The organism is Streptomyces atratus, assembly GCF_040655115.1.
Lineage (GTDB): Bacteria > Actinomycetota > Actinomycetes > Streptomycetales > Streptomycetaceae > Streptomyces > Streptomyces atratus_D.
This window is the reverse complement of the sequence record NZ_JBFAJH010000006.1, coordinates 114349-203633: the sequence shown is the minus strand read 5'-3', so window position 1 is coordinate 203633 and position 89285 is coordinate 114349. Positions and strand designations below refer to the sequence as shown.

Annotated in this window: 76 protein-coding genes and 11 pseudogenes (1 of these 87 running past the window's edge); 32 read left to right on the top strand and 55 right to left on the bottom strand. The window is 70.1% G+C overall.

What is annotated here, in order from left to right; genetic code table 11:
- Positions 1-569, bottom strand: a 569-nt coding sequence (locus AB0I23_RS10520) for a cupredoxin domain-containing protein (protein WP_359108834.1), incomplete at its 3' end; no start/stop codon positions are given.
- 758 nt (positions 570-1327) lie between these two features.
- On the opposite strand from AB0I23_RS10520, the gene AB0I23_RS10515 reads away from it, so the two are divergent.
- The 5 genes and pseudogenes from AB0I23_RS10515 to AB0I23_RS10500 all read left to right on the top strand — a co-directional run bounded on the left by AB0I23_RS10515 (position 1328) and on the right by AB0I23_RS10500 (position 6625).
- Entirely contained in the window at positions 1328-2305 is a 978-nt protein-coding gene (locus AB0I23_RS10515; RefSeq protein WP_359108735.1) for a multicopper oxidase domain-containing protein, read from the top strand.
- Between the two features lie 276 nt (positions 2306-2581).
- A pseudogene (locus tag AB0I23_RS10510) lies at positions 2582-3526 on the top strand (ThuA domain-containing protein); the annotation flags it as partial.
- 6 nt (positions 3527-3532) lie between these two features.
- Positions 3533-5482 (top strand): annotated as a pseudogene (locus AB0I23_RS10505) (ThuA domain-containing protein); the annotation flags it as partial.
- 9 nt (positions 5483-5491) lie between these two features.
- Positions 5492-5692 (top strand): annotated as a pseudogene (locus AB0I23_RS41655) (PKD domain-containing protein); the annotation flags it as partial.
- A gap of 81 nt (positions 5693-5773) precedes the next feature.
- The gene (locus AB0I23_RS10500) at positions 5774-6625 is read left to right on the top strand and encodes a 3-keto-disaccharide hydrolase (RefSeq protein WP_436846917.1); all 852 of its coding nucleotides are present in this window, start codon (positions 5774-5776) and stop codon (positions 6623-6625) included.
- A gap of 178 nt (positions 6626-6803) precedes the next feature.
- On the opposite strand, the gene AB0I23_RS10495 is transcribed toward AB0I23_RS10500, so the two are convergent.
- From AB0I23_RS10495 to AB0I23_RS10485, 3 genes are all read right to left on the bottom strand, one after another.
- Positions 6804-7226, bottom strand: coding sequence for a UTRA domain-containing protein (locus AB0I23_RS10495; protein WP_359108733.1), 423 nt, complete (start codon positions 7224-7226; stop codon positions 6804-6806).
- A 147-nt stretch (positions 7227-7373) separates the two neighbouring features.
- A complete protein-coding gene (locus AB0I23_RS10490) occupies positions 7374-7709 on the bottom strand; it encodes a chorismate mutase (protein ID WP_359108731.1) in 336 nt (111 codons plus the stop codon).
- Between the two features lie 11 nt (positions 7710-7720).
- Entirely contained in the window at positions 7721-8620 is a 900-nt protein-coding gene (locus tag AB0I23_RS10485) for a helix-turn-helix domain-containing protein (protein ID WP_359108729.1), read from the bottom strand.
- A 252-nt stretch (positions 8621-8872) separates the two neighbouring features.
- Between AB0I23_RS10485 and AB0I23_RS10480 the strand changes: the two genes are divergently transcribed.
- On the top strand, positions 8873-10687 hold the full coding sequence (locus AB0I23_RS10480) for a glycoside hydrolase family 35 protein (protein WP_359108727.1): 1815 nt from the start codon (positions 8873-8875) through the stop codon (positions 10685-10687).
- Positions 10688-10709: 22 nt separating this feature from the next.
- Here the strand turns inward: AB0I23_RS10480 and AB0I23_RS10475 are convergent.
- Positions 10710-11096 (bottom strand): annotated as a pseudogene (locus AB0I23_RS10475) (trypsin-like serine protease); the annotation flags it as partial.
- Between the two features lie 152 nt (positions 11097-11248).
- Here AB0I23_RS10475 and AB0I23_RS10470 point away from each other — a divergent pair.
- From AB0I23_RS10470 to AB0I23_RS10460, 3 genes and pseudogenes are all read left to right on the top strand, one after another.
- Positions 11249-12157 (top strand): hypothetical protein, encoded by a 909-nt coding sequence (locus AB0I23_RS10470; RefSeq protein ID WP_359108725.1) that lies wholly within the window; start codon positions 11249-11251, stop codon positions 12155-12157.
- A gap of 33 nt (positions 12158-12190) precedes the next feature.
- Positions 12191-13708, top strand: coding sequence for an ankyrin repeat domain-containing protein (locus AB0I23_RS10465; RefSeq protein WP_359108723.1), 1518 nt, complete (start codon positions 12191-12193; stop codon positions 13706-13708).
- 137 nt (positions 13709-13845) lie between these two features.
- Positions 13846-14370: pseudogene (locus AB0I23_RS10460) on the top strand (hypothetical protein); the annotation flags it as partial.
- A 33-nt stretch (positions 14371-14403) separates the two neighbouring features.
- Here AB0I23_RS10460 and AB0I23_RS10455 read toward each other — a convergent pair.
- The 8 genes and pseudogenes from AB0I23_RS10455 to AB0I23_RS10420 form a co-directional block, all read right to left on the bottom strand.
- Positions 14404-16047 carry a DEAD/DEAH box helicase gene (locus tag AB0I23_RS10455; protein ID WP_359108722.1) on the bottom strand — a complete coding sequence of 548 codons (1644 nt, stop codon included), beginning with the start codon at positions 16045-16047 and terminating at the stop codon, positions 14404-14406.
- A gap of 238 nt (positions 16048-16285) precedes the next feature.
- A complete protein-coding gene (locus tag AB0I23_RS10450; protein WP_003969786.1) occupies positions 16286-16489 on the bottom strand; it encodes a cold-shock protein in 204 nt (67 codons plus the stop codon).
- Positions 16490-16770: 281 nt separating this feature from the next.
- Positions 16771-17015, bottom strand: a pseudogene (locus tag AB0I23_RS10445) (acetyl-CoA C-acetyltransferase); the annotation flags it as partial.
- Positions 17016-17049: 34 nt separating this feature from the next.
- Positions 17050-17661 (bottom strand): TetR/AcrR family transcriptional regulator, encoded by a 612-nt coding sequence (locus tag AB0I23_RS10440; RefSeq protein ID WP_359108719.1) that lies wholly within the window; start codon positions 17659-17661, stop codon positions 17050-17052.
- Positions 17662-17715: 54 nt separating this feature from the next.
- A pseudogene (locus AB0I23_RS10435) lies at positions 17716-17919 on the bottom strand (SDR family oxidoreductase); the annotation flags it as partial.
- Positions 17920-18053: 134 nt separating this feature from the next.
- The gene (locus tag AB0I23_RS10430) at positions 18054-18557 is read right to left on the bottom strand and encodes a pyridoxamine 5'-phosphate oxidase family protein (protein ID WP_359108717.1); all 504 of its coding nucleotides are present in this window, start codon (positions 18555-18557) and stop codon (positions 18054-18056) included.
- 427 nt (positions 18558-18984) lie between these two features.
- Positions 18985-19581 (bottom strand): HutD/Ves family protein, encoded by a 597-nt coding sequence (locus AB0I23_RS10425; protein ID WP_359108715.1) that lies wholly within the window; start codon positions 19579-19581, stop codon positions 18985-18987.
- Complete coding sequence (locus tag AB0I23_RS10420; RefSeq protein WP_359108713.1) at positions 19578-20297, bottom strand: vWA domain-containing protein; 720 nt, start codon at positions 20295-20297, stop codon at positions 19578-19580. Before AB0I23_RS10420 ends, AB0I23_RS10425 begins: the two co-directional genes overlap by 4 nt.
- Positions 20298-20464: 167 nt before the next feature.
- Here AB0I23_RS10420 and AB0I23_RS10415 point away from each other — a divergent pair, with 167 nt between their 5' ends.
- Positions 20465-21397, top strand: a complete 933-nt coding sequence (locus AB0I23_RS10415) for a rhomboid family intramembrane serine protease (protein ID WP_359108711.1) — start codon at positions 20465-20467, stop codon at positions 21395-21397.
- A 324-nt stretch (positions 21398-21721) separates the two neighbouring features.
- On the opposite strand, the gene AB0I23_RS10410 is transcribed toward AB0I23_RS10415, so the two are convergent.
- From AB0I23_RS10410 to AB0I23_RS10400, 3 genes are all read right to left on the bottom strand, one after another.
- Positions 21722-23182, bottom strand: a complete 1461-nt coding sequence (locus tag AB0I23_RS10410) for a glutamate synthase subunit beta (protein ID WP_359108709.1) — start codon at positions 23180-23182, stop codon at positions 21722-21724.
- Positions 23175-27761 carry a glutamate synthase large subunit gene (gltB, locus tag AB0I23_RS10405; RefSeq protein WP_359108707.1) on the bottom strand — a complete coding sequence of 1529 codons (4587 nt, stop codon included), beginning with the start codon at positions 27759-27761 and terminating at the stop codon, positions 23175-23177. Before gltB ends, AB0I23_RS10410 begins: the two co-directional genes overlap by 8 nt.
- A 605-nt stretch (positions 27762-28366) precedes the next feature.
- Entirely contained in the window at positions 28367-29101 is a 735-nt protein-coding gene (locus AB0I23_RS10400) for a VIT1/CCC1 transporter family protein (protein ID WP_359108705.1), read from the bottom strand.
- A 261-nt stretch (positions 29102-29362) separates the two neighbouring features.
- Between AB0I23_RS10400 and AB0I23_RS10395 the strand changes: the two genes are divergently transcribed.
- Genes AB0I23_RS10395 through AB0I23_RS10365 form a run of 7 tightly spaced genes read left to right on the top strand, consistent with a single transcriptional unit; the run spans position 29363 to position 37254 of the window.
- Positions 29363-30595 carry an ADP-ribosylglycohydrolase family protein gene (locus tag AB0I23_RS10395; protein WP_436846916.1) on the top strand — a complete coding sequence of 411 codons (1233 nt, stop codon included), beginning with the start codon at positions 29363-29365 and terminating at the stop codon, positions 30593-30595.
- Complete coding sequence (locus tag AB0I23_RS10390; RefSeq protein ID WP_359108702.1) at positions 30592-31857, top strand: ADP-ribosylglycohydrolase family protein; 1266 nt, start codon at positions 30592-30594, stop codon at positions 31855-31857. Before AB0I23_RS10395 ends, AB0I23_RS10390 begins: the two co-directional genes overlap by 4 nt.
- Positions 31793-32986: an ADP-ribosylglycohydrolase family protein gene (locus AB0I23_RS10385; protein ID WP_359108700.1), complete on the top strand. Its 1194-nt coding sequence runs from the start codon at positions 31793-31795 to the stop codon at positions 32984-32986. Before AB0I23_RS10390 ends, AB0I23_RS10385 begins: the two co-directional genes overlap by 65 nt.
- Positions 32983-34359, top strand: coding sequence for an ADP-ribosylglycohydrolase family protein (locus tag AB0I23_RS10380; RefSeq protein WP_359108698.1), 1377 nt, complete (start codon positions 32983-32985; stop codon positions 34357-34359). The genes AB0I23_RS10385 and AB0I23_RS10380 overlap by 4 nt, the downstream gene beginning before the upstream one ends.
- A complete protein-coding gene (gene rbsK, locus AB0I23_RS10375) occupies positions 34356-35240 on the top strand; it encodes a ribokinase (protein WP_359108696.1) in 885 nt (294 codons plus the stop codon). Before AB0I23_RS10380 ends, rbsK begins: the two co-directional genes overlap by 4 nt.
- Complete coding sequence (locus AB0I23_RS10370) at positions 35237-36436, top strand: CaiB/BaiF CoA transferase family protein (protein WP_359108694.1); 1200 nt, start codon at positions 35237-35239, stop codon at positions 36434-36436. Before rbsK ends, AB0I23_RS10370 begins: the two co-directional genes overlap by 4 nt.
- A complete protein-coding gene (locus AB0I23_RS10365) occupies positions 36433-37254 on the top strand; it encodes an HpcH/HpaI aldolase/citrate lyase family protein (RefSeq protein ID WP_359108692.1) in 822 nt (273 codons plus the stop codon). The genes AB0I23_RS10370 and AB0I23_RS10365 overlap by 4 nt, the downstream gene beginning before the upstream one ends.
- 131 nt (positions 37255-37385) lie before the next feature.
- Here AB0I23_RS10365 and lgt read toward each other — a convergent pair whose 3' ends face one another.
- The 11 genes from lgt to hisI form a co-directional block, all read right to left on the bottom strand.
- Entirely contained in the window at positions 37386-38414 is a 1029-nt protein-coding gene (gene lgt / locus AB0I23_RS10360; protein ID WP_359108690.1) for a prolipoprotein diacylglyceryl transferase, read from the bottom strand.
- A 122-nt stretch (positions 38415-38536) separates the two neighbouring features.
- Positions 38537-39364, bottom strand: a complete 828-nt coding sequence (locus tag AB0I23_RS10355; protein ID WP_359108688.1) for a thioredoxin domain-containing protein — start codon at positions 39362-39364, stop codon at positions 38537-38539.
- 76 nt (positions 39365-39440) lie between these two features.
- Positions 39441-40253, bottom strand: coding sequence for a tryptophan synthase subunit alpha (trpA, locus tag AB0I23_RS10350; RefSeq protein WP_359108686.1), 813 nt, complete (start codon positions 40251-40253; stop codon positions 39441-39443).
- Complete coding sequence (trpB, locus tag AB0I23_RS10345) at positions 40250-41536, bottom strand: tryptophan synthase subunit beta (protein WP_359108684.1); 1287 nt, start codon at positions 41534-41536, stop codon at positions 40250-40252. The genes trpA and trpB overlap by 4 nt, the downstream gene beginning before the upstream one ends.
- Before the next feature lie 139 nt (positions 41537-41675).
- Positions 41676-41843, bottom strand: a complete 168-nt coding sequence (gene trpM / locus AB0I23_RS10340; RefSeq protein WP_208857629.1) for a tryptophan biosynthesis modulator TrpM — start codon at positions 41841-41843, stop codon at positions 41676-41678.
- Positions 41844-41902: 59 nt separating this feature from the next.
- Entirely contained in the window at positions 41903-42712 is an 810-nt protein-coding gene (gene trpC / locus AB0I23_RS10335) for an indole-3-glycerol phosphate synthase TrpC (protein WP_359108682.1), read from the bottom strand.
- 115 nt (positions 42713-42827) lie between these two features.
- Complete coding sequence (locus AB0I23_RS10330) at positions 42828-43343, bottom strand: DUF2752 domain-containing protein (RefSeq protein ID WP_436846915.1); 516 nt, start codon at positions 43341-43343, stop codon at positions 42828-42830.
- A gap of 76 nt (positions 43344-43419) precedes the next feature.
- Positions 43420-43671, bottom strand: coding sequence for an HGxxPAAW family protein (locus tag AB0I23_RS10325; protein ID WP_359108680.1), 252 nt, complete (start codon positions 43669-43671; stop codon positions 43420-43422).
- A 187-nt stretch (positions 43672-43858) separates the two neighbouring features.
- Positions 43859-44512 carry a TIGR02234 family membrane protein gene (locus tag AB0I23_RS10320; RefSeq protein ID WP_359108679.1) on the bottom strand — a complete coding sequence of 218 codons (654 nt, stop codon included), beginning with the start codon at positions 44510-44512 and terminating at the stop codon, positions 43859-43861.
- A gap of 176 nt (positions 44513-44688) precedes the next feature.
- Positions 44689-46176, bottom strand: a complete 1488-nt coding sequence (locus AB0I23_RS10315; RefSeq protein WP_359108677.1) for an anthranilate synthase component I — start codon at positions 46174-46176, stop codon at positions 44689-44691.
- An 11-nt stretch (positions 46177-46187) separates the two neighbouring features.
- Positions 46188-46568, bottom strand: coding sequence for a phosphoribosyl-AMP cyclohydrolase (gene hisI / locus AB0I23_RS10310; protein ID WP_356325457.1), 381 nt, complete (start codon positions 46566-46568; stop codon positions 46188-46190).
- An 85-nt stretch (positions 46569-46653) separates the two neighbouring features.
- On the opposite strand from hisI, the gene AB0I23_RS10305 reads away from it, so the two are divergent.
- Entirely contained in the window at positions 46654-47286 is a 633-nt protein-coding gene (locus AB0I23_RS10305) for a TIGR03085 family metal-binding protein (RefSeq protein ID WP_359108675.1), read from the top strand.
- Between the two features lie 16 nt (positions 47287-47302).
- Here AB0I23_RS10305 and AB0I23_RS10300 read toward each other — a convergent pair whose 3' ends face one another.
- The 10 genes from AB0I23_RS10300 to hisD all read right to left on the bottom strand — a co-directional run bounded on the left by AB0I23_RS10300 (position 47303) and on the right by hisD (position 55101).
- Positions 47303-48547, bottom strand: coding sequence for an MFS transporter (locus tag AB0I23_RS10300; RefSeq protein ID WP_359108673.1), 1245 nt, complete (start codon positions 48545-48547; stop codon positions 47303-47305).
- Between the two features lie 25 nt (positions 48548-48572).
- Positions 48573-49160, bottom strand: a complete 588-nt coding sequence (locus tag AB0I23_RS10295; protein WP_359108672.1) for an ArsR/SmtB family transcription factor — start codon at positions 49158-49160, stop codon at positions 48573-48575.
- Between the two features lie 173 nt (positions 49161-49333).
- Positions 49334-50089 (bottom strand): imidazole glycerol phosphate synthase subunit HisF, encoded by a 756-nt coding sequence (gene hisF / locus AB0I23_RS10290; protein ID WP_359108670.1) that lies wholly within the window; start codon positions 50087-50089, stop codon positions 49334-49336.
- Complete coding sequence (locus AB0I23_RS10285; RefSeq protein WP_359108668.1) at positions 50086-50484, bottom strand: RidA family protein; 399 nt, start codon at positions 50482-50484, stop codon at positions 50086-50088. The genes hisF and AB0I23_RS10285 overlap by 4 nt, the downstream gene beginning before the upstream one ends.
- A complete protein-coding gene (priA, locus tag AB0I23_RS10280; RefSeq protein ID WP_037699035.1) occupies positions 50481-51209 on the bottom strand; it encodes a bifunctional 1-(5-phosphoribosyl)-5-((5-phosphoribosylamino)methylideneamino)imidazole-4-carboxamide isomerase/phosphoribosylanthranilate isomerase PriA in 729 nt (242 codons plus the stop codon). The genes AB0I23_RS10285 and priA overlap by 4 nt, the downstream gene beginning before the upstream one ends.
- A complete protein-coding gene (hisH, locus tag AB0I23_RS10275; RefSeq protein WP_037699033.1) occupies positions 51209-51850 on the bottom strand; it encodes an imidazole glycerol phosphate synthase subunit HisH in 642 nt (213 codons plus the stop codon). The genes priA and hisH overlap by 1 nt, the downstream gene beginning before the upstream one ends.
- 11 nt (positions 51851-51861) lie before the next feature.
- Positions 51862-52029 (bottom strand): hypothetical protein, encoded by a 168-nt coding sequence (locus tag AB0I23_RS10270; RefSeq protein ID WP_359108666.1) that lies wholly within the window; start codon positions 52027-52029, stop codon positions 51862-51864.
- A complete protein-coding gene (gene hisB / locus AB0I23_RS10265; protein ID WP_359108664.1) occupies positions 52026-52622 on the bottom strand; it encodes an imidazoleglycerol-phosphate dehydratase HisB in 597 nt (198 codons plus the stop codon). Before hisB ends, AB0I23_RS10270 begins: the two co-directional genes overlap by 4 nt.
- Positions 52619-53755, bottom strand: a complete 1137-nt coding sequence (locus AB0I23_RS10260; RefSeq protein ID WP_359108662.1) for a histidinol-phosphate transaminase — start codon at positions 53753-53755, stop codon at positions 52619-52621. The genes hisB and AB0I23_RS10260 overlap by 4 nt, the downstream gene beginning before the upstream one ends.
- Complete coding sequence (gene hisD, locus AB0I23_RS10255) at positions 53752-55101, bottom strand: histidinol dehydrogenase (protein ID WP_359108660.1); 1350 nt, start codon at positions 55099-55101, stop codon at positions 53752-53754. Before hisD ends, AB0I23_RS10260 begins: the two co-directional genes overlap by 4 nt.
- A 169-nt stretch (positions 55102-55270) precedes the next feature.
- On the opposite strand from hisD, the gene AB0I23_RS10250 reads away from it, so the two are divergent.
- From AB0I23_RS10250 to ybaK, 4 genes are all read left to right on the top strand, one after another.
- Complete coding sequence (locus AB0I23_RS10250) at positions 55271-56872, top strand: oxidoreductase (RefSeq protein ID WP_359108658.1); 1602 nt, start codon at positions 55271-55273, stop codon at positions 56870-56872.
- 233 nt (positions 56873-57105) lie between these two features.
- Complete coding sequence (locus AB0I23_RS10245; protein ID WP_359108656.1) at positions 57106-58143, top strand: hypothetical protein; 1038 nt, start codon at positions 57106-57108, stop codon at positions 58141-58143.
- Positions 58144-58148: 5 nt separating this feature from the next.
- The gene (locus AB0I23_RS10240) at positions 58149-58898 is read left to right on the top strand and encodes an LON peptidase substrate-binding domain-containing protein (protein WP_359108654.1); all 750 of its coding nucleotides are present in this window, start codon (positions 58149-58151) and stop codon (positions 58896-58898) included.
- Between the two features lie 16 nt (positions 58899-58914).
- Complete coding sequence (ybaK, locus tag AB0I23_RS10235; protein WP_037699011.1) at positions 58915-59424, top strand: Cys-tRNA(Pro) deacylase; 510 nt, start codon at positions 58915-58917, stop codon at positions 59422-59424.
- Positions 59425-59927: 503 nt separating this feature from the next.
- Here ybaK and AB0I23_RS10230 read toward each other — a convergent pair.
- From AB0I23_RS10230 to AB0I23_RS10215, 4 genes are all read right to left on the bottom strand, one after another.
- Positions 59928-60650 (bottom strand): ABC transporter permease, encoded by a 723-nt coding sequence (locus AB0I23_RS10230; RefSeq protein WP_359108652.1) that lies wholly within the window; start codon positions 60648-60650, stop codon positions 59928-59930.
- 34 nt (positions 60651-60684) lie between these two features.
- Entirely contained in the window at positions 60685-61533 is an 849-nt protein-coding gene (locus AB0I23_RS10225) for an ABC transporter permease (RefSeq protein ID WP_436846909.1), read from the bottom strand.
- 58 nt (positions 61534-61591) lie between these two features.
- Positions 61592-62566 carry an ABC transporter ATP-binding protein gene (locus AB0I23_RS10220; RefSeq protein WP_359108828.1) on the bottom strand — a complete coding sequence of 325 codons (975 nt, stop codon included), beginning with the start codon at positions 62564-62566 and terminating at the stop codon, positions 61592-61594.
- Positions 62567-62660: 94 nt separating this feature from the next.
- Complete coding sequence (locus AB0I23_RS10215) at positions 62661-63923, bottom strand: NYN domain-containing protein (RefSeq protein WP_359108649.1); 1263 nt, start codon at positions 63921-63923, stop codon at positions 62661-62663.
- Between the two features lie 223 nt (positions 63924-64146).
- Here AB0I23_RS10215 and AB0I23_RS10210 point away from each other — a divergent pair, with 223 nt between their 5' ends.
- Positions 64147-64326, top strand: coding sequence for a hypothetical protein (locus AB0I23_RS10210; RefSeq protein WP_359108647.1), 180 nt, complete (start codon positions 64147-64149; stop codon positions 64324-64326).
- Positions 64327-64415: 89 nt separating this feature from the next.
- On the opposite strand, the pseudogene AB0I23_RS10205 reads toward AB0I23_RS10210, so the two are convergent.
- Positions 64416-64763, bottom strand: a pseudogene (locus tag AB0I23_RS10205) (DNA polymerase III subunit alpha); the annotation flags it as partial.
- Between the two features lie 1000 nt (positions 64764-65763).
- Between AB0I23_RS10205 and dnaE the strand changes: the two are divergent.
- On the top strand, positions 65764-69306 hold the full coding sequence (dnaE, locus tag AB0I23_RS10200) for a DNA polymerase III subunit alpha (protein WP_436846914.1): 3543 nt from the start codon (positions 65764-65766) through the stop codon (positions 69304-69306).
- A gap of 154 nt (positions 69307-69460) precedes the next feature.
- On the opposite strand, the pseudogene AB0I23_RS10195 reads toward dnaE, so the two are convergent.
- The 4 genes and pseudogenes from AB0I23_RS10195 to AB0I23_RS10180 all read right to left on the bottom strand — a co-directional run.
- A pseudogene (locus AB0I23_RS10195) lies at positions 69461-70000 on the bottom strand (RNA-guided endonuclease InsQ/TnpB family protein); the annotation flags it as partial.
- Positions 69994-70209 (bottom strand): annotated as a pseudogene (locus AB0I23_RS10190) (PHP domain-containing protein); the annotation flags it as partial. The pseudogenes AB0I23_RS10190 and AB0I23_RS10195, both read right to left, overlap by 7 nt.
- Complete coding sequence (locus AB0I23_RS10185; RefSeq protein WP_359108826.1) at positions 70185-70247, bottom strand: hypothetical protein; 63 nt, start codon at positions 70245-70247, stop codon at positions 70185-70187. The pseudogene AB0I23_RS10190 and the gene AB0I23_RS10185, both read right to left, overlap by 25 nt.
- A gap of 119 nt (positions 70248-70366) precedes the next feature.
- Entirely contained in the window at positions 70367-71170 is an 804-nt protein-coding gene (locus tag AB0I23_RS10180) for a recombinase family protein (RefSeq protein WP_359108643.1), read from the bottom strand.
- Positions 71171-71372: 202 nt separating this feature from the next.
- Between AB0I23_RS10180 and AB0I23_RS10175 the strand changes: the two genes are divergently transcribed.
- The 5 genes and pseudogenes from AB0I23_RS10175 (at position 71373) to AB0I23_RS10155 (ending at position 76134) form a co-directional block, all read left to right on the top strand.
- The gene (locus tag AB0I23_RS10175; RefSeq protein WP_359108641.1) at positions 71373-72701 is read left to right on the top strand and encodes a DUF2252 domain-containing protein; all 1329 of its coding nucleotides are present in this window, start codon (positions 71373-71375) and stop codon (positions 72699-72701) included.
- Between the two features lie 150 nt (positions 72702-72851).
- The gene (locus tag AB0I23_RS10170) at positions 72852-73580 is read left to right on the top strand and encodes a hypothetical protein (protein WP_359108640.1); all 729 of its coding nucleotides are present in this window, start codon (positions 72852-72854) and stop codon (positions 73578-73580) included.
- A gap of 45 nt (positions 73581-73625) precedes the next feature.
- On the top strand, positions 73626-74441 hold the full coding sequence (locus AB0I23_RS10165) for a DsbA family protein (RefSeq protein ID WP_359108638.1): 816 nt from the start codon (positions 73626-73628) through the stop codon (positions 74439-74441).
- 84 nt (positions 74442-74525) lie between these two features.
- Positions 74526-74748: pseudogene (locus AB0I23_RS10160) on the top strand (PhoD-like phosphatase N-terminal domain-containing protein); the annotation flags it as partial.
- Positions 74749-75144: 396 nt separating this feature from the next.
- On the top strand, positions 75145-76134 hold the full coding sequence (locus AB0I23_RS10155; RefSeq protein ID WP_359108636.1) for a zinc metalloprotease: 990 nt from the start codon (positions 75145-75147) through the stop codon (positions 76132-76134).
- Between the two features lie 58 nt (positions 76135-76192).
- Here AB0I23_RS10155 and AB0I23_RS10150 read toward each other — a convergent pair whose 3' ends face one another.
- On the bottom strand, positions 76193-76762 hold the full coding sequence (locus tag AB0I23_RS10150) for a dienelactone hydrolase family protein (protein WP_359108634.1): 570 nt from the start codon (positions 76760-76762) through the stop codon (positions 76193-76195).
- Between the two features lie 46 nt (positions 76763-76808).
- Between AB0I23_RS10150 and AB0I23_RS10145 the strand changes: the two genes are divergently transcribed.
- Positions 76809-77936 (top strand): mechanosensitive ion channel family protein, encoded by a 1128-nt coding sequence (locus AB0I23_RS10145; protein ID WP_359108824.1) that lies wholly within the window; start codon positions 76809-76811, stop codon positions 77934-77936.
- A gap of 38 nt (positions 77937-77974) precedes the next feature.
- Here the strand turns inward: AB0I23_RS10145 and AB0I23_RS10140 are convergent, their stop codons facing one another.
- Positions 77975-79561: a Na+/H+ antiporter gene (locus AB0I23_RS10140; RefSeq protein ID WP_359108632.1), complete on the bottom strand. Its 1587-nt coding sequence runs from the start codon at positions 79559-79561 to the stop codon at positions 77975-77977.
- Between the two features lie 181 nt (positions 79562-79742).
- Between AB0I23_RS10140 and AB0I23_RS10135 the strand changes: the two genes are divergently transcribed.
- Positions 79743-80204: a hypothetical protein gene (locus tag AB0I23_RS10135; protein WP_359108629.1), complete on the top strand. Its 462-nt coding sequence runs from the start codon at positions 79743-79745 to the stop codon at positions 80202-80204.
- A gap of 326 nt (positions 80205-80530) precedes the next feature.
- Here AB0I23_RS10135 and AB0I23_RS10130 read toward each other — a convergent pair whose 3' ends face one another.
- Genes AB0I23_RS10130 through AB0I23_RS10115 form a run of 4 tightly spaced genes read right to left on the bottom strand, consistent with a single transcriptional unit; the run spans position 80531 to position 83475 of the window.
- Entirely contained in the window at positions 80531-81007 is a 477-nt protein-coding gene (locus tag AB0I23_RS10130; RefSeq protein WP_359108627.1) for a GNAT family N-acetyltransferase, read from the bottom strand.
- On the bottom strand, positions 81004-81945 hold the full coding sequence (locus AB0I23_RS10125; protein WP_359108626.1) for an RluA family pseudouridine synthase: 942 nt from the start codon (positions 81943-81945) through the stop codon (positions 81004-81006). Before AB0I23_RS10125 ends, AB0I23_RS10130 begins: the two co-directional genes overlap by 4 nt.
- 23 nt (positions 81946-81968) lie before the next feature.
- Entirely contained in the window at positions 81969-82577 is a 609-nt protein-coding gene (lspA, locus tag AB0I23_RS10120) for a signal peptidase II (protein ID WP_359108624.1), read from the bottom strand.
- 58 nt (positions 82578-82635) lie between these two features.
- Entirely contained in the window at positions 82636-83475 is an 840-nt protein-coding gene (locus AB0I23_RS10115) for a TraR/DksA family transcriptional regulator (RefSeq protein WP_359108622.1), read from the bottom strand.
- 538 nt (positions 83476-84013) lie between these two features.
- Between AB0I23_RS10115 and ileS the strand changes: the two genes are divergently transcribed.
- Positions 84014-87172 (top strand): isoleucine--tRNA ligase, encoded by a 3159-nt coding sequence (ileS, locus tag AB0I23_RS10110; protein ID WP_359108620.1) that lies wholly within the window; start codon positions 84014-84016, stop codon positions 87170-87172.
- Between the two features lie 290 nt (positions 87173-87462).
- Here ileS and AB0I23_RS10105 read toward each other — a convergent pair whose 3' ends face one another.
- From AB0I23_RS10105 to AB0I23_RS10095, 3 genes are all read right to left on the bottom strand, one after another.
- On the bottom strand, positions 87463-88605 hold the full coding sequence (locus tag AB0I23_RS10105; RefSeq protein ID WP_359108618.1) for a DivIVA domain-containing protein: 1143 nt from the start codon (positions 88603-88605) through the stop codon (positions 87463-87465).
- A 49-nt stretch (positions 88606-88654) separates the two neighbouring features.
- Positions 88655-88939, bottom strand: a complete 285-nt coding sequence (locus tag AB0I23_RS10100) for a YggT family protein (RefSeq protein WP_037697102.1) — start codon at positions 88937-88939, stop codon at positions 88655-88657.
- Positions 88940-89009: 70 nt separating this feature from the next.
- Positions 89010-89285, bottom strand: the final stretch of a protein-coding gene (locus AB0I23_RS10095; RefSeq protein WP_329164181.1) for a cell division protein SepF. Its footprint extends 330 nt past the window's final position; only the last 276 of its 606 coding nucleotides appear in the window; the start codon falls outside the window, past its right edge — the gene reads right to left on this strand; it ends in the stop codon at positions 89010-89012.

Genomic DNA, 89285 nt, shown 5'->3' with positions numbered 1-89285 from the left:
GACGCACCATCGAGCGAATACTCGATTCCAGCCACGCCCGACTCCGCGTCCGAAGCGGTCACCGTGACGGTCGCGCCCGACACGTAGTTTCCGGCGGAATCCTTGGTTCCGGACACTGTCGCTGACGTGTCCGGCGCAGTGGTGTCGTCGCCGGGCGCGGCGGTGACGATGAGTTCACCCGACATCATCTGGTGGCCCGGCATCGCGCAGAAGTAGCGGTAGACGCCAGGTGTGAGGGTGACTTCGGCCGTGTGCCTGCCTCCCTCGGAGTCGAAGGGGCTCGCCAGGATGTTGAGGCTGACGTCGTTGTTGTAGTCGGGGTTCGAGGCGTCGAACGTCAGGGTGTGCGTCAACCCCGTCGTGTTGCCGGTCGCCGCGCTGCTCTCGAACACAATGGTCGCCTTGCCCGCCACCGCGGTGGTGGGGGCTGACGTGTACTTCATGTAATCGTCGCCGGCCGTCCAGGTGAGCACCTGGGTCGCTGCGGTCTCCTCCGCGCGATTCACCGCCGCGTAGGCGGCCGGAACGGCCAATGCGAAAGTCGTGAAGACAACGGCCATCAGCGCCATCAGCACCGGATGCGCGCTGAATCGGTCACGTAGCGCGGATCTTGAGGGGGGCGGATCCGTCTGGGCATGGAGCAGTCTTCTGAACACCGCTGCACCTTTCGGGAATTCGCTTGTGCGGCACCGCGCAGGACTCGCGGTTCCGCCGGGTGGACAATCAGCCGCCGGGATGAGCGCGTTCGAGACGCGAGTACTCCGCTCACCGGACCGGCGCCCTGGACGGAACGGGGCGAGTGCCGCGCTGCGGTTGATCGCCCGCGCGCGACGACGGCGGGGGCCGCCGTCACTCACGCACAGGCGGCATCCGCCCCTGTCGCTGCGAGACCGCTGGCACCGCAAACCCGCGGGTGGGGTTCACGCAACCTCTTTACCATGCGGCAACGATGGGAAGTTAGCGGGTCTTTTGACGATCCGCCAAGACCTATGACGAGAATCCAACCAACTTTGACCTGAGTCTGGAAAAACTGGATGCGTGCCCGCTACGGTGTCCAGGTCCCGAGGCGAATCCCCTTCGCCCAACCGATCCGATCCCGGCCGTAGCCGGCACATCGAGCCAAGCCGGACCGCTTCCACCGGGGTCCGGCCAAGTCGGACCGTCTCCACCGGAGTCCGGTCCGACGACCGCCCCGCCTGCCTCGCGGGGCCGAACGCCCGGCGCACCACCGCGTACCGCCGTGACGGGACAGCTGCCGTCGGCGGCGGCTCACACCACGACCACGAAACGCCTTCGGGCACCTTCGCGTTTCGAGGATTGGAGAGCGATGACCGACTCAGGCGCAGGCACGAGACGCTTCTTCTCCCGGAGAGCGTTCGCCACCGGCGCGGCCGCCGCAGCGGTCGTGCCCACGGTGCTCGGCGCCACCGCCGCCGCCCCGAAGGACAAGCCCGGTGAAGGAAGCGGTAAAGGAAGCGACAAGGGCACCGTCCGCGAGCTGACGCTGTACATGGAGAACCTGCCGAACGGGCAGATGGGCTACGGCCTGGAGCCCGGTCAGGCGTCGATTCCCGGCCCCCTCATCGAGCTGACCGAGGGCGACACGATGCACATCGAGGTCGTCAACAACCTCGGCGTCGCCGCGAGTCTGCACGTGCACGGCGTGGACTACGACGTCGCCAGCGACGGCACCAAGATGAACGACAGCGTCGTCGAGCCGGGCGGCCGGCGGACCTATGTCTGGCGCACCCACGCCCCGGGACCGAACCACGACGGGACGTGGGAGGCCGGCAGCGCCGGCTACTGGCACTATCACGATCACAACGTAGGGACCGAACACGGCACGGGCGGCCTCAAGAAGGGCCTGTACGGCCCCGTGATCGTGCGCCGCAAGGGCGACGTGCTGCCCGACAAGCAGTTCACGGTCGTGTTCAACGACATGACGATCAACAACAAGGCCCACCACGACACTCCCACCTTCAAGGCCGTCCGCGGCGAGCGGGTGGAGTTCATCGTGATCACCCACGGGGACTTCTTCCACACCTTCCATGTGCACGGGCACCGCTGGGTGGACAACCGCACCGGGATCCTGCAGGGTCCGCAGGACGTGAGCCGGGTCATCGACACCAAGACCGTCGGCCCCGCGGACTCCTTCGGGTTCCAGGTGATCGCGGGTGCACGGGTCGGCGCGGGTGCCTGGATGTACCACTGTCACGTCCAGAGCCACGCGGACATGGGCATGGCCGGGATCTTCCTCGTGACCGAGGCCGACGGCACGGTCCCCGGCGGCATGCCCCACCACTAGAAGGCAACGGCGGGGTCCTGATGCGGACTCCGCCCCCGAAGCCACGCCCGTCAGGCCTGCCTGACGGCCTGACGGGCGTGTACCAGCCTGCCGCCGGTCGGTCCTCGCCCGCCAGGACCGGAGGAGCCTTCCTGCTCCGGCACCCCTCCTTCCCGGGCAGCGTGACCGCCCGCCGAAAGCCGCCCCGCCCGGCGCACACCGGACAGGGCTCCCGCGGCAGCCCTCGCTCCATCCCCTGATCACTCTTCCGTTTCCGGATCGAGTCAAGGAGCAAACATGGGCAAGAGAGACCGGTTCGCCCTGTCGAGACGACGCGGATCGCCGCCGTCACGTCCTGCGGGGACCTCTCGTCACGCGTGGCCCTGGCGCCGCGCGGTCGTTCTGCTGTCGAGCGCCGCACTGACGGTGGGGCTGTCCGGGCTGCCGGCCGTGCAGGCACAGGCGCAGCCACCCGTCGAAAGCGTCAGCCAGGACCAGGGCGCCGCCACCGACACCCAGGTGAACGTCCTGGTCTTCCACGGACCGGCCGCCAAGCAGGACGACCCGGTCAACAAGGCCACGGCGGCGATCGAGAACCTCGGCGAGAAGAACGGGTTCAAGGTCGTCGAGTCCGAGGACGCGAGCGTGTTCAACACGGCCGACCTCGCCAAGTACCGAGGGGTGGTGTTCCTGTCGGCCGACGGCGTGACGCTCAACGCCGAGCAGGAAGCCGCGTTCCAGTCGTACATCAACAACGGCGGCGGCTTCGTCGGCGTCCACGACGCCGCCCGGGCCCAGTCCGACTCCTCCTGGTTCACCGGGCTGATCGGCACCCGCCCGGCTCTGGGCCTCCCCGACCCCGAGAAGGTCGTCGACAGCGCGGTCAACGGGGACAACCCGCCGAACGAGACCAAGGACAAGCTGTTCGACGGCAAGAACGACACCAAGTGGCTGGCCCGTACGCCGACCGGCTGGGTCACCATGAAGCTGGACAAGCCCGTCGCGGTGGTCAACTACGCGTTGACCTCCGCCAACGACTTCACGGGACGGGACCCGAAGGACTGGAAGCTGCAGGGATCGACGGACGGCGAGGCCTGGAAGACCCTGGACACCCGGACCGGCGAGACCTTCTCGTCGCGGTTCCAGACCAGGCAGTTCCAGTTCACCAACAGCACGGCCTACCAGCACTACCGGCTGGAGATCACCGCCAACAGCGGTGAGCCGCTGATCCAGCTGGCCGAGCTGCGGCTCTTCAGCGCCAACCCGACGCCCCCGCAGGATACCAAGGTCCAGCAGGCCGTCGTCGATGTGACGGACCGTCAGCACCCTGCCAACAAGGGCCTGCCGCTCAACTGGACCCGATCCGACCAGTGGATCAACTGGGACCCCAACCCGATCGGCAAGGTCCACACCATTGCCCAGGTCGAGGAGGGGAAGTACAAGCCGGGGCTCAGCGCCAACGGCCCGTTCCACCCGATCTCGTGGTGCCGGGACTACGACGGCGGTCGGTCCTTCTACACCGGCATGGGCCGCACCGAGGAGAGCTACACCACCGACACGAAGTTCCAGAGCCACCTCCTCGGCGCCATCGAGTGGACCACCGGTATGGTCCGCGGTGACTGTCAGGCGACCATCGCGTCCAACTACACGACCGAGCGGCTGACCGCCCAGAACCAGGCGGGGCAGCTCGACCAGATCGGTGAGCCGCACGGACTGACCATGGCCCCCGACGGCAAGGCCTTCTACATCGGCAAGGCCGCCTGCCCGTCCGGCCCGATCAGCTCCTGGAACGACCCCAAGGTCGGCCTGGGCTGCGGCACCATCCACCAGTGGGACCCCAAGACCAAGAAGGTCAAGCTGCTCACCACACTCGATGTGATGGGCAACCGGGGCAGCGGTGACGAGCTGGTCAAGAACGAGGAAGGCCTCGTAGGCGTCACCCTCGACCCGAAGTTCGAGAAGAACGGGTGGATCTACATCTACTGGATGCCGCACGAGTCGATCGACCGCGACAAGCGGATCGGCGAGCGGACGGTCTCCCGGCTGACCTACGACTTCGCGACCGAGTCCATCGACCAGGGCACCCGCAAGGACCTGCTGCACTGGGACACCCAGATCCACAGCTGCTGCCACGCCGGTGGCGGCATGTCCTTCGACAAGGACGGCAACCTCTACATCGGCTCCGGTGACAGCAACTCCTCCGGCGGCTCCAGCGGCTACTCCGGGAACAACTGGACCCAGGACTACAAGGGTCTCTCCTTCCAGGACGCCCGCCGCACCTCCGGCAACACCAACGACCTCAACGGCAAGATCATCCGCATCCACCCCGAGGCCGACGGCACCTACACCATCCCCAAGGGCAACCTCTTCCCGCCGGGCACGGCCAAGACCCGCCCCGAGATCTATGTGATGGGTGTCCGCAACATCGCACGGCTCTCCATCGACCCGGTGCACAACTGGCTGAACGCCGGCTGGGTCGGGCCGGACGCGGGAGCCCCGAGCCCCGAGCTGGGCCCGGCCAAGTACGAGACGGCCACGATCATCACCTCCGCGGGCAACCAGGGCTGGCCGTACTGCATGGGCAACAAGCAGCCGTACCGCGACCGCAGCAACACCGACGCCAATGTGCTCACCGGCTGGTACGACTGCGACCACCTCAAGAACGAGTCGCCGCGCAACACCGGCCTGGTGGACATCCCGCCGGCCCGCGACAACATGATCTGGTACTCGCCCCAGGGCGGCGGCCCGGTCTTCCCCAAGCGCTCCGACGGCAGCGGTGTCCCGAGCTACGTCGACAGCGAGGCCACCTACACCCAGCCGTACCTCAAGGGCGGCGGCCAGGCCATCATGTCCGGTCCGACCTACCACCGCTCCCAGGTGGACACCAAGAGCGGCGTCGCCTGGCCGACGTACTGGGAGGACAAGTGGTTCATCGGTGACGAGTCCAACTCCAACAACCGGGTCGCGGTGACCGTCGACCCCGACCGGGTCAAGGACGCGGGCGCGCCGGCCTTCGGCGAGGACCTGCGCAGCATCATCGCGCCCGGCAGCGGCTCGACCCAGCTGCAGAGCTGGATGGACGCCAAGTTCGGTCCCGACGGCGCGCTGTACATGCTCGACTACGCGGGCGGTTTCTTCAGCCTGCACTCCAACCAGAAGCTCATCCGCATCGCCTACAAGGGTGGCCCGGCCACCCCGAAGCCGCAGGACGCCGGGGCGCGCGTCATCACCCAGAGCAAGCCCAAGACGGTGGCGTTCTCCGGTGCCAAGGCCGGCGGTGTGGCCTGGGAGTGGGACTTCGGTGACGGCAGCGCGCCGTCGCACGAGGCCAACCCCACGCACACCTACGCCGACTACGGCACGTACCACGCGAAGGTGACGGTCACCTACGCCGACGGCGAGAAGGCCACCGCGACGTTGGACGCCGAGGCCGGCTGCCCCGCGCCCGACGCCCGTCCGACCGTCAAGCTGCTCGACACCGACACCGGCGTGGCCAACCACCGCGCGGGCGGCGGCTGCACCGTCAACGACCTGATCGACGACGAGGCGTCCTGGCCGAACCACGGCGAGTTCGTCAGCCACGTCAACGCCGTGGTCAACGACCTCCGCAAGGAGGACGTCCTCGACAACCGCGAGTCGGCGGCGATCAGCAAGGCGGCGGCGCAGAGCAAGATCGGCAAGGTCGCCGGGTACCAGCCCCTCTTCGACGGGACCGCGGCGAGCCTCGCCGACTGGCGGCAGGCGGGTGCTGGGAAGTTCTCGCTCCTGCCCGACGGCACCATGCGCAGCTCCGGCGGTATGGGCATGCTGTGGTACGCCAAGCAGGAGCTCGGAGACTTCTCGGTCCGGCTCCAGTTCCGGGACGTGGCTCCGGGTACCGGCAACGCCAACAGCGGGGTCTTCATCCGGTTCCCGGACCCGCGGACGCCGCTGGCCGACCGCCCGGCCGGCAGTTGCGGGACGGTCGGTTCGGCTCGCACCGCCCCCGAGTGGGTCGCCATCTACTGCGGTCAGGAGATCCAGATCTACGACGGGGCCACGGGCGAGGCCCAGAAGACCGGCTCGGTGTACAACTTCAAGCCGGTGGGCCTGGACAAGGCGGGGGTGACCCCGAAGGGCCAGTGGAACGACTATGAGATCCGCGCGGTCGGGCAGCACTACACGATCATCCGCAACGGCGTGGTGATCAACGAGTTCGACAACACGCCCGGCAAGTCGTCGTCCCGGGCGGGTGACCCGCCCACGGACCTGCGTCAGTTCCTCAGCGGGTACGTGGGGTTGCAGAACCACGGCAACAACGACCTGATCGAGTTCCGCAACATCCGGGTGCGGAACCTGTAGTCGCGAGCGGTCAACCCGAAGCGTGACTCCGGGGGAGGCCTACCCCCTCGGACACTCGCTGTAGCGGCACGGAAGCGAGGGCCGCGGCCTTGAGGTCGCGGCCCTCGCTGCGTGTTCGTACCTGACTGATGTTCGTCAGGGCTTCGTGGAGTGGGTGATCTCCGTGAACGTCGCCGGCTCAGGACGTGATGGAGGCCCGGAAGTGGTAGCGGTCGCCGCGGTAGACGACCGGCGTCAGTTCGAGAGGACGGCCGTCCCGGTTGTGGGCGAGCTGATGAGCGACCAGTACCGGTGCGGCGTCGGTGATCTCCAGGAGTTCACATTCGGTGGCGCCCGGCTGCCTGACCTGCACCGGGTAGTCCGCAATCAGTACCCGTCGCCGGTGCCTCCGGTCCCATGCCCCGGCGGGGAGACCGATGAGGAGTAAGGCGAGGGTGCTGAGCGTGGCCAGGGCGCCGACCTGGCCGGGGTTCGCGTCCGGCGCCTCGACGGCGATCAGGGGGACGGCGACGTATCCGGCGTCGGTGCCGAGCCGGCTGAGGACGGCCGCGGAGAAGAGGGTGCGGAAGTCGGGAGCTCGCCGGGGTGAGTCGGATCCCATGCCGGCGAACCTGCCCCACCTCGACGTGTCACCACAAGTGAATGGTTCTACGAGCGGCGGTTCAGCGCGGCTGCAGTAATGGCGGCCTCGGCCCGGCCGGGCTCAAGGCAGGCGCTCTGCCGGCCGTACGGCGCAGTACGCAGGGGTTCAGTTCTCGGAGGCCGTTTCGCCGGTCGGGGGGTCACCGGCGATCCGCTCATGGTGCCTGATCACCTCGGCGATGATGAAGTTCAGGAGCTTCTCGGCGAAGGCGGGGTCGAGTTTCGCGTTCTCGGCGAGCCGGCGCAGGCGGGCGATCTGTTCGGTTTCGCGGGCCGGGTCGGCCGGGGGCAGTTTGTGGTTCGCCTTGAGATGGCCGACCTGCTGGGTGCACTTGAAGCGCTCGGCGAGCATGTGGACAACAGCAGCGTCGATGTTGTCGATGCTCTCGCGGAGCCGGTTCAGTTCCGCGCGTACGGACTCGTCGATGTCGCTCGTGGTCATGGTCGTCGAGCTTAGACGCCCGGGGTCCACGCGGTGATCGTCGGTGGGTGTTCGGGGTCGGGGATCTGGTCGCTCCAGCCGCCGGGCACGGCGCGGCCCTGTTGTTCGCGGAAGCGGACGGGGGCGGTGCCGACGCGGCGGGCGAAGAGGCGGGAGAAGTAGGCGGGGTCGTCGTAGCCGACGCGGCGGGCGACGGCGGCGACGGGCAGATCGGTTGCGGCGAGGAGTTCTTTGGCTCGGCCGAGGCGGATGCCGAGGAGGTAGTCCTTGGGGCTGCAGCCGGCGCCACGGCGTACGGCGGTGCGCAGTTCGGCGGGGGTCATGCTGTGGCGGGCCGCGTGTTCGGCGACGGAGAGGGGCTGGAACGCGTCGCGGGCGAGGGCCTGGAGGACGGGGTCGCCGTCGGGGCTGACGTCGGCGCGGGCGCGGCGCAGGGCGACGAGGAGTTCGTGGACGGCGGCGCCGGTCTCGACTTCGAGGAGGGGGTTGCCGCGTCTGGCGGCGCGGACCATGCGGCTGACGGCGGCGCGTGGTCCTGCGGTGTCGGCGAGGGGGACGAGCGGGCGGTCGGGTTCGATGTAGCCGAGTTCGGTGTAGGTGGTGGTGGCGGGGCCGGTGAAGTCGACGAAGGCTTCGTCCCAGCCCGTGCCGGGGTCGGCGCCGTAGTGGTGCGGGGTGCCGGGGGTGAGCCAGATGAGGCTGGGGGCGGTGACGGGTGTGCGGCGGCCGTCGGCACCCCCGAACCAGCCGCTGCCGGAGTTGATGACGACGGCGACGTGATGGTCGAGGGTGCGGGGCCCGACCGTGGGCAGGGCGCCGTGTTGCAGGCCGACGCCCAGGCAGACGAGGCCGAGCCGGTGGTGGAGCGGGCTGGGCGTGAAGAATCGCATCCAGGTGTGGTACGTCGACATCGGCTTTCGTTCCTCCGCTCGGCTCGGCCGGGCTCGACTCTGCCAGGTTCGCTTCGGCTCGGGCTGCCGCGGTGATCTGCGCATTGTGTCCAAACAGCAGTGATCTTTGTCCATGGACCGGCCGCACGCCAGGGGCGAGGGTGGATGGAACATTCCTCCCGGGTTCGCCCGCTCCGTGGTGCGTGCCGCTGTGCGGACCCGGGGTGTGCGGGCCCGGGGGTGGGACCGGCGCAACAGGAGAGTACAAGCACGATGGCTGATTTCACCGTGGGGGACGACCATTTCCGGCTCGACGGGAAGCCCGTGCGCCTGCTGTCGGGGGCGCTGCACTATTTCCGGGTGCATGAGGTGCAGTGGGATCACCGGCTGTCGATGCTGCGGGCGATGGGTCTGAACTGTGTGGAGACGTACGTCCCGTGGAATCTGCATGAGCCGGAGCCCGGGGTGTTCCGGGAGGTGGCGGCGCTCGGCCGGTTCCTGGATGCGGCGCACCGGGCGGGGCTGTGGGCGATCGTGCGCCCGGGTCCGTACATCTGTGCCGAGTGGGAGAACGGCGGGTTGCCCGCGTGGGTGACGGGCCGGTTCGGGCGGCGGGTGCGGACGCGTGATGCCGGGTATCTGGAGGCGGTCGAGCAGTGGTTCGCCGAGTTGTTGCCGCAGGTGGTGGAGCGGCAGATCGACCGCGGCGGCCCGGTGGTCATGGTTCAGGTGGAGAACGAGTACGGGAGCTACGGCACCGATCAGGTCTATCTGGGGCGGCTGGCGGAGGTGCTGCGCGGGCACGGGGTGGGTGTGCCGCTGTTCACGTCGGACGGGCCGGAGGACCACATGCTGACAGGTGGTTCCGTGCCGGGGTTGCTGGCGACGGCGAATTTCGGCTCGGGGGCGCGTGAGGCGTTCGAAGTGCTGCGCCGGCATCAGCCGGAGGGTCCGCTGATGTGTATGGAGTTCTGGTGCGGCTGGTTCGAGCACTGGGGTGCCGCGCCGGTGGTACGGGATCCGGCGGAGGCCGCGGAGGCGTTGCGGGAGATTCTGGAGTGCGGGGCGTCGGTGAACATCTACATGGCGCACGGGGGGACGAATTTTGCGGGCTGGGCGGGGGCGAACCGCTCGGGTCCGGTGCAGGATCAGGATCTCCAGCCGACGGTGACGTCGTACGACTACGATGCGCCGATCGACGAGTACGGGCGGCCGACGGAGAAGTTCTGGCTGTTCCGGAAGATCCTGGCGGAGTTCTCGGGCGGTCCGCTTCCGGAGCTTCCGCCGGAGCCGTCCGGGCTCGCGGCGCCGGTGCGGGCGGAGCTGACCGGGTGGGCGCCGCTGTCTGTGGTGCTGGAGGTGCTGGGCGACCCGGAGCGGGCGGAGTCCGGTGTTCCGCCGACGTTCGAGGAGCTGGGCGTGGACCGGGGCCTGGTGCGGTACGAGGTCGCCGTTCCGGGTTCGCGACGCCCGTACGCACTGGGTGTGTCCGGGCTCCGGGACCGGGCGGTGGTGTATGTGAACGGGGTCCGGGAAGGCGTGCTGAGCGGCGAGAACGCCACCCTCGACGAGCCGGTGGCCGGGCCCGCGTGGGTCGAGCTGTGGGTGGAGTCGCTGGGCCGGGTCAATTACGGGCCGCGGCTGGGTGAGCCGAAGGGCATCACGGGCGGCGTCCGGCACGAGCGGCAGTATCTGCACGGGGTGTCCGCGCGGGCGCTGCGGCTGGCCGCTTTCGAGGAGCCGGGCGCGGTGGACGCCGTGCCGTTCGGGGCCGTCGCCGAGAGGGGTCGTGCCGGGCTGTACCGGGGTTCGTTCGAGGCGGGGGCTCCGGGGCACGCGGGTCTTCCGGATCACGCGGGGCTCGAACTTCCGGGCTGGACGCGCGGGTTCGTCTGGGTGAACGGTTTCTGTCTGGGCCGGTACTGGTCGGCGGGTCCGCAGCGGACGCTGTATGTACCGGGTCCGGTGCTGCGGGAGGGCGTCAACGAGGTGTGGGTGCTGGAGGTGGAGGGCGCCGGGGATCCGTGGGTGGAGCTGGGTCCGGGTGTGCCCGTCCGGACGGGCACACCCGGGGGTGCTCAGGGTTGATGCGGTGGGGCGGGCCGGGGCGTCAGAGTGTGGCTGCCGCGGAGGCGACGTTCGCGGCGAAGGTCGACCCCTCGCTGTACACCCCGGGGTGGCCGGGTTCGGCGCAGCCCTGGCCCCAGCTGACGATGCCGACCTGGATCCAGGCTCCGGCGCTGTCCTTGCGGAACACGGGGCCGCCGGAGTCGCCCTGGCAGGTGTCGACGCCGCCGGTGTCGAGGTGTCCGGCGCAGATCTCGTCGCCGGGTACGAGGTCGCTGCCGTATGCGTTCTGGCAGTCGGCGTCGGAGACGTAGGGGACGGTGGCCTTCAGCAGGTAGCGCTGCCGGCCGCCGCCTTCGGTGGCGGCGCCCCAGTCTGCGATGGTGAAGGTGCCGGTGTTGTACGTGGTGTTGGTGGCGATCTTCAGGGTGAGCAGGTCGATGGATGAGCCGGATCATCGGGAAGCGCTCGCAGCCCTCACAAGGTCTGCATTCCGGTCAAGATCGCGAACGGTGTACGGGGCTGTCCTCGCCCCTGTCACGCCCGCATCCGCTTACAGTGGAAGTCGGTTGAGCGTCACGGATGGGGGGTGCGGACGTGACGAACGGCAGCCCGGTGGTCCATGGCTTCCCTCATCTGGACACCGTCCGGTCCGCGATCACGGCGCTGTACCGGAGGCTGTCGTACGACGGTGTGCGCAGTTACGCCCCGAGCCTGCTGCCCGCCGAAGCGGCCTTCTCCGACGAGGACGATCTGCATCTGGGGGCGCAGCGCGTGGCGCGGGCGATGGTCCGGCATCTGCATCTGCCGGATGCCCGCGTGATCGTCGCGTTCCGGGCGATGGAGCATGCGGGAAGCGTCGAACTCGCGGCGGGGCCCGAGTACTTCATTGAGCTCAACGACCGCTTCCGCACTCATCGCAGGGACATCGGTGCAGCGCTGTCGCACGAGGTGATGCATGTGCTGTTGCACCGCCTGGGTCTGGAGTTCCGCGGTACGCGGGACAACGAGATCCTGACCGACACGGCGGCGGCGTATCTGGGGGCGGGCTGGCTGCTGCTCGACGCGTTCCGGGAGGACGCCGCCTCCAGTCAGAAGCTCGGCTATCTCACTCCGGAGGAGTTCGGGTACGTGCTGGCCAAGCGGGCGCTGGTGTTCGACGAGGATCCGTCGCCGTGGTTCACGAGTCCGCAGGCGTATACGGCGTACGTGAAGGGGCGGGCGCTGGCGTTGCGGGACGCCCAGCAGCCTCCGCTGACGGCGGCGGGCTGGGCCGGCCGGCACCGTTACGCGAAGGACCGGCGGTATGCCCAGGACCATGCGGGGGCCGCCGCGACCCCTGGTGTCCCGTACGGGTTCGAGGGGGGTCCGGGGGGTTGGCGGGTCTCGTTCGCCTGCCCGACCTGCCACCAGCGCATCCGGGTACCGGTCCGTGGCCGGGTGCGCGCGCGGTGCGGGTTGTGCCGCACGGTGCTGGACTGCAATACCTGAGCCCGTCGGAGCCCTCCGTCGTAGAGTCGATGGGTGACAGAAGATCCGATTACGGACACCCGGAATCTGTTCGAGGCCCTGTACGAGGGTGAGGACGCCATCGTGCGGCTGCTGCGTGCGGGGGTGCCCGCCGAGTCGGTCGACGAGAACGGTGCGACGGCGCTCTATCTGGCGGCGGTGTCGGACCGGCCGGGTGTGGTGCGGCTGCTGCTGGCGGCGGGCGCCGATCCGGACCGGGCGTGCGGTCCCGAGGCGGGCGATCTGCCGATCTGCGGGGCGGCGTGCGGCGGGCACACGGAGGTCGTCGAGGCGCTGCTGGCGGCCGGGGCTCAACCGGATCTGCGGGAGCAGTTCGGATTCACGGCGCTGCGGTGGGCGGTGGGTCTGGGTCATGCGCGGACCGCGGAGGTGCTGCTCGCCCGTGGTGCGGATCCCGATCTGCCGGGACCGGGGCCGGGACATGAACCGCCGCTGATGTTCGCGGTGCGGCGCGGGTCGCTGGAGACGGTACGGGCGCTGCTGGGGCACGGGGCGGGTGCGCGGGCCGGCGCGCTGGAGGAGGCGCTGCGGGAGGCGCGCCGGATGCATGCGCTGGATGTGGAGGAGGAGATGCGGTGCGCGCTTCGGGAGATGTACGGGGACGGGCCGGAGGTGGTGGTGCGCCGTACGCCGGTGGACGGCGGGGAGACGGTGGCCGTCGAAGTGGTGCGGGACGGGGAGCCGTTCGCGGGGCAGGAGCAGCAGACGGGGCACGGTGCGATCGCCACGGTCCTGGAGGGGGAGCTGGGTCTGCGGACGCCGTACGCGGAGCTGGCGGCGCGGGCGCTGCGCGGCGGGAACCCGGAGCTGGACAACTGGCACGAGGCGGTCGAGGTGCTCTGGCGGCGGGGCGACGAGGAGACGTTCCAGGCGGGCGCCGCGTGGTGCGCGAGCGACGGTGATCCGTTGCGGCAGGCGTTCGGGGCGGATGTGCTGGCCCAGCTCGGTTTCCACACCGGGTCGAAGCCTTTTGCCGCCCGTTCGTTGCCGCTGCTGCGGGAGCTGGCGCGGGAGGCGACGGATACGGAGCTGATCCAGTCGGCGGTGCTGGGGCTGGGGCACCATGGCGACCCGGTGGCCCTGCCGGAGGTGCTGCGGCATGCGCGGAATCCGGAGCGGGTGGTACGCCGTGCGGTGACGCTGGCACTGTTCGACCTGGTGTCCGGTGACCATGCGGAGGGGGTCGCGGCATTGGTGGGGCTGAGCCGGGACACCGATGCGGAGGTGCGGGACTGGGCGACGACGGCGCTGGCCGCGCTGGACGCGGACACGCCGGTGCTCCGCGCGGCGCTGGCGGAGCGGCTGGACGACGCGGATCCGGACACGGTCGCGGAGGCGGCACAGGGCCTGGCGCGCCGTCAGGATGCGCGGGCGGTAACGGCGTTGGAGCGGCTTCTGCGGGCCTCGGAGCCGGACAGTTATGCGCGGTCGGTGGCGGTCGACGCGGTGGCGTACCTGACGGACGGCCCGGTCAGGGAGCGTCTGGAACGGATCTGTCCGCGCCTGCCGTGAGCGGCGCGGTCACGCGTGGGCAGCGGGTGCCCGAGCAGATGGTCGGCATGCACGCGTTGCAGTGGACGCACAGGGAGCGTGCCGCGGCGTCCTCGGCCATCCGGTTGACCAGGTCCGGCTCGGGCAGGGGGATTGAGGCGGCGGGCGTCGAGGACGTCACGGTCACGACGGCGGTGGACGGGCTGCCGCACCGGATGCTGCGTACGGAGATGGCCACCGCGCTGGGGAACGCGGGCCGCGCCAGGGCGCCGGCCCAGGCGGTGCGCCGGGCGGCGGGCTTCGGGCGGATCTCGGGGCTGAGCTGGTCCCGGACGGTGCGCGACGGCATGGCGATGAAGCACGGCAAGGACCTGTCGTGGAGCCAGGTGCTGCCGGCGGCGAACACGCCGATGCTCCTGAAGGCGTCGATGGTCGACGGCCGGACGGATCTGGGCGTGATGGCGTCGGGCCAGGTGGCGGGGCTGATCGAGGATCTTCCGAGCTCTGCGGAACTGGTGGAACGGGTGATGGAGGAGGCGGGAGGTGCTGAGGGGACTGTCGCGGGTGTAGGGGCGGGGTGCCAGGTCCGCTCGGGGGCCGCTCCACGATACGGAACGAAAAAGCCGGACAGGCGGTTGGATCCAGCCTGTCCGGCTACCCCCGAACGGGGTTCGGTGCGGTGACCGGGTCGACCGGTCACCGCACCTCGTACGCTGCTACGCCGCCCTGCGACCCCGCGGGGCCGCGCTGCCGTTGCTTCGCCCGGAGCCTCCCGCACGCCCCGAGGACGCGCCCGAACCGTTGCCGCGGCTCGCCCCGCCGGTCCGCGCGCCGCCACCCTGCGTGGCCCCGGCCCCGGCTCCGCTTCCGGCGCCGGACCCACCGCGCCGGCCCCGGCCTCGGGTGCCGGAACGGAACGGCGCGCCGCCTCCGGCTCCACCCGCCCCGCCCGACCGCGTGCGCGGCTTCGGCTGGGTCGGCTGGGGAACCTCGACGACGACCGCGATGCCGGACGGCTCGCGCGCCCCGGTGATCCGGGTGAGTTCCTCGTCACTGGACTTGATCCGGGTGGTTCGCGGCGCGATGCCCGCGTCGGCCATCAGCCGGGTCATCTCCCGCTTCTCCTCCGGCAGCACCAGGGTGACGACGCTGCCCGACTCCCCGGCCCGCGCCGTGCGACCGCCGCGGTGGAGGTAGTCCTTGTGGTCCGTCGGCGGGTCCACGTTCACGACCAGGTCGAGGTCGTCGACATGGATGCCGCGGGCGGCCACGTTCGTCGCGACGAGTGCGGTGACCTGACCGTTCTTGAACTGGTCGAGCGTCCGGTTGCGCTGCGGCTGGGAACGCCCGCCGTGCAGCGCGGCAGCCCGTACACCGCTGGCCAGCAGCCGCTTGGCGAAGCGGTCGGCGGCGCGCTTGGTGTCCACGAACATGATCACGCGGCCGTCGCGGGCCGCGATCCTGGTGGCGATCGCCTTCTTGTCGGTCTCGTCGGCCACATGCAGCACGTGGTGCTCCATGGTGGTGACGGCGCCCGCGGACGGGTCGACCGAGTGCACGACCGGGTCGGTCAGGAACATCTTGACGAGCCGGTCGATGTTCTTGTCCAGGGTCGCGGAGAACAGCATCCGCTGACCGTCCGGCTCGACCTGCTTGAGCAGCCCGACGACCTGGGGCATGAAGCCCATGTCGGCCATCTGGTCGGCCTCGTCGAGAACGGTGATGGACACCTGGTCGAGGCGGGCGTCGCCGCGCTCGATGAGGTCCTTCAGCCGGCCCGGCGTGGCGACGAGCACCTCGGCGCCGCGGCGCAGCGTGCCGGCCTGCTTGCTGATCGACATGCCGCCTACGACGGTGGCGAGCCGCAGGTTCACGGACGTCGCGTACGGCGTCAGCGCGTCGGTGACCTGCTGGGCGAGCTCGCGGGTCGGGACGAGGACGAGTGCCAGCGGAGCGCGCGGCTCGGAGCGGCGTCCGGCGGTGCGGGCGAGGAGCGCGAGGCCGAAGGCCAGGGTCTTGCCGGAGCCGGTGCGGCCGCGGCCGAGGATGTCCCGGCCCGCGAGCGAGTTCGGCAGGGTGGCGCCCTGGATCGGGAACGGATCGGTGACGCCCTGCGCGGCAAGGGTTTTCAGCAGGGCGGCGGGCATGTCCAGCTCGGCGAACGCCTCGACGGCGGGCAGTGCGGGGGTCATGGTTTCGGGCAGGGCGAATTCGCCCTGCGGCGGCGTGGCCCTGCGACGGGGCGACGCCTTGCCGGATCCCTTGCCGGAACCCTTAGCGGTTGCCTGTGCCGGGGCCGTGCCGCGCCCCCTCGGCGGGCGGGTGCGGGCGGGTCGGTCCTGGCGTTCGGAGCGGGTCATACGGAATTGCCCTCCTGGGGATTCCTGGGAACTACGGGGGACTGCTGGAGACTGCTGGGGGCTCTACGGAGCGTGCGTACCGGCTCGTGAATTCTCGGTGAATGTTCGTGAATTCCGGCCGGTGTGTTCGTGCGCGCTCACACGCATGCGACTTTCGGCGCACTTCCCCGGGACAGCACAAGCCGGGACCCGCACCTTCACGGTGCGGGCCCCGGCTGCGAGGTACGCGTCGCGGCAATTAGGCCGGGACGATGTTCTCCGCCTGCGGGCCCTTCTGGCCCTGCGTGACGTCGAAGGAGACCTTCTGGCCCTCCTGGAGCTCACGGAAGCCCGAGGTGGCGATGTTGGAGTAGTGGGCGAAGACGTCGGCGCCGCCGCCGTCCTGCTCGATGAAGCCGAAGCCCTTTTCCGAGTTGAACCACTTCACGGTTCCAGTAGCCATGTCATTCTCCTCAAGAGGTGCAGTGCCGGAAATCCGCACTTTACGAATTCCAAGTCGCCGCATTGAGCCCCATCCGGAGAAAGCCGGAAAACAATAATGCGCCTGAGGAAGCATTCCCGTCAGGCGCACATAAAGTTCATGGGTACCAAAACTGCAACCGGACCACCGTAGCACGTTCTGCAGACCAGCGGTGGATCTTGCCACGCTGCCGGTCGGCGGGCTCCTGCGGAAGCCTCGTCGGCGACCGGTTCACAGCCGTTCGATGATCGTCACGTTCGCCCGCCGGGGACCTCTTCGGGGAGTCCGGCCGCCAGCCAGCAGGTCCGGGCGATGTCGTCGGCCTGCGGTCCGACGGTGTCGAGGCAGCCGAGGACGACGTCCCGACGGCCGCCGGTTCGATGCCGGTGCGCTCGACGAGAGCCTTGAACACATGGGCGCCGAGGTCGGCGGGGTGAGCGGCCCCGAGGCCTCCCCCACGCCGGCCGACCGGGCTGCGTACCGCTTCGACGATGTAGGCCGCGGTCATGACTGCCGCTCCCTGAGAGGTCCGTGAATGTGGGTTACGTACGCAGAGCGATGCCGTCCAGGACCATCGAGAGGTACTGGCGGGCGATCTCCTCGGGGCTGTGCTGTCCGCCCGGCCGGTACCAGGAGGCCGCGACCCAGACGGTGTCGCGGACGAACCGGTAGGTGAGCCGGATGTCGAGGTCGGCGCGGAAGACCTCGGCGGCGACGCCGCGTTCCAGCGTGCCGAGCCAGACCTTCTCGAACTTCTGCCGGGAGTCGACGAGATAGGCGAAGCGCGGCTGGGTGGCGAGGTGCTTGGACTCCTTCTGGTAGATGGCGACGGCGGCGCGGTGCCGGTCGATCTCCCGGAAGGACTCGGTGACGAGGGCCTCGACGGTCTCGCGGGGGCCGAGTCCGGCGGCGAGCACCGCGTCGTACCCGTCCCGGAGTTCGGTGAGGAAGGTGGAGAGGATCTCGTCGATCATCGATTCCTTGGAATCGAAGTGGTAGTAGAGGCTGCCCGCGAGCATCCCGGCCTCGTCCGCGATCCTGCGGACGGTGGTGGCGTTGTATCCCTGCGCGGCAAAGACCTCGGCGGCGGTGTCGAGGAGTTCGCGGCGCCGCTCGGGCGAGGGGGTCACCTGGGGCTTCTTCTTGGTAGGCACCCGCCCATTCTCCGCCCGGCGGATGCCCCGCCGGCTCCCGCGACGTTCGGCCGGTCAGGCGTGTTGGCTGCTGACCGGGACGACTTCGCCCGTCATGTACGAGGAGTAGCCGCCGGCCAGGAAGACGATCACGTTGGCGATCTCCCATGGTTCGGCGTACCGGCCGAACGCCTCCTTGCGGGTCAGTTCGTCGAGGAGTTCGGCGGAGGTGACCTTCACCGGGTGCGGGTGCATGGCGAGGCTGGGGACGACGGCGTCGGGGTGTGCCGGGAGCGGGTGGTGGCGGGGCGGGTGAGGGGCCCGGGGGCCCGGCGGTCGCTCCGGCCTCAGCCATCGGGCCGTGGCTCGCTGACTGCCGGGCCCGTCCGGCCCGGCAGTCACCGCCTCGGGCGTCAGAGGATCTCGCGCGGGGTGCCGTCGTCCGTCCCGCGGTGGATCGTGCGCAGCGGCTTGCCCGGGCGCCAGGTCCGGACGACCAGATCCTCGTTCTCCACCCCCGTGCTGACCACTTCCGTCAGCTCCGTGCGGAAGAGATGGAAGGGCTCCGGCGGCTTCACCTCCCCGATGAAGCGGGCCAGGACGTCGGGGTCGGTCTCCTCCACCGCGTGGCCGGAGACCCGGACGTCGGCGTACTCCATGGTGTCGTCCGGCCCCGGATTCGCGTGCATCGCGAACCGAGGATCGCGCCGCAGGTCCAGCGCCTTGCGTGAGTTCGGCATCATGCCGAGCCAGAGTTCACCGAAGCGGAAGTTCACTTCCAGTCCGGTCACGCGCGGTGAACCGTCCTTGCGGAGGGTGGCCAGGATGTGGTGCTTGTGCTGTCCGAAGCGGGCCTGAACGGAGTCGGCGAAGTCCGGCTCCGCCGCCCGGAACGCTGCCCATGAACTCGATGTCATGGTTCCATCGAACTCTTGAATCCCGACATCTTCTGTCCGGATTTCCGGGCCATCACTGGTTCGGATGCCGTACCGCCATGATCGTGGTGTGCTGTACGAGGCACGTGGCCGTCACCGTGGCGGCGGGGAGGGACTGTTCCCGCGACCCGAGGTGAAATCCGATGGCGATCTTCGTGCATGCCACTTTGTCGGGCGTCACGGCAGACCAGTACGACGCTCTCGACAGGGAACTCCGGGCGCTGCCCGGCGACGTCTTCGCCGGCTGCCTCTCCCGCGTCTGCATCGCGACCGATTCGGGTGTGGAGCTCTTCGACCTGTGGGAGTCGTCACAGGCCGTGGAGAACTTCGGTGCGACCATGCTGCCGGTCGCCCGGAGGCTGGGGCTGCCCATGCCGTCCGGACCGCCGAAGACCGCGCGGACCCACCATTACCGGGTACCCGAGGTCGCACAGCCGTGCCCACCGGCCGGCGACAGGGTGATCACCAGCGCCCAGCCCTGGGTACGGAGCACCACGGGTGCCGCACCCTCCATCAACACCGCGTCGTAGCAGTCGAGTTCGATGCCCTGTCCGTCGAGCACCGCACCGTCCTCCAGTGCGACGGCCAGGGCTGTGCCCCCCTCCGGCGCATGCAGCCGAAGGGTGCCGCGCACGACCGCGACCTCCGCCGCCGTACGTTCCCTGCGGTACATCACATTGAGGTTCACGACGGGGCCGCCGAGGAGCCGCCCGTCCGTCTCCAGGTCTCCGGGGAAGTCGTGGGGCCAGTACTGCTCGTCGACGATGTGGTGCTCGCCACCCACCATGAGATCCATCCCGGCGCCCTCGACCACGGTCAGCGTGCGGTCGACCCCGGGAAACGAGGAGAACGGTCCGTCCACGGTCACATCGGCGAGGCTGACCCGCCAGTCGAAGCCGTCCAGCGGTGCGCCCTCGGGGGAAGCGGCGATCTCCCGGGTGACTCCCCCGCCGTTCTTCCAGGGCACGGCCGTACGGTCGGCCGCCCTCAGCACCCGCGGCATCACTTGACGATCCCCTGCGCCCGGGCCGCGGTCAGCCAGTTGGGGAATTCGGCGACGAGCCGGTCGTACAGCTCGGAGTCCGGAACCTGCCGCGGATCGAGTCCGGCGTGGAAGAAGCCGGCGTTGTCGACGGGGCGCCGCGCGGGCACGGCCAGTTCGTCGAGCTTGTGCAGGAAGTTGAACTGCGAACTTCGCTTGTTGCCGAAGCCGATGAACTGCCAGAACAGCGGCAGCTTCGCCGCCTTGCAGAGATAGCGCTCCGCCGCGAGTTTGTTGATCGGGCCGCCGTCGGTCTGGAAGACGACGAGCGCGGGTGCGGTCGAGCCGCTGTCGAGGTAGTGGTCGATGACCGCGTCCATGGCCAGGTGGTAGCTGGTCTTCCCCATGTGTCCGAGTCCGGCGACGATCCGGTCGACGCGCCCGAGGTGATCGTCGAGGGCTATGTCGGTGACGGCGTCGATGTCCGTGGAGAAGAAGACGACGGGTACGCGGCCGTCGTCGTCGAGGTGCGCCGACAGGCCGAGCACCCGGTCGGCGAGGGCCTGGACGCTGCCGTCCCTGTAGTACTCCTTCATGGAGCCGGAGTAGTCGAGCACGAGATAGACGGCCGCACGCTCTCCGCTGAGCCGGTGCTTCTGCAGGGAGACCCCGGCGCTCTTGTAGAGGCTGACGAGCGCGGGCGCCGTCTCCTCGACCTTGCGGAGGCTGATGCCGGCCATACGGACTCCGTTCCTGAGAAGGGAGTTACGAGGTTACGTCACCGTGGGGGACCGGCCGCGGCGTCATAACCGCACCCGGCCACGTCCGCGCGGCCCGCGTTCGCTATGTTGATCGCCGCCGACCCCCAACGGCCGCCCGCCACCGTCCCCCCGTGAAGGAGCCGGCCATGGAGGCCGCTGCCACCACCTGCTACCGCCATCCGTCGTACGAGACGTATGTGCGCTGCACCCGCTGCGACCGCTACATCTGCCCGGACTGCATGCGTGAGGCCGCGGTCGGCCACCACTGCGTGGCGTGCGTGAAGGAGGGGCAGCGGTCGATCCGACAGGCGCGCACGGTCTTCGGCGGTGCGGTGTCGAGGACGGCGGTGCCCGTGGTGACGTACGTACTGATGGGCCTGAACATCCTCGCGTATCTGGGCGAGTTGGTGCGCCCCGGGATCGTCGACCGGTTCGGAATGCTCGGCGCGGGTCTGGTCGGACCCCACGGCGGCCAGTACATCTACGAGAACGGTGACTTCCCCGGACTCCACGCGATCGGTGTGGTGGACGGCGAGTGGTACCGGCTGCTGACCGGAGCGTTCCTTCATCTCCCGCCGGGCGAGGCGTCGTTCGGCGCGCTGCCGTTCGGGGTGCTGCACATCCTCTTCAACATGTACGGGCTGTGGAACCTGGGCCGCGTCGTCGAGGAGCAGCTGGGCCGGGGCCGGTATCTCGCGCTGTACCTGCTGTCCGCGCTGGGCGGCTCGGTGCTGGTGTACCTGGTCGCGCCGGACGCCCTCACGGTGGGCGCCTCGGGGGCGATCTTCGGCCTGGCGGCGGCGTTCTACGTCATCAACCGGCGCCTCGGCCGGGACATGCAGGCGGTCAACCGGTTCCTGGCCGGATTCCTGATCTGGATGCTGATCTCCGCGGGGTTCACCTCGTGGCAGGGACACCTGGGCGGACTGCTGACGGGCGGCCTCGTCACGGCCGCACTCGCCTACGCCCCGGCGAAGCGCCGTACCGCCGTGCAATTCGCCGCGTGCGGCCTGGTGTTCGTGGTGCTGGTCGCCCTGGTGGTCCTCAAGACGTCGCAGCTGACCGGCGGCGCGGCCTGAGCATTCCGCCGGCTCTCCGCCGCCGTCGGCCACTTCCGGGACGATGCGGCCCGGGACGAGGAAGCTGATCGCCACCGCACCGACGCCGTCCGAGCACCCGGTCGTCGTGGAGACACGAGGAACCCGGTCTCCAGCCGGTCCTCGGTGCCGTGTCGGACTTCCGGACTGCCGGCACGGGGCCGGCACGAGACCGGTACGGACGTGCCCGGACGTCCCCGGGCCCCCGGACGCGCAGCGGCGCCTGCCGAATCGTCCGGTCGGGGACGGGCAGGCGCCGCGTTCAGTTCCGTACGCCGTTGTACGGGACGTCTGTCGGAGTGATGCTCAGACCATCAGGGAACGGTCCGTCGGGCGGATCGGAGCCGGCAGTGCGCTGGCCCCGGTCAGGAAGCGGTCCACCCCGCGCGCCGCGGAGCGGCCCTCGGCGATGGCCCACACGATGAGGGACTGGCCGCGGCCCGCGTCACCGGCGACGAAGACACCTCCGACGTTGGTGGCGAAGTCGCCGTCGCGCGCCACGTTGCCGCGCTCGTCGAGCTCCAGGCCGAACTGCTGGACCAGACCGTTGGCCTGGTCGGTGCCGGTGAAGCCCATGGCCAGGGTGACGAGCTGTGCGGGGATCCGCCGCTCGGTGCCGGGCTTCTGCTCCAGCTTGCCGTCCTTGAACTCCACCTCGACGAGGTGGAGCGCCTGGACGTTGCCCTCCTCGTCGCCCTCGAAGTGGGTGGTGGAGACGGAGTAGACCCGCTCGCCGCCCTCCTCGTGCGCCGAGGTGACCTTGTAGAGCATCGGGAAGGTCGGCCACGGCTGGTTGGCGCTGCGCTCCTCGCCCGGCTTGGGCATGATCTCCAGTTGGGTGACGGAGGCCGCGCCCTGCCGGTGGGCGGTGCCGACGCAGTCGGCGCCGGTGTCGCCGCCGCCGATGACGACGACGTGCTTGCCCTCGGCGCTGATCGGGGAGACCGTCAGGTCGCCCTCCTGCACCTTGTTGGCGAGCGGCAGGTACTCCATCGCGAAGTGCACGCCGTTCAGCTCACGGCCCGGGACGGGCAGGTCGCGGGAGACGGTGGCACCGGCGGCGATGACGACGGAGTCGTACCGGCGGCGGAGCTTGGCGGCGTCGATGTCCTTGCCGATCTCCACCTCGGTGCGGAACTTGGTGCCTTCCGCGCGCATCTGCTCGATGCGGCGGTTGATGTGCGACTTCTCCATCTTGAACTCGGGGATGCCGTACCGGAGAAGGCCTCCGATGCGGTCCGCGCGCTCGTAGACGACGACCGTGTGACCGGCCCGGGTCAGCTGCTGGGCGGCGGCGAGACCCGCCGGGCCCGAGCCGATGACCGCGACCGTCTTTCCGGAGAGGCGCTCGGGCGGCTGCGGGGTGACGTCGCCGCTGCCCCACGCCTTGTCGATGATCGAGACCTCGACGTTCTTGATGGTGACGGCCGGCTGGTTGATGCCGAGCACGCACGCCGACTCACAGGGAGCCGGGCACAGCCGCCCGGTGAACTCCGGGAAGTTGTTCGTGGCGTGCAGGCGCTCGGACGCGGCCGTCCAGTCCTCGCGGAAGGCGTAGTCGTTCCACTCGGGGATGAGGTTCCCCAGCGGACAGCCGTTGTGGCAGAACGGGATGCCGCAGTCCATGCAACGGCCGGCCTGCTTGCTGATGATCGGGAGCAGCGAGCCCGGAACGTAGACCTCGTTCCAGTCCTTGACGCGCTCGCCCGCGGGGCGGGTCTCGGCGACCTCGCGCCCGGTGGTCATGAAGCCCTTGGGGTCAGCCATTGGTCGCCGCCTCCATCATCTTCTCGGTGGTCTCCTGCTCGGAGAGACCGGCGAGCTCAGCGGCGTCCTTGGCGGCGAGCACTGCCTTGTAGGTGGACGGGATGATCTTGCTGAAGCGGGAGACACCGCCGTCGGCGCTGTCCCACTCGGCAAGCAGCTTCTCGGCGACCGTGGAGCCGGTCTCCTCCTGGTGGCGGCGCACGACGTCGTGCAGCCACTGCTTGTCGCTGTCGGAGAGTTCCTCGATCGCGCCGAGGTTGCCGACGTTGACGTTGTCGCGGTCCAGGTCGACGACGTAGGCGACACCACCCGACATACCGGCGGCGAAGTTGCGTCCGGTCTCGCCGAGGACGACGGCGTGACCGCCGGTCATGTACTCGCAGCCGTGGTCGCCCACGCCCTCGGAGACGACCGTCGCGCCGGAGTTGCGGACGCAGAACCGCTCACCGGTGCGGCCGCGCAGGAAGAGCTCGCCGCCGGTCGCACCGTAGGCGATGGTGTTGCCCGCGATGGTGGAGTACTCGGCGAGGTGGTCGGCGCCGCGGTCCGGGCGGACGATGACGCGGCCGCCGGAGAGGCCCTTGCCGACGTAGTCGTTGGCGTCGCCCTCCAGTCGCAGCGTCACACCGCTCGGCACGAACGCGCCGAACGACTGACCGGCGGAGCCGGTGAAGGTGATGTCGATGGTGTCCTGCGGCAGACCCGCGCCGCCGAACTTCTTCGTCACCTCGTGGCCGAGCATGGTGCCGACGGTCCGGTTGATGTTCCGGATCGCGATCCGGGCCCGGACCGGCTGGGCGGCCTCGGCACTGTCCGCGTTCAGGGCGTCGGCGGCGAGCTTGATCAGCTCGTTGTCGAGAGCCTTGGCGAGACCGTGCTCCTGCTCGGTCAGCTGGTGGCGGACCGCGCCCTCGGGCAGCTCCGGGACGTAGAACAGGGGCTCCAGGTCGAGGCCCTGCGCCTTCCAGTGCGTGATCGCACGGTCGGTGTCCAGCAGCTCGGCGTGGCCGACGGCCTCTTCGATCGTACGGAAGCCGAGCTCGGCAAGGAGCTCGCGGACTTCCTGGGCGATGAACTCGAAGAAGTTGACGACGTACTCGGCCTTGCCGGAGAACCGACTCCGCAGGACCGGGTTCTGGGTGGCGATGCCGACCGGGCAGGTGTCGAGGTGGCAGACGCGCATCATGACGCAGCCGGAGACGACGAGCGGCGCGGTCGCGAAACCGAACTCCTCGGCGCCGAGCAGCGCGGCGATGACGACGTCGCGGCCGGTCTTCAGCTGGCCGTCGGTCTGCACGACGATGCGGTCGCGCAGACCGTTGAGCAGCAGGGTCTGCTGGGTCTCGGCGAGGCCGAGCTCCCAGGGGCCGCCCGCGTGCTTCAGCGAGGTGAGCGGGGAGGCACCCGTTCCGCCGTCGTGGCCGGAGATCAGGACGACGTCCGCGTGCGCCTTGGAGACACCTGCGGCGACCGTGCCGACGCCGACCTCGGAGACCAGCTTCACGTGGATGCGGGCCGCCGGGTTGGCGTTCTTGAGGTCGTGGATCAGCTGAGCCAGGTCCTCGATGGAGTAGATGTCGTGGTGCGGCGGCGGGGAGATCAGACCGACACCCGGGGTGGAGTGCCGGGTCCTGGCGACCCACGGGTAGACCTTGTGGCCGGGCAGTTGGCCGCCCTCGCCGGGCTTGGCACCCTGCGCCATCTTGATCTGGATGTCGTCCGCGTTGACCAGGTACTCGCTGGTGACACCGAAGCGGCCGGAGGCGACCTGCTTGATGGACGACCGGCGCGCCGGGTCGTACAGCCGGTCGGCGTCCTCGCCGCCCTCACCGGTGTTGGACTTGCCGCCCAGCTGGTTCATGGCGATGGCGAGGGTCTCGTGTGCCTCGCGGGAGATCGAGCCGTACGACATGGCGCCGGTCGAGAACCGCTTGACGATGTCGGAGACGGACTCGACCTCGTCGACCGGGATCGCCTCGCGGTCCGACTTACCGTTCTCATTTGTCTTGAGGGCGAACAGGCCGCGGAGCGTCATCAGGCGCTCGGACTGCTCGTTCACCCGGTCCGTGTACTTCTTGAAGATGTCGTACCGCTTGTTGCGCGTGGCGTGCTGGAGGCGGAAGACCGTCTCCGGGTCGAACAGGTGCGGCTCGCCCTCGCGGCGCCACTGGTACTCGCCGCCGATCTCCAGCGCGCGGTGCGAGGCGGAGATGCCGGAGGCGGGGTACGCCTTGGCGTGCCGGGCGGCGACCTCCTTGGCGACGACGTCGAGCCCGGCGCCGCCGATCTTGGTGGCGGTGCCGTTGAAGTACTTCGCGACGAAGGCCTCGTCCAGGCCGACGGCCTCGAAGACCTGGGCGCCGCGGTAGGAGGCGACGGTGGAGATGCCCATCTTGGACATGACCTTCAGGACGCCCTTGCCGAGCGCGTAGATCAGGTTCCGGATGGCCTTCTCGGGCTCGATGTCCTCGATGAACGTGCCGGCCCTGACCAGGTCCTCGACGGACTCCATCGCCAGGTACGGGTTGACCGCGGCAGCGCCGTAACCGATCAGCAGCGCGACGTGGTGGACCTCGCGGACGTCCCCGGCCTCGACCAGCAGACCCACCTGGGTGCGCTGCTTCGTACGGATGAGGTGGTGGTGGACGGCCGAGGTGAGCAGCAGCGACGGGATCGGCGCGTGCTCGGCGTCGGAGTGCCGGTCGGACAGGACGATCAGGCGGGCGCCGTCCTCCATGGCGGCGTCGACCTCGGTACAGATCTGCTCGATCCGCGCGGCGAGGGCCTCACCGCTGCCGCCGACCCGGTAGAGACCGGAGAGCGTGGCGGCCTTCATGCCCGGCATGTCGCCGTCGGCATTGATGTGTATCAGCTTGGCCAGTTCGTCGTTGTCGATCACCGGGAACGGCAGCGTGACGCTGCGGCACGACGCGGCGACCGGCTCCAGCAGGTTGCCCTGCGGGCCGAGTGTGGAGCGCAGCGAGGTGACCAGCTCCTCGCGGATGGCGTCCAGCGGCGGGTTCGTGACCTGCGCGAACAGCTGGGTGAAGTAGTCGAAGAGCAGCCTGGGGCGCTCGGACAGGGCGGCGATCGGCGAGTCCGTGCCCATGGAGCCGAGCGGCTCGCCGGCGGTGCGGGCCATCGGCGCGAGGATGACGCGGAGCTCTTCCTCGGTGTAGCCGAAGGTCTGCTGGCGGCGGGTGACGGAGGCGTGCGTGTGCACGATGTGCTCGCGCTCGGGGAGATCCTCCAGCTCGATCTCGCCGGTCTCCAGCCACTCCTGGTACGGCTGCTCGGCGGCGAGGCCCGCCTTGATCTCGTCGTCCTCGATGATGCGGCCCTCGGCGGTGTCGACGAGGAACATCTTGCCGGGCTGCAGGCGGCCCTTGCGGACGACCTTCGCGGGGGCGATGTCCAGGACACCGACCTCGGAGGAGAGGACGACGAGGCCGTCGTCGGTGACCCAGTAGCGGCCGGGGCGCAGACCGTTGCGGTCGAGGACCGCGCCGACCTGGGTGCCGTCGGTGAAGGTGACGCAGGCGGGGCCGTCCCAGGGCTCCATCATCGTGGAGTGGTACTGGTAGAAGGCGCGGCGGGCCGGGTCCATGAAGTCGTGGTTCTCCCACGCCTCGGGGACCATCATCAGCACCGAGTGCGGCAGCGAGCGACCGCCGAGGTGGAGCAGCTCCAGGACCTCGTCGAAGGAGGCGGAGTCGGAGGCGTCCGGGGTGCAGACGGGGAAGATCCGGTCGAGCTGCTCGCTGCCGAAGAGGCTCGACGCCAGCTGGGACTCGCGGGCCTTCATCCAGTTGCGGTTGCCCTTGACCGTGTTGATCTCGCCGTTGTGCGCGACGAAGCGGTACGGGTGGGCGAGCGGCCAGCTCGGGAAGGTGTTCGTGGAGAAACGCGAGTGGACCAGCGCGACCGTGGTGGCGAAGCGGTGGTCGGAGAGGTCCGGGAAGAACGGCTCCAGCTGCCCGGTGGTGAGCATGCCCTTGTAGACGATCGTGCGGGCGGAGAGCGAGGGGAAGTACACCCCGGCCTCTCGCTCGGCGCGCTTGCGCAGCACGAAGGCCTTGCGGTCGAGGGCGATGCCGGCGCTCGTGCCGTCGGCAACGAAGAGCTGCCGGAACTCGGGCATGGTGGCGCGGGCGCCGTTGCCGAGGAAATCGGGGGTGACCGGGACCTCGCGCCAGCCGAGGACCTTGAGGCCCTCCTCGGCGGCGATCTTCTCGAGCTTCTGGACGGCCTCGGTCGAGTCGTCCGCGGGCAGGAAGGCGATACCGACGGCGTAGGCACCGGCCTCCGGGAGGTCGAAGGGGACCTCTTCACGGAGGAAGGTGTCGGGCACCTGGAGCAGGATTCCGGCGCCGTCACCCGAGTCGGGCTCGGATCCGGTGGCGCCGCGGTGTTCGAGGTTGCGCAGCACGGTAAGCGCCTGCTCGACCAGCTCATGGCCGGCCACACCGGTCAGAGTGGCCACGAACCCGACGCCACAGGCGTCGTGCTCGTTACGGGGGTCGTACATCCCCTGCTGGGCGGGGCGACCGTCCATGGGCGACCAGGCGTCGGAACGCATCGGCTCTCCCGTCGTCGTCGTGGCATATGCAGTGCCGAGGGACGACGTTGGCCCTCTGCGAAATTTCATGCAGGTTACATAATGGAGCGCTTCTCAAGAAGCGGATAGTCCGTTCCAACATGCGGACACCGCTCGCGGAGCGGTGGAGGGTGGGGTCGCAGTCGGAAGATCGGCGCCCGGGGGGACCGCAGAGAGCAGGCGTCGTTGCCTGCGGTGTCTACGGCTCATGCCCGGCGGAAAAGGAATCGAAACCGCCGAGTAACGGCTACTTATGTGCAGCCCTGCATACAGACTCATTTTACGTACGCGGAAGGGTTCCGCCCAGAGGCGACAGCCAAGACGTACGTCACACGGATGGCGCCCAGGTTACGGGCATGATGCCCGCACACGTCCCGGACCGTCCACACGGAATGCCGGACAGGCGCCACCATCGAGCCCGTCCGGCTTTCAAGAACACATCGAGGACAGAACAGCGAACGCGGGCCCGGTCGCGCTCCCGCGTCGCCGCCAGGCCTTCCGCGCGGATGGGGCCGGACCTCGAGAGCCCGGCATGATCCACACGAGAGGCCCTCGGGGCTGTCCCGCCATCCCCGACGGGACAGCCCTCAGCTGCCGACGGCCACGCCGAACACCGTGCCCAGCCCATACGTGATCGCCGCGGCCGCACCACCGAGCACCAGCTGCCGCAGCCCGCTGAACCACCAGCTGCGCGCCGTCACCCTGGCCACCACCGCGCCGCAGCCGAAGAGCCCGACGAGCGCCAGCAGCACCGCGGGCCACAGGGCATGCGCTCCGAGCAGATACGGCAGTACGGGCAGCAGCGCACCCAGCGCGAACGCACCGAACGACGACACGGCGGCGACGAGCGGCGACGGCAGGTCGGCCGGGTCGATACCGAGCTCCTCGCGGGCGTGTATCTCCAGGGCCTGCTCCGGATCACGGGACAGCTGCCGGGCGACCTCGCGGGCGAGTCCGGGCTCGACACCGCGGGACTCGTACAGCGCGGCGAGCTCTTCCATCTCGTCCATCGGGTGCTTACGCAATTCGCGCCGCTCGACGTCGAGTTCGGCCTCGACAAGCTCTCGTTGCGAAGCGACGGAGGTGTACTCGCCGGCCGCCATGGAGAACGCGCCGGCGGCCAGACCCGCCAGACCGGTGATCACGAGCGTCTGCTGGGACACCGAGCCGCCCGCGACGCCGGTCATCAGCGCGAGGTTGGAGACGAGTCCGTCCATCGCGCCGAAGACCGCCGGGCGCAACCAGCCGCCGTTCACATCACGGTGGGTGTGGTTGTCGCGATGCGCCTCATGCAGGACGGCGTCGGTCTCGATGATGGACACAGCTCTCCCCTTCTCCGGCAGCGGGATTCACTCGCTCCGCCCCCTCAACAGCATCGAAAGTACGCACGAAAAGAGCCCCCCGCCAGCAAGCCAGGCCGTACTTACCTGGTCACTGACCAGGTAAGTACGGCCTGGCTCAGGAGTGGGTTCCCGTCATCCGACTGGCCCTTTTGTCACGATAATCGGCCTTTGTCGAGTCCCCGCGTGGCACAGATCGGACAGGTACGAGAACTGGCTCGGTACGAGCGAAGGGTCGACGCGATGGAGTCGATTGCGGGTAATCCGGCAGAGCGGCGGACGGGCCGTACGGGCGCGGGCGGAACAGACGCGGGCGGTGCGGGTGGTCCGGGTGGTGCGGCGGACGCCGTGCGGTACGACGCGGACGCGCCCGGCACGGGCCGTGCAGCCCATGCGGACCACACCCACCACGCCGAGCGCCTCGACCGGGCCGACCGGGCCCGCGGCGCGCTGCTGGGTCTCGCCGTGGGTGACGCCCTGGGCGCGCCGGCGGAGAACCTGCGGCCGTCCGAGATCCGCCGCCGCTGGGGCCGGATCGAGGGCTTCGTCAGCGACGACCCGGCAGGCACCGACGACACCGAGTACGCGATCTTCTCCGGGCTGCTGCTCGCCCGGCACGGTTCGGCGCTGACCGTCACCCATGTCGAGCGGGCCTGGCACCTGTGGATCGCCGACCTGGACGAGGGACCGTTCCGCGGCGCCGGGTTCAGCGAGCGCGGCACGCTGGAGAACCTGCGCCGGGGTCTCGCCGCTCCGATCTCCGCCCAGCACCGACACGCCTGGAGCGACGGACTCGCGATGCGGGCGGCGCCGTTCGGCGTCTTCGCGGCGGGCCGGCCCGCGGAGGCCGCGCGCCTGGTCGCGGTGGACGGCCGGGTCAGCCACGACGGGGAGGGCATCTACGGCGGCCAGGCGGTGGCGGCCGGAGTGGCCGCGGCGATGGTCGGTGCGGGGGTCGCGTCCGTGATCGCGGCCGCGCTGTCCGTCGTACCGATGGACTCCTGGACGGCGCGTTCGCTGCGCCGCGCGGTGGCGGCCGCCCAGCGCACGTATCCCGATCGCCTCACCATGGAGCGGGCCGTGCGCTCGGCGGTGGTGGTCGGCGGCTATCCATGGACGGACCTGGCACCGGAGGCAGTCGGCCTGGCGTTCGGCGCTTTCGCGGCGGCGCGCGGCGATTTCCGTACGGCGGTACTGACCGCGGTCAACATGGGCCGCGACGCGGACACGACGGCGGCCGTGGCGGGGGCACTGGCCGGGGCGTTGCACGGGGTGTCCGCGATCCCGCGGAACTGGGGCGAGGCGATCGGACCGGTCCGGGGCAGCTGTCTGCCGTCGATGCGGGGCTACCACGTCCTGGACATCGCGGAGCTGCTCACACCGGACGAGGCGGACTTGACGGACCGGATGGACGAGGCCGGCGAGCCGGCCGGGGCAGTCGGCGGCGCGGACGAACAGACAGTGGTGGCGTCATGACCACCGCACGCGGCACGCGCCGCGCCGGCGACCCCGTCTCCCTCCGCACCCCGCCCGTGCCGGGGCGCCGCGCCCGGATCGAGGGACTGCTCCTCGGGCTCGCCTCGGGGGACGCCGCGGGGTGGCCCGCCGCGCGCCACCGGGCGGCCCGGATGCCGGAGTGGACCCGGCGTCTCACCCGGGAGCTCGACACCTTCGCCGAGCAGAACGCCACCACCACCCTGCCCGTGCCGATCGCCCTCAACCAGCCGCCCGAGCCGCTGCGGCTCGGGCCGTCGGACGATGCCGAATGGGCCGCGTTCGCCGCCGGAACCGTGCTCGCCTCCCAGGTGGGGTCACTGCACCGCCTCCCCCCGGAGCGCCGGATGCAGGCCGCCATCGACCTCTCCTGGAACGCGCTGGCCGCCGAGGTCGCCGCGGCTGCCGCGCAGGCGCCGGAGGTCGAGTCGGCGGTCCTCCCCCTGCGCGCCCGGATCTCGGTCCGGGCCGGGCTCGGCAATCTCGCCGCCGGACTGCGGCCGCCCGCCACCGGCCACGACAATCCGCACTACTTCGACGACGCGGCCTGTGTTCGGGCCGCCGTGCTGGCGGTCGTCCACCCGGGCGAGCCCGGATCTGCCGCCGAACTCGCCGAGTTCGATGCCCGATACACCCAGGACGGCGACGGCGTGCACGGTGCCCGTGCGATGGCCTCCGCGATCGCCGAGGCGCTGGGCGGGGCCGATGTCGACACCGCGGTGAACGCCGCACTCGCCCAGCTCCCCGACGGTACCGAGATCGCCCGCAACGCCGCCCACGCCGTCCGGATCGCCCGGGACTTCGTCGGCGAGGCGGCGGGTGCTTTCGCGCTCGTGCCGGTGCTGGAGCATCAGATCGTCGATCATGTGTACAGCTACGGGATCGCCGCCGCCGAGACCGTGCCGGTCGCGCTCGCCCTCGCCACCGCCGCCCGCGGCGAGATCGCCCAGGCCATTCCGGCGGCGGCCTGCCTGTCGCGGGTCGCGGACTCGGCGCCCGCCCTGGCCGGTGCGCTGACCGGCGCGCTCGGCGGTATCGCCACCGTCCCGGACGGCTGGCGCGAGGCCTGCCGCACCCTCGCCGGGTGTGCGCTGCCCCGGCTCGCGGGCACGGATCTGATGGAACTCGCCGGGCTGCTGACAGACACGGAACCAACCCCTCCGGGTGGACAATTCCGGCATGACGCCCATGAAGCTCATGACGCCCACAGAGGGCAAACCACCCATCGCGCTCACCCTCGATGAACGGATCACCGGCGCCCTCGTCGGCGCCGCCGTCGGCGACGCGCTCGGCGGCCCGGTCGAGGGCCGGTCCGCCGAGCAGATCGTCGAACGCCACGGCGGCCGGGTCACCGGCATCGTCGGGCCGTGGGACGGCGACCACTGGCGCACCGCCCGCCCCATCGCCCCGTACTACAAGGGCGACGGGCACGTCACCGACGACACCTTGATGACCCATGCGCTGGTACGGGTGTACGGCGCCGTACGGGACCACCTCGACGCGTACTCCGTGGCCGACCACCTCGTACCGGAGCTGATCGCGAACCCTCGCTGGATTCCGGAACTGCAGGCCGAGGCACTGCCACTGCAACGGATCTTCCTCGCCGAGAAGTGGATCGTCGCCCGGCTCCACTACGGCCATGTCGATCCGCGCGAGGCGGGCTCCGGGAACATCGTGAACTGCGGGGCGGCGATGTACATGGCGCCGGTCGGCCTGGTCAACGCCGCGCATCCGCAGGCCGCGTACGCCGAGGCGCTGGACGTCGCGGGCGCCCATCAGTCGTCGTACGGGAGAGAGGCGGCCGGGGTCTTCGCGGCGGCCGTCGCCGCCGCCTGCGTCCCGGACGCGACGCCCGCCACCGTCGTCGACACCTGCCTGTCGCTCGCCAAGGACGGAACCCGGGGCGCCATCGAGGCTGTGTGCGACGTGGCCGTCCGGCACCAGGACGTCGAGACGGCGCGGGAACCGCTGCGTGCCGCGGTGGCCCCCTTCGACACCGTCGGACCCGACTACCGCGCCCCGTCCCTCGGCGCCCGCCGACCGTCCCGGCTGCACGCCGTCGAGGAGCTCCCGATCGCCCTCGGGATGCTGCTCGTCGCGGACGGCGACTACCGGCACGCGGTACTCGGATCGGTGAACTACGGTCGCGACTGCGACTCCATCGCCACGATGAGCGGCGCGCTCGCGGGCGCGCTGCACGGCGAAGCGGCGATCCCCGCCGCCTGGGTGCAAACGGTCGCGGAGGCCAGCCGCCTCGATCTGCACGCACCGGCGCGGACGCTGACGGACGTCGCCCGCGAGGTGTTCGTACGGGACACCGCACGGCGGCGTGCGCACGAGGCGGCGTTCGCGACGCTGGCGGGCACGCCATGACCGTGCGGGTCACCTGGGTGCAGCCCGAGGACCTGATCGGGCACGAGCTGCGCCAGGCGGCCGAGGACGGCCGGGACGCGCGGCACATCGAACGCCGGTGGTACGCGGCGGGCGGCGCACCCGCCCCGGAACGCGCGGGCGCGTCGAAGCAACCCGCGCCACCCGCCCTGCGCGCGCTCGCCGAACGCCTGCTCGACGAACTCGACGGGCTCACCTCGCCGTTGAATGTCGACGAGCCGACGGATCTGGCCGCGATCCGGGCCGCCTGCCCGAACTGGCCGGTGCCCCGCACGGACCCTCCACCGGCCGGTACGGCCCCGCTGGAGGCGGCGTGGCTGGGGCGCGCGGCCGGCTGCCTGCTCGGCAAACCTGTCGAGAAGCTGCCCCTCGCGGGGATCCGTGCGCTGGCCCGGGCCACCGGTAACTGGCCGCTCACCACGTGGTTCACCGCGAAGGGCCTGTCCGCCGAACTGGCTGCCGCCCACCCCTGGAACCGCCGTTCCGCACCCACCTCGCTCGCCGAGAACATCGACGGGATGCCGGAGGACGACGACCTCAACTTCCCGCTCCTGACCGTGCTGCTGATCCAGCGGTACGGGCCGTCCTTCCGTACCGCCGATCTCGCCCGGCTCTGGCTCGACGAACTCCCCGCGGGCCGTACCTTCACCGCCGAGCGGGTCGCCTACCGCAATCTGCTCGACGGCATCGAACCGCCGGACACCGCCCGGCACCGCAACCCGTTCCGGGAATGGATCGGCGCCCGGATCCGCGCCGACGTGCACGGCTGGACCCACCCCGGCGACCCGGCGGCCGCCGCCGAACAGGCATACCGGGACGCGATCCTCACGCACACCGGCAACGGTGTGTACGGGGCGATGTTCACCGCCGCGGCGCTCGCCGAGGCGGGCGGCGGCGACGCCGATGTGCACGGCTGTCTGGCGGCCGGTCTGCACGTCGTGCCGCCCCGCTCGCGGTTCGCGCACGCGGTCCGCACCGGTATCGACGCGGCCCGCGGCGAGGAGGACTTCGACGAGGTCGTCGACCGGCTGCACGCCGAGTTCGGCACGTACCACTGGGTCCATGTACTGCCCAACGCCGCGCTGCTCGCCGCCGCCCTCACCCATGCCGACGGCGACTTCTCCGGCTCCATCTGCCGTGCGGTGGCGGGTGGTTGGGACACCGACTCGAACGGTGCGACCGCCGGTTCGCTGACCGGCCTGCTGGCCGGCCGGCCCGGGGCGCTGCCCGACCGGTGGACCACCCCGCTGGGGAACCGGCTTGCCACATCCGTTCCAGGATTCGACTCCATCGGCTTCGACGCACTCGCCGAAATGACCTACCGGCTCATCCACGAGGAGGCACGCCGCCCATGACCGGCATCGCGGTGCTCGGCAGCACCAATATGGACCTTGTCGCATACGTCGCACGGGCTCCGCAGCTCGGAGAGACCGTCACCGGACGGGAGTTCCGCACCGTCCCCGGCGGCAAGGGCGCGAACCAGGCCGTCGCCGCCGCCCGCGCGGGCGGCGACGTGATGATGATCGGCGCGGTCGGTGACGACGCGTACGGGGCGCAACTGCGGGCAGGACTGGAACACGCGGGCGTGGACACCGATCTGCTGCACACCGCCGAGGGCCCCAGCGGCACCGCGCACATCGTCGTCGACGACGCGGGCGGCAACGCGATCGTGGTGATCCCCGGCGCCAACGGCACCGTCACCTCCCTCGGCCCCGGCGAAATGGCCGCCATCGCGGGCGCCGACCTGCTGCTCCTGCAACTGGAACTGCCCCTGTCCACGGTGCTGGAAGGGGCGCGAGTCGCCCGTGCTCAGGGTGTACGGACAATTCTCACCCCCTCCCCCGTGCAACCCCTGCCGGACCAACTCCTCGACGCCATCGACCTGTTGATTCCCAATGAGCACGAGGCCGCCGCGCTCTCCGGGCACTTTGAACCCCACGCGGCGGCGGAGATCCTGCTCCGGCAGGTTCCCGAGGTCGTCATCACGCTCGGCGCGAAGGGCTGCCTGTACGCGTCCCGGGACACCGAGAAGGTCCACTTCCCCGCCCCCGAGGTCACCGCCGTGGACACCACCGGCGCCGGGGACACCTTCGTCGGCACGCTCGCCGTGGCGCTCGGCGAGGGGCGTTCCGTTCCGGAGGCGCTGGCCTGGGCGTCGTCGGCCGCCGCACTCTGTGTGCAGAAGCCTGGCGCCTCGACCTCCATGCCGTACCGCAGCGAGATCGACGCCGCATGACCGCGCCCGGGGAAGCCCCCCTCACCGGTCTGCGGGTCCTCGACCTCGCCACGCTCTTCGCGGGCCCCCTCGCGGCCACCATGCTCGGCGACTTCGGCGCCGAGGTGATCAAGGTCGAGCATCCACGCAGGCCCGATCCGTCGCGCGGGCACGGCCCGGCGAAGGACGGCATCGGTCTGTGGTGGAAGCTGCTCGGCCGCAACAAACGCAATCTGACCCTCGACCTCTCCGCTCCCGGCGGGCGCGACGTCCTGCTGCGGCTGGCCGCGTCCACCGACGTGATCATCGAGAACTTCCGGCCGGGGACACTGGAGCGGTGGGGCATGGGCTGGGAGGAGCTGCACGCCGTCAACCCGCGGCTGGTGCTGACCCGGGTCACCGGCTTCGGCCAGTTCGGCCCGTACGCGCACCGCCCCGGTTTCGGCACACTCGCCGAGGCGATGAGCGGGTTCGCCGCGATCACCGGGGAGCCGGACGGGCCGCCGACCCTGCCGCCCTTCGGACTCGCCGACTCGATCGCGGCGCTCGCCAGCGCGTACGCCGTGATGGCGGCGCTGGCCGGGCGGGACCGCACCGGGGAGGGGCAGGTCGTCGACATGGCGATCATCGAGCCGATCCTGACCGTGCTGGGCCCGCAGCCGCTCTGGTACGACCAGCTCGGATACGTCCAGGAACGCACTGGCAACCGCTCGCGCAACAACGCGCCACGCAATACGTACCGCACGTCCGACGGTCAGTGGGTCGCCGTGTCCACGTCCGCCCAGTCGATCGCCGAACGGGTGATGCGTCTGGTCGACCGTGCGGAACTGGTCGACGAGCCGTGGTTCGCGTCCGGCGCCACCCGCGCCGACCACTGCGACGAGCTCGACGAGGCGGTCGGCAACTGGATCGCCCGGCACACCCGTGACGACACGATCTCCGCGTTCGAGAAGGCAGAGGCCGCCATCGCGCCGATCCATGACATCCGGGACGTGATGGAGGACCCGCAGTACCGGGCCCTGGACTCCATCACCGAGGTCCCCGACCCGGAGCTGGGCCCGCTGCGTATGCAGAACGTCCTCTTCCGGCTGTCCGGGACCCCGGGTGCGATCCGCTGGGCAGGCCGGCCGCACGGCGCGGACACCGACGAGATCCTCACCGGGCTCGGTCTGACGGATCCGGAGATCGCCGCGCTGCGGGCGGGGAGCGTGCTGTGACGGCGGCGGCAGCGGTCCCTCTGACCTGGCTGTATGTCCCCGGGGACCGGCCGGACGTGGTGCGCAAGGCGCGCGATTCGGGCGCGGACGTGGTGATCGTCGACCTGGAGGACGCGGTTGCGCCGGACCGCAAGGCGTACGCGCGGTCAGCCACCGCCGAGCTCCTCGCCGAATGGGGCGCCGGCACGGACGGTGTGCCGGTGCATGTCCGGGTCCACAGCGAAACCGACATCCTGGCCCTGGCCGGGCTGCCCGGCCTCGCCGGACTGCGGCTGCCGAAGATCACGCATGCCGCGACCGTCCATCACATCGCGGCTCTGGCCCCCGGCGTCGCACTCTGTCCGCTGCTGGAGTCGGCGCTCGGCATCGAGCACGCGTACACGATCGCGGCATCCCACCCCCAGGTCCGCTCCATCGCCATCGGCGAGGTGGATCTCCGGGCCGATCTGGGCGTGCGGGAGGACACGGGCCTGGACTGGTCGCGCAGCCGGGTGGTGGTCGCCGCCCGCGCGGCGGGGCTCGCCCCGCCGACCCAGTCGGTGTTCCCGGACGTCCTGGACCTGGACGGGCTGTGGCAGTCCTGCGTGCACGGGAGGACGCTGGGGTTCGTCGGCCGGGCGGCGATCCACCCCCGGCAGCTACCGGTCATCGAACGGGCGTTCCGGCCGACTGCGGAGGAGATCGAGGCGGCGCAGGAGATCGTGGCGGCGGCGCTGACGGACGCGGGTGCGCTGGCACTGCCGGACGGCCGCTTCGTGGACGCGGCGGTGGTGGCCTCGGCCCGCCGGACGCTGGCGCTGGCGGAACGGGTGGGGTGACGTCGGAAGATCCGGCCCCTCCGGCGCTTGAGGAGCGGGGTCCGGGCGCGGAGACCCCGGTGAGGAAACAGCGAAGGGCCCCGAACCTTTTTGTCTTTTTGGTTCGGGGCCCTTCGTACAGATGGGTGGCGTCAGGCGTTCTTCGCTGCCTCCGCGGTGCCGTTCTTCTCCGGCACATCCGCGTCGGGCGCCTCCGCGTCGGGCACATCCGCGTCGGGCGCCTCCGCGTCGGGCGCCTCCGCGTCGGGCGCCTCCGCATGAGGCGCCTCCGCGTCGCCGGCACGGTCCGCTTCACCGGCGGCATCCGCGCCCGGCGCCGCGTCCTCGGCGCTCTCGGCCTCCTCGGCCGCTCCCGGCTCGACGACCTCCTCGCGCCCCGGCCGTACCTTCGCCGAGATCACGATGTACGTCACCGCCAGCACGAACATGATGAGCGCGGTCCACACATTCAGGCGCAGGCCCAGGATGTGGTGCGCCTCGTCGACCCGCATGTACTCGATCCAGGCGCGACCCGTGCAGTACGCCGCGACGTACAGCGCGAACGCCCGCCCGTGTCCGAGCTTGAAGCGGCGGTCGGCCCAGATCACCAGCAGGGCGACGCCCACGCACCACAGCGACTCGTACAGGAACGTCGGGTGGTACGTGCCGGCGACCCGGTTGGGACCTTCGCTGATCTTCAGTGCCCACGGCAGATCCGTCGGCTTGCCGTACAGCTCCTGGTTGAACCAGTTGCCCCAGCGGCCGAACGCCTGGGCGATGGCGATGCCGGGGGCGAGCGCGTCGGCCCAGGCGGGCAGCGGGATCCCTCGACGGCGGCAGCCGATCCAGGCGCCGACCGCGCCGAGCGCGATCGCGCCCCAGATACCGAGGCCTCCCTGCCAGATCTTGAAGGCGTCGACCCAGTTCTCACCGTCACTGAAGTACAGCTGGTAGTCGGTGATGACGTGGTAGAGCCGACCGCCGACGAGACCGAAGGGCACGGCCCAGACGGCGATGTCGGCCACCGTGCCGGCTCTGCCGCCCCGGGCGATCCAGCGCTTGTTGCCGAACCAGACGGCGACAAACACACCGATGATGATGCAGAACGCGTAGCCGCGAAGCGGGATCGGGCCGAGATTGATCACGCCGGTCGACGGGCTGGGAATGTAGGCAAGGTCCATGACAGGGTCGACGCTACCCTGCCGGGCGGGAGGTGCGGCAACCCGCCCGACAACTTCTGGGTAACGAGCCGGTCATCGATTCCCCACACCGGCCGACCCGGAGCCCACGTCCGCGGGGTTCCTCAGGAAGCGGACGGCGACGGGGTGACCTTCGCCGGCTGCTTGCCCTTGTTCGCCTCGGCGACCCACTTCTTCAGGTTCGCCACGCTGATCGGTTCGTTCCCCTTCTTCGGGAAGATCGATTCGCCGTTGAGGAGCGCGGTCGGCGTGCCCGTGAATCCACCGTTCTGGAACGCGGTGTTGGACTTCTGGACCCAGGTGTTGTGCGTGCCGTCCTCCACGCAACCGCGGAAGGCCGGCGTGTCGAGACCCTCGACCTTGCCCGCCAGCTCGATCAGCTTGCTGCTCTTGCCGAAGGCGTCGTCGGTCTCCGGCGGCTGACTGCGGTAGAGGACGTCGTGGTACGCGGAGAACTTCCCGACGTCCTGTGCGCAGGCGGCCGCATTGGCCGCGTCCAGCGATCCGGTGCCACCGAGGTTGCCGTCGATGAGCGTGGCCAGGTGGTACTGGACCTTGATCTGTCCGGTGTTTTCGAGCTCGTGGATCGTGTCCCGGAGCGCATTCTCGAACTGGGCACAGACCGGGCAGCGGAAGTCCTCCCAGACCGTGAGCGTGGACGGGGCGTCGTCCGCACCCACCTGGATGATCAGGCTGTCCTTGCCGGTCGCTCCCGACGGTGCGACGGCGGGCCCCGACCCGCTCGCCTTGTTGCCCTTGCCCCCCGAATTCGCGGCAATCACGCCGATGACGGCGGCCAGCCCCAGCACTCCCACCACGGCGGCCGAGACGATCAGCGTGCGCCGACGGCGCTCGCGCGCCTTCTCCTGCTCGCGCTGCTGGACGAGCCGGTCGCGCGCGGCCCTTTTTCCCTCTTCGTTCTTCTCGCTCACACCCGCAGCAACGAACCGGGGAGGCACGTGCGTGCCTCCCCGGCCCCAGGTCCACCCGTATGGATGACACCCGATGTCAGCGCTTTCGAACGCCTTCGGCCAATTCGCCCGCCAATGAGCGGACTGCGGCGAGACCGGACGCCTCGTCGGCGGCGTCCAGGATCCGCTTGACGAAGGCGGAGCCGACGATCACGCCGTCCGCGAAGACGGCGACCTCGGCGGCCTGCCGGGCGTTGGAGACGCCGAGACCGACGCAGACCGGGAGCTCGGTCGTGGCGCGGGTGCGCCGGACCAGGTCCTGGGCCTGCTCGCCGACCGATTCGCGGGTGCCGGTGACCCCCATCAGCGAGGCCGCGTAGACGAAGCCGGAGCCGGCCGCGGTGATGGTGGCGAGGCGCTCGTCCTTGCTGCTCGGCGCGACGACGAAGACGGTCGCGAGACCGTGCTTCTCGGCGTGCTCGCGCCACATCGAGGACTCCTGGACCGGCAGGTCGGGCAGGATGCACCCGGCGCCGCCCGCCTCGGCGAGCTCGGCGGTGAACCGCTCGATGCCGTACCGGTCGATGGGGTTCCAGTACGTCATCACGAGGATCGGGGCGCCGGTCGCCTCGTACGCCTCGCGGACCGTACGCATCACGTCGGCGATCTTCACGCCACCACGCAATGCGATGTCGTCGGCGGTCTGGATGACCGGTCCGTCGAGCACGGGGTCGCTGTGCGGCAGGCCCACCTCGACGACATCGGCGCCACCGGCGACGACCGCCTTGACGGCCTCGATGCCGCCGTCGACGGTCGGGAACCCTGCCGGCAGGTAGGCGATGAGCGCGGCACGGCCCTCCGCCTTGGCGGCGGCGAGGGCGGCGCTCAACAGCTCGATGTTGCCACTCACTTGGCGTCCCCCTCGATCTCGGCGTCGCTGTTCCCCGCGTCCGCCTCGACGGTCGTGTCCGCGTCGTACAGCCCGAAGTAGCGGGCCGCCGTGTCCATGTCCTTGTCGCCGCGGCCGGACAGATTGACCACGAGCAGTCCGTCCTTGCCGAGCTCCTTGCCGACCTCCAGGGCTCCGGCCAGCGCGTGGGCGCTCTCGATGGCCGGGATGATCCCTTCGCTGCGGGAGAGCAGCAGCAGCGCCTGCATGGCGTCGTCGTCGGTGACCGCGCGGTACTCGCCGCGGCCGATGTCCTTGAGGTACGCGTGCTCCGGGCCGATGCCCGGGTAGTCCAGACCGGCCGAGATGGAATACGGCTCGGTGATCTGGCCCTCGTCGTCCTGGAGGACGTAACTGCGCGAGCCGTGCAGGATGCCGGGCTCGCCCGCGGTCAGGGTCGCCGCGTGTTCGCCCGTCTCCACGCCGTGTCCTGCGGGCTCGCAGCCGATCAGCCGGACGTGCGCGTCCGGGATGAAGGCATGGAACAGGCCGATGGCGTTGGAGCCGCCGCCGACACAGGCGATCGCGGCGTCCGGCAGCCGGCCGGTCCGCTCCAGGATCTGCCGGCGGGCCTCGACGCCGATGACACGGTGGAAGTCGCGGACCATCACCGGGAAGGGATGCGGGCCGGCGACCGTACCGAAGAGGTAGTGGGTGCGGTCCACATTGGCGACCCAGTCGCGGAACGCCTCGTTGATGGCGTCCTTGAGCGTGCGGGAGCCGGACTTCACGGCGACGACCTCGGCGCCGAGCATCCGCATCCGCGCCACGTTCAGCGCCTGCCGCTCGGTGTCGATCTCACCCATGTAGATGGTGCATTCGAGGCCGAAGAGGGCGCAGGCGGTCGCGGTGGCGACGCCGTGCTGACCGGCGCCGGTCTCGGCGATGACCCGGGTCTTGCCCATGCGCTTGGTGAGCAGCGCCTGGCCCAGCACATTGTTGATCTTGTGCGAGCCGGTGTGGTTCAGGTCCTCGCGCTTGAGGAAGATCCGGGCGCCGCCCGCGTGCTCGGCAAAGCGTGGGACCTCGGTCAGCGCACTGGGCCGGCCGGTGTAATTCACCATGAGCTCATTGAGCTCGGCGGCGAAGGCCGGGTCGGCCTTGGCCTTGTCGTACTCGACGGCGACCTCGTCCACGGCGGCGACGAGCGCCTCCGGGATGAACTTGCCGCCGAACGCGCCGAAGTAGCCCTCGGCGCTGGGGATCAGACCCTCGGGGTCCGGAATGAAGAAGTCAGATGACATCCGACGTGCTCCTCGTCATGGCAACGGGTGGGTTCACCGTATGCGCCGTCAACGGAGCTCCGCCGCGACCGGGGGCGGTCGGACGGTTCGGTCGTACGTACGAGAGGGGTGGTGATGCGGGTACGTCGGCCGGGGCTCGCTACAGCGCGATCCCCGTGCGCCATCGCATGCCGTTGACCTGGCCGGGCTCGTCGCCGATCACGTACCGCACCCGCCGTCCGTGCACGCGGCGCGCGGGGGCGCGGCAGCCACGGGGGCGACAGCCGCGTGCCAGCGGCGCGTGCGGGTCCCGGGCAGCCGTCACCATGGCCAGGCGCAGGCGCGGCCGGGTGCGGGCCACGGGACGGTCGGCGGACATGGGGCGGATCAGCTCCGTCCGTGCCGCAGGGCCGGGTGGGCCCCCGCGGCGACCAGGTCGGCGACGGCGGCCCGCGGGTCACGGCCGGTGACCAGGGACTCGCCGACGAGTACGGCGTCCGCGCCGGCGTTGGCGTAGGCGATGAGGTCGTGCGGGCCGCGGACGCCGGACTCGGCGACCTTGACGATGCCCGCCGGGATCTCGGGGGCGACTCGCTCGAAGGTGGAGCGGTCGACCTTGAGGTCCTTCAGGTTGCGCGCGTTGACGCCGATGATCTTCGCTCCGGCGTCGACGGCGCGCTCCGCCTCCTCCTCGTCGTGCGCCTCGACCAGCGGCGTGAGGCCGATGGACTCGGCGCGCTCGATCAGGGAGACGAGAGCCTCCTGGTCGAGGGCGGCGACGATCAGCAGGGCGAGGTCGGCGCCGTAGGCACGGGCCTCCCAGAGCTGGTAGGAGGTGACGATGAAGTCCTTGCGCAGGATCGGGATGTCGACCTTGGCGCGGACGGCTTCCAGGTCGGCGAGCGAACCGCCGAAGCGGCGCTCCTCCGTGAGGACGGAGATGACGGACGCGCCACCGGCCTCGTAGTCCGCGGCGAGCGCGGCCGGGTCGGCGATCGCGGCCAGGGCCCCCTTGGAGGGGCTGGAGCGCTTGACCTCGCAGATGACGGTCACGCCCTCACCGCGCAGGGCGGCGACTCCGTCCTTGGCCGCCGGAGCTCGCGCCGCGCGTTCCTTGAGCTCGTCGAGGCTGACACGCGCCTGCCGCTCTGCGAGGTCGGCGCGGACGCCGTCGATGATCTCGTCGAGCACACTCACGCGAGCGGCCCCCTTCCGGGACGGTGATGAGGGAACAGGATCAGTCATCTCGATGGTATCCGCAGGAAGGCCGAGGGCCCGCATCCGGCCGCCGAATGTTCCACGAGCTGGGCATTCACGGCGCCAGCGCTGATCCGAACGGCAGGTTCCGGACAACGGTGAAAATCAGCAGCACGGCGCCGATCCCCCACCAGTAGGCCGGTGCGAGGTTGATTCGTACGGGCATGCCCCTGCTCGCGCGAACCATCCAGACCACCCAGACGGCGGCGAAGATCGCGTAGCCGACGACGGCGAGGGCATTGGAGCCGAAGGCGGCTGCGATATCGCCGTGGGCGACGGCGTGGGCACTGCGCAGACCACCGCAGCCGGGGCAGAACAGGCCGGTGACCTGCAGCATCGGGCAGACCGGGTAGTGGCCGGGCTGGTTGGGGTCGACGGCGCCGACGTAGCCGAACGCCGCGATGACGGCCGCCATGACCGCCACCGGGGTGGCGAGCCGCCGGAAGGGGGATGCGGGCACGGGCGCCGGCGGGAAGGCCGGCGCGGGTTGACCGGGCACCGGGAGGAAGACCGGCGTGGGCTGTCGGCCGGGCGGGCCCGGTGCGGCTGCGGGAGAAGGCGAGGCGTCCACCCGGTGATTGTCCCCGCTCACGCGGAAAGGCGCAGCCCCGGCCGGGCCGCGCCTTTCACGATGGTGCCGACCGGGGTCAGGCGGACGTCTGGGCCTGCCCGGCTCGCGCCCGGGCGGCGGCCATCTCGGCCGACTCCTTCGGCATGCCGAGACCGGCGGCCTTCATCGCGAGACCGACGATTCCGCCGATGAGGATGACCGCGATACCGGCCCAGAAGCCGAGCGGGTTGGCCGCGACCATGAAGACGCCTGCGACGCAGAAGCCGATGAACGAGATGATGACACCGGTCCAGGCGGCCGGGGTGTGTCCGTGGCTGCTGCCCGCCATGAGTTGCTCCTCGTTGGTGTTGCGCTGTGGGTATCGCTGTATCGCTGTACGCAAAGCTGGTGGCGCTGTGCTGCCGCTGTGCAGAAAGCTCTCCGCCATTGTCCCGTACGGACGGGTGCGACGTGAGCTGGGGGTCGTACTCGGGGCGTGTCCCCCCGGTCACGCCCAGGTCGCGCCGGGATGTCTCTCAGTGCGTCGGGTCCTCGCCGCGGTCCAGGGCCTTCCACAGGTCCTCGGGCCGGTCCGGGTCGGGGGCGGTTCGGGGGGCCTTGCGGGGACGCGGGGTGCCGTCGCGTTCGTACCGCCCCGACATGGTCGGCCAGAGCTTCCCGTACCGCAGGGCGAGCAGCCCGGCGACGAGGATCAGCAGTCCGCCGGCGGCGGTGACGTACGGCCAGGCGGTGTGGCTGAGGGCGTCGATGGTGGCGGAGGTGTTGCCGGTGGTCTGCGCCGCCTTCTCGTCGAGGGCCGCGCTGTCGGAGGCGCCGAGGTAGGCGCTCAGTCCGGCACCGAGGCCGCAGAGGGCGAGCAGCCCGGCGACGAGCAGTCGGCCGGCGTTGCGGACGGCGAAGACGGCTACGAGGGCGGCCAGACCGACGAGGGCGAGAGCCGCCGGGAGCCCGGTGACGTCCTGGCCGTCGGCGGTCAGTGGCAGGGAGCCGCCACCGACGGCGGCCTTGCCCTCGGCCCAGGTCTGGCCGGAGGCGAGGAGGACGACGGCGGCGCCGACCGCCCCGAGGAGCAGGCCGGCGGCCAGACTGCGGCGGCTTCCCGTGGCGTCGGGCGCGGTGGCGGCTCGGGCGCGGGGCTGGGGTACGGGGACAGCACTCACGTACCCCACTATCCCTTACGGGTTCAGCCCGAGCGGCACATGGGGGGTGGGTGAAGGAGCGGAGTCCGGTGCGTTCAGCTGCGAGGCGGAGGAGGGAGGCAACGCGGAGCGTTGGTGACCGACGACAACGCCACAGATGTGCGCACCAGGGCACGCGACGCCGCCCCCCATGTGCCGCTCGGGCTTCACCGTTCGTGGAGGCGGTTGGCCGTATGCACGGCGCGCAGGACCGCGGCGGCCTTGTTGCGGCATTCGGTGTCCTCGGCGACCGGGTCCGAGTCGGCGACGATTCCCGCTCCGGCCTGGACGTACGCGGTGCCGTCGCGCAGCAGCGCCGTACGGATCGCGATCGCGGTGTCGGAGTCCCCGGCGAAGTCGAGGTAGCCGACGCAGCCGCCGTACAGTCCTCGGCGGGTGGGTTCGAGCTCCTCGATGATCTGCATGGCCCGCGGCTTGGGGGCGCCGGAGAGAGTCCCGGCCGGGAAGCATGCGGTCAGGACGTCGAAGGCGGTACGGCCTTCGGCGACGCGGCCGGTGACCGTGGAGACGATGTGCATCACGTGCGAGTACCGCTCGATCGACATGAAGTCGACGACCTCGACGCTGCCGGGCACGCAGACCCGTCCCAGGTCGTTGCGGCCGAGGTCGACGAGCATCAGGTGCTCGGCGCGTTCCTTCGGATCGGCGAGGAGCTCGTCGGCGAGGGCCTGGTCCTCCTGCGGGGTGGCGCCGCGGGGCCGGGTCCCGGCGATCGGGTGGACCATCGCGTGCCCGTCCTCGACCTTGACGAGGGCTTCGGGGCTGGAGCCCGCGACGTCGAAGCCGTCGAACCGGAAGAGGTACATGTACGGCGACGGGTTGGTCGCGCGCAACACCCGGTAGACGTCCAACGCGCTTGCCGTGCACGGGGTTTCGAATCGCTGGGACGGGACGACCTGGAACGCCTCGCCGGCCCTGATGCGCTCCTTCACGTCAACGACGGCGCCCTGGAAGGCCTGGCCGCCCCAGAGTGCGGTGTACGGCGGGAGTTCGGACGGCGGAAGGGCCGCGGGGGCGCTCTCGACCGGGCGTGAGAGGTCCGCCTCCATGGCGTCGAGACGGGCGACGGCGTCGGCGTACGCCTCGTCGACCCCGGTCTCCAGGTCGTTGTGGTTGATCGCGTTGGCGATCAGCAGAACGCTGCCGTCCCAGTGGTCGAGGACGGCGAGGTCCGAGGTGAGGAGCATCGTCAGCTCGGGGAGCCGCAGGTCGTCGCCTCCGTGCTCGCCGATCCGCTCCAGTCGGCGCACGATGTCGTAACCGAGGTAGCCGACCATGCCACCGGTGAACGGCGGCATGCCGGAGTGCAGGTCGCGCGGGGTGTGCAGGGCCTCGACGGTGGCGCGCAGGGCGTCCAGCGGGTCCCCGTCGACGGGGACGCCGACGGGCGGAATGCCGAGCCAGTGCGCCTGCCCGTCGCGGACGGTGAGGGTGGCGGCGCTGCGGACGCCGATGAAGGAGTAGCGGGACCAGGTGCGGCCGTTCTCCGCGGATTCGAGGAGGAACGTGCCGGTGCGCTCGCCCGCGAGCTTGCGGTAGAGCGCGACCGGGGTGTCGCTGTCCGCCAGGAGCCGGCGGCTGACGGGGATGACACGCCGGTCGGCGGCCAGCCTGCGGAAGGTCTCGAGATCCATGGCGGCTGACCCTACTGTCCGAGGGGGAGTACGTCGGCGTCGAAGCAGGTCCGGTCGCCGGTGTGACAGGCGGCCCCCGTCTGGTCGACCTTGACGAGGACGGTGTCCGCGTCGCAGTCGAGGGCGACGGACTTGACCACCTGGATGTGGCCGGAGGTGTCGCCCTTGACCCAGTACTCCTGGCGGCTGCGCGACCAGTAGGTGCAGCGGCCGGTGGTCAGGGTGCGGTGCAGGGCCTCGTCGTCCATCCAGCCGAGCATCAGCACCTCGCCGGTGTCGTACTGCTGGGCGATGGCCGGGACCAGTCCGTCGGCGCCGCGCTTGAGGCGGGCGGCGATGGCGGGGTCCAGGCTGCTGGCGGGTGGGGTGCTGGGCGCGGGCGTGCTGGTCATGGGCCCCATTGTGCCGTGGTCGCGAGGGCGGTTCCGTGAGGCGTCCACTGGGCGGACTGCGGGACACGGTCGTACGCTGGCGGGCATGTCGACCCATGCGAAGCGCGAACGACTTCTGCTTGCCGACCTGTTGGAGGCGGCCGGCCCCGAAGCCGCCACTCTGTGCCAAGGCTGGACGGCCCGGGACCTGGCGGCCCACGTCGTGGTGCGCGAGCGCCGACCGGACGCGGCGGCCGGGATACTGCTGAGCCCGCTGAAGAACCGGCTCGAACGGGTGCAGGCCGAGTTCACCGAGAAGCCGTACGAGGAACTCATCCAGCTGATCCGTACGGGGCCGCCCCGGATGTCGCCGTTCGGCCTGAAGCAGGTGGACGAGGCGGCCAACACGGTGGAGTTCTACATCCACACGGAGGACGTGCGCCGGGCGCAGCCCGACTGGTCGCAGCGGGAGCTGGACCCGGTCTTCGCCGATGTGCTCTGGTCGCGCATGGAGAAGGCGGCGCGGCTGATGGGGCGCAAGGCGCCGGTGGGTCTTGTGCTGCGCCGCCCGGACGGGCAGACGGCGGTGGCGCACAAGGGCACTCCGGTGGTGACGGTCACCGGCGAACCCGGCGAACTGCTTCTGTTCGCGTCCGGGCGGCAGGACGCGGCCCGGGTGGAGGTAGACGGCGACAAGGAGGCGGTGGCCCGGCTGCGGACGGCGGAGCTGGGGATGTAGGGCGTACGGGTCCGGGTCAGTCCGGAAGTTCCGCGCGGCGCAGCCGGGTGAAGGCCAGAGCGGCCACCGCCCCCGCCGCGCACACCGCGGCGCCGGCGACGAACACCGGGCCCGTCCCCCATACGCCGATGGAGGCTCCCGTGACCGGGTAGCTGAGCGGGGCGATCGCGTGCGTGAAGAGCGTCGAGACCGAGGTGACCCGGCCGAGGTAGGCGGGGTCGGCAGCGGTCTGGGTCAGGGCGCCGCACAGCGCGCCCCCGAGGCCCCCGAAGAGCCCGACGCAGACGGCGACGGCAACGGCGAAACCCACCGAGGGGGCGTAGGCCAGGGCCGCGATGGACACCGCGCCCACGAGCACGGTCAGGCACATCACCAGCCCGGCCCGTGGCACCCGGCCGCGTACGGCGAGCAACAGGGCCGACGCACCCGCGCCGATCCCGAACGCGGCGACGACCCAGCCCATGCCGGAAGCGCCCCAGCCGCGCTCGCGGACGAGCAGGATCAGTCCGAGATTGGTCGGCCCGGCGAAGCCCAGTTCGCTGAGGGCGACGGCGAGCATCAGCGGTCCGAGCACCGGGTGACGTCGGATGTGGCGCAGCCCGTCGACCAGGTCGTGCCAGGCGGTGCCGGACGGTTCGGCGGATTCCCGGGTGGGCAATGGGCTGATCCGCAGGGACAGGAGCAGCGGCAGCGATACGGCGAAGAGCACCCCGGCCGCGGCGAACGCGAGCCTCGGACCGCCGACGGCCACCGCGACACCACCGAGCGGTGCTCCGACGACAGTGGCGCCGCGCGAGGCGAGTCCGCGCAGCCCTTGGACGCGGGCCAGCTGTCCGGCGGCGGTGATCCGGGGCGGCAGGGCGCCCACGGCGGGCAGGAAGAGGGCGTCGACCGCGCCGAAGACGAGCGCGACGGCGATCAGCATCCACACGGCGGGTGAGGTGACCAGCAGCGCACCCGCCAGGCCCAGCACGACCAGGCAGCGGGCGGCGTCGCTGCCGATGACGACGCGGCGCGGTCCGATCCGGTCGGCGAGCACTCCCCCACCGAGCATCAGCAGGGCCCTGGGTATGGAGCTGACGGCGAGGACGAGTCCGGTCTGGGTGGCGCTGCCGGTGCGGGCGGCGGCCCAGGCGAGTGCCATGAAGTAGACGCTGTCGCCGATCATCGACGCCATGTAGGCGCCGAGCCAGCGCAGAACGTTTCCGTCGCGGTGGGCGGGGCGTTCGGGAGCTTCCGTGACTGTGGCGGTGACGGTCATGAGGCTGTCCTCCCGGGGCGCCGGCTCAGGTTCGGAACGGGAATGCGTACAGGTGCATGGCGACGTTCTCGCGCCCCTCCGTGTCGCCCGCCTCGTCGCGGGCACGTCCGAGCTCTTCGTACCGGTCGATCAGCTCGTGCACCTCGCGGCTGAGCGCGGCGAGCTCCTCGGCGGTGAGCCGTGCCAGGTACTCGGAGCCGGAGGAGGCGCTGCGCCACTCCGGCGACCAGCTCTGGGCCGAGTCGAGGTAGCGGAGGTACAGCTCGTTGCGCTGCTCGAACGAGAGCCGACCGACGGCGGTGTGCGTGGCGACCTTCTCGGGCGCGTCGCTGAAGTCCTCGTCGCGGAAGCTCAAACCCTTCGAGGCGGGCTGCCACCAGCGCTCCCGCCCGTCCTTGCTGTGCTGCTCGGCCTCCTCGATCAGACCGTGGTCGGCGAGCTTGCGCAGGTGGTAGCTGACCAGCGAGACCGCCTCGTCGACCTGCTCGGCGAGCTGGGAGGCGGTGGCCTGTCGGGAGATGTAGAGCAGCCGGTACAGCTTCATCCGCAGGGGGTGCCCGAATGCCTTCAGGGTCTCCAGATCCGAGATCCGGCGTGTTTCCTTGCTTGCCATGCACCTACTGTAGATAGGAAAGAAAACTTGCGCAATCTTTATTGCGCAATAAAAGTTGTGGGATTCCGGATGGCGGTGCTGCTGCGATCGGAGCGGAGACGGCCCGCGGAACGGCGATCGCCGGACGCAGCCGAAAAATCGGCTGCGCCCGGCGATCGATGCGTACGCGCGGGTCAGCGGACCGGGTGTCCGGCTTCCCTGAGAGCGCCCTTGACCTCGGAGATCCGCAGATCGCCGAAGTGGAAGACGGACGCGGCGAGCACCGCGTCGGCGCCTGCCGCGATGGCCGGTGCGAAGTGCGCGAGCCGGCCCGCGCCGCCGGAGGCGATGACGGGGACGGTGACGTGCTTGCGAACCGCGGCGATCATCTCGGTGTCGTAGCCGTCCTTCGTGCCGTCGGCGTCCATCGAGTTGAGCAGGATCTCGCCCGCGCCCAGCTCGGCGGCCCGGTGCGCCCATTCGACGGCGTCGATGCCGGTGCCCTTGCGGCCGCCGTGCGTGGTGACCTCGAAGGTGCCCGCGGGGGTACGCCGGGCGTCCACGGACAGCACGAGGACCTGCCGCCCGAACCGCTCGGCGATCTCCCGGATGAGGTCCGGGCGGGCGATCGCCGCGGTGTTGACGCCGACCTTGTCGGCGCCGGCCCGCAGCAGTTTGTCGACGTCGTCGACGGTACGGACGCCGCCGCCGACGGTGAGCGGAATGAAGACCTGCTCGGCGGTGCGGCGCACCACGTCGTAAGTCGTCTCCCGGTCGCCGCTGGACGCGGTGATGTCGAGGAAGGTCAGCTCGTCGGCGCCCTCGGCGTCGTACAGCTTGGCCATCTCGACGGGGTCACCCGCGTCACGCAGGTTCTGGAAGTTGACACCCTTGACGACCCGGCCGTTGTCGACGTCCAGGCACGGGATGACACGTACCGCGAGACTCATTGCGCACCTGCCCGGTAGGCCTCGATCTCGACCTCGACGACCAGGCTGGGGTCGACGAAACCGGAGACGATGATCATGGAAGCGGCGGGGCGTACGTCATCGAACAGCTCCTTGTGGGCGCGGCCGACCTCGTCCACGTCCCGGGCGTGCGTGAGGTACATCCGGGTACGGACGACGTCCTCGCGGCCCAGCCCCACCTGCTTCAGCGCGTCGAAGGCGACGTTGAAGGAGGCGACGGCCTGCTCGTACGGGCCGCCCGCGGAGATCTGTCCGTTGACGATCGACGTGCAGCCGGCGACCAGGACGAGCCCGTTCGGCAGCTGCACCGCGCGGGAGTAGCCGAACTTGTCCTCCCAGGGGGCGCCGGAGGAGATGCGGTTGACGGAGTCGGTCATCCGGAGACCACCTGCAGCGCCTCTTCGAGGGTGAACGCCTTCGCGTACAGCGCCTTGCCGACGATCGCGCCCTCGACGCCGTCCGGCACGAGCGAGGCGATCGCCCGCAGGTCGTCCAGCGAGGAGACACCGCCGGAGGCGACGACGGGCTTGTCGGTGGCGGCGCAGACGTTCTTCAGGAGCTCCAGGTTGGGGCCCTGGAGCGTGCCGTCCTTGGCGATGTCGGTGACGACGTAGCGGGCACAGCCCTCGGAATCGAGGCGGGCGAGCGTCTCGTAGAGGTCGCCGCCGTCGCGGGTCCAGCCGCGGCCGCGGAGCGTCGTACCGCGGACGTCGAGGCCGACGGCGATCTTGTCGCCGTGCTCGGCGATGACCTTGGCGACCCACTCGGGGGTCTCCAGCGCGGCGGTGCCGAGGTTGACCCGGGTACAGCCGGTGGCGAGGGCGGCGGCGAGCGAGGCGTCGTCACGGATGCCGCCGGACAGCTCGACCTTGATGTCCATGGAGCGGGCGACCTCGGCGATCTGCGCCCGGTTGTCACCGGTACCGAACGCGGCGTCCAGGTCGACGAGATGCAGCCACTCGGCGCCCGCCCGCTGCCAGGCGAGGGCGGCCTGCAGGGGGTCTCCGTACGAGGTCTCGGAGCCGGACTCGCCGTGCACGAGGCGTACGGCCTGGCCGTCGCGGACGTCGACGGCGGGGAGGAGCTCAAGCGTGGTGGACATCAGAGTGTTCCGATCCAGTTGGTCAGCAGCTGGGCACCGGCGTCGCCGGACTTCTCGGGGTGGAACTGGGTGGCCCACAGGGCGCCGTTCTCCACGGCGGCGACGAACGGCTCGCCGTGGGTGGCCCAGGTGACCCGAGGGGCGCGGATCCTGGCGTTCGTGACTTCGAGGCTCCAGTCGTGCACCGCGTACGAGTGCACGAAGTAGAACCGGGCCTCGGGGTCGAGACCGGCGAAGAGCTCGGAGTCCTCGGGGGACCGCACGGTGTTCCAGCCCATGTGCGGGACGACCGGGGCCTGCAGCGGGGCGACGGTGCCGGGCCACTCGTCGAGGCCCTCCGTCTCCACGCCGTGCTCGATGCCGCGCTCGAAGAGGATCTGCATGCCGACACAGATGCCCATCACGGGCCGACCGCCGGAGAGCCTGCGGCCGATGACCCATTCGCCGCGGGCCTTCTTCAGCCCCTCCATGCAGGCGGAGAACGCGCCGACGCCGGGCACCAGCAGCCCGTCGGCGTTCATCGCCCGGTCGAAGTCGCGGGTGATCTCGACGTCCGCGCCGACGTGGGCGAGGGCGCGCTCGGCGGAACGGACGTTGCCGAAGCCGTAGTCGAAGACGACGACCTTCTTCTTGTCACTCACAGGTCGCTCCCTCAGTCCCAGAGTCCCTGGATCCGCATGACACCTGCGGTCAGACACATCACGGATGCGATTCCGAGCAGCACGATGACGCCCTTGGGCATCTTCTGCTTCGAGAAGGAGTAGACGCCGCCGGCCAGGAAGAGGCCGAGGACGATCAGAATGGTGTTGAGGCCGGTCACAGCGCGCCCTTCGTGGAGGGAAGAATTCCGGCGGCACGCGGGTCGTGCTCACAGGCGTACCGCAGGGCGCGGGCGAGCGCCTTGAACTGACACTCCACGATGTGGTGTGCGTTGCGGCCGTACGGGACGTGGACGTGCAGGGCGATCTGCGCCTGGGCGACGAAGGACTCCAGGATGTGCCGGGTCATCGTGGTGTCGTACGAGCCGATCATCGGCGCGATGTTCTCCGGCTCGGTGTGCACCAGGTAGGGGCGGCCGGAGAGGTCGACGGTGACCTGGGCGAGCGACTCGTCCAGCGGGACGGTGCAGTTGCCGAAGCGGTAGATGCCGACCTTGTCGCCGAGTGCCTCCTTGAAGGCGGCGCCGAGGGCGAGGGCGGTGTCCTCGATCGTGTGGTGCGTGTCGATGTGCAGATCGCCCTCGGTCTTGACCGTGAGGTCGAAGAGGCCGTGGCGGCCGAGCTGGTCGAGCATGTGGTCGTAGAAGCCGACCCCGGTCGACACGTCGACCTTTCCGATGCCGTCGAGGTTGACCTCGACGAGCACGGACGTTTCCTTGGTGGTACGTTCCACGCGGCCTACGCGGGGGCTCATCCGTCGTGCTCCTTCTTGGCGTTCTCATTTACAAGCGTGCGTACCGCATCGAGGAACGCGTCGTTCTCTGCCGGGGTTCCTGCGGAGACCCGCAGCCATCCCGGTACGCCGTTGTCCCGGACCAGGACGCCCCGGTCGAGGATCTGCTGCCAGGCGGTGTGGCTGTCGGCGAAGCGGCCGAACTGGACGAAGTTGGCGTCCGAGTCCGTCACGTCGAAGCCGAGGGCACGCAGTTCGGTGACGATCCTGTCGCGCTCGCTCTTGAGCTGCGCGACGTATCCGAGGAGCGTGTCGGTGTGCTCCAGGGCGGCGAGCGCCGTGGCCTGGGTGACGGAGGAGAGATGGTACGGCAGCCGCACCAGCTGCACGGCGTCCACGACGGCCGGGTCGGCGGCGAGGTAGCCGAGCCGCAGACCGGCGGCGCCGAACGCCTTCGACATGGTGCGCGAGAGCACCAGGTTGGGCCGGCCCTCGATCAGCGGGAGCAGCGAGGGGTGGTGGCTGAATTCGCCGTACGCCTCGTCGACGACGACCATCGAGGGCCTGGCGGCCTGGGCGGCTTCGTACAGCGCGAGGACGGTGTCGGCGTCGACGGCGGTGCCCGTGGGGTTGTTGGGCGAGGTGATGAAGACGACGTCCGGCCGCTGCTCGGCGATCGCCTCGCACGCCGCGTCGACATCGATCGTGAAGTCGTCCTTGCGCGGTCCGGAGATCCAGCCGGTGCCGGTGCCGCGCGCGATGAGGGCGTGCATCGAGTACGAGGGCTCGAAGCCGATCGCGGTGCGTCCGGGTCCGCCGAAGGTCTGCAGCAGCTGCTGAAGCACCTCGTTGGAGCCGTTGGCCGCCCAGACGTTGGCGAGACCGACCTCGTGCCCGGCGGTGCGGGTGAGGTAGCGGGCCAGTTCGGTACGGAGTTCGACGGCGTCCCGGTCGGGGTAGCGGTTGAGGTCGCGGGCGGCCTCGCGGACGCGCTCGGCGATGCGGTCGACGAGCGCCTCGGGGAGCGGGTACGGGTTCTCGTTGGTGTTCAGCCGTACGGCCACGTCGAGCTGGGGCGCGCCGTACGGGGACTGACCACGGAGCTCGTCCCGGACCGGCAGGTCGTCGATACGGGTGGTGTTGCTGTTCGTCACTGCTGCGGAACCTTCCAGCCACTGTGCTCGTCCAGTTCGCCTTCGGCGAAACGGGCCTTGAGAGCGGCGCCGTGGGCGGGGAGGTCCTCCGCCTCGGCGAGGGTCACGACATGGTGGGTGACCTCGGCGAGCGCGTCGCGCGTGTAGTCGACGATGTGGATACCGCGCAGGAAGGACTGCACGGACAGGCCCGAGGAGTGACAGGCGCAGCCGCCGGTGGGCAGGACGTGGTTGGAGCCGGCACAGTAGTCGCCGAGCGAGACCGGGGCCCACGGGCCGACGAAGATCGCTCCGGCGTTGCGGACCCGGCCGGCGACGGCGGCGGCATCGGCGGTCTGGATCTCCAGGTGCTCGGCGGCGTACGCGTCGACGACCTTGAGACCGTCCTCCAGATCGTTGACCAGGACGATCGCGGACTGGCGGCCGGCCAGCGCGGGCTCGATCCGGTCGGTGATGTGCTTGGTCGCGGCGATCTGCGGTTTCAGCTCTGCCTCGGTGGCGGCGGCCAGTTCCTCGGAGTCGGTGACGAGGACGGCGGCGGCCATCGGGTCGTGCTCTGCCTGGCTGATCAGATCGGCGGCGACGTGCACCGGGTCGGCGGTGGAGTCGGCGAGGATCGCGATCTCGGTGGGGCCGGCCTCGGCGTCGATGCCGATGCGGCCCTTGAGGAGGCGCTTGGCGGCGGCGACATAGATGTTGCCGGGGCCGGTGACGAGGTTCACCGGAAGACATTCGGCCGTTCCGTACGCAAACATCGCGACGGCCTGGGCGCCACCGGCGGCATACACCTCGTCGACGCCGAGCAGGGCGCAGGCGGCGAGGATGGTGGGGTGCGGCAGACCGTCGAACGCCTTCTGCGGCGGGGAGGCGACGGCGATCCCCTCGACACCCGCCTCCTGCGCCGGTACGACGTTCATGACCACGGACGACGGGTAGACGGAGCGCCCGCCCGGCACGTACAGACCGACGCGCTCGACGGGCACCCACTTCTCGGTGACGGTGCCGCCGGGGACGACCTGCGTGGTGTGCGTGGTGCGGCGCTGTTCGTGGTGGACGAGGCGGGCGCGGCGGATCGACTCCTCCAGGGCGGCCCGTACGGCGGGATCGAGCCGGTCCAGCGCCTCGGACAGGGCTGCGGCCGGGACCCGGATCGAGTCGATCCGTACGCCGTCGAATTTCTCTCCCCACTCGATCACTGCCGCTGAGCCACGATGGCGTACGTCCTCGCAGATGGGGCGCACCGTCTCCAGTGCGGCTTCCACGTCGAACTCGGCACGGGGCAGCAGGTCGCGCAGGTCGCCGCCCTCCGGGAGGGCATTGCCGCGCAGATCGATTCGAGAGATCACACCCCAATTCTCTCAGACCGCCTCCGGCGACAGTTCGGCCGTATCACTGACTGATACGTGACCCGGCCGTCACAGCCGACCACTCCCGGCCACTCCTGACCGCGAGCGTTCACGCCGTCACCCAGAGGGAACACAGAGGGAACAACGGCTGCAAGCGGAAGGGGCCCCGGTGACCGAACCGCAGGACAGCGGGATCCCGGACAGCCTCAGTGCGGCGGAACTGGGCATGTGGCGGGCGTTCCGGAACGGCAGCACCTACGACCTGCGCGCCCGCGACCCGATGCGGGACGACCCGTTCGCTCCGACGGTCTGGGGCGCCGAGCGCAGCGTGGACGCCCGTGTCGTCGCCCGGCTGCTGCTGAGCGGGCCGCCCGCCCGGCCCGGACGGGTCGCCGCGCTGAAACTGCGGGGCTTACGGATCATCGGGACGCTCGATCTCGCGGGCGGGCGTGTCGCGCCGTACGTGGAGCTGACGGGTTGCCGCTTCGAGGAGGAGGTGGTCCTGCCGGAGTGTCACTTCACGACGTTGCGGATGGTCGGCTGCGCGGTGCCGCGGCTGGAGGCGGCGCGGCTGCGCACCGAGGGCGACCTCCATCTGCCGCGCTGCCGGATCGAGCGTGGGATCCGGCTCACCGACGCCCATATCGGCACCGATCTGCTGCTCAATCAGATCGAGCTCGGGGCCGACCGGCAGGGCCGCGCGCTCGCCGGGGACGGTCTGACGGTCGCGCAGGACCTGCAGGCGGAGATGGTCGAGACGCGTGGCGAGCTGAGCCTGCGCGGCGCGAAGGTCGGCGGTTCGCTGAGTCTGCGCGGCAGCCGGCTGCGGGCGGGGCCCGGCCGGCGCGCACTGAACGCCCCGCAGCTGACGGTGGAGCGGACGTTGTACATGACCGAGGCGTGGGTCAGCGTCGACACGGGGAACCCGGGCACCACTCCCCCGTACGGCATCGTCATGGCCCCGACCCCTGCGCACGGCACCCGGGCGCAGGTCTTCGAGTGCCGTGGCGGGGTGCGGCTTGACGACGGGCGGTTCGGTGACGCGGTCGACGTGCACAAGGCCCGGTTCGTGCTGGCGCCCCGCGAGGAGCTGTCGCTGCGCCGGATCGTCGCCCCGGAGCTGCGGTTCAACGCGGAGCGCCCGGAGGAGGGCCGGGTCGTGCTCAACGGCGCGAAGGTCGTCACGCTGATCGATGTGTCGAGCAGCTGGCCGGGACCCGGCGGGCTCGCGATGGGCGGCTTCGTCTACGAGAACCTCGTCCCGTACGGGCACTTCCCGCTCTCCCGCCGCCTGGACTGGCTGGCGTCGGCGACCCCCGAGTACATACCGGAGCCGTACGAACGGCTGGCGGCGGTGCTCCGCAACTGCGGGGAGGACGCGGACGCCCGCGAGGTGCTGCTCGCCAAGCAGCGGCGTCGGCGCGAGACGCTGCCGCCCGCCGCGAAGCTGTGGGGGATCCTCCAGGACTGGACGGTGGCTTACGGCTACCGGCCCGGGCGGGCGGCGGTATGGATGGCGGTGCTGTGGGCGGCCGGGGCGATGGCCTTCTCGCAGTACGAGCCGACGGCGATCAAGCGGGACGAGCACCCGGAGTGGAACGCGGCGCTGTACGCGCTGGATCTCCTGGTGCCGGTGATCAACCTCGGGCAGGACGGTTACTGGCGGATGGAGGGCGGCTGGCAGTGGGCGGCAGCCGCGCTGGTGCTGCTGGGGTGGATATTGGCCACGACGGTGGCGGCGGGCGCGTCCCGGCTGCTGCGCCGCGGCTGACCGGGCACGGCCGGGACAGTCCGCCTTCTGCCCGCAGGCAGGGGCCTGTCGGACGCTCCGACGGGTGGCCGCCCCCGGCCGACACGCAACGGACACGGACCACCCGAGCACGATGATCAAGCCAGATCCGCCTTCATCCTTTACTCTTTATTGACCCTTCTCAGGGCAACCTCTGCACTCGCCACCAAAGCTTCACAGCGCCCCTCTGGCGCCGCCTCGACCAGCGCTTTTCAATGGTCTGCACCATGTCATTCCTTCGCGCCCTGCTCCGTACCGCGCGCATGATCCGGCACGCGCCGCAATTGTCCGCCGGACTGCCCGCGGACGATGCGGTGCTGCTCGACACCCCCGACGAGCGGCTCTCCCCCGCGCTCGTCGCCGCCGCACTCGGGGAGTACGAGCCGGCCGCCAAGCTCCTCGCCACCACCCGGGACGCCGCCGAGTGGGAGAACCGCGACCGTTACCTCGGCCGGCTCGTCACCTTCACCCGCCACCGCGACAGCTGGCTGGCCGACTGGCTCGACGCCGCCCCGCACGACCCGGACGCACTGCTCGTCAAGGCCGAGCTGGCTGTCCGGCGCGCCTGGGAGTCACCGGCCCGTGCCGAGCAGCTGCGCGACGTGGCACCGCTGATCAGCGCGGCGGCCGAGAGTGATCCGCGCGACCCGGTGCCCTGGCGGCTCGCGCTCGACCACGCCCGCGGCACGCATGCCTCGCACACCACCTTCGAGGCACTGTGGGAGCAGGCCATTCGGCGCTCCTCGCACCACTACGGCTGCCACGTCGCGGCGCTGCAGTACCTCTCCGCCGCCTGGTACGGCTCGCACCGCGAGTGCTTCGACTTCGCCGAACAGGCCGCCGAGGACTCGCTGCCCAGCTCGCTGGTACAGGCGCTGCCGGTGCGGGCCGCGTTCGCACTGCTGATCGCCGGTCCCGAGGCGCGGACGGCATCGGTCCTGGAGGAGCGGATCGACCGGGCCGCGGATCTGGCGATCGCGCTGTCCGCCACGTACGAGCCGGGCGATCCCTGGCCGGCCGAGGTTCGCAATCTGCTGGCATACGTGCTGGTCGTCCGGGGTCGCTGGGACGAGGCGCTGGAACAGTTCCGGCTGATCGGGCCCCATGCGACGTCGTTCCCGTGGTCCCTGGTCTCCGACGATCCGCTCGGCCAGTTCCTGGACGCGCGGGACGGGGTACGTCTCCAGGTGGCGTCCGCGATGCCTTTGCGGTACCGGGCCGGCCACGGCGGGTCGCGCGGCCATTACGCTTGACCGTTGTGACCACCGCTCGTCTGCCCCTCTTCCCGCTGAACGCGGTGCTGTTCCCCGGCCTCGTGCTGCCGCTCAACGTCTTCGAGGAGCGGTATCGCGCCATGATGCGCGAGCTGCTGAAGACCGATGAGGACGAACCGCGCCGCTTCGTCGTGGTCGCGATCCGCGACGGCCGCGAGATCGCCCCGACCGCCGTCGGCATGCCGGACGCCACCGCGGTGCCCTCCGCAACCGAGCGCGCTCCCGCCGACGGCTTCGGCCCCGACCCGATCCAGGCGTTCCACCGGGTCGGCTGTGTCGCGGACGCGGCAAAGATCCGGGAACGCGCGGACGGCAGCTTCGAGGTCCTGGCGACCGGCACCACCCGGGTCAAGCTGCTCTCGGTCGACGCGACCGGCCCCTACCTGACGGCCGAGATCGAAGTGCTCGACGAGGACACCGGCGACGAGGCGGGCGCCCTCGCCGAGGGCGTACTGCGGGCGTTCCGCGGCTACCAGAAGCGCCTGGCCGGAGCGAGCGAGCGTTCCCTGACGACAGGCGCGGAACTGCCGGACGACCCATCGGTCGTCTCGTACCTGGTGGCCGCCGCCACGATCCTCGACATCCCGTCGAAGCAGCGACTGCTGCAGGCACCGGACACGGCGACGCGACTGCGCGAGGAACTGACGCTCCTGCGCTCCGAGACGGCCGTCATCCGGCACCTGCCGTCCCTGCCCGCAGTCGACCTGACCAAGGCGCCGACCCACCCCAACTGATGCGAGGACCCTGCCCGTGGCAAAGAAGCCGAAGAAACACCAGCAGTCCGGCTCCGGCGGCACTCCGGCGACGGTCGCCCTGACCGCGGCGGGCACCCCTTTCACGACCCACGCGTACGAGCACGACCCGGCCTCCCCCTCGTACGGTGAGGAGGCGGCGGAAGCGCTGGGCGTCTCCCCCGAGCGGGTCTTCAAAACCCTGGTGGCCGACGTGGACGGCACCCTGACCGTGGCTGTCGTCCCGGTGGCCGGCTCCCTGGACCTGAAGGCCCTGGCAGCGGCGGTCGGAGGCAAGCGGGCCGCGATGGCGGACCCGGCGGCGGCGGAACGCACGACGGGCTATGTACGGGGCGGCATCTCTCCCCTGGGCCAGCGGAAGCGGCTGCCGACGGTGCTGGACGAGTCGGCGCAGTCCCACGAGACGATCTGCGTATCGGCGGGCCGCCGCGGCCTGGAGGTGGAACTGGCCCCGACGGATCTGGCTTCGCTGACGGGAGCGGTGTTCGCGTCCATCGGCCGGGCGTAGCGCACGCGGCCCCCGGGGGCACTCTCAGCCCAGAGGTATTCGCTGCCCCGGGTCGCTTCCGACCCGGGGACATTCGCAGCCCCAGCTCACTTCCAGCCCGGGGCACATCCGGTCCCGGGTCACTTCCAGCCTCGGGGTCACATCGAACCCCGGGGGCACTTCCACCTCGGGTCCCATCGAGCCCGGGTCACTTCCAGCCCCGGTGGACCCTCGGAGCCTGTCGGGTGACCTTCGATCGGAGAGCGGACGCGGCATGGTGCGTGCGATTCCAAGGCGCCGGGATGGCCTCCGATGGGGTCTCCCCTGCTCGAACGAAGCCGAGAGCTCGGGGAAGGAGCCACCAGGGCATTTCGGCAACGCCGGAAGCGTGCGTGCCAGCCCCGGGGGCACTTCCAGCCCGTCCGGCGACCCCGGACCGGGGGTCCGAGGCAGGGCCCCGGCCGCGGGAAGGCGCGGGGCGCCGCACAGCGGCCCCGCCCCCGTAGTCCCGGCCGCCCCGCTCCCTACGGCTCCGTCGGAGGCGCAGGCGCAGGCCCCGACGACGGCGAGGTCGAAGGAGAAGGCGGAGACGAGGGCCCCACCGGGCCCGTACCCCCCGGCACATCCCAGACTCCCCACTCCGGCTCCGGATCCCGCGGCCCGAACGCCGCGGTCAGCGCCAGATGAACGACCATCGCCGCCAGCGACCAGGCCAGCAACGCCCCCTTCGCATGCAGGTCGAGCGGCGCATCGAACACCACCCCCTTGCCGACCTCACGCGCATGGGCGACCACATCACGTTCCGGTCCGAGCCAGACGCCCACTCCCCAGGCCACCAGGGATCCGAGCAGCCCGCCCAGGGCAAGCCCCACGACCAGTGCGATCCCGCCACGTCGGTGGAACCAGAAGGCCAGCGCCGCGGACACCGCCCCGAACGCGAGGGCGAGCAGCACGAACGTACCGTCGCTCCCGATCGCCTCCTCGCCCTCGCTGTCCTTGAGGAAGACCGCTTGGCTGTCGGAGATCAGCGGAACCCGCGGCGACAGCCAGAGCCACAACAGTCCGAGCCCGAGGCCGGCCACCGTCAGCGCGACGGCGACGACGGCCGCCCGCCGCAGATCGGTCCGCGGATCGCGCTCCTCCTGCGACTGCAGGTGGGCCCCGGGACCGGAGCCACCACCCTTCGGCGGCGTCTGCCAGGGGCCATTGGACGAGGGCTGGTCGGGCGGTGTCAGAGGTGCGGTCACCGTGCCATCGTGCCAGGCGCCCCTGTGCCGCGCCTCACCGGACCGCTGCCCTGCGGTATGCCCAGGTCGCCACGGCCAGTGAGAGGACACCGACGACGGCGCAGACGGCAAGGTCGAGGCCGACGACCGCCCAGTCCGGATGGGCGTCGAACGACCGCGACAGCGCCTCGACCCCGTACGTCGAGGGCAGCAGATCGCGCGCCCAGCCGATCGGCGCGGGCATCCGGCCGGCCGGCAGCACCCCGAGCAGCAACGCCGCCGACATGCCGAGCTGTCCGAACAGCGTGGCCAGCTCCTGTCGGGGTGCGAGCAGTCCGAGCGCGGCGCCCAGCCCGGACAGCGCGGCCCCGGCGAACGGAATGACGGCGACGAGCACCCACAGGTGAGTCATCGGCAGCTGGAAGAGCACACTCCCGGTGACCGCGGTGACGATCGTGCCGGGCACCGTGAAGGAGGCGTACGCCCCCGCCGCACCGAGCACCACCGCGGCGGGCGGCACCGGCAGGGTGGCGTAGTGGTCGAGCCCGCCGCCGGCCCGTAGCTGTCCGAAGTACTGGGCGAGCAGGTTGAGTGCGACGAAGGCGACGACGAGGACGCTGGATCCGGCGACGACGGCCCGTGCCTCGGCGCCGCCGTCGACGACCCCGCGCATCAGGATCATGATCCCGACGGACTGGAAGGTCGCCACGAAGAGCAACGGGATCCGGGCGACTCTGGCCCGGGACAGCTGGGCACGGTAGACGGCCGCGAGCGAGGGGAACAGCCGGGCCCGCGGCGCGAGCGGTGCGGGCCCGGCACCGAGGCGGTCCTCGGCCCCGGCGGGAGAACCGCTTCCGGCCGCCTTCCGAGCACCGGCCGCCTCCGCAGGAACAATGCTCGTCACCTGGTGCTGCTCCCGTTCGGTCCCTGCCCGGCCGTACATCCGTACCCGATCCCCGCGGTCATGCCTTCACCAGCCCCTGCGTAGCGTCCCCGCCGAGCGCCAGGTAGACGTCCTCCAGGCTCGGCGTCGCCAGTGTGAAGTCGTCGAGTGCGGCGAACGCGGCCCCGGCGGTCACCGCGGCGACCGCTGCCCGTGCCTCGTCCGGCCCGAGCCGCAGCACCCAGCGGCGCCCCGACTCCTGTGCGGACTCCCGCAGCGCGGCCACCTCGGGAACATCCAGCGGCGCGCGGTCGCGCCACACCAGCTCGACCCGGACCTCGCCCGCCACCCGCTCCTTGAGGCCGGTGGGTGTGTCGCAGGCGATGACCTTGCCGCGTTCGAGGACGGCGACCCGGTCGAGGACGGTCTCTGCCTCGATGACGTTGTGGGTGACCAGCAGCACCGTCGCACCGTGCTCGGCGCGGCGCCGGTCGACGGCGGCCCAGACCGCGCGCCGGGCGACGGGGTCCATCCCGGTCGTCGGTTCGTCGAGGATGAGGACCGGCCGCTCCCCGACCAGGGTGGCGGCGAAGCAGGCAAGCCGCCGCTGCCCGCCGGAGAGCTTGTTCAGGGGTCGCGCCGCGATGTCGGTGAGGCCGAGCTCTTCGAGCACGGCGTCGCGCGCGGCGCGGGCCTCCCGTACCGCGAGTCCGCGCAGCCGCCCGGTGGTCTCGGCGGCGAGCGAAACGGTCAGCTCGTCGAGGGCGGTCGACTCCTGCCCGAGGTACCCGATCAGACGGGAGGCCCGCTCGGGGTGGCGCACGAGGTCGTGCCCGAGCATCTCGACGCTGCCGGAGTCGGGCCGCATCAGCCCGGTGAGCTGTCGTACGAGGGTGGACTTGCCCGCGCCGTTGGGCCCGAGCAGTCCGAAGATCTCACCGCGTCGGACGTCGAGGCTGATCCCGTCGGTCGCGCGCACCTCGGGGGTGGCGGGTGTGCCGCGGCGGCCGCGGGCGGCGGGATAGGTCTTGACCAGATCACGCACCGCACACACGGTCCCGGTCGCCGTCTGCGCCTGTGCTGTGCCCGTACTCACGAGGTACGAGAGTACGGGGTCGGACACCTCTTATTGCGGCCGGGCCGCCGGACTACTCCGCCGCGGGGATGTGTTCGGCCGCCGCGCGTACATCGATCTCACGCCAGAACCCTGCCCGGATCGCGTACCGGTCGTGTTCGTCGATCTGGTCGTCCTTGTGGGCGAGCAGGCCGAACCGCGCCGCGTACCGCAGCAACTCGCCGTCGATGCGGTGCGGGATCCTCGGGTACATGGTGGACAGCTTCTGCAGATGGACGGTCTCCGGCAGCCGTTCCATCCAGCGCCGGGCGAAGACCTGACCCACCTCGAACGGGTCACCGCCGACCGTCGTGATGTCCTCCTCGCGGTCCGCCCAGCGCTGCTCGGCGGAGGTGAGCTGGGCGAGGGTGGGCAGCGAGGCGGTCTCGGCGGGTTCGCCGAGCGGTCCACCGCGCTCCGCCCAGCCCTTGTCGGAGGACCACCGCAGGGTCGCGGTCGCCGGGGGCTGCACCGCCGACTGCGCGGGGGCGAGCGGGGTGCCGGGGCCGCGCAGGGTGCCCGCCAGGTCCTTGGGCGTGGGGACGCCCTTGCCGCCGTGAACAACCGGGGCGTGCGCGGTGTCCTCGCCGGTGGGCGTCGCCGCACCGTTGCGGGCGGCGGCCTGGGCCTCCGAGGCGCGTTCGGCGGAGGCGGCGAGCGCCGCCTCGGGCAGCGGCGCGGAGAGGATCGCGGCGATCTCGGGGCGGGGGGCGGGCGGCGGGGCGCAGCTGCCTCCGTTGTCCTTGGCCCGCACGGCCTGGGTGATCCAGGCCCGGTCGAGCACCCGGCGTTCGTCGGCCTCGGCGACCAGGTCCTCGGACTGGTTGTAGTCGCCGTCTGCGGCCTGCACGGCCCAGAGGTGGACGGCCACGCCGTGTTCCTTGGCGGACATCAGTCCGGGCAGCAGATCGCCGTCGCCGGTCACCAGGACGACATCGGAGCAGGCGCGGTTCCTGGCCAGTTCGGTGAGTTCGGCGTGCATGGCGGCGTCGACGCCCTTCTGCGCCCACCGCCCGTCACTGCGCGTGAGCGCTCCGAGCCGTACGGTCACTCTGGGCATGACGCGCAGTCTGCGGTGTTCGGGCTGCGGTACGCGGTCGGGGGCACCGTCGAACCAGTAGATCCGCAGCAGCGGCTGCTCCGTATCGGCTTCGGCTCGCTCGCGCAGGCCCTGAATCAGCGCCGCGTGGTCGACGGTGATGCGGGAACGGACGGGCTCTCCCGCCAGCAGACTCGCGGCTGCGCCCAGCAAGTAGCCGGCGTCCACCAGGACGACACAACGATCCACGCGTTCCACCCTCTTCCAGAATTCGGGAATGGGTTCTGCTCAGGGTTTCCTCGAAGTCTGCCCGACGGCGTGAGGGTTGACGGCCGGAACTCGATCATCGGCGTGGCGGATGCCGAAAACGGCGCATCATACCCCCTCACTACGCACGGTAATGATCCAACATGCACCGTATATGCCCGTATGTGAGTCTGACAGCGGTCCTGGCCCCGAGATTCCGCACAGGAGGAACACCATGGCCAAGAACAAGAACCGCAAGCAGGGCAGCCAGCAGCACCGCGCGTCCATACCGGAGCGCGGTGCGGAGGAGACGAAGTCGACGGCTTACGAGTCGCAGACCCAGTCGCAGTCGCAGGCCCAGGGCAGCCCTGCTGATGTTGCCCGTAAGCAGCAGCGGCGCTTCGGCCACAACTGACCGGCCGCCTCCGGTCCGGCCACAGGCCGGTAGCCGAGAGAGGCGCTCCCGCAACGCGGGGCGCCTCTCTCGTGCGTTGCGGGACCCGCTCAGCCGGCCAGACAGGACGGGCCGAGCAGCACCTTCAGGTCACCGAAGAGCGCCGGGTCGGGCTGGACCCGGTGCCGGTCGAGCCGGAGGACGGTGGTCTTGCGGGGACCCTGGAGCCTGATCCGTACCTCGGTGTTGCCGCGGTGGTTGCTGAGCACCTCGCCGAGGCGGGCGACCATCGGCGGGGTGATCTTGACCGTCGGGATGGTGAGCACCACCGGCGCGTTGGTCCCCGCCGAGGAGAGGTCGGGGACCTGCATCTCCATGGCGACCAGCCGCGGGATGTCCTCGCGCTTGTCGAGCCGTCCCTTGACGAAGACGACGGTGTCCTCGACGAGCTGGGTGGACCGACGGATCGCTGTGAACCAGGCCGAGCAGATGGGAGCGCCCGCATGGACGGTGCGGGCAGAGATCGATGCCGCGGAACCGGACTCGATGTTTGCGGCGACGATGAGGCGTGCTCTGGAGGCGATGCGACAGATCAACGACCGGATGTAGGTGTATCCACCCGGGCCGATCGGGCCGATGGGATCTGGTTGATGGCGTGGGCGGCCCCGGTGGTTCTCCGAGACGGCGGGCAGATGGATCTCTTCCAGCCGGTGCGCGAAGTAGCGGAGGGCTTCCTCGGCAATGAGTTCCTGGACGACGGCCAGGAGGTCGTCGTGCCGCCCGGCTGTCATGCCCGCCAGGTCCAGGGAGGAGATGAGGTGAGCGTCGAGCGTCTCCACCGCCTTCTCCTGGCTGGTGCCGTAGGGAGCGCAGTAGCTGGCGGTCAGTGGATAGAAACTGCTGGTGAGTTGGGGTGCAGGCAGGGCATCCAGAGTTCCGGCCGGGGACGACGGCCCGGACGCCGGCCGCGGCGACGGCGTAGATCTGGCGGCCCCAGCCGATGGTGTCGATGTCTGTGGCCTTCTCGCGCCACACGGGAGTGCCGTAGTCGGGGGCGAAGTCAGCCAGGGCCCAGTAGCGCTCGCCGATTGCCACAAGCTCAGGGGAGGCATCGTCGTCAGCGACGACGGCCGGGATGAGCTTGGCGAGGTCGTCGACCGTGGGCTGCCGTTCGGGGATCTCGCTCGTCACAGCCGCCACCCTATGGGCTCCCACCGACAGCCCCGGTTGCTGCCCAGCCGATCACGAGATGGCTACGCTAGGCAGATTTACGGAGACTCTGAGCGATCGTGCGAGGTCGCTGCTTTGCCCCGTTTCCCATCACTCGGCGGGGAGGCGGGAACGGCGTTTCGGAGGGGGCTTGAGGGTTAGGGTGGAGGCTTCCCAAGACCCGTCCTCGGAGGTGCCTGCCCGGTGGTCGACAGCTTTGTTCACCTGCACAATCACACCGAATACTCGATGCTCGACGGTGCTCAGCGACTCAAGCCGATGTTCGCCGAGGTCGAGCGTCAGGGCATGCCCGCCATCGCGATGAGCGACCACGGCAACATGTTCGGAGCGTACGAGTTCCAGCAGGTGGCCAAGGGCTTCAAGGGCGTGAAGCCGATCATCGGGATCGAGGCGTACGTCGCCCCGTCCTCGCGCCGGAACCGCAAGCAGGAATTCTGGGGGCCTGGCGGTGTGCGGGCGATGTCGGACGACGGCGAGGGTTCGAAGGACGTCTCCGGTGGCGGCCGCTTCACCCACATGACGATGTGGGCACGGAACGTCAAGGGACTGCAGAACCTGTTCTACATGTCGACGGAAGCGTCGTACACGGGCCAGTTCCCGGCCGGCAAGCCGCGCATGGACATGGAACTGATCTCCGAGCACGCCGAGGGGATCATCGGGACGACCGGTTGCCCCTCGGGCGCGATCCAGACCCGGCTGCGCCTGAACCAGTACGACGTGGCCCGGGAAATCGCAGGCCAGTACCAGGACATCCTCGGGAAGGAAAACTACTTCCTGGAGCTGATGGACCACGGCCTGGACCTGGAGCGCAATGTCCGCGCCGACCTGCTGCGTCTGGCTAAGGATCTCGACATCCCGCTGCTGGCCACCAATGACGCGCACTACGTTCTCGAAGAGCACGCGGACGCGCACGACAACTTGCTGTGCATCGGCGTGGGCAAGAACAAGGACGACCCGGGCCGGTTCAAGTTCAACGGCACCGGTTACTACCTCAAGACCGCTGCTCAGATGCGGGAGCTCTTCTCCGAGATCCCCGAGGCGTGTGACAACACTCTGCTGATCGCGGAGCGCATCGAGTCGTACGCATCGGTCTTCGAGAACGTCGACGAGATGCCGAACTTCCCCGGCGTTCCCGAGGGCGAGACGCAGGAGTCCTGGCTGCGCAAGGAGTGCCTCAAGGGCCTCGCGATGCGCTACGGCGACCCGATCCCGGCCGAGGTCCTGGAGCGTTTCGAGACCGAGATGTCAGTTATCGGCCCGATGAACTTCTCCAGCTACTTCCTCGTCGTCGCTGACATCTGTCAGTACGCCCGCGACCAGAAGATCCCCGTCGGCCCGGGCCGTGGCTCTGCGACCGGCTCAATCGTCGCGTACGCCACCCGTATCACCGAGCTGTGCCCGCTGGAGCACGGTCTCCTTTTCGAGCGGTTCCTGAACCCCGAGCGCATCAACCCGCCGGATGTCGACCTCGACTTCGACGACCGTCACCGTGACCGCATGGTGCGCTACGTCGTCGACAAGTACGGCGACGAGTTCACCGCCATGGTGAACACCTTCGGCAAGCTCAAGGCCAAGAACGCGATCAAGGACACGTCGCGGCTCATGGGCTACCCGTTCAGCCACGGTGAGCGGATCACGAAGGCCCTGCCGCCGGACGTGATGGGCAAGTCCATCCCGATCAACGGGATCTTCGACGAGAGCCACCCCCGTCACGGGGAAGCCGGCGAGATCCGGCAGATGTACGAGAACGAGCCGGACGTCAAGAAGGTCATCGACGGTGCCAAGGGCGTCGAGGGCCTGATCCGTAACACCGGCGTCCACGCGGCCGCGGTCATCCTGTCGAAGACACGGCTCACCGACCGTATTCCGCTCCACATGCGCGCCAAGGACGGCGTCAAGATCACCGGCTTCGACTACCCCAGTTGTGAGGACATGGGGCTGGTCAAGATGGACTTCCTGGGGCTTAGGAACCTGGGTGTGATCGATCATGCGATCCAGAACATCCGGGAAAACCGCGGCATCAACATCACCACCGACACGGTCCCGCAGGACGGCGCTCAGCCGATCCCGCTGGATGACGCCACTACCTTCCAGCTCCTGGCTCGCGGCGACACCTTCGGCGTGTTTCAGCTCGACGGCGGCGGCATGCGCACGCTGCTGAAGTTGATGGAACCCTCCCGATTCGAAGACATCGCGGCCGCCCTCGCGCTGTACCGGCCGGGTCCCATGGCGGCGAACGCACACACCAACTACGCACACCGCAAGACCGGCCGCCAGGAAATCGAGCCGATCCACCCCGAGCTGAAGGACGCCCTGGAAGGCATCCTCGGCAACACCTTCCACCTGCTCATCTACCAGGAGCAGATCATGGCCATCGCGCGAGAGCTGGCCGGTTACACCCTGGGCGGCGCCGACCTGCTGCGTCGAGCCATGGGCAAGAAGAAGCCTGAGGTTCTGGCCGCCGAATGGGACAAGTTCCACGCCGGTATGCGGAACAATGGGTACTCCGAGGAGTCCATCAAGGCGCTGTGGGACGTCATGCTCCCCTTCTCCGGGTACGCGTTCAACAAGTCCCACACCGCCGGATACGGGCTTGTCTCGTACTGGACCGCCTACTTGAAGGCGAACTACCCGGCCGAGTACATGGCCGCACTCCTCACCTCCGTAGGGGACGACAAGGACAAGGCAGCGATCTACCTGGCTGACGCTCGGAAGCTGGGCGTTCAGGTACTCCAGCCGGACATCAACGAGTCCGTCGCCAACTTCACCGCCATCGGCGACGACGTACGGTTCGGGCTCCGTTCGGTGCGTAACGTCGGTGAAGGCGTCATCGAGTCCCTGGTGGCTTCCCGCAAGTCCAAGGGCAAGTACACCTCCTTCTCCGACTTCCTCGACAAGGCCGATATCGGGGCCCTCAACAAGCGGGCCGTCGAATCGCTGATCAAGGCCGGCGCCTTCGACTCCCTCCAGCACACCCGCAAGGGACTGTCGGCCGCGCACGAGGACGCCATCGACGCGATCATCCCGGTGAAGAAGCAGGCCGCGATCGGGCAGGACGACCTGTTCGGCGATCTCGGTGGCGACAGCGACGATCCGGTCTTCGGCCTGGACTTCCCCATCGATGAAAGTGAATGGCCGCGCAAGCTACTGCTGGCCGCAGAGCGCGAGATGCTCGGCCTGTACGTCTCCGCGCACCCGCTGGACGGTACCGAGCACATCCTGGCCCGCAACCGGGACACCACGATCAGCGAACTCCTCGGCTCGGGCCGTACGGAAGGCAACGTCCAGCTGTCCGGCCTCATCACCAGCGTGGACCGCCGGATGACCAAGCAGGGCAACCCCTGGGCGATCATCAACCTCGCGGACCGTGACGGCGAGATGGAGATCCTGTTCTTCCCGGCCACCTACACCCTCGTCCAGCACGCCCTGATCCCCGACTCCGTCGTCTCCGTCCAAGGACGCCTCAACGACCGTGACGGGGCGGTCAGTATCTTCGGGCAGGAGATCCAGGTGCTGGATGTTTCTTCGGCGGAGAGCGGCGGCCGGCCACCGGTCATGCTGTCGTTCCCCGCCCACAAGATCAACGATCCGACGGTCGCCGAGCTGAAGCGCATCCTCACCGCTCACAAGGGCGAGAGTCCGGTACGGATGCGGGTCCAGACGCCCGCGAAGAGCGTCCTGTACGAGCTGGGTTTCCTGGTGGACCCGACCTCGGTCGCCTCCGACATCAAGGGCACCTTCGGCCCCGACGCCTGGCAGGGCGTGACGTGAGCGACACCGAGGAGATCCTCCTCCAACTCGACGAACTGCCGCCGTGCCCGTAGTGCTGCGGCGGAGCGGGCCTGCTACAGGCCCAGGCCCGTTTCTCCCATTCGTGACTCCTCCACCCCGTGAAGGGAGTGGCTTCTCGCTGTGCCGGGTTGGCGTCGCGACGGACCAGACCGGCCCGTAGAACATTGAGTGCTCCCACCGTGTCAGCGTGCGAGGTGTGGCCGCAGCTGACACAGCGAAACTTCTCCTGTGTGGGCCGGTTCTCCTTCGCGGTGTGTCCACACTCGGGGCACGTGCGGGAGGTGTTGCGGGGGTCCCCGGCCATCACTTCCCGCCCGGCGCTTTCAGCCTTTGCGTTCAGGATCGCGAGGAACACCCCCATCCGGCGTCAGCGATCGAACGGTTCAATCCCGCTTTGGCAGCTTCCCCGTTGGGCAGGAAGCTGCTCGGCGTCTCGGGATCGGGCCTGGGTGCGGGGGCCTTGCTCATGTTGCGGATCTTGAGGTCTTCGTGCGCAATGAAGTCGTCCTCACGGACCAGGCCGAGCGCGGTCTTGTGCGCGTGGTCGAGCCGCTGGCGGCGGACCTTGCGGTGCAGGGCCGCAACACGCTCCACCATCTTGCGGCCGCTTCGAGCGGCGCTTGCACCGAGAAAGTTCCTGCTGTGCGGACCCCGGTTTCGCGGCGGCCTTTTGTGGGTGTGACCACCCGAACCTGAGACGTCGTCGCGCTTCTGGTGCGGCTGACCCCACGGAATCTTCCGCTTTTGCTTGCGCGACTTCCGGAGCGACATGCGCCTCGACGCCGGTGATCGGCGTCACGTTCGCTTCTTCGCCCGGTGGAAGAAATCGTACGCACCGTGCAGGTTGCCGTGGTCGGTCATCGCGATGTGCGACATGCCCATCTGAACGTCTCGGCCCCCGAGGACTGCGACCGTTTCATGTTCCGCCCGCAAACCCCACAGATGACGACACCGTGAAGCCAGTGCGAAGGGCGGTTCGGCCGTCGTGGCCTGTACCCGTCCTCGATGATCTGCGTGATCCGTGCGAACTCTTCCTCCGTCACCAGGGTGGCCAGAACTTCACCGGAACCGCGTTGTGACAGATCACCTTTCCCGTCCGATGCTCGATCTTGTGTCCCAGGAGCGTCTGCGAAGTCATAACGATCTTGATGGACTTGTGGGTCCACGCCGACGGAACAGGGTCAGGCCTTGTGGAGTTATGGACTCGTGGTGCGGGGACTCCCCGGGCTTGGAGGTCCGCGGCGATGCGAGTCGGGGCTTCCCCGGCAATGATGCGTTCGGCCAGTTCACGGACAATGGGCTCCGCCCGGTCATCACGTATGAGGATCTTGCCCCTGCCTTCCGGGTTCGGTGTCGACCGAAGTCCATACGGCACCCGTCCGCCTGTCCAGCGTCCGGTCTTCCTCAGATGGTTCTGCGAAGAGACCGTCCTCTCCCGCCCCAGTTCCCGTTCGAACTGGGCAAATGAGGCCATCACATTTGCGGCGAACCGCCCGTGCGGAGTCGACATGTCCCACCCGTCCTCGACGGCCACGAGGCGCACACCAGCTGTATCGCACGCCTCGACCACGGACGAAAAATGGATCAGCGATCGAGCAATGCGGTCCGCCCGCCAGGTCAGCAACACGTCGTAGTGCAGCAAGTTCTCGCACAGTTCGCGAAGTGCAGGGCGCTCCCCCGGCGACTCCCCGCCCGACACGTTGCTGTCCTGGAACACGCGCAGGACGGTCCAACCCTGTCGTTCCGCATAGGCCCGGCATGACGCCTCCTGCCTGGCCAGTGAAGTACTCGATTCCGTGGTTCGCGACAGCCTGACGTAGATCACCGCACGCAAGACATTCATGGATTCCCTCCGGTCACCCCAGTGCACCCATCCATGACTGTTGCGAAGGTCGGACCATCCGAGGTGGAATCACCCGCACGTCACCCGAATCAGTGACTGCGGCCGTACTTCCCGGGCCCGGGCACTGATGCGGCGCCTCCGACGTTCTCAGCAGCGGGACATACGGCAAGACCCCGTCATCAACCAAGAAAGCAGGCCGGTAATGCGCAGCACTTTCGAAGTCTCGGACACTGAACGCGAGGAGCAGATCCTCGCGGTCTTCGAGACCGCCTTCGGAGAGCTCCTGGCCGCAGACCCGACCGCCTTCCGGGTCAAGTTCCGCAAGATGGCCGCATCACCGTTCGCGTTCTATAGAGGAACGGCCTGCCTGTATTACGCCGATCTCAGCTCGACGAGGAACGCGGACCCCTATCTGGACGAGCGAACCAGCAGGGTGTGGGTGCACGGCGATCTGCATGCCGAGAACTTCGGCACGTACATGGATTCCAATGGCCGCCTTGTCTTTAATGTGAACGACTTCGATGAAGCCTTCGTAGCCCCCTTCACCTGGGACCTCAAGCGGTTCGCCGCCTCCGTCGCGCTGATCGGGTACGCGAAGGCGCTGGGCGACGACCAGATCAGTGAGCTCGTCCGGGTCTACGCGGCGGCCTACCGCGAGCGGATCCACGCGCTCGCAACAGGCGCGAAGAACGACGAGGTGCCTCCGTACACGCTGGACACCGCCGAGGGGCCACTGCTGGACGCGCTGCGCGACGCCCGGTCGCTGACCCGGTTCTCGCTGCTCGACTCCATGACGGAGATCCGGGACTTCGAGCGCCGGTTCGCGGCGGGCGGCGGCGCGATCGATCTGGACGCGGCGGCGCGCTACAAGGTGCTGGCGGCGTTCGACGGCTATCTGGAGACGCTGCCCGAGTCGAGCCTGACCCGCCCCGACTCCTACCGGGTGAAGGACGTCGTCGGCCGGCGCGGCATCGGCATCGGCTCGGCCGGGCTGCCCTCGTACAACATCCTCCTGGAGGGCAACAGCGACGCCCTGGAGAACGATGTGGTGATCTACCTCAAGCAGGCGCAGACCCCGGCGGTCTCCCGGCACATCACCGACGCGGCGGTGCGCGACTACTTCCAGCACGAGGGGCACCGCACGGTCATCTCCCAGCGCGCCCTGCAGGCGCACGCCGACCCGTGGCTGGGGTGGACCGAGCTCGACGGTGCCGGTCAGCTGGTCGCCGAGGTCTCGCCGTACGCGGTGGATCTGGACTGGTCCGACATCGATGAGCCCGACGAGATCGCGGCGGTCGTCGCCGACCTCGGCCGGGCGACGGCGACGATGCACTCCGCCGCGGACGACGAGAGCGGGCACTCGCTGGTGCCGTTCTCCACGGAGCGGGCGATCGACGCGGCGATCGCGGCGGACGAGGAGGGCTTCGCCGGAATGCTGGTGGACTTCGCGCACAGCTACGGGGCGCGGGCGCGGGCCGACCACCAGATCTTCGTGGACCTCTTCCGCAACGGCCGCATCCCGGGGCTGTAGGTCTCCGCGCGGTGCCGCACCCCCCTTGAGACCGGCCGGCAAGTCGGGGCCGGCGTCACGGGGCTGGGGCACGCACCTTCACCCACCCCCCACCACCACTTGCCGGCCGGTCTCGGAGCCTGTCGGGTTCACATGGCAGACTCTCGGACGATGGACATATCCGGGACGCAGCTCAGAGTCGTACGCGCGGCGCTTTTCACAGCGCTCGTCGTGACGCTCTCCGCTGCGTCCCATGTGCTGCTCTCGCAGGTCCCACTGCCGCTGACCGTGGTCGGCGGGCTGGCCGGTCTGGTCTTCGCGGCGGCGTACGCACTGGCCGGCCGGGAGCGCGGTTTCGGTGCGATCGCCGGGCTGCTGGTGCCGCTGGAGCTGGCCGCGGACACGGTCTTCACCACCGGTCAGCATCTCTGTTACGGAGCGGCGGGCGGCCCGATCGCGGGGCCGCTGCGTTCGGTCGGCGTCGATGTCCTGTGCGGCGGCGAGGTCGGTGCCGGTGGAGCGCAGCTCGGCGGGGTAGGCGCGGTCGGCCACCCGCTCTCCTCGGTGACCGACGCCGGACACGGTGCCGCCGCACTACTGGCCTCCCCCGGTCCCGCTGTGCCGTGGCTGCTGCTGGCCGCCCATGTGTCGGTCGGTCTGCTCGCCGCGGCGTGGCTGCGGCGCGGCGAGTCCGCGCTCGCCGGTCTGCTGCGGGCGGTCGCCGCCACGGCGTTCCGGCCGCTGCTGATCGCGGTCGCCGTCGCGGGTACGGCCCACCGCTCCGTACGGCGTGCCGCCCGGCCCGCCCCGTACCGCCCGCACCTGCTCACGCACGCCCGCCTCCTCGTGCACTCCGTGGGACGGAGGGGACCGCCTCGCTCGGCCTGCGCCACCGCCTGAGCCCGGACCGTCCCTGACGACCCCACACACCACGGAGAAACAGTCATGAGCAAGCGCAACAGCCAGGCCAACAAGGCAGCCGCCCGCGAGCGGCTGCGCGCGGAGCGCGAGCGCCAGGCCAAGAAGGACAAGATCCGCAAGCAGGTGATCGTCGGCGTCTCGGTGGTCGCCGTGCTGGCGATCGCCGGCGGCGTCAGCTACGGCGTGATGCAGCTGAACAAGCCCGGTCACTGGGAGGCGGCGGCGGACGCGAAGAACGTCACCGCGCCGAAGAACACGTCGGGCACCGACGGCACGACCGTCGTGATCGGCAAGTCGACCGCCAAGAAGACCCTCGAACTGTACGAGGACTCGCGCTGCCCGATCTGCGGCCAGTTCGAGCAGACCGTCGGCGAGACGATCCACAAGGACGTCGACGCCGGCAAGTACAAGGTCAAGTACATCGGTGCCACGTTCATCGACAACAGCGACAACGGCGAGGGCTCCAAGAACGCGCTCAGCGCGCTGGGCGCGGCGCTCGACGTCAGCCCGCAGGCGTTCCTCGACTACAAGTACGCGCTCTACTCCGCGAAGTACCACCCGGAGGAGTCCGTCGACACGTTCGCCAAGGACTCGTACCTGATCAAGGTCGCGAACACGGTGGCCGAACTGAAGGACAACAAGGCGTTCCAGAAGAACGTCAACGACGGCACGTTCGACAACTGGGCGATGAAGATGTCCGCGACGTTCGACAAGAGCGGCGTGAAGGGCACCCCGACGCTGAAGATGGACGGCAAGACGCTCACCAGCGAGGGCAGCGAGAACGCCCCGATGAGCGTGGCCGACTTCAACACCGCGATCACCAAGGCGCTGAAGGGCTGACGACCGGCAACGGTTTCCCTACGGGCGGGCGAACTCCCCTTGTTCGCCCGCCCGTTCGCCTTACCGGTCCGTGGGGCTCCGTCCGTGACCAGTCGAATGCGTTCTCCGTCCCTTTCCGCCCCCAGCCGCCGCACGCTGGTGAAGGCCGCTGCCGCCACCGCCGTCGCCGCCACCGTGCTCGGGGCCGCCACCAGCGCCCGTGCCGCGGGACGGCCCCGCCTTCCTGCACGGCGTCGCCTCCGGCGACCCTCTGCCGGACGGCATACCCCTGTGGACCCGCGTCACCCCGACGCCCGACGCCGTGCCCTACGTGGTCTCCGACAAGACGAAGCGGGACGCGAGCTCCGCCTGGACGCGTTCGTACCGGACGCTCAGCGGCACCCAGAAGGTCGAGCGGGTGGACGCCCGGTACGCTGAAGCGTCTATTTTCAGCCACGGCGGACCATGTTGACGGCACATTACGTCGCTACGGCGGGTGGCGTGTTCCCTGGATCCAATGGGGACACACCACCCGTCGGGGTAACGCACTACGTTACGTCCGCGTCTCAAACTCCGGAACGGACAGAATTATTTATTCCTGTTTCCCCGGTTTGCCCCATGACTGATTGGGCTTGATCACTCCTCCTCATGCCCTGACATGCGCACGTAATCTCCCGGCGGCGGGGGAGGAAATCCCTCCCCCACGCTTCAGCGAGGAGTACTCGTGCGCACTCTTGCCCGTATATCGCCGCGTATACGTCACCGTGCGATCGGCATCGCCGTCCTGGCCGGAACCCTGGCCCTGGCACCGCTCTCCGCGCCGTCCGGCGCGGCCGCCGCCAAGGTGTCCACCGCCTCCGCGTCCGCCTCGGCAGAGAAGTGCGCGAGTACCGACGCCACCGCGCGCGAGGCCCGCCCTTCGGGCACCAAGCACGACTCCGAACCCAACGAACTCACCGCGGCTCAGGCCAAGGCCATGGACACGCAGCTCAAGGCGAGACTCGCGGACCGCCGGGCCAGCGGCGCCACGCTCGCCGCCGGAGCGACCATCCCGGTCTACTTCCACGTGATCCACTCCGGCACCACCGGCAAGCTCACCTCCAGCAACATCAGCAGTCAGATGAACGTGCTGAACGCGGCATTCGGCGGCCAGGGCACCGGCAACACCAACTCCGGCTTCCAGTTCTCGCTGGCCGGCACCGACTACACGGACAACGCCAGCTGGTACAACCTCTCCTCGGGGTCGGCCGCCGAGAAGGCCATGAAGACGGCGCTGCGCAAGGGCGGCAAGAACGCGCTCAACGTCTACACCGCCAACCTCGGTGGCGGGCTGCTCGGCTGGGCGACCTTCCCCAGCTCCTACAACTCCAGCCCGAGCATGGACGGCGTGGTCATCCTCGACACCTCGCTGCCGGGCGGCTCGGCCACCAACTACAACGAGGGCGACACCGCCACCCACGAGGTCGGCCACTGGATGGGGCTCTACCACACGTTCCAGGGTGGCTGCAACGGCAATGGCGACTACGTGGCCGACACTCCGGCCGAGTCGAGCCCTGCGTACGCCTGCCCGACCGGACGCGACACCTGCACCACCAAGACCGGAGTCGACCCGATCCACAACTTCATGGACTACACCTACGACTCGTGCATGTACCAGTTCACCGCGGGCCAGGTACAGCGGATGAGTGACAGCTGGACCGCGTACCGCGCCTGATCCCGGCGTACGGACGAGGAGCCCCGCACACCGTCATGGTGTGCGGGGCTCCGGCCGTCTACAGAGTGGCGAGGAAGCCGAGGGCGACCTTCCACATCAGATCGGCCGACGCCGCGTCGTAGTCCGGCAGGTCCGGGTCCGTGAAGAGATGGCCCGCACCGGGGTACCGGTAGATCTCCACATCGGCGCCGGTCCGCTGCATCTGCAGATACCAGGAGTTCAGCCAGTCGTGCGTCTCGAACGGGTCCGGGTCGGCGACATGCAGCTGCACGGGCAGCTCGTCGACCTCCGCGTTCTCCGCGATGTCCGACGTGCCGTGGAAGAGCAGCAGCCCGCGCGCCTTCTCGTCACCGAGTGCCAGGGTCTGAGCGGTGGAGGCGCCGAACGAGAAGCCGGCGTAGACGAGACCGCGCTCGGAGTAGGGGGCGGCGGCCAGCACGGCGCGCTTGAGCAGCTCGTCCTTGCCCAGCTCGTCCCTGAAGGCCATGCCTTCCTCGACGGTCTCGAACGTGTGCCCGTCGAAGAGATCGGGCACGTGCACCTCGTGCCCTGCGGCGCGCAGCCGGGCGGCGGCCGCGTGCACCGCGGGGCGCAGACCGTACGTCGAGTGGAAAAGCATGATGTTCATGGGAGCAATGGTGCCAGTTTCGATCGACAGCATGGAGAACGACGGGATGGAGAACGTTCTGCGTCCGCTGGTCGTCGTCGGTGGCTCGGTGGTGCTCACGCTGCTGGTGGGCTGGGGAGTCGATGTGCTGCTCCGGCGCGCCGGTGCCCGGCAGCCCGACACACCGCTGTGGGGTCTGCTGCGTCGCTGCCGGATCCCGCTGCTGCTGGTGCTCTGCACGGCGCTGCTGAGAGGCAGTTACACGCATGCCGGGCTCGACGTGGTGACGGACCACCGCGCCGCGATCGGCCAGGTACTGGCGCTGGTACTGATCGGGACATCGGCCTGGCTGGTGGTCCGGATCGCGACGGCCGTCGTCGACTCCGTCTACGCCAGGTACGCGGCGAACACCCGCGATCCGGCGCGGGTGCGGCGGGTCCGTACGCAGGTGACGCTCATCCAGCGGGTGGTCACCGCGATCGTGGCGACCGTGGCGGCCGGCGCGATGCTGCTGACGTTCCCCGCGATGCGGACCTTCGGCACCTCGATGCTGGCCTCGGCCGGCGTCCTCGGCATCGTCGCGGGCATCGCCGCCCAGTCCACGCTCGGCAACCTCTTCGCGGGGCTGCAGATCGCCTTCGGCGACATGGTGCGGATCGGCGACACGGTGGTGGTGGACGGCGAGTGGGGCACGATCGAGGAGATCACCCTCACCTTCCTCGCGGTACGGACCTGGGACGAGCGGCGGATCACGATGCCGGTCTCGTACTTCACCAGCAAGCCGTTCGAGAACTGGTCGCGCGGCGGAGTCCAGATGACCGGTTCGGTCTTCTTCCATCTCGACCACAGCGCCCCCGTCGCCGCGATGCGTGAGCAGCTGCGGGACATCCTGGGTGAGTGCGGCGCCTGGGACGGCCGCGACTGGTCCCTCGCCGTCACGGACACCACCCCGTCGACGATGCAGGTGCGCGCGGTGGTCACGGCGAAGGACGCGGACGACATCTGGACGGTGCGCTGCGCCGTGCGGGAGCAGCTGATCGGCTGGCTGCGCGACCACCATCCCTACGCGCTGCCGCGGATCGCGACGGCGCCCGCGGCGCTGCCTCCGGGCGACCAGTGGCCCTATCTGCCCCACCCGGACGGCAACAAGCCGTCCGACACGCACGAGGTGGCGCCCCGGACCGGCCGCGGCTGAGGGTTACGGGCCCGGAGCGCCGACCAGGGGCGCCCGGGTCAGCGCAGGCTGCGCACGTCCAGCTGCCGCAGCACCCGGTCGACCACCTCCGGGTCCGTCCCCGACTCGCTGCGTGCGGACAGCACCGCGTGCCGGGCGGCGGACATCATCTCGCGCTGCACCCGGTTGACCGCCCGGAGCCGCTCGGCGCGCTTCGCGTACGCCTCGCGCCGGTCCTCGTCGACCATGCCGGGGCTGATCCGCGCCCCCACGTCGTACGCCAGCCGATGCAGCCGCTCCACGACCTCTTCCGGGAACTCCTCGGCCTCCTGGATCTCCTTGAGCCGGTGCTTCGCGGCCTTCGCGGCGCGGAACGCGAGGTCCCGTTCCAGCGCCGCCTCCGCATCCGTGTCGGCGCGGACGCCGAGCTTCCGTACCAGCCACGGCAGAGTGAGCCCCTGGACGACCAGGGTCGCCATGATCACGACGAAGGCGATGAAGACGATCTCGTCGCGGCCGGGGAACGGTTTCCCGTCGTCCGTCTCCAGCGGGATCGCGAGGGCCAGCGCGACGGAGGCCACCCCGCGCATCCCGGCCCACCACATCACGACGGTCTCGCGCCAGCTGGTGGGGATCTCCTCGCTGTAGTGGCGGCGGGTGTGCAGCCGCTTGGCGAGCCAGGTCGCGGGCAGCAGATACAGCAGCCGTACGCCGACGACGACCGCGACGACCACCAGGCCCCAGCCGGCCATCTGCCAGGCGCGGCCGTGCGACGTGCCGAAGACGTTGTGCAGTTCGAGACCGATCAGACCGAAGGCGACGCCGGTGACGAGGGTGTCGACGATCTCCCAGAAGCTGCGGCCGGCGAGACGGCCCAGCACGTCGTCCGCGTCGGCGGTGTGCTCGGCGAGGAACAGCGCGGTGGTGAGCACGGCAAGCACACCCGACCCCATCAGCTCCTCCGCGAGCACGTAGCTCACGAACGGCACCAGCAGCGTCAGCCCGACCTGGAGCGTCGCGTCGCCGAGCAGTCCCATGAGCTTGATGGTCAGCCAGCCCAGCGCGAGACCGACCACCACGGCGACCACGGCGGAGAGGATCAGCAGCCCGAAGGCCTTCGGCAGCGAGAAGGTGCCGCTCACCGCGGCGGCGATCGCCACGTGGTAGAGCACGATCGCGGTCACGTCGTTGAACAGTCCCTCGCCCTCCAGGATGGAGACGAGCCTGCGCGGCAGGCCGAGCGATCCCGCGACCGCGGTCGCGGCGACCGGGTCGGGCGGGGCGACGAGCGCACCGAGCGCCACGGCGGCGGCGAGGGGCAGCCCGGGGACGATCGCGTTGGCGACGGCGGCGACGGCGGCCGTCGTCACGAAGACCAGTGCCACGGCCAGCAGAAAGATCGGTCGTTTGTTGGCGGCGAACTGCCGCCAGGAGGTGCGCTGCACGGAGGCGTAGAGCAGCGGCGGCAGCAGCGCGGGAAGAATGATCTCCGGCGGGACGTCCACATTCGGGACGAAGCTGAGGAACGCCATGCCGGCTCCGGCGAGCGTCATCAGCACCGGCGCGGGCAGCCCGAGACGTTCCCCCAGTGGCACCGTGACCACGGCTCCGAGCAACAGCAGGAGGAGCAGTGCCAGTTGGTCCACGATGTGCCTTCCGGAGCATGCCGACCGGAACCCGGTGGTCGGTCGATCAGTGGTTCCAGCGTGCCACGCAATAGCCTGTAAAGCGGACAACACCCCTTCCTGCCCGCCTCCCTGGCGCGAACGGAGCGAGGGCACCGGCAGGCTGCTCGCCGCGCACCTCGTGTACCGGTTCCCCGGCCAGGTGGCGAAGGCGACGGACGAGGCGCTACGGGCGGTGGACCGTACGCTCACCATCGGCCCGGAGAAGCTGGTGGACCGTCACCGCCGCTGGTGGCACGCGTACGACCGGCGCGGCTTCCTCTCCGTACCGAACAAGCAGCTGCGGAGCTTCTACCTCATCCAGCTCTACAAGCTCGCCGCGTCGACCCGCTCCTGGGGACCGACGATCTCCGAGTGGGGTCCATGGTTCCCGGAGATCGGCAACAACTGGACCGCGGTCCGGCGGAACCTCAACGTCCAGATCGGTATGGCACCGATCCACGGCTCCAACCACCCCGAACTCGACTCCGTGACAGGCGCGTTCCGCCGCTTCGAGCACAACCTGCCGACCCGGGTACGCCGATGCCACGGACAGCACGTACGACCTCTCGCTCATCCGCTGGGGTGTGCGCACCCTCATCGCCTCGGCGAAGCTGTCGCGTAAGGAACGGGCGCGGGCGCCCGCTGCACTGGCGGGACTCCGGTCCGGGCCGGATCACGGTCACCCTGCCGCGTGGCGGCACAGCGGTGATCACACCGCACGGCGCGCCTCGCCCGGAGCCCGTTCCGCGCGACGTGCCGTCGAACGGAGCCTGGACGCGCTGGGGCCCGCCGGGCCGACTCAGAGCCTGTCGGGTGACCTCTGATCGGGCGGCCACGCCCTGGCAGGCACGCTTCCGGCGCTGCCGAATCGAAGGTCACCCGACAGGCTCTCAGACGTGTGCGAGGGTGCCGTTCCGGCCGTACGACCGGAACGGCGCCCGGTGTGTTCTACAGGCTGCGGCGCATCGCCCGGTGGGGGATCCCCGCATCCGGGAACCCGGGGCCGTACGCCACATACCCGAGCCGCTCGTAGAAGCCGAGCGCATGGGTCTGGGCGTGCAGGTCCACGGCGGTCAGACCGAGACCGCGGGCCGCTTCCTCGATGGCCCGTACCAGCGCCGCGCCGACCCCGAGACCGCGCGCCCGGCTGGTCACCGCGAGCCGGCCGAGCGAGCCGACGGTGAGGTCGCCACCGGTCTTGGCGGCCACGCCCGCGCCGTGCAGCAGCCGTCCCGTGCCGAGCGTCGTGCCGTCCGCCGCGACCGCGATCACATGCAGCGCGCCCGCGTCGTAGGCGTCGTACTCGATCTCCTCGGCCACGTTCTGCTCACCGACGAAGACCTCCTTGCGAACCTGGAAACAGGCCGCGAGGTCGCTCTCGTCGACGGCGATGCGCGTGGTGTACGGGGCCGGGGCGTTGGTCACCGGCTCTCCGCCGCGATCCTGTCGAGGGCCTGCTGGAGGTCGTCCGGGTAGCTGCTGGCGAACTCCACCCAGTTGCCGTCCGACGGGTGCTCGAAGCCGAGCCGGACCGCGTGCAGCCACTGCCGCGTCAGCCCGAGGCGCTTGGCCACCGTCGGGTCGGCGCCGTACGTCAGGTCGCCGACGCAGGGGTGGCGGTGGGCGGACATGTGCACCCGGATCTGGTGCGTACGGCCCGTCTCCAGCTTGATGTCGAGAAGGCTCGCGGACCGGTACGCCTCGATCAGGTCGTAGTGCGTCACGGAAGGCTTGCCCTCGGCCGTGACCGCCCACTTGTAGTCGTGCGTGGGATGGCGCCCGATGGGGGCGTCGATGGTGCCGCTCATCGGGTCCGGGTGGCCCTGGACCAGAGCGTGGTACTTCTTCTCGACGACCCGGTCGCGGAACTGGCCCTTCAGCAATGTGTAGGCCCGCTCGGACTTGGCGACGACCATCAGGCCCGAGGTGCCGACGTCGAGGCGGTGGACGATGCCCTGGCGCTCGGCGGCGCCCGAGGTCGAGATCCGGTAGCCGGCCGCGGCGAGACCGCCGATGACCGTCGTGCCGGTCCAGCCGGGGCTCGGGTGGGCGGCGACCCCGACCGGCTTCACGATCACGACGATGTCGTCGTCGTCGTGCACGATCTCCATGCCCTCGACGGGCTCGGCGACGATCTGCACCGGCGCGGGTGCCTGCGGCATCACCACTTCCAGCCAGGCACCGCCCTGCACCCGCTCGGACTTCCCGACCACAGCGCCGTCCACCTGCACCTTTCCGGCAGCGGCCAGCTCGGCGGCCTTGGTGCGGGAGAAGCCGAACATGCGGGAAATGGCGGCGTCGACACGCTCGCCTTCCAGACCGTCGGGAACGGGCAGGGTGCGGACCTCGGGATACGTACTCACCTGTCGAGTATGCCTTGCCCCTGCTAGTCCTTGTGCACGGTGCCGTCGGGGTCCAGGCCCCTGAAGGAAAGGATCACGATCAGGATGCCGCCGCAGACGATGGCGGAGTCCGCGAGGTTGAAGACGGCGAAGTGCGCCGGGGCGATGAAGTCCACCACCGCGCCCTTGAAGACGCCCGGCGAGCGGAAGATCCGGTCGGTGAGGTTGCCGAGCGCACCGCCGAGCAGCAGACCGAGCGCGATCGCCCACGGCAGGCTGTAGAGCTTGCGGGCGAGGCGGGCGATGACCACGATCACCGTCGCCGCGATGGCGGTGAAGATCACCGTGAACGCCTCGCCGATGCCGAACGCGGCGCCCGCGTTCCGGATCGCGTCGAAGCGCAGCCAGTCGCCGAAGATCTCGATGGGCTGCTGGTGCTCCAGCTTCGCGACCACGATCATCTTGCTGATCAGGTCGAGCAGATAGGCGAAGACGGCTACGGCGAAGAGCACCACGATCTTCCGCTCGCCCTTGCCGGGGGCATCGGCCCGGTCCGTTTCCGCGTCCGTGCCCCCGAGCTCGCCCTCGGGGGCCTCGGTCCCCTCAGCATCAGGGATGTCCGGCGTACCGATGATGCGCTCCGCCTCTGCCACGTGAGTCCCTCAACCTAGGTTCCTGACCGAAGACGAGGGTACGACACACCTCCCTGAATCAGCCGCGACGCTCCTGCTTCTGTTTGTCCTCGACACAGAGAGTGGCCCGGGAGAACGCCTGCATCCGCGCCTTTCCGATCGGCTTGCCGCAGATCTCGCACAGTCCGTAGGTCCCCGCGTCGAGCCGGGCCAGCGCCCGCTCGGTCTGCTCCAGCATCTCCGTGGCGTTGGCGGCGAGCGCCATCTCGTGCTCACGGGTGATGTTCTTCGTGCCGGTGTCCGCCTCGTCGTCACCGGCCCCGTCACCCGAGTCCCGCATCAGCCCGGCGAGCGCCGCACCCGACGCCTCCAGCTCACTGCGGAGCCGCGTGACCTCGCTGGCCAGCTCGGCCCGCGCCTCGGCGACCTCCTCCGGCGTCCAGGGGTCCTCGCCCGGCCGTACGGCCAGTTCCCCGGGCGCTGTCGCGACCCGGGCCGGCGGCACCGGCGCCGCGTCCTTGTCGGACGTCCGGGTCCGAGCCGCGCTCTTCTTGGCTACCACCGTGTGGGCTCCCGTCTGCTCGGCGGCCTCGGCCGCCCCCGTGGCCGCCGCAGCGGCCTTCTTCGAAGCCTTCTTGACCGCGCCCTTCTTCGCAGCGGCCTTCGTGCCAGGTGCCGCGTGCCTGCCGCCGGTGTCACCGTCGGCCGTCCGCCCTCCGTCCGCCTCGTGCGCGGCCGTCCTCCGTGCCGCGGTCTTCTTCGCCGCGGCCTTCTTCGCGGCAGCCTTCTTCGCCGCGGCCTTCCTCGGACCCGGCTCCAGGACGGTCTCCGTGCCCACGTCTCCGTTCGTCTCCTCGGCCGCCACACCCGTGGATCTCGCTGACGCCGACTTCTGTACGGCGGTCTTCTTCGCCACCATGGCCGCGGCCCCTTCACATATTGTGATCTTGCACGCGAATCGTGCTGGGACGATAAATCGACCCCAGCCCCGCGGCAACGGGGCACGCCGCCGAATCGCCCCTCCCGGTGTCGGATCAGCGCGCGCCTGAATCCGTTGTTCCCAGCTCCCCGCCCGGTAATCCGCCCTCCGCGCCCCCGCCGGGACTCCGCACACCCCCTCTCGCCATTCGGGTCACGCCCGCGCCCCCGGGATAAACCGGTCGGCCGTCGCCCGTACGGGCCCGTACACTGGGCCCAGCGAGAGGCGTCGATGGGACGAGTAGCGCCGTACGCAGCCAGGAGCGACCCGGGGACGGTGGAAGCCCGGGGGCGAGCGCGTCGTGAAGATCACCCGGAGCCGTCGGAAGAACGCCGCAAGGCAAGTAGAACCGGCATCGCGACCCCAATGAGGGGGCCACGGGCGCACGCCCGGGGCCAAGGAGGGTGGTACCGCGGGAACCGCACGGTTCTCGTCCCTCCGACGGAAGTGGAAAACGTCCGCCGGAGGAATTTCGCCCATGACATCGCTGCAGTACCGCCAGGTACCCGCCCAGATCGACCTTCCTGCGCTGGAGCACGCCGTGCTCGACTTCTGGCGCGAGAGCAAGGTCTTCGCCACGAGCCTCGAACAGTCCGAGGGCCGCCCCGAATGGGTCTTCTACGAGGGCCCGCCGACCGCCAACGGCATGCCGGGCGCCCACCACATCGAGGCCCGCGTCTTCAAGGACGTCTTCCCCCGCTTCCGCACCATGCAGGGCTACCACGTCGGCCGCAAGGCCGGCTGGGACTGCCACGGACTGCCGGTCGAGCTCGCGGTCGAGAAGGAGCTGGGCTTCAACGGCAAGAAGGACATCGAGGCGTACGGCATCGCCGAGTTCAACGCCAAGTGCCGCGAGTCCGTGACCCGCCACACCGACGCGTTCACCGAGCTCACGACCCGGATGGGCTACTGGGTCGACCTGGACGACGCGTACCGCACGATGGACCCGTCGTACATCGACTCCGTCTGGTGGTCCCTGAAGGAGATCTTCAAAAAGGACCTGCTGGTCCAGGACCACCGCGTCGCCCCGTGGTGTCCGCGCTGCGGCACCGGCCTCTCGGACCACGAGCTGGCGCAGGGATACGAGACGGTCGTCGACCCCTCGGTCTTCGTACGGTTCCCGCTCACCTCCGGCCCGCTGGCCGGCGAGGCCGCGCTGCTGGTCTGGACGACCACCCCGTGGACCCTGGTCTCCAACACCGCCGTCGCCGCGCACCCCGACGTCACGTACGTCGTCGCGAGCAACGGCGAGGAGAAGCTCGTCGTCGCCCAGCCCCTCCTGGAGAAGGCGCTCGGCGAGGGCTGGGAACTCACCGGCCAGTCCTTCACCGGCCGCGAGATGGAGCGCTGGACGTACGAGCGCCCGTTCGCCCTCGTCGACTTCCCGAGCGACAGCGCCCCGGCGCACTACGTCGTCAACGCCGCGTACGTGACGACCGAGGACGGTACGGGTCTGGTCCACCAGTCCCCCGCCTTCGGTGAGGACGACCTCAAGGTCTGCCGCGCCTACGGCCTGCCGGTCGTGAACCCGGTCCGCCCCGACGGTACCTTCGAGGAGAACCTGCCGCTGGTCGGCGGCGTCTTCTTCAAGAAGGCCGACGAGGCGCTCACCGAGGACCTGGCCGCCCGCGGCAAGCTGTTCCGCCACGTCCCCTACGAGCACAGCTACCCGCACTGCTGGCGCTGCCACACCGCGCTGCTCTACTACGCGCAGCCGTCCTGGTACATCCGTACGACCGCCATCAAGGACCGGCTCCTCGAAGAGAACGAGAAGACCAACTGGTTCCCCGACTCGGTCAAGAACGGCCGCTTCGGTGACTGGCTGAACAACAACGTCGACTGGGCGCTGTCCCGCAACCGCTACTGGGGCACCCCGCTGCCGATCTGGCGCTGCGAGGACAGCCACCTCACCTGCGTCGGCTCCCGTGCCGAGCTCACCGAGCTCACCGGAACCGACCAGTCGGACCTGGACCCGCACCGTCCGTTCATCGACGCGATCACGTTCACCTGCTCGCACGAGAACTGCCAGCTGGAGGCGTACCGCGTCCCGGAGGTCATCGACGGCTGGTACGACTCGGGTTCGATGCCATTCGCGCAGTGGGGCTACCCGTACAAGAACAAGGAGCTGTTCGAGAGCCGCTACCCGGCGCAGTTCATCTCCGAGGCGATCGACCAGACCCGCGGCTGGTTCTACACGCTGATGGCCGTCGGCACGCTGGTCTTCGACAAGTCCTCGTACGAGAACGTGGTCTGCCTGGGCCACATCCTCGCCGAGGACGGCCGGAAGATGTCCAAGCACCTGGGCAACATCCTCCAGCCGATCCCGCTCATGGACCAGCACGGCGCGGACGCGGTCCGCTGGTTCATGGCGGCGGGCGGCTCCCCGTGGGCGGCGCGGCGCGTGGGCCACGGCACGATCCAGGAGGTCGTGCGCAAGACCCTCCTCACGTACTGGAACACGGTCGCCTTCCAGGCACTGTACGCGCGCACGTCGAACTGGGCGCCGTCCGCGGCCGACCCGGACCCGGCGGACCGCACAGTCCTCGACCGCTGGCTGCTCAGCGAGCTGAACGCGCTGGTGGACCAGGTCACGCAGGCACTGGAGGGGTACGACACCCAGCGCGCCGGCAAGCTCCTGTCCGCGTTCGTGGACGACTTGTCCAACTGGTACGTACGCCGCTCCCGTCGCCGCTTCTGGCAGGGCGACAAGGCGGCGCTGCGCACGCTGCACGAGGTCATCGAGACGGTCACGCGTCTGATGGCCCCGCTGACCCCGTTCATCACCGAGCGGGTCTGGCAGGACCTGGTCGTCCCGGTGACCACGGACTCCCCGGAGTCGGTGCACCTGTCCTCCTGGCCGAAGGCGGACCTGTCCGCGATCGACCCGGCGCTCTCCACGCAGATGGCGCTGGTGCGCCGCCTGGTCGAGCTCGGCCGGGCCACGCGCGCCGAGTCGGGCGTCAAGACCCGTCAGCCGCTGTCCCGCGCCCTGGTCGCGGCGTCCGGCTTCGAGTCCCTCTCCCCCGAACTGCACGCCCAGATCACCGAGGAGCTGAACGTCTCCTCGCTCGCCTCCCTCTCGGATGTCGGCGGCTCGCTGGTCGACACAACGGCGAAGGCGAACTTCCGGGCGCTGGGCAAGCGGTTCGGCAAGGGCGTCCAGGCGGTGGCGAAGGCAGTCGCGAACGCCGACGCCGCGGCGCTCTCCCTGGCCCTGCGCGAGGGCACGGCGTCGGTCGACGTCGACGGTGAGACAGTCGCCCTCGCCCCCGACGAGGTGATCATCACCGAGACGCCGCGCGAAGGCTGGTCGGTGGCGTCCGACTCGGGCGCGACGGTCGCCCTCGACCTGGAGATCACCCCGGAGCTGCGGCGTGCGGGCCTGGCCCGTGACGCGATCCGGCTGATCCAGGAGGCCCGCAAGAACAGCGGCCTGGATGTGGCGGACCGCATCGCCGTCCGCTGGACGTCCACGTCCCCCGAGACGGTCGAGGCACTGACCGAGCACGCGCCGCTCATCGCGGACGAGGTGCTCGCGCTGGACTACGCGCAGGGCGAGGCGGACGGGGCGTACGGCACCCCGTTCGAGGACGAGGGCCTGGCGCTGGCGTTCCGCCTCCGCAAGACGGAGCAGTAACCCACACCACGAGAGGCCCGGCCGGAACGCGTCCGGCCGGGCCTCTCGCTGTTCCCCCACCCACCCCTTCCCGAAACCGGGGGCCCGCCCCCGGACCCCCGGTTCTCGAACACCGTACGGGCTGAATACTCGGCCTCGCCGACGTGTGAGGCGGGGTGTCCGGGGCGGTTAGTGGGGAACGGACCCGCCGCAAGTTCCCCCGCCCACGGCAAAGGGCCGGGCCCCGGGGTCAACCCCGGGGCCCGGCCCTTTGCCTGCCGACGGCTACGCGCTCAGCGCGCGCAACCCGCTCAGTTGTCGTCCTCGTCGATCAGGAACCCACGCATCGGCGACGGCGCCTGCTGCATCGGCTGCGGCGCCTGCGGCCGCACCGGCGCCATCGGCTGAGTCATCGCCGGCGACATCTGCTGCTGGCCGCCGTACGAGGGCCCACCGCCCATGGACGGGTTGCCGCCCATCTGCGGGCCGCCGTGACCACCGTGATTGCCGCCCATGGTGTGACCCATGGCACCCGCACCGGCCGGAGCCAGCGAGGGCGACGGCGGCAGCGACGCGGCCGCCGGACTCCGCGGCGGGGCCAGCGAGTCGTCGGCCTGGGTCTCCAGCTGACGCAGCTGACTCTCCAGGTAGGACTTCAGCCGGGTCCGGTACTCGCGCTCGAAGCCACGCAGGTCCTCGACCTTGCGCTCCAGCGTCGCGCGGGCCGACTCCAGCGAGCCCATCGCCACGCGGTGCTTCTCCTGCGCGTCCCGCTCCAGCGCGTCCGCCTTGGCACGCGCGTCGCGCTCCAGACCCTCGGCACGGCTGCGGGCCTCGCCGACGATCTTGTTGGCCTCGGAACGGGCCTCCGCGATCGCCTGGTCGGCGGTCTGCTGCGCGAGCGAGAGGACACGGGCGGCACTGTCGCCACCGGGGCCCTGACCGGGCTGCTGCATCTGCGGCTGCTGCATCTGCGGCTGCTGCATCTGCTGCATCTGCGGCTGCGGCACGTGACCCATGGGGCCGCCCATCGGGCCACCCATGGGACCGCCCTGCATCGGGCCGGGGCCATGCTGACCCTGCGGACCGGGGCCGTGCTGCTGGGGACCGTGACCACTGGGACCGGCGGGCAGCTGCGGAGCACCACCGGGCAGCTGGGGCGGACCCATCTGCGGGGGCTGCTGCTGGACCGGCGGACCAGATATGGCGGCGGGTACCGGTGCACCGGGACGGTCCTGCGGCTCCGGCTTGCGCATGCCCTGCTGCTGGTTCTGCGCGGCAGCACGCGTGGCGGCGGCCAGCTTGGCGCGCAGGTCCTCGTTCTCACGGAGCAGGCGGGTCAGCTCGGACTCGACCTCGTCGAGGAAGGCATCGACCTCGTCCTCGTCATAGCCTTCTCGGAGGCGGACGGTCGTGAACTGCTTGTTCCGCACGTCCTCGGGGGTCAGCGGCATCTCTTCTTCACCTCTACGTAGTCGTCGGCAGTCGGCAAGACCGTGTCGTTCACAGCCTGGTCACGATCGAGATCAGGATGTAGACGATGATCATCAGAACGAAGAAGGACAGGTCGAGTGCCACGCCCCCGAGACGCAGCGGCGGAATGAACCGCCGCAGAAGCTTGAGCGGTGGATCGGTGACAGTGTAGGTGGCTTCGAGAAGCACCACCATCGGCTTGCCGGGCTGCCATGAACGTGCGAACTGGAAGACGTAGTCCATGACCAGCCGGAAGATCAGCACGATGAGGAAACACATCAGCGCGATATAGACAACCTGCAGTGCGACGCCCATTTCGCGCTTCCCTCTCCCCTGGCTCTCGTAAGCTCCGGCCTTGCGGCCGGGTCGTTCCGGTGTCGTGTTCTCAGCTCTGGTTGAAGAATCCGCCCTCAGCGATGCGGGCCTTGTCCTCCGCCGTGACATCGACGTTAGCAGGCGACAACAGGAACACCTTCTGCGTCACCCGTTCAATGCTGCCATGGAGACCGAAGACGAGTCCTGCGGCAAAGTCGACAAGTCGCTTCGCGTCCGTATCGTCCATCTCCGTGAGATTCATGATCACCGGAGTGCCCTCACGGAAGTGTTCCCCGATGGTACGGGCCTCGTTGTAGGTCCGGGGGTGCAACGTGGTGATGCGGTA

What these genes read in the sequence shown, in the direction of transcription:
- AB0I23_RS10115 (WP_359108622.1), bottom strand. Translation starts at nt 83,475, where the DNA reads ATGGTGGCGAAGAAGACCGCCGTACAGAAGTCGGCGTCAGCGAGATCC.
- trpB (WP_359108684.1), bottom strand. Translation starts at nt 41,536, where the DNA reads ATGTCATCTGACTTCTTCATTCCGGACCCCGAGGGTCTGATCCCCAGC.
- AB0I23_RS10455 (WP_359108722.1), bottom strand. Translation starts at nt 16,047, where the DNA reads ATGACCCGCTCCGAACGCCAGGACCGACCCGCCCGCACCCGCCCGCCG.
- AB0I23_RS10170 (WP_359108640.1), top strand. Translation starts at nt 72,852, where the DNA reads ATGGACATATCCGGGACGCAGCTCAGAGTCGTACGCGCGGCGCTTTTC.
- AB0I23_RS10300 (WP_359108673.1), bottom strand. Translation starts at nt 48,547, where the DNA reads ATGACCGTCACCGCCACAGTCACGGAAGCTCCCGAACGCCCCGCCCAC.
- AB0I23_RS10245 (WP_359108656.1), top strand. Translation starts at nt 57,106, where the DNA reads ATGGTCTGCACCATGTCATTCCTTCGCGCCCTGCTCCGTACCGCGCGC.
- gltB (WP_359108707.1), bottom strand. Translation starts at nt 27,761, where the DNA reads ATGCGTTCCGACGCCTGGTCGCCCATGGACGGTCGCCCCGCCCAGCAG.
- AB0I23_RS10210 (WP_359108647.1), top strand. Translation starts at nt 64,147, where the DNA reads ATGGCCAAGAACAAGAACCGCAAGCAGGGCAGCCAGCAGCACCGCGCG.
- AB0I23_RS10380 (WP_359108698.1), top strand. Translation starts at nt 32,983, where the DNA reads ATGACCGTGCGGGTCACCTGGGTGCAGCCCGAGGACCTGATCGGGCAC.
- AB0I23_RS10150 (WP_359108634.1), bottom strand. Translation starts at nt 76,762, where the DNA reads ATGAACATCATGCTTTTCCACTCGACGTACGGTCTGCGCCCCGCGGTG.
- AB0I23_RS10305 (WP_359108675.1), top strand. Translation starts at nt 46,654, where the DNA reads ATGTCGACCCATGCGAAGCGCGAACGACTTCTGCTTGCCGACCTGTTG.
- AB0I23_RS10420 (WP_359108713.1), bottom strand. Translation starts at nt 20,297, where the DNA reads ATGGCCGGCATCAGCCTCCGCAAGGTCGAGGAGACGGCGCCCGCGCTC.
- AB0I23_RS10480 (WP_359108727.1), top strand. Translation starts at nt 8,873, where the DNA reads ATGGCTGATTTCACCGTGGGGGACGACCATTTCCGGCTCGACGGGAAG.
- rbsK (WP_359108696.1), top strand. Translation starts at nt 34,356, where the DNA reads ATGACCGGCATCGCGGTGCTCGGCAGCACCAATATGGACCTTGTCGCA.
- AB0I23_RS10145 (WP_359108824.1), top strand. Translation starts at nt 76,809, where the DNA reads ATGGAGAACGTTCTGCGTCCGCTGGTCGTCGTCGGTGGCTCGGTGGTG.
- AB0I23_RS10325 (WP_359108680.1), bottom strand. Translation starts at nt 43,671, where the DNA reads ATGGCGGGCAGCAGCCACGGACACACCCCGGCCGCCTGGACCGGTGTC.
- hisF (WP_359108670.1), bottom strand. Translation starts at nt 50,089, where the DNA reads ATGAGTCTCGCGGTACGTGTCATCCCGTGCCTGGACGTCGACAACGGC.
- AB0I23_RS10490 (WP_359108731.1), bottom strand. Translation starts at nt 7,709, where the DNA reads ATGACCACGAGCGACATCGACGAGTCCGTACGCGCGGAACTGAACCGG.
- hisI (WP_356325457.1), bottom strand. Translation starts at nt 46,568, where the DNA reads ATGACCAGCACGCCCGCGCCCAGCACCCCACCCGCCAGCAGCCTGGAC.
- AB0I23_RS10165 (WP_359108638.1), top strand. Translation starts at nt 73,626, where the DNA reads ATGAGCAAGCGCAACAGCCAGGCCAACAAGGCAGCCGCCCGCGAGCGG.
- AB0I23_RS10410 (WP_359108709.1), bottom strand. Translation starts at nt 23,182, where the DNA reads ATGGCTGACCCCAAGGGCTTCATGACCACCGGGCGCGAGGTCGCCGAG.
- AB0I23_RS10450 (WP_003969786.1), bottom strand. Translation starts at nt 16,489, where the DNA reads ATGGCTACTGGAACCGTGAAGTGGTTCAACTCGGAAAAGGGCTTCGGC.
- AB0I23_RS10295 (WP_359108672.1), bottom strand. Translation starts at nt 49,160, where the DNA reads ATGGCAAGCAAGGAAACACGCCGGATCTCGGATCTGGAGACCCTGAAG.
- AB0I23_RS10385 (WP_359108700.1), top strand. Translation starts at nt 31,793, where the DNA reads ATGACGCCCATGAAGCTCATGACGCCCACAGAGGGCAAACCACCCATC.
- AB0I23_RS10100 (WP_037697102.1), bottom strand. Translation starts at nt 88,939, where the DNA reads ATGGGCGTCGCACTGCAGGTTGTCTATATCGCGCTGATGTGTTTCCTC.
- AB0I23_RS10470 (WP_359108725.1), top strand. Translation starts at nt 11,249, where the DNA reads ATGGGGGGTGCGGACGTGACGAACGGCAGCCCGGTGGTCCATGGCTTC.
- ileS (WP_359108620.1), top strand. Translation starts at nt 84,014, where the DNA reads ATGACATCGCTGCAGTACCGCCAGGTACCCGCCCAGATCGACCTTCCT.
- AB0I23_RS10515 (WP_359108735.1), top strand. Translation starts at nt 1,328, where the DNA reads ATGACCGACTCAGGCGCAGGCACGAGACGCTTCTTCTCCCGGAGAGCG.
- priA (WP_037699035.1), bottom strand. Translation starts at nt 51,209, where the DNA reads ATGTCCACCACGCTTGAGCTCCTCCCCGCCGTCGACGTCCGCGACGGC.
- AB0I23_RS10415 (WP_359108711.1), top strand. Translation starts at nt 20,465, where the DNA reads ATGGAGGCCGCTGCCACCACCTGCTACCGCCATCCGTCGTACGAGACG.
- AB0I23_RS10315 (WP_359108677.1), bottom strand. Translation starts at nt 46,176, where the DNA reads ATGGATCTCGAGACCTTCCGCAGGCTGGCCGCCGACCGGCGTGTCATC.
- dnaE (WP_436846914.1), top strand. Translation starts at nt 65,764, where the DNA reads ATGCTCGACGGTGCTCAGCGACTCAAGCCGATGTTCGCCGAGGTCGAG.
- AB0I23_RS10485 (WP_359108729.1), bottom strand. Translation starts at nt 8,620, where the DNA reads ATGTCGACGTACCACACCTGGATGCGATTCTTCACGCCCAGCCCGCTC.
- hisB (WP_359108664.1), bottom strand. Translation starts at nt 52,622, where the DNA reads ATGAGCCCCCGCGTAGGCCGCGTGGAACGTACCACCAAGGAAACGTCC.
- AB0I23_RS10180 (WP_359108643.1), bottom strand. Translation starts at nt 71,170, where the DNA reads ATGAATGTCTTGCGTGCGGTGATCTACGTCAGGCTGTCGCGAACCACG.
- AB0I23_RS10105 (WP_359108618.1), bottom strand. Translation starts at nt 88,605, where the DNA reads ATGCCGCTGACCCCCGAGGACGTGCGGAACAAGCAGTTCACGACCGTC.
- AB0I23_RS10175 (WP_359108641.1), top strand. Translation starts at nt 71,373, where the DNA reads ATGCGCAGCACTTTCGAAGTCTCGGACACTGAACGCGAGGAGCAGATC.
- AB0I23_RS10390 (WP_359108702.1), top strand. Translation starts at nt 30,592, where the DNA reads ATGACCACCGCACGCGGCACGCGCCGCGCCGGCGACCCCGTCTCCCTC.
- AB0I23_RS10285 (WP_359108668.1), bottom strand. Translation starts at nt 50,484, where the DNA reads ATGACCGACTCCGTCAACCGCATCTCCTCCGGCGCCCCCTGGGAGGAC.
- lgt (WP_359108690.1), bottom strand. Translation starts at nt 38,414, where the DNA reads ATGGACCTTGCCTACATTCCCAGCCCGTCGACCGGCGTGATCAATCTC.
- AB0I23_RS10395 (WP_436846916.1), top strand. Translation starts at nt 29,363, where the DNA reads ATGGAGTCGATTGCGGGTAATCCGGCAGAGCGGCGGACGGGCCGTACG.
- AB0I23_RS10430 (WP_359108717.1), bottom strand. Translation starts at nt 18,557, where the DNA reads ATGACATCGAGTTCATGGGCAGCGTTCCGGGCGGCGGAGCCGGACTTC.
- trpM (WP_208857629.1), bottom strand. Translation starts at nt 41,843, where the DNA reads ATGGTGACGGCTGCCCGGGACCCGCACGCGCCGCTGGCACGCGGCTGT.
- AB0I23_RS10495 (WP_359108733.1), bottom strand. Translation starts at nt 7,226, where the DNA reads ATGGGATCCGACTCACCCCGGCGAGCTCCCGACTTCCGCACCCTCTTC.
- AB0I23_RS10370 (WP_359108694.1), top strand. Translation starts at nt 35,237, where the DNA reads ATGACCGCGCCCGGGGAAGCCCCCCTCACCGGTCTGCGGGTCCTCGAC.